Here is a 98,903-nt window from a genome sequence, read left to right as displayed (position 1 = left end):
GTGGTGCGCAGGGCTTCGCTGGACCCAGTCGTCTGCCCTGCAGCCGCCCCCTCCGTTCGCCCTGAGCTTGCCTGTCCTGAGCTTTGTCGAAGGGTCGAAGGGTTCGCGAAGGCTTCGACGAGCCTGTCCTGAGCTTGGTCGAAGGGCTCAGCCCGAACGGAGGGGGTGGGTTCGTTCGCCGCAGGCGCCGCCGCCTGCATGAACGCCAGCACATCACCCAGCGTGTTCAGCGCAGCCAGCTGCGAAGGCGCCACCTCCGGCAGCCCAGGCATGCGTTCGCGAAAGGCCGAGAGGATCTCCACGCGCTTAATCGAATCGATGCCCAGGCCAGCTTCCAACTCGAGCGACAGGTCCAGCATGTCGGTGGGGTAACCGGTTTTCTCGGAGACCACCGCCAGCAGGGCATCGCGCAGCTCTGGCGAGACGTCGGCGCGAACATTGGGCGGGGCTGGATCGGGTATGGCCACTTCAATGGCGGGCGGTACAGGCGTGCTCGACACAGCCGCCGCCACGGGCGCTGCAGCCTGCGCCGCCGGCGCCTCGTTCAGGTGATGCATCCACTGCTGGAACTCCAGTTCCGCAGCTGCTGGCGATGCAGCATTCGCCGCGCCAAGTGCCACTGCCGGAGGTTCGCTGGAAGCGCGTTGGGGGAGGGTTCCCGGTGGCGGCGGATAGGGGCGGCCGTAGTTGACGCCGAGGATCGGCACCGTCAAGGGCGGCTTCTTCCCGGCAGGTGCCGCTGGTTCGGCGTACTCGCGCCACAACTCGGCGGGCCGCATGGGCACGCCAGCCGCGGCAAGCTTGGCCAGGGCCTGGCAGAACATGAGGACCCCATCCACGCCCGCGCGGTCCAGGCTGATGGCCAGGTGCGGGCGGCCACTCAGGGTCTGCTCCACAAAGGACGAGAGCGCGCCGCGCGGCCCCACTTCCAGGAACACCCGCACGCCGGCGGCATACAGGTTGTCGATCTGCTCACTAAACCGCACCGGCGAGGCCAGTTGAGCGGCCAGCTGGCGCCGGATGGCCTCCGGCTCGGCCGGGTAAGGCTGCGCCGTGGTGTTGGCGTACACGGGCAAGCTCGGTTGCCGCACGTCCAGGCCCCCCAGGAAAGCTTGCAGGGGTTCAACGGCGGGGGCGACCAGCGGTGAATGGAACGCGGTGCTCACCGGCAAGCGGCGGAACTCCACCTGGCGCTCCGCCAGCCAGGTCTCCAGCCGCTCGATGCCTCTGAGGTCGCCCGAGAACACCAGCTGTGTGGGCGTGTTGCGGTTGGCGGCAACCACGCCGAATCCGCTGGCCTGGACCTGCTGTTCGAGCCCGGCGGGCCCGTTCATCACGGCGGTCATCGCGCCGGGCACGGTCGCGGCACCCGACATCAGCTCGCCACGGCGGCGCGCCACGCGCAACAGGTCGTCTGCGGAGAGACTGCCCGCCGCGGCCAGCGCGGTGAACTCCCCGAAGCTATGGCCGGCCACGGCCGACGGCTCGATGCCGACCTGCCGCAGCAGCGCCAACTGCGCCAGCTGCACAGCCCCGATGGCGGGCTGTGCCCACTGTGTCTCGGTCAGCAACCGTTCCTGTTGCGCGCGCTCCTCATCGCTGAACGAAGGAGGAGGGAAGACGACGCCGTGCAGGCCGTTCGGGCCCCAGCCCAATCCGGCGGCACGGTCCCAGACCTCGCGCGCGGCATCGAAGCTCATGGCGAGGTCGCGGCCCATCTCCAGGTACTGGCTGCCCTGCCCGGAGAACAGGAGGGCCACCTGTCCCAGGGATGCGCCCACGCCGTAATGCACCTGGCCCCCGGGCAGGGCGAATGGCTGCTCGGGCTGCCGCTCGATGCGGCCCAGCGCCTGCGTCATGGTGGTGGCGGCATCGTCGCACGAGACCACCAGGGCCAGGCGGTGCGAACCCTCGGACCAGGCCAGGAGTGACTGGTTGGCGGCGTGGGCAACGACCTCTGGCCGCAGGTCGAGCGCGCGGCACCGCTCGATCAGCTGGGCGGCCGATGAGGCGGACACCAGCAGCAGCTCGTGGCCCTGGGTGCGCAGGCGGGGGCGCCGGGGCGCCGGGCCGGTGTACTCCTCCAGCGCGGCGTGGTAGTTGGAGCCGCCGAAGCCGAAGGCGCTGACGGATGCCCGGCGCGGGTGTGATGAATCGCGAATCCACGGGCGAGCACGGGTGTTCAGGTAGAAGGGACTTGCTGGCAGGTTGAGCGCCGGGCTGGGCTGGTCGACCTTGATGGTGGGCGGCAAGACCTTGTGGTGCAGTGCCATCACCGCCTTGAACAACCCGGCGATGCCGGCCGCAGCCTTGGTGTGGCCGATCTGCGATTTCACCGAGCCCAGGGCGCACCAGCCCGTTCGTCCGGTTTCAGCTTCGCCAAACACCCGGGTCAGGCCCTGGAACTCCGCCAGGTCACCTGCGCGCGTGCCGGTGCCATGGGCCTCCACCATTTCAACGGTTTCGGGTCCGTAGCCCGCGACTGCATAGCTACGGCGCAGCGCCTTGGCCTGGCCTTCGGCCACCGGCGCGTAGATGCTCTTGGACTGTCCGTCCGAAGACGTGCCCAGGCCCCGTATCACGGCATAGATGCGATCGCCGTCGCGCTCGGCATCGCTCAGTCGCTTCAGCGCCAGCATGCCCAGCCCTTCACCCAGCATGGTGCCGTCCGCGGCCGCCGAGAACGGGCGGCAGTCACCCGTGGGCGATAAAGCCGGTGTCTTGCTGAAGCAGGCGTACATGAGCGGGTCGTTCAGCGCGTCCACCCCGCCGGTGATCACCAGGTCGCTGTGTCCGCTTTCGAGTTCGAGCAGGGCCAGGTGCAGGGCCGCGAGCGAGCTGGCGCAGGCTGCGTCGATCACGCAGTTGGTGCCGGCCAGGTCGAAGCGGTTGGCAATGCGGCCGGCGACCACGTTGCCCAGCATCCCGGGAAAGGAGTTCTCGTTCCAGGGAACGTACTGATTGGAGATGCGATCGCAAATGGCGGTGACCTGCGCGTCGTCGAATCCATGCTGTCGCAGCGCATGGGCCCAGACCGGGCGCTGCATGCGAGCGCTGAGTTCGGTGACCAGTTCGGTGGCCGAGGCGACGCCCAGGATCACGCTCATGCGGCTGCGATCCATCTTGGAGAACGAGGTGCCGGCGGCGTCGTGCAGCACCTGCTTGGCCACGAGCAGCGCCAGCAGTTGCGCCGTGTCGGTGGAAGGCAGGTTGGCCGGAGGAATGGCGAATTCCAGCGGGTTGAAGTCGCTGGCCTGCAGGAAGGCGCCGCGCTTGGCGTAGATCTTGTCGGGCGCGCTTGGATTGGGGTCGAAGTAGTCTTCGATCAGCCAGTGGGTGGGAGGCACGTCGGTGACGAGATCGCGCCCGGCCAGGATGTCGCGCCAGAAGCCGATCTTGTCGGCCGAGCCGGGAAACAGGGCGCCAAGTCCAACGACGGCCACAGGCGTTGCAAGGCGGGCCGGGCCCGCAGGAACTGCATGCATGGAAACCTCCAGAACGATTGAGCAGGTCACCGCATGGACAGCGTGCGGCGGAGAACGAAAAAACGAGTCGGGGAGATCAGTTCCCGGGCGGACCCGAGGAAGGGCAGGGGAGAGGGCAACGCGTGCGCGCTCGATGAAGGTAGATAGGCAGGAATTCCGTGGGCACGAAGCTCTTCTCCCGTGATTGGGTACTGCGGATCTCTCCCTGAGACCGGTGTGGCGTGCTCTGAAGGCCGCTCACAAGTTGCAGCTCATTCTGAACATAAAGAAAGCATTGAGCAAGCTTTCTAACTATTTTGTTGGCGTTGTCCTATTGACTCGCCGCCCGATGCTGGTTCCGTGTTCTCGGGTTGGGCTCTCTGGAGCCGACACTTGCATCACCCGCATCCAGCCTTGCCCGGCCGGTGCTGGTGTCGTGGGATTTCTCTGACGTGGTTGGATCCGCTAGAGGCGGTGGGGGCCGGCGGTTCTGTGATCAGCGTGCGTCGCCAGGCGTTGGTGGTGACGCCCTGGTATGCGGCGACCGTGAGTACGCGCCGGGGTGTGGCCTGCGTCGCAGCGCGCCTCGGGCTCCTTCACACCTGGCGCCTTGATCGAGATGGCGCAACTGGCGCACCGGCAGCATCAGGAGCTGCAATGGCAGTTGCGCCGTGCGGTGGAAGGGGCGCAGCCGGAGCAAGCCCTCGTGTGCCGGCTCCGGTTGGCGATGGCTAGTACAGGGGTCGCTGAACCTGATGGCTGAAGGGGCAGCCGGACTCATCTGGCAGTCGGCGAACACCAGGCAGGAGTTTGTCGACGACCAGAGTTAGGAAATTCATGGTGAAGTTGTCGGCGCTGCAGTAGGAGAAATAGCCGGCGCTGGATTTTGCAGCGGCCTGCATCTTCAGCACGACCATTCGTCCAGCATCTACTGCGCATGGCAGTACCCCGTTCAGGTCGGTTCTCTTGTTTGTGATCCTGATCGACTTCGAAGGGCCGAGCTTGTGTTGCGCGCAGAAGGCGGCGGGCGACCAATTTCCTGAAGCCAGCATCTGCCTGAATACGGGATTGTTCTGGTTTTTCTTGATGATGGTCAGCCCGTCCCAGATGTCTAGCGTTGCCGCGCTCTGAAGGTAAGCTTCGGCATTCATGTGCGTTGCCTCTTCGAGTAGCTTCTTTGCGGCTACCAGTTCTCTCTTCTTGGGAAACAGGATGCTCCTGATCTTCTGTTTGTCGACGGAGCGGATTGTCTCGACCGCCTTGATGTACTCCGGCGTGATCTCAATCCCTTTGACCCACTGGCCCAGAACAAGGGTGAGGAACTCGTTCTTGGCCTCGCGCTCCAGGAGCTTGTCCCCTTCCCCCCCCCCCCCCCCCCCCCGCGCAGATACCTCAAGAGAACAGAGTCGTCGATGCTTTCGATGGCGAGCCGCAGGGCGTCATCTGCCTGCTGGCGCTGCTGCTTCTGATGCGCGATGCGCCGTTCTGTAAGGGGGTGGGTGGTGTCGTCCTGGTAGGGATAGAACAGCAGTTGTCGGCCTCGACTGTCGTGATGTTCGAAAGCGAATGACATCAGGTAACGGACCCTGGAAGGCTTGAACCTGGTCTTGTGCTCGTTCGATAACCCAAACGACAGGTCTCCGGATCTGACTGCGGTGATGATGTCCTCCTCTTTCTCGAGGGCAATTGGGATGGCGGGCAGGAAGGCAGACAAATACTTCATGGGTAACGGCTCCTTTGATGAAGGTGACGGTTATTTTCTGGATGAGTTTCGGTGATTCGGCCATTGCAGTCAGGCGTATCGATGCTCATGGCGTTGTCCGCGAACAGGCTTCGGCGCCATGCTGAAGTGCCGCTCCACCAGACGCCAAGAGTACTCAAGCGTCATCGAATGTGAATTGCCGGCCAAGTACTCCCCCGTGTACCAGGTTCGGTTGCGGCCCTGCAATTGCTCGAACTGATCGTAAATGCCGGATGCGAGATCTTCAATTCCGAAATGCGAGTTGAACTGCGGCCAGAACACCTTGTCGATCCAGCGGATGTCGTGGGCGCCGAATACCTTGACCAGAAGGCGCTCAGACTCCTGGAGAGCGGCATCGATGCCGTCGAGGCGGTCATGGCCCACGATGCCGCAATACAGGCGCAGCGCGTCGGTGCCCGTGCCCTCGATCAATGCGTGGCAGTGGAAATCGCATAGGGCGTGCGGCGCGTCCGCACGCTCGGCCTGGTCCGTGAAGACGTAAACGCCCCGGGGTTCGGGAATGCCACGGGCCAGGAAGCACACGCGCCAAGTGGGTCTGTTGCGAACCCGCGCATACAGCGTCGTTTCTTCGACGTCGCAATCCATGGCAGCAGCCACCTTGCCGGGTGGGCACGCAATGATCAGGTGGTCGAATTCATAGTCTTGCCCGTTGCAGGTGATGTGGACGCCCTCGTCGCTGCGGCGGATGGCGGTGATCTCGGCCCGGGTCATCACGTTGAGGCGTCGTGCCAGGCGAGTGAGAACCTCCTGGTAGCCCTCGCGAACCGGCAACCACACGCCCATGGTGTAGCGCAGGGGCGGGTTCAGCGCGAACACAAAGCTCTTGAGTGATTGCACCAGGCTGCGCGGGTCGGCCGCGTCTTCGTGGATGCCACCATGGGAACTGATGGACGACAGGGCGCGCAGCAGTGGCCCGATCAACTTGAAGTCGCAGGCCTTCATCCACTCGGCTTCCGACATTCGCAGCAGTTCAGGAGAAAAGCCGTGCGCATGGCCTGGCCGTGCGAGTTTGCGAAAGCGCAGGATCCACGGGATCAGCCGCGCGAAGTCGCGCATCTGGGTGAGTTGCCGGCCCAGGGGTTGGCCGGTCAGCCGGTGGCGCAGGAAGTCGGCCGAGTACTCGCCCGTGTGCGTGTCCAGGAAGCGGAAGTGGCAGGGCGTGCCGGGCCGTATGCCTTCACCCAGGTCGCTGCCCAGATGCAGGTGCAGTTCCTTGATCAGCTTGAACAGCTTGCGCGAGCTGAAAGGCTGGCCGCTGCCCATGTCATAGGGAATACGGCGACCGTCGGGAGCGTCGTAGGTCCGGGTCAGCGCCATGCCGCCGACACGCGCCTGGCGCTCGAAGACAAGCACTTCGTGCCGGCCCGTGCGTCGCAGCGCTTCGGCGGCGTACAAGCCGGAAGGCCCGGCGCCGATCACCGCGACTCGGGTCATGGGCGCACCAGGGGCGCGCATCAGGAGGGGAACTTGGCCAAATCGCGTGTTGATCATCGGGTGCCGTCCTGTTGGTGGGGCCGGCGGAAACTCGCCTGCCACAGACGGCAATATACATACTTACTGATTGCTTGCAATTCTTTCGATGGACAGAGTGGGTCATTCGCGAGGAGGCGGAACCAGCGCGTAGAGGGCGGTTACTGAGCGGTCGAATGTCAGCTGCCCTTCAGGCTTTGATGCGAGGTGTTGCTGGCATTTCTTCGTGGCCCGAGTCCGGCGCCTGCGTATCCCGATCGTCCAACAGAGTTCACCCATGCAGAAAAACCAACCCGCGCCTTCACCACAGACTGCCGTCTGTCCCTTCGGTCGAACAACGAGCAAGGTCGACAAGCTCATCAAACGGTTGCAGGACTTCCTGGGCAGGACTTACCGGCCCGGCGATGCGCGACGTGCGGGTATGGCCACGACGCTGGGCCTGGCCAAAGGAAGGTTCACCGTCGACGAGAACGTGCCGGTTCACTTGCGTGCGGGCGTGTTCAGCCAAGGACACAGTTTTCCGTGCTGGGTGCGCTTTTCCACCTCGAGCGAGCGGATTCGTAGCGACAAGGAAAAGCAGGTCCGCGGCTTGGCGATCAAGCTGCTGGGTGTTTACGAAAGTTCGGGGGGGGGGGGGCGTCTCTCTGAAGACGAGCACTGCACACAGGATTTCACGTTTCTGTCCCAACCGTTCGTGCCACTCGGAACCCTGGATCGTTTCGCTGGTATTGCGCCGTTCTTTCTGAGGTTCAGCACATGGGGCGGTCTGCTGTGGCTGATGATGCATGGGCACTTCGACATCATCCGGAAGACCGCGGGCAACATCCACCATGACTCAAGCCCGCTGGACATTGCCTACTGGAGTTGCGTGCCTTACCAATGCGGTGAGCGCCACGTGGTCAAGTGCAAGCTGCAGCCGACCTCTGCGTTCCGCAGTCGTCTGCCTGCGAAGCTGACCGACGATTACCTCAAGGAGAACCTTGCGCGACACCTGGCCGAGCATCCCGCCAGCTTCGATGTGTTCGTGCAGTGCTATCGGAACGATGCAAGCACGCCCATCGAAGATGCAAGCGTCGAATGGCCCGAGGATGTGAGCCCCTTCGTCAAGGTGGCGACGCTGGAGCTGCCGGTCCAGTCCGTGAACGCGCCTTCACGGAAACAGCTGGCCGAGGTGATCGCCTTCTCTCCCGGCAACTCGCTGATGGCCCATCGCCCAGTGGGTGAACTCAATCTGGCGCGGGTGCAGATCTATCGCGAGTTGGCCCGCTACCGCCATGCCCGCAACGGGAAGGCGCGCGTGGAGCCGAGGGCCGAGGACTTCGACGCGGCCGAGTGAGCTCCAGCCGGGGACAGTCGTGGCCGGCGGAATACATCCATCGCCGCGCCATCCCATCCGGAACTACGAATAGGGCCGACGTTACCGGTGCAGTTTTACCGTGATGACGTGAGTACGCCCATTCACGACGCGAGTGTCGAATGGCGTGAGGAGGTGAGTCCCTTCATCAAGGTGGCGACTCTGGAGCTGCCAGTGCAGGCAGTCAACGCGCCATCGCGCAAAGATTTGGACGAGCGGATCGCCTTCTCCCCTGGCAACGCACTCATGGCCCACCGGCCGGTCGGCGACCTCAATCTGGCCCGCGTCCATCTTTATCGAGCGATGGCGCACGAACGTCGTGCGCTACACGGGTTAAAGCCCATCGAGCCGAGGGCCGAGGACTTCGACGCGGCCGACTAGCGGGGTGCGACTGCGGCTAGCTTTCCCGCCGCAGCGCCGGGAACAGGATCACGTCCCGAATACTCGGGCTGTCCGTCAGCAGCATCATCAGCCGGTCGATGCCGATGCCGCAGCCCCCGGCCGGCGGCATACCGTATTCCAGCGCTCGCACGAAGTCATGGTCGAAGAACATGGCCTCGTCGTCGCCTGCGCTCTTGGCATCCACCTGCGCAGTGAAGCGCGCGGCCTGGTCTTCCGCGTCGTTCAGCTCCGAGAAGCCATTTCCGAACTCCCGCCCGGTGATGTACAGCTCGAAACGCTCGGTGACCTCGGGCCGCTGGTCGTTGGCGCGGGCCAGGGGCGAGATCTCGGTGGGGTGCTCCATGATGAAGGTGGGCTGCCAGAGCTTTTCTTCCACCTTCTCCTCGAAGTACATCACCTGCAGGCTGGCCAGGGACCGAGTGGACAGGCGATGCTTCTCCTCGGACGAACCCAGCTTCTTCAGCTCGGCGATGAGCCACTCGCGGTCGTCCGCACGGGGGCCGGCTTCGGTGTGGCGGTCGATGGCTTCGCGGATGGTGAGGCGCTCGAAGGGCTTGGACAGGTCCACCGGCTTGCCGGCATAGACCAGCTCCATCGTGCCGGTGGCCTTGAGCGCGGCGTCGCGCACCAAAGCCTCGGTGAAGTCCATGAGGTCGCGGTAGTTCCAGTAGGCCGCGTAGAACTCCATCATGGTGAACTCGGGGTTATGGCGCACCGAGATGCCTTCGTTGCGGAAGTTGCGGTTGATCTCGAACACGCGCTCGAATCCACCCACCAGCAGCCGCTTCAGGTAAAGCTCGGGCGCGATGCGCAGGAACATCTCCTGGTCGAGTGCATTGTGGTGCGTGACGAAGGGCCGGGCGTTGGCGCCGCCGGGGATGGAGTGGAGCATGGGCGTCTCCACTTCCAGGAAGTTGTGCGCCACCATGAACTCGCGAATGCCGGTGATGGCCTTGCTGCGCGCGACGAAGCGCCTACGCGCCTCTTCGTCGGTCATGAGGTCCACGTAGCGCTGGCGGTACTTCACTTCCTGGTCGGCCACGCCGTGGAACTTGTCGGGCATGGGCCGCAGGCTCTTGGTGAGCAGGCGGATGCTGGTCGCCTGCACGGTGAGTTCGCCCGTCCTGGTCTTGAACAGGGTGCCCTCGCAGCCCACGATGTCGCCCAGGTCCCAGTGCTTGAAGGCGGCGTAGGTTTCTTCGCCCACGTTGTCGCGCGTGATGTAGACCTGCATGCGACCGGTGGCGTCCTGCAGGGTGGCGAAGCTGGCTTTGCCCATCACGCGCTTGAGCATCATGCGGCCGGCGATGCGCGCCGGCACACGTTCGCCTTCCAGCTCGTCGGCCTTCTTGTGTTCGTGCGACTCGAGCAGGGTGGCCGCGTGCACGCCGGGCTTGAAGTCGTTGGGGAAGGCGACCGGTCCCCCTTGCTGCTGCTGCTCACGCAAGGCCTTGAGCTTCTCGCGGCGCTCGGCGATCAGCTGGTTGTCGTCTTGGGCGGCGTGGGCAGGCTGGATGGCGGGGTCGGACATGGGGGTGCGGCGGTGAGTTGGTGGCCGGCGTGCGGCCAAACCGGCGATTTTAGGTTTTCACGGGCGGCGCCCCGAGCGCCGAGGTCCGTCCCCGAGGCTCGGGTTCATCCGCCCAAGGTCGACTTCAGGAACGGTGCCATCGATCCGGGCGTGGTTCTGGGTGAGAAACGCTTCACCGGCACGCCTTGCCGGTCGATCACGAACTTGGTGAAGTTCCACATGATCCGTCCGCCGACCAGCCGTCCGGCCCCCCATGCCCCGGGAAGGCGGGACTTGAGGTACCTGAACACGGGATGTGCGGCCGGTCCGTTGACGTCGCCCTTGGCCATTATCGGGAAGGTCACGCCATAGTTGACCGAGTAGAACTCGAGGATGTCGTGTGCATCGCCCGGTTCCTGCGCCATGAACTGGTTGCAAGGAAAGCCAAGGATGACCAGGCCCTGGTCGGCATGCCGCTCATGCAACTTCTGCAGGCCCGCGAACTGCGGCGTGAAGCCGCAGCGGCTGGCCGTGTTCACCACCAGGACCACCTTGCCTCGGTGCTGGCCGAAGCTGTGCGGCTTGCCTTCAATGTCGGTGGCGCAGAGGTCGTGGAACTGCACGGCCCGCGAGGTCAGCTGCAGATGCCCATGCGGGCGAGCACGTCGCCCACCAGCTCCAGGCGCAGCAGCGGGTTATCCAGCTCCATCAGGCGCTGCTTCAGCCCCGTGGGAACCGGCAGCACTTCGCACCAGCGGTTGGCGACCCAGCCGCAGTCGTCGAGCCGCCATTCGTCGGGTTCCAGGGGCTGCTGGCCTGGGCCTTGTGGCTTGTCGCGGACCGAGTCCAACACTTTCTGCAAGGCCTGGGCGATGGGTTCCAGATCGGGCGGGACCGCCACGTGCAGGTCGTCGGGCAGTCGCTCGACATCGGCCACCCAAAGGCCGTGCTTGAGCCGCTGGCTGGATGTGACACGGAAGCGCTGGGTGCCGCGCACGCGGACCATCATCAGGCCGGCCTGTGGTCGGGCGAGTTCTTCGATCTCGGCCAGGGTGCCGACGTGGGCCAGTGTCTCGGGCGGAGCGCCCGCCTGGCGCACCTCCTGGCCCTGGGTCAGCGCCACGATGCCGAAGGGCGCGCCGGCCTTGTGGCAGCGGGTGATCATGTCGAGGTAACGCACCTCGAACACCCGCAGCGGCAGGACCCCGCCCGGGAAGAGCACTGTTCCGAGCGGGAACAAGGGAAGCGACTGCAGGGTGAGGGCGGACGACACGGAAGCTCCAGAACGGCTCGCTATGATCCCACGACCTTTCCACGGCCGGGCCCATGCTCTACGAAATCTTCTCGCTGCTCCTGAACGTCGCGGCCACCCTGTTCGGCGGTGCGTGCCTGCTGCGGCTGTACATGCAGCACCAGCGGCTGTCCTTCGGCAATCCCATCGGGCGCTTCGTGTTCGCGCTCACCAATTGGCTCGTGCTGCCGCTGCGCCGGGTGCTGCCGGCCGTAGGCCGCTGGGACACGGCCAGTGCGGTGGCGGCGTACCTGATCGAGCTGCTGCAGGTGGTGCTGATATGGGCGGTGCTGGGCGCCGCCACGGCCAGCGCGGTGTTGCTGCCCCTGCTGGCCGTGTTCGGCCTGCTGCGGCTGGTGATCTCGTCCATGACCGTGCTGGTCATCGTGGGTGCGGTGCTGTCGTGGGTGCGGGCGGATTCGCCGATGGCCGATCTGGTGGAGCGCTTGTGCGCTCCCTTGCTGCGGCCGTTTCGCCGCGTGATCCCGCTGGTGGGCGGGATTGATTTGTCGCCGCTGGCTTTGCTGGTGCTGCTGCAGGTTGTGGGGATCGTGCTCAATGGGTTGCAGCACGCGGTTACCTGAGAACCTGTGTCGGGGGCCGCGTAGGGCATGAGGAAGACGCGGCGCCGCACCCACTCCGTTCTCCCAAAGCCTGCCTGTCCTGAGCTTGTCGAAGTGTCGAACGGCCCGTCGCGCGGTGCAGGCTTCGACAGGCTCCCAACAAACAGCCTTCGCTCGACACACCAACTCCGTTCGGGCTGAGCTCGTCGAAGCCCCGCCAACCCTTCGACAGGCTCAGGGCGAACGGATGGGTAGGCCCACTAACTGTTTGTCCCCTCAATGCCTTTCGTCGCCCTCGGCGGCGAATACAAGCTCAGCCCGAACGGGTGTGGTGATCGAGCGCGAACGGCTTCGACGGGCTCAGCCCGAACGGGGGGGGTCTGCTCACCAGGCTTCGACAGGCCTGTCCTGAGCTTTGTCGAAGGGCTCAGCCCGAACGGATTTTGCTGGCGCGTGTCCCGGCCGTCCCGGCGTCAGGCCACTGCGTCAGCCGGCTGGCGCTGCAACATGGCCAGCGCGCTGGCAATCGTCTTGCGAAGCTCGCGCCGGTCGCAGATGAAATCGATCGCACCCTTCTGCTGCAGGAATTCCGCGCGCTGGAAGCCCTCGGGCAGCGTGACCCGCACGGTGGATTCGATCACGCGCGGGCCGGCGAAGCCGATCAGGGCCTTGGGCTCGGCGATGACGATGTCGCCCATGAAGGCGAAGCCGGCGCTGACGCCGCCCATGGTGGGGTCGGTCAGCACGCTGATGTAAGGCAGGCCCTTTTGCGCCAGGCGGGTGAGGGCGGAATTGGTCTTGGCCATCTGCATCAGCGACAGCAGGCCCTCCTGCATGCGCGCACCACCGGTGGCGGTGAAGCAGACGAAGGGCACCTTCTGTTCGGCGGCGGTCTCGACGCCGCGCACGAAGCGCTCGCCCACCACGCTGCCCATGCTGCCGCCCATGAAGTCGAACTCGAAGGCCGCGACCACCAGGCTGATGCTGTGAACGGCGCCGCCCATGACCACCAGCGCATCGGTCTCGCCGGTGTTCTCCAGCGCCTCTTTCAAACGCTCGGGATAGCGGCGGCTGTCCTTGAACTTGAGGGCGTCGACCGGCAGCACTTCCTGGCCGATCTCATAGCGGCCTTCGGCATCGAGGAAGGCATCGAGCCGGGCGCGGGCGCCGATGCGGTGGTGGTGCGAGCAGGAGGGGCAGACGTTCTTGTTCTGCTCGAGATCGGTCTTGTACAGGACGGTCTCGCAGCTGGGACATTTGACCCACAGGCCTTCGGGCACGCTGCGGCGGTCGCTGCGCTCGGAAGGCTGGATCTTGGGCGGGAGGAGTTTTTCGAGCCAGGACATGCGGGCTTCCTTTCGGGGAGCGATTCTAGGAGTGGTCGAGCGCTTGCCGTATCTCGGCGATGAAGCGCGCCGCAGCCGGGCCGACCTGGTCGCGCGGCTGGCCGTCGATCAACTGGATCAGTTTGGTGCCGATCACCACCGCGTCGGCCACGCGGCCGACGGCGCGCGCGGTCTGCGCATCACGGATGCCGAAGCCTACGCCCACGGGGACGGACACCTGTGCCCGGATGCGCGGCAGCATCTGTTCCACCGCGTCGGTGTCGAGGTGGCCGGCACCGGTCACGCCCTTGAGCGACACGTAGTACACGTAGCCGCTGGCCACGCGTGCCACCTGGCGCATGCGCTCGTCGGTGCTGGTGGGGGCCAGCAGGAAGATCAGGTCGAGCCCGTGCTCGCGAAGCTGCGCGGCGAAGGCTTCGCACTCTTCGGGCGGGTAGTCGACGATCAGCAGGCCATCGACACCGGCTTCGGCGGCGTCGCGCGCAAACGAGCCAGGGCCGTGCCGCAGCTCGTAGCGTTCGACGGGGTTGGCATAGCCCATGAGGACCACGGGCGTGTCGGCGTTCTCGCGGCGGAAGTCGCGCACCATCTGCAGCACCTGGGCCAACCCGATGCCCAGGGCCAGCGCGCGCTCGCCGGCCTTCTGGATCACGGGGCCGTCGGCCATCGGGTCGGAGAAGGGCACACCCAGTTCGATGACATCGGCGCCGGCATCGCACATGGTTTGCATCAGCGAGGGCGTGACATCGGCATAGGGGAAGCCGGCGGTAACGTAGGGAATGAGGGCTTTGCGGCCCTGTTGCTTCAGGCGCTCGAAGGTGGGTTCGATGCGGCTCATGCCTTGAACTCCACGCGGGCTTCACCCTTGACGCTCTGTCCCTGGCAGCTGGGCCGGCAATAGAAGTCGGCGCCGCTCAAATCGGCCACGGTGCCGATGTCCTTGTCGCCGCGTCCGGAGAGGTTGACCAGGATGCTCTGGTCGGGTCGCATCGTGGGCGCAAGCTTCATGGCGTAGGCGAGGGCGTGGCTCGATTCGAGCGCGGGGATGATGCCCTCGTGGCGGCACAGGTAGTGGAAGGCATCCAGCGCCTCGCGGTCGGTGATGCCCACGTACTCGGCACGGCCGATGTCCTTGAGCCACGCATGCTCGGGGCCCACGCCGGGGTAGTCCAGGCCCGCGCTGATGCTGTGCGTCTCGGTGATCTGGCCGTCTTCGTCCTGCAGGATGTAGGTGCGGTTGCCGTGCAGCACGCCGGGGCTGCCGCGCTGCAACGAGGCCGAGTGCTTGCCGCTTTCCAGGCCCTCGCCGGCCGCCTCGACGCCGACCAGCCGGGTCTGCTCGAACGGGATGTAGGGATGGAAGATGCCCATGGCGTTGCTGCCGCCGCCCACGCAGGCCACCACCACGTCGGGCTGGCGGCCAAACATTTCAGGCATCTGCTCGATGCACTCGCGGCCGATCACGCTCTGGAAGTCGCGCACCATCATCGGGTAGGGGTGGGGGCCGGCCACGGTGCCGATGATGTAGAACGTGTTCTCCACGTTCGTCACCCAGTCGCGCATGGCCTCGTTCAGCGCGTCCTTCAGTGTGCGGCTGCCCAGTTCCACCGGCACCACCGTGGCGCCCAGCAGCTTCATGCGATAGACGTTGGGGCTCTGGCGCTTGACGTCCTCGGCGCCCATGTACACCACGCATTCCAGCCCATAGCGCGCACAGATGGTGGCCGTGGCCACGCCATGCTGGCCGGCGCCGGTCTCGGCGATCACGCGCGGCTTGCCCATGCGCTTGGCGAGCATGGCCTGGCCGATCACGTTGTTGATCTTGTGGGCGCCGGTGTGGTTGAGGTCTTCGCGCTTGAGGTAGATCTGCGCGCCGCCCATCTCGCGGCTCATGCGGCTCGCGTGGTAGATGGGAGAGGGACGGCCGACGAAGTGCTTGAGCTCGTACTCGAATTCGGCGAGGAACTCGGGGTCGTTCTGCCAGCGCGCGTAGGCGGCGCGCAGTTCGGCTATGGCGTGGGTCAGGGTCTCGCTGACGAAGCTGCCGCCGTAGATGCCGAAATGACCCGCGGCATCGGGTTGTTCATAGGAGGTGCTCATGACGGGTGGAACCCAGGTAGGCGTCGGCCGCGCGCACGGCGGCGACGAACTGCTCGATCTTGCCGGCGTCCTTGATGCCCTTGGAGGCCTCGACACCGGAGCTCACGTCAACGGCCAGCGTGCGACAACGCGGGCCCAGACGGGCGATGCCATCGCCCACGTTTGCAGGCGTCAACCCACCAGACAAGACGAGGTGAGCGCTGACGTTTATTGGAATGCGTGACCAATCGAATGCCTTGCCGGCACCGCCGTAGCCTTCGACATGCGCGTCGAGCAGCAGGGCCTGGGCGGCGGAGAAATCGGACGCGAATCTTAGCAAGTCGAACGATTGGGACGAATCCAGGGGGATGCGCGCGGCTCGCAGGAAGGGGCGTCCCGCGGCTGCGCGTGCGCACTCGTCGGGAGTCTCGTCGCCGTGGAATTGCAGCATCGCCGCCGGGATGAGGTCGCAGGCCGCACGAACCTCATCGGGCGACGCGTTGACGAACAGCAGCACCGGCGTGACGAAGGGCGGCAGTCGGCGCGCCAACTCGGCGGCCCGCGCCGCGCTCACATGGCGCGGGCTCTTCGCGTACAGCACCAGGCCGATGGCATCGGTACCGGCCTGCACGGCGGCATCGACGTCCTGCTCGCGGGTCAGGCCGCAGATCTTGATGCGCGTGCGCAAGCCGGGGGTGTGGGTCATGTGGGGAAAGTCCTCGCGCTCGAGGCTCGGCGGAATACCGGGCCGGGCCGGTCAGGGGAGCCAATGATAAGCAGCCGCCTGGCTCGGCAGGCCCCAGGCGGGGTCGTAGACCGGGCCGAGGAAGTACAGCCCGTCGGGCGAGAAGGTGGGCGCGGCCACGCGGCGGCTGCGTGCATCCCGCACCTGTGCCATCCACGCGGGCGGCTGCAGTCCCTGGCCGACGGCCAGCAGGCAACCCATGATGTTGCGGATCATGTGGTGCAGGAAGGCGTCGGCCTCGAACTCGAAGCGCCAGTAGGGGCCGCGGCGCGAGATGTCGATGCGGGCGAGCGTCTTGACGGGCGTGCGCGCCTGGCACTCGGCGGCGCGAAAGGAGCTGAAGTCGTGCTGGCCCAGCAGGTGCGTCGCGGCTTCGCGCATGGCGGCGGCGTCGAGCGGCCGGAACACCCACCCGACGCGCCCGGCCTCGACGCTGGGGCGCACCGGCGATTCGAGCAGCACGTAGGCATACCGACGGGCCACGGCGCTGGCGCGGGAGTGGAATGCGCGCGGCACCTCCTGCGCCCATTGCACGGCGATGTCCGGCGGCAGGAAGGTGTTGGTGCCCCGCACCCAGGAGAAGGACTCGCGGCGGAGCGGCGTGTCGAAGTGGACGACCTGCATCAGGCCATGGACGCCGGCATCGGTGCGCCCCGCACAGACGGTGGAGACCGGCTGCGCCGCGAACCGGGACAGCGCCTGCTCCAGCTTGTCCTGAATGGTCTGGCCGGACAGCTGGCTCTGCCACCCTGAGTAGCCGTGGCCGGCGTAGCTGATGCCCAGTGCGATGCGGGTGGACGGCAGGGGCGGCGCAGCCATCGCGGGCGGCGCCGGGTCTGGCGGCGCGGCGTTCAACCGATGTCGGCGATGAAGCGCTGCACCTTGGCCTTGAGTTCACCGGAAGCCTCGGCGAGCACTTCTTCGGCCAGGCTGCGCGCCCCGTCGGAATCCCCGATCGCCAGGAACTCCTCGGCCAGCGAGAACTTGGTGATCAGGGCGTCGGCATCGCCCTCGCTGGAACTTGCCAGCGACGGCAGGGGTTCCAGCGCCGCGAGCGAGTCATCGGGCTGGGCGGCCTGAACCACCGGCTCGATGGTTGGCGAGGCCGTGGGCAGCACACTGTCGAGGTCGAGCGACAGGTCACCGAAATCGAAGGTCAGCGGCTCGAGTCCGGCGCTGGGTGCTTCGGCGGCGGCGACCTCAGCGGGTGCCGGCTCGGCCACCGCAGCGGAGGCGACCGCCGGCTGCGCGTCGAGTTCGAGCGCCGAGAGCGGTTCCAGGTCGAGGCCGGGCAACTCGATGCCAGGCACCGACTCGGCGAGAGCGGGCAACACGGCGGGCTCTGCCACGGGGGGTACTTCTTCGAGCAGGGCTTGGGGCGTCTCCGGCGCCGGGCGCTCCAGCACGGCCGTCGCTTCCTGAGGCGCGTCGAGCGCCACGGGGCGAGGCGCGTCGAGCGCCACGGGGCGAGGCGCGGTGCCGGCAGAGGTCGTGGTGGGCTGCGACTCGAGGAAGTCGAGGTCGAGGTCGAGCCCGCTGGGTGGCCCGGAATCGAGTTCGACCGCCTCGTCGGCTTCGTCGGTGGTGACGTAGCGGGTGCCGAGCAGGCCAGCGGCGGTCCCGCCGCCTGCGATGGCGGCGGCGCCGGCGCCGCGGCCGTCGGCCGAGCGGTACAGCGGGTTGGCCGGGTCGAGCTCGCGGCCCATGGCGCTGATCTGTCGCCATTCGGTGCCGACGCCCTGCGTCAGGGCGTGGGCCTCGCGGGCAATGGCCTCGAACGGCTTGGCCTCACCGCGCTTGGCGTGGATCTCGAGCAGCTTGGCGTGGATGGCCACGCGCTGGGGATTGATGCGCAGGGCCTCCTTGAGGATTTCCTCGGCTTGCAGGTCCCGGCCGTAGGCGAGGTAGACATCCGCTTCGGCCACGGGGTCGACGTCACCAGCGGCGTCGAGCTGGCTGGGCGAATAGACCATCGACGACGCGCTGGTCTGATTGTTCTCGGCGGTGTCGATGCGCTGGCCGCCGCTGGCTCCGAAGAAAGAGTCGGGCTGCAGGCGGCTTTCGAGGAACGAGCTGTCGACGTGGCTGGCCTTCTGGCGGCGGCGTCGGGCGCGGTACAGGACGAGTCCGAGCAGCAAGGCGGCGGCGCCGCCGGCGGCGGCAGGCAACAGGGGGTTGTCGAACATCTCTTGGAGCCAATCCGCTTCGGCCGCTGCCGGCGGTTGAGGCGCTGGGGTGGGGGCGGAATCCGGTGTCGCCGTAGCGGCAGGCGCCGGAGCTGGTTGCGCGGACAGTGGCAGGCCGGTGGAGCCGCCATCGGGGGCGGCCCCTGCGGTGCCTGTCGTCGCCGATGCCGCGGCTGCGGCCGGGGCGGCAGGGGCTGCCGAGGACGACACCGGGCCGGTACGGGTGGGGGTGGCCTGGGCAGCCGTGGCCGTGAGGCGGTTCAGCTCGGCCAGGTTGCGGTTCAGCTCGGCCAGGCGCGCGGCGGCATCCTGCGCACTGCGCTCCTGAGCGATCTGCTCTTCGGCGCCACGCTGGCCCTGGACCGACCCCTTGGACAGCGTCAGCCGGTCAGGCCTGGGGGCGACCTGCGCCTTTTCCTGGACCTCGGCCTCGAGCCGGCCCGAGGCCGTGCGGCCGGCTGTGCCGACGGCCGGGGCGTTGGCCGTGGCCTGGGCCAACTGGCGACGGTATTCGTTGAAGTCGCGGCTTTGTGCGACCAGCGTCTGGCGAGCCTGCGCGGGCGTGATGCTGGCGGCCGCTGCGGCGCTGGGCAATTCGAGCACGGCGCCGGCCTTGAGCCGATTGACGTTGCCCTCGTCGAAGGCGGCCGGGTTCCCCTTGAGCAGGGCCACCAGCATCTGGTCGAGCGAGACCGTTTGCGGCCGGTAGCGCTCGGCGATGCGGCCGGCGGTCTCGCCGCGCTGGACTTCGACCCGGGGCGGGGCGCCAGCTTCGGGCGGCCGGAGGGCGCCGCCACCGGCGGGTGCGGATGTCGCGGCTCCGGCGGGCTCGGCGGACGCAGCCCTGGGAGCAGTGGTGGAGGGCGCAGGGACGGCCGTGGTCGTGCGCGGGGCCGCGGCGACCTGTGGCGCCATGGTGGGGGCCGCGCGCCGCACTTGCGGCGGATCGAGCAGCAAGGTGAAGTCACGCACGATGTGTCCAGAGGACCAGCGGGCATCGACCATCAACTCGACGTAGGGTTCGTTCACGGGGCGCTCGGTGGCCACCCGGATGAAGTGGCTGCCGTCGGGCCGGCGTTGCAGCGAGACGCGGGCACCGGCCAGGCTGGGGTGGTACTCGAGGCCGGCCGCGCGGAAGGCGTCGGGAGCGGCCATCTCGGTGCGCAGCGTCTCGCGCTCTTGCTCGGTGACCTGTGGCACGTCGATGTCGACGCGCAGGGGTTCGCCGAGCGCGGAGTGCACGACGACACGGCCAAGTGCGAGGGCCTGGGCCTCGCCGGCACAAACGCCCATCAGCAGGGCGGCGGCCAATCCCACGGCCGTACTGCGCCAGGTAGGCGCCGCCACCGGCGAAGGCACTCGGGAGGCGTGCGGCTGATTTCTCATGATGCGGACGTGGGCCTTGTGCGGTCTTTACTACAAAGAAGATAGCATCGATCTTCGCTGCCTCACAAGGCGATGCTGCTCGACGCGCGAGTGCTCACACGCAGGCAGTGCAAGCTCGGCAATCGATGTTGCCATACGGCAACGGCCTGAACTGATGAGGTTACAGGCCGTTTCACGGAACAAAACTTGGATGCAACCGCTGCTGCGCAGCGGTTGGGAGTCAGGACTCGAGCAGGATGCGCAGCATGCGGCGCAAGGGCTCGGCGGCGCCCCACAGCAACTGGTCGCCGATGGTGAAGGCGCCCAGGTATTCCGGCCCCATCGCCAACTTGCGCAGGCGGCCGACGGGAATGTCCAGCGTGCCGGTCACGGCCACCGGAGTCAGCCCGGCCATGGTGGCTTCGCGGGTGTTGGGAATCACCTTCGCCCAGGGGTTGTCGGCCGCGATCAGGGCTTCGATGTCGGCCAAAGGCACGTCCTTCTTGAGCTTGAAGGTCAGGGCCTGGCTGTGGCAACGCATGGCGCCGATGCGGACGCAGAAGCCGTCGACGGGCACGGCGGGGGTGCCAAAGCCGGCACCCTGGCCGAGGATCTTGTTGGTCTCGGCGCCCGCCTTCCACTCTTCGCGGCTGGTGCCCCAGCCGTCCTCGCCCGGCTGCTTGCCGGCCCCGAGATCCTTGTCGATCCACGGAATGAGCGAGCCGCCCAGCGGCACGCCGAAGTTCTGCGTTTCTTCAGCCGACAGGGCCTGCTGGCGAGCGAGCACCTTGCGGTCGATTTCGAGAATGGCCGACTTGGGATCGTCGAGCAGCGCGCGCACCTCGGCGTTGAGCGTGCCGAACTGGGTGAGCAATTCGCGCATGTGCTGGGCACCGCCACCGGACGCAGCCTGGTAGGTCATGCTGGTCATCCACTCGACCAGGCCGGCCTTGTACAGGGCGCCCACGCCCATGAGCATGCAGCTCACGGTGCAGTTGCCGCCGATCCAGTTGCGGCCGCCCTTGGACAAGGCGTTGCGAATCACCGGGGAGTTGACGGGGTCGAGGACGATGACCGCGTCGTCCTTCATGCGCAGCGTGGAAGCCGCGTCGATCCAGTGGCCGTTCCAGCCTGCCGCGCGCAGCTTGGGAAACACCTCGCTGGTGTAGTCACCGCCTTGCGCGGTGAGGATGACGTCGCATTGGGCGAGTTGGGCGATGTCGAAGGCGTCCTTCAGGGTGGTCTCGTTCTTCGCCTGGACCGGGGCCTTGCCACCGGCGTTCGAGGTCGAGAAGAACACCGGTTCGATCAGCGCGAAATCGCCTTCGGCCTGCATGCGGTCCATCAGGACCGAGCCGACCATGCCGCGCCAGCCGACCAGGCCGACCCGGGGTTGTTGTGCCTTGAGAGTCATCGTCATCGCCCTTTACGAAGTAATGCTTGGGTGTTTGTTCCCCGGCTCGTCGGAGCCGGAGAGGGCGCGACGAACCAGAAGCGGTCAGCTCTTGATGGTGGTCTTGGTAATCGCGGCCACGACGGCATCGCCCATGTCGCGCGTGCCGACCTGGGTGGTGCCTTCGGAATGGATGTCCGCCGTGCGCAACCCTTGTGCGAGCACTTGCCGGACGGCGGATTCGATCCGGTCGGCGGCTTCGGGCTGGTCGAGGGAGAAGCGGAGCATCATGGCGGCGGACAGAATTGTAGCCAATGGGTTGGCGACCCCTTGTCCCGCAATGTCGGGCGCGCTGCCATGGCTGGGCTCGTACAGGCCCTGGTTCTGCGCGTTGAGGCTGGCCGAGGGCAGCATGCCGATGGAGCCGGTGAGCATGGCCGCCTCGTCCGAGAGGATGTCACCGAACATGTTGCCGGTGACCACCACGTCGAAGCGCTTGGGCGCCTTGACCAGTTGCATGGCGGCGTTGTCCACGTACATGTGGTCGAGCTCGACGTCCGGGTACTCGCGGCCGACTTCGGTGACCACGTCTTTCCAGAACTGAAAGGTCTCCAGCACGTTGGCCTTGTCGACGCTGGTCACGCGCTTGCTGCGCTTGCGTGCGGCCTGGAAGGCCACGTGCGCGATCCGCTCGATCTCGGGGCGGCTGTAGCGCATGGTGTCGAAGGCTTCTTCGGCGCCGGGAAAGTGTCCGTCGGTGGCCGTGCGGCGGCCGCGCGGCTGTCCGAAATAGATGTCGCCGGTGAGCTCGCGGATGATGAGGATGTCCAGCCCGGCCACCAATTCGGGCTTGAGGCTGGATGCATGCGTGAGCTGCTCATAGCAGATGGCGGGGCGGAAGTTGGCGAACAGGCCCAGGTGTTTGCGCAAGCCGAGGATGGCTTGCTCCGGCCGCAGTGGCCGGTCGAGCTTGTCGTACTTCCAGTCGCCCACGGCGCCGAAGAGGATGGCGTCTGCCTGCTTGGCCAGGTTGAGCGTGGACTCGGGCAGGGGATGGCCGTGTGCCTCGTAGGCGGCGCCGCCGACGGGTGCGGTCTCCATCTCGAAGTCGAGGTCGAGCACGTTCAGGACCTTCACGGCCTCGGCCACGATCTCCGTGCCGATGCCGTCACCGGGAAGGACTGCGATCTTCATGTGGTTCCTTGTTCAGCGCGTCAGGGTGTGGGCCAGCCAGGGCTTGGCGGCAAGGCGGCGCGCCTCGTAATCCTGGATCTTGCTGGCGTGGCGCAGCGTCAGACCGATGTCGTCCAACCCGTTGAGCAGGCAGTACTTGCGGAACGGCTGAACGTCGAACGCAAGCTCCTCGCCCTGCGGCTTCACCACCACCTGGCGCTCGAGGTCCACGGTGAGTTCGTAGCCGGGGAAGGCGAGCACGTCGTCGAACAGGCGCGACACGGTGCTCTCGGGCAGCACGATCGGCAGCAGGCCGTTCTTGAAGCAGTTGTTGAAGAAGATGTCGGCGAAGCTGGGCGCGATCAGCGCGCGAAAGCCATACTGCTGGATGGCCCAGGGCGCGTGCTCGCGCGAGGAGCCGCAGCCGAAGTTGCGGCGTGCCAGCAGCACCGAGGCGCCCTGGTAACGCGGCTGGTTGAGGACGAAGTCGGGATTGGGCTTGCGGCTGGCCGGATCCTGGCCCGGTTCGCCGTGGTCCAGGTAGCGCCACTCGTCGAACAGGTTGGGTCCGAAGCCGGTCTTGCGGATCGACTTGAGGAACTGCTTGGGAATGATGGCGTCGGTGTCGACGTTCTCGCGGTCGATGGGGGCGACCAGGCCCTTGTGCACGGTGAACTTGTCCATGTGATCAATTCCTCTTGAGCGCGCCGTCGACCGCGCGGTCGATCTTGGCGCCGGTGTTGTCGATGACCTGCTTGGCGCGGCTGCGCTCCAGCGGCCCGCTGACCTTCTGGTCGACCTGTTCCACTTTCTGACCGAGCTGGTTGCCGGTGCGTGCCACGGCGTTGCGCGTGTTCTCCATCGCGGCGCAGCCGGGCAGCACGAGCACGGCAGCCGCAAGTACCAGGGCCACCGCGGAACCGGCTTTGCCGGGCCGCTGGTGGCGCCCCCTCGAGGGGGAGGCGGCGAAGCCGCTTCGGGGGTGGGCCCTCATAGTTGACGGATGTCGACAAAGTGCCCGTGCACCGCGGCGGCGGCGGCCATGGCCGGCGACACCAGGTGCGTGCGGCCGCCCGCGCCCTGGCGTCCCTCGAAGTTGCGGTTGCTGGTGGACGCGCAGCGCTCGCCCGGCTCCAGCCGGTCGGCGTTCATGGCCAGGCACATCGAGCAGCCCGGCTCACGCCACTCGAATCCCGCCGCCTTGAAGATCTCGTGCAGGCCTTCGCGCTCGGCCTGCTCCTTCACCGGTCCCGAGCCCGGCACCACCAGCGCCAGCTTGACGTTGGACGACACCTTCTGCCCCAGCCGCTTGACCACGGCCGCGGCCTCGCGGATGTCCTCGATGCGGCTGTTGGTGCACGAGCCGATGAACACCTTGTCGACATGCACGTCGGCCATGGGCTTTCCCGGCTCCAGGCCCATGTAGCTCAGCGCGCGCTCGATGGCCGAGCGCTTGCTGTCGTCCTTCTCCTTGTCGGGATCGGGCACGCGCCCGTCGATGCCCAGCACCATTTCGGGCGAGGTGCCCCAGGTGACCTGCGGCACGATGCGGGTGGCGTCGATCTCCACCACGGCGTCGAACTTGGCATCGGGGTCGGTGTGCAGGGTGCGCCAGTAGGCCACCGCCTGCCCCCATTCGGCACCCGTGGGCGCGAGGGGGCGGCCCTTGACGTAGTCGATGGTCTTGTCGTCCACCGCCACCAGGCCGGCGCGGGCGCCGGCCTCGATGGCCATGTTGCACACCGTCATGCGGCCTTCCATGCTCAACGAGCGGATGGCCGAGCCGGCGAATTCGATGGTGTAGCCGGTGCCGCCGGCGGTGCCGATGCGGCCGATGATGGCCAGCACCACGTCCTTGGCCGTGACGCCGCGCGCGAGCTGGCCTTCGACCTTGACCAGCATGTTCCTCGCCTTCTTGGCCAGCAGCGTCTGCGTGGCCAGCACGTGCTCGACCTCGCTGGTGCCGATGCCGTGGGCCAGTGCGCCGAAGGCGCCATGGGTGGAGGTGTGCGAGTCACCGCAGACCACCGTCATGCCGGGAAGCGTGGCGCCCTGCTCGGGCCCGATTACGTGGACGATGCCCTGGCGCTTGGACAGGTAGGGGAAGTAGGCCGCAGCGCCGAATTCGCCGATGTTCTTGTCCAGCGTGGTGATCTGCTCCTTGCTGATCGGATCGGTGATGCCGTCGTAGCCCAGCTCCCAGCCGGTGGTGGGCGTGTTGTGGTCGGCCGTGGCCACCACGCTGCTGATGCGCCAGACCTTGCGGCCGCCCTCGCGCAGTCCTTCGAAGGCCTGCGGGCTGGTGACCTCGTGCACCAGGTGCCGGTCGATGTAGAGGACGGCGGTGCCATCGTCCTCGGTATGGACGACGTGTTCGTCCCAGATCTTGTCGTAAAGGGTGCGTCCCATGGCTGTGGTCCTGTGAGGAGAAATGTCTATGAAGCGGCAGGTGGAGGGCTGCCCAGGTGCGTGGCCAGCAGGCGCGCGGTCACGGGCAGGGTGGCGAAGTCGCGGGCCACGAGTTGCAGCTCGCGGGTGGCCCAGTCGTCGGTGAGGGCGACCGCCTGCAGCCCGCCCATGCGGCGCAGCAGGCCGAAGGCCCGGTCGGGCACGAGCCCGAGTCCCAGGCCGCTCTGCACCATGCGGCACAGCGCGTCGAGCCCGGTCACCTGCATGCGCAGGCGCACGGTGCGTCCGGCCTGGTGCGCGGCGCGGCTCATGGCCAGGTAGATGGAGCTGTTGCTGTGAAGGCCCAGGTGGTCGTAGTCCAGCGTGTCGGTGAAGGCCACCGCCGGCAGTCGCGCGAGCGCATGGCCCTCGGGCACCACCAGCACCAGCCGGTCCTGCCGGTAGGGGCGCAGGGCGAGGTCGTCGGTGGCGGTGGGCGGGTGGCAGATGCCGAGATCGCAGTCGCCCTCCCGCACTGCCCGCACCACTTCGGCGCTGAGGTGCTCGGACAGGTCGATCTTCACTTCGGGATGGCACTGGGCAAACCCGGCCAGGTCCTCCGGCAGGAACTGCACGATGGCCGAGATGTTGGCGTGAACCCGCACGTGGCCGCGCACGCCCTGGGCGTACTCGTTCAGGTCGGCCTGCATGCGTTCGAGGTTGAACTGCACCGCCTTGGCGTGGTGCAGGAAGGTCTGCCCCGCGGGCGTGAGTTCGACGCCCCGAGCGCGTCGGTAGAAGAGGGGCGCGCCCACGGCGTCTTCGAGGTCGGCAATGCGCTTGCTGGCCGCCGAAGCCGCGATGTACTCGTGCTCGGCCGCACGGCCGATACTGCCCAGCTCGCTGGCCGCCATGAACAGCTGCAGCGAGGTGAGGTCGAGGCGACGGGCAAGGTTGCGGTCGGGGGTGGCCATGGAAAGATCGCGAAATGCGAAGCCAGGGCAGATTATCCGCGCCCGATCCCACTCAGGCATCGTGAATCGAGATGGGCCTGTGCGCAGTCCGGAAACAAAAAAGCCCGCCGGAAGCGGGCTTTCGCGGAGGTCGCCGAAGCGGCGATCAGCGCTGCGCGATCGGCCTGACGTCGCGCCGGGTGGAGCCGTCGTACAGCTGGCGCGGCCGGCCGATCTTGTACTCGGGGTCGCTGATCATCTCGTTGAGCTGGGCGATCCAGCCCACCGTGCGCGCCAGCGCGAAGATGGCGGTGAACAGGCTGACCGGAATGCCGATCGCGCGCTGCACGATGCCCGAGTAGAAGTCGACGTTCGGGTAGAGCTTGCGCGAGACGAAGTATTCGTCCTCGAGGGCGATCTTCTCCAGGGCCATGGCCAGCTTGAACAGCGGATCGTTCTCGAGGCCCAGTTCGGCCAGCACCTCGCGGCAGGTCTCCTGCATCAGCTTGGCGCGCGGGTCGTAGTTCTTGTAGACGCGATGGCCGAAGCCCATGAGCTTGGTGCCGGAGTTCTTGTCCTTCACCTGCTTGATGAACTCGCCGATCTTTTCCACGCCACCGTTGCGCTGGATGTCGTGCAGCATGTTCAGCGCCGCTTCGTTGGCACCGCCGTGCGCCGGGCCCCACAGGCAGGCCACGCCGGCCGCGATGGCCGCGAAGGGGTTGGTGCCCGAGCTGCCGCACAGGCGCACGGTGGAGGTGGAGGCGTTCTGCTCGTGGTCGGCGTGCAGGATGAAGATGCGGTCCATCGCGCGCACCAGCACGTCGTTGGGCTCGTACTCCTCGCAGGGCGTGGCGAACATCATGCGCATGAAGTTGCCGGTGTAGGACAGCGAGTTCTTGGGGTAGATGTACGGCTGGCCCATGGCGTACTTGTAGGCCATGGCCACCAGCGTGGGCATCTTGGCGATCAGGCGGATGGCCGAGATCTCGCGGTGTTCGGGGTTATTGATGTCGGTGCTGTCGTGATAGAAGGCCGACAGCGCGCCCACCAGCCCGGTCATCACGGCCATCGGGTGGGCGTCGCGGCGGAAGCCGCGCAGGAAGAACTGCATCTGCTCGTTGACCATGGTGTGCATGGTGACGCGGCGGGTGAATTCTTCCTTGCCCTTGGCGTCGGGCAGCTCGCCGTACAGCAGCAGGTGGCAGGTTTCCAAAAAGTCGCACTGCGTGGCCAGCTGCTCGATGGGATAGCCGCGATACAGCAGCTCGCCCTTGTCGCCATCGATGTAGGTGATGGTGGACTGGCAGGAGGCCGTGGACAGGAAGCCCGGGTCGTACGTGAACATGCCGGTCTGCGCGTACAGCTTGCGGATGTCGATGACATCAGGGCCGACGGAGCCCGAGTACACGGGCAGGTCGACGCTCGGGCCGCCGTTGGAGAACGACAGGGTGGCTTTGTTGTCGGCGAGTTTCATGGGTCTTCCTCTTAATCAGTTCCGCAGCAGGGCCAGCACTTCGCGCACGGGCGCGTCGTCGAGCCCGGCTTGCGGTTCGGTCCTGCGCAGCAGCAGGTCCAGCAGGTCGTTGTCCGGCAGGTCCATCAGGCGCGACAGCCCGTCGGCTTGTCGCTGGGTGAGGCTGGATTCGTGCCGCTGGAAAAAGCGCTCGATGAACAGGTCGTTCTCGAGCAGGCCCCGGCGGCAGCGCCACCGCAGCTTGCTCAGTTCTCGTTCACCCAGCAGCGCGTCGGCCATGGCTTCTAGACGGTGCGACGCACCATCAGTTCCTTGATCTTCCCGATGGCCATGGTCGGGTTCAGGCCCTTGGGACACACATCCACGCAGTTCATGATGGTGTGGCAGCGGAACAGGCGGTAGGGGTCTTCGAGGTTGTCGAGGCGCTCGCCGGTGGCCTGGTCGCGGCTGTCGGCGATGAAGCGGTAGGCCTGCAGCAGGCCGGCCGGGCCGACGAACTTGTCGGGGTTCCACCAGAAGCTCGGGCAGCTGGTGGAGCAGCTCGCGCACAGGATGCACTCGTACAGGCCGTCGAGCTCGTCGCGCTCTTCAGGCGACTGCAGGCGCTCGCGCTCGGGCGGAATGGTGTCGTTGATCAGGTAGGGCTTGATCGAGTGGTACTGCTGGAAGAACTGCGTCATGTCGACGATCAGGTCGCGCACGACGGGCAGCCCCGGCAGCGGCTTGAGCACGATCGTCCCCTTGAGCGACAGCATGTTGGTCAGGCAGGCCAGGCCGTTCTTGCCGTTGATGTTCATGGCGTCGGAGCCGCACACGCCCTCGCGGCAGGAGCGGCGGAACGACAGGGTGGGGTCCTGCGCCTTGAGCTTCATGAGCGCGTCCAGCAGCATGCGCTCATTGCCGTCGAGCTCGATCTCGACGGTCTGCATGTAGGGCTTGGCGTCCTTGTCCGGGTCGTACCGGTAGATCTGGAAAGTGCGTTTCTGCATGGCGGGTGTTCTTGCGAATCTAAGTGCGGACGGGGCCTGGCGGGCGGTGGTACGTACTAGAACGTACGGACCTTGGGCGGAACCGATTCCACCGAGAGCGGCTTGAGCTGCACCGGCTTGTAGGTCAGGTGGTTGCCCTGGCTGTGCCACAACGTGTGCTTCATCCAGTTGGCGTCGTCGCGGCCCAGCGGCGCCACCGGGTCATCGGCGGCGCGCTCGTAGTCGCTCACGGTGTGGGCGCCGCGGCACTCCTTGCGGGCCGCGGCCGACACCATGGTGGCCTGAGCGCATTCGATGAGGTTCTCGACTTCCAGGGCTTCGATGCGGGCGGTGTTGAACACGCGCGATTTGTCCTTCAGCGCGATGCCGCCCACGCGCTCGCGCACGGCGGCGATCTTGGCCACGCCTTCGTCCATGCCGGCCTGGGTGCGGAACACCCCGGCATGGCGCTGCATGGTGGCGCGGATGTCGTTGGCCACATCCTGCGCGTACTCGCCGCCGCTGGCCTGCTCCAGGCGGCTCAGGCGCTCGAGCGTGCGATCCGCGGCATCGCCGGGCAGCGGCTTGTGGTTCTTGTTGCGCGCGTTGAATTCGACGATGTGGTTGCCGGCGGCGCGGCCGAACACCAGCAGGTCCAGCAGCGAGTTGGTGCCCAGGCGGTTGGCACCGTGCACGCTCACGCAGGAGCACTCGCCGACGGCGTACAGGCCGTTGACCACCGCGTTGTGGTTGTCGCCGGTCTGCGTGACCACCTGGCCGTGGATGTTGGTGGGGATGCCGCCCATCTGGTAGTGGATCGTGGGCACCACCGGGATCGGCTCGCGCGTGATGTCGACGTTGGCGAAATTGACGCCGATCTCGTAGACCGAGGGCAGGCGCTTGTGGATGGTCTCGGCGCCCAGGTGGTCCAGCTTGAGCAGCACGTAGTCCTTGTTGGGGCCGCAGCCGCGGCCTTCCTTGATCTCCTGGTCCATCGAGCGGGACACGAAGTCGCGCGGGGCCAGGTCCTTCAGCGTGGGCGCATAGCGCTCCATGAAGCGTTCGCCGTTGCTATTGAGCAGGATGGCGCCCTCGCCGCGGCAGCCTTCGGTGAGCAGCACGCCGGCGCCGGCCACGCCGGTCGGGTGGAACTGCCAGAACTCCATGTCTTCCAGCGGAATGCCGGCGCGCGCCGCCATGCCCAGGCCATCGCCGGTGTTGATGAAGGCATTGGTCGAAGCCGCGAAGATGCGGCCCGCACCGCCCGTGGCCAGCAGCGTGGTCTTGGCTTCGAGGATGTGCAGGTCGCCGGTTTCCATCTCGAGCGCGGTGACGCCCAGCACGTCGCCGTCGGCGTCGCGGATCAGGTCCAGCGCCATCCACTCGACGAAGAAGCTGGTCTTGGCCTTGACGTTCTGCTGGTACAGCGTGTGCAGCATGGCGTGGCCGGTGCGGTCGGCCGCGGCGCAGGCGCGCTGCACCGGCTTCTCGCCGTAGTTGGCGGTGTGGCCGCCGAACGGCCGCTGGTAGATGGTGCCGTCGGGGTTGCGGTCGAAGGGCATGCCCATGTGCTCGAGGTCGTACACGACCTTGGGCGCTTCGCGGCACATGAACTCGATGGCGTCCTGGTCACCCAGCCAGTCGGAGCCCTTGACCGTGTCGTAGAAGTGGTAGTGCCAGTTGTCCTCGGACATGTTGCCCAGCGAGGCCCCGATGCCGCCCTGCGCCGCCACGGTGTGCGAGCGGGTCGGGAAGACCTTGGACAGAACGGCCACGTTCAGGCCGGCGCGCGCGAGTTGCAGCGAGGCGCGCATGCCGGAGCCGCCGGCGCCGACGATGACGACGTCGAACTTGCGCTTGGTGATGTTCTTGGAGGTGTACGACATGCTGATTTCAGTTGTTCGATGCGGCAAGGACCGCCACAAGGTCGCTCACGGATGGAGCTGGTTTCCAAGGGCAGCCGCCGCAGGCGCTGCCCGCTCCAGCGGCTGCCGCGGAACCGGCTTGGCCGGGCCGCTGGCTGCGCCCCCTGGGGGGAGGCGCCGAAGGCGCTTCGGGGGGGGCATCACACCCTCCAGAGGACCTGGATGGCCCAGCCGGCGCAACCCACCAGCCAGACGATGACGAAGACTTGAAGCAGCAGGCGGATGCCGACGGGCTTGACGTAATCCATCAGCACGTCGCGCATGCCCACCCACACGTGCCAGGCCAGGCCGAGGATCACCGAGAACGTCAGGACCTTCATCCACTGGCGGGCGAAGATGCCGGCCCACAGGTCGTAGCCGATGGGGCCGCTGGTGAAGATCAACTGCGCGAGCACGACGACGGTGAAAACCGCCATCAGGACCGCGGTGATGCGCTGGCTGAGCCAGTCGCGAAGGCCGTAGTGCGCGCCGACCACCGTGCGCTTGGAGCCGTAGTTCACGGACATGGGACTCGTTTCCTTCGAATGCTTAGTACAGGCCGAACAGCTTGGCGCCCAGGACCACCGTGAGCACCAGACTCAGCACCAGCACCACCTTGGCCGAACTGCCTCCGCGCTGCTTGGTGACGGCGGCGTGGCTCATGTCCATCCAGACGTGGCGCAGCCCCGCGAAGAAGTGATGCAGGTACGCCCAGATCAGGCCCAGCACGACCAGCTTCAGGAACCAGCCGGGCAAGAAGCCTACGCCGTTCTCGAAGGCCGAGCGCAGGCGCGCGAAAGAGAATTCGGATGTGATGGAGAGATCGAACAGCCAGATGATGAACGGCAGCAGCACGAACATCAGCACGCCGCTCACGCGATGCAGGATGGAGACCCAGCCCGGCGCCGGCAGGCGGTAAGTGGGGAGGTCCGTGAGCGCGTTGATGTTGCGGAATTCGCGCCGTCGCGTGCTGGCTAGTTCTGACATGGGGTGGTGGGGCTGGAGGCTGACAAACGCAAAATTCTATTTCAAGGCGACACGGGCTCGACCGTGGGTCGATGAGCGGCGTGTCTGGACATCAGGGTCATGGCGGTAGTGAGCCGTCGAAGCAGCGGTTCGATGGGCCGCCGGACAGAGGTGCATCGGGCCGCCGCGCAGCGGCAGGCCTGTCCTGTCGAAGGGCCGCTCCAGCGGCTACCGCGGAACCGGCTTCGCCGGGCCGCTGGTTGCGCCCCCTGGGGGGGCGGCCGCCAGGCCGCTTCGGGGGGGGGTCAACTCAACTCGTTGCGGTAGTGGTGCGTGTCGGTTCGGTAGAGGGCGCGCCGCAATTCCATGGGCGTGTCGTTGTAGGTATAGGCCAGCCGCTCCACCGAGAGCAGGGGGCTGGCGGCGGATACATCCAGGAGTTCCGCCTGTGCCGCATCGGCCGCCACGGCGCGGATCTTCTCCTCGGCCCGCACCATCCGCACGCCGTATTCCAGCTCGAACATCGCATAGGTGGGGCCGCGATAGTCCGCCAGCTGCTCGGCCGACAGCCCCTTGAACGCGGCGCCCGGCAACCAGAGGTCTTCGAGGATGGTGGGCGTGCCGTTGAAGGCGAGCACGCGGCGCACTTGCACCACTGCGTCGGTGGAGCGGATCGCCAGCAGGCGCGCGATGTCGGCCGGTGCGCGGGTGCGACGGCACTCCAGGATTCGCCGCTCGGCCGGTCCTTCGCTCGCCTGGTCGCCCGAGTCGGGCACCAGGCGCAGAAACCGGTACTGCACCTGGTGCTCGGCGTGCGTGGCCACGAAGGTGCCCTTGCCCTGGCGGCGCACCAGCAGGTTGCCGGCCGCCAGTTCATCGACGGCCTTGCGCACGGTGCCCTGGCTCACCCGGAACCGCGCGGCCAGCTCCATCTCGCTGGGGATGGCCTCGCCAGGTTTCCACTCGCCGGACTGCAGGCTCTGCAGGATCAGCCCCTTGATCTGCTGGTACAGCGGACTGAACGCCGGCGTGCCCGCCTCGAGGGGCGGGCTGCCGTTCGAGTCGGCCGGATGGGGGGTGGACGAGGGCATGGCGGGGCCTTTTTGAGGGGCGAATCATATCTTATATAAGACATAAGACAAGTTGACCCTGGCCGGATTTCGGCGCTACACTTGCCGGCTGCCGCGGGCGTGCCACGCGCCTGTCGCCACGTGTTGGCACTGGCCTGTTTTCACCACTTCATCCGGAGAACTTCCATGAGCAAGAAGCCCGTCCGCGTCGCCGTCACCGGCGCCGCTGGCCAGATCGGTTACGCCCTGCTGTTTCGCATCGCCTCGGGCGAAATGCTGGGCAAGGACCAGCCCGTCATCCTGCAGCTGCTCGAGATCCCCGACGAGAAGGCCCAGAAGGCGCTCAAGGGCGTGATGATGGAGCTTGAGGATTGCGCCTTCCCGCTGCTGGCCGGCATGGAAGCCCACGCCGACCCCATGACCGCCTTCAAGGACACCGATTACGCGCTGCTCGTGGGCGCCCGTCCCCGCGGCCCCGGCATGGAGCGCGCCGACCTGCTCGCCGCCAACGCCCAGATCTTCACCGCCCAGGGCAAGGCCCTGGACAAGGTGGCCTCGCGCAACGTCAAGGTGCTGGTCGTGGGCAACCCCGCCAACACCAATGCCTACATCGCGATGAAGAGCGCGCCCAGCCTGCCGCGCGAGAACTTCACCGCCATGCTGCGCCTGGACCACAACCGCGCCCTGTCGCAGGTCGCCGCCAAGACCGGCACCAAGGTCGGCGACATCGAGAAGCTCACCGTCTGGGGTAACCACTCGCCCACCATGTACGCCGACTACCGCTTCGCCACCGTGAATGGCAAGAGCGTCAAGGACATGATCAACGACCAGGTCTGGAACGCCGACGTGTTCCTGCCCACCGTGGGCAAGCGCGGCGCCGCCATCATCGAGGCGCGTGGCCTGTCCTCCGCTGCATCGGCGGCCAACGCCGCCATCGACCACATGCGCGACTGGGCCCTGGGCAGCAACGGCAAGTGGGTCACCATGGGCGTGCCCTCCAACGGCGAGTACGGCATTCCGAAGGACGTGATGTTCGGCTTTCCGGTCACCACCGAGAACGGTCGCTACAAGATCGTCGAAGGCCTGCCCATCGACGAATTCAGCCAGGACCGCATCAACAAGACCCTGAAGGAACTGCAGGAAGAGCAGGCAGGGGTGCAGCATCTGTTGTAACGCCCAGGGATCAGGGGCTGGGGCTAGGGGCTGGGGAGAGACACGCGCTCCGAGCCCCACCCCCGCCCTTGTCTTTTTCCTAGGCCCTAGCTCCTAGCCCCTCTCTCCAACATGCACCCTCGCGCCGTTCTCCTCGGACCCCAGGCCGGCACTGCATTCCTTCCCGTGTGCGACCACTACAGCGGTGTCGAGGCGCGGATGCGAAAGAGCCTGCAACTGCAGGCCGAGATGACGCAGGAGTTCGGCGCCTGCGTGTTCGACGTCACCCTCGATTGCGAAGACGGCGCACCGGTGGGCGGCGAGGCCGAGCACGCGGCGCTGGTGGCCGAACTGGCGCTCGGCAGCGCGCCCGATGCACGCGTGGCGGTGCGGGTGCATCCGGTGGACCACCCGGCCTTCGAGTCCGACATCGCCATCCTGGCCGGCCGCGCCGGTGGCCGGCTGGCCCATGTCATGGTGCCCAAGGCCGAGTCGCTGGACGACATCGAGCGTGCCGTTCGTGCGATCGACCAGGCCGGTGCGGCCGGCTTGCCGGTCCAGGCGCTGATCGAATCGCCTGCGGCGGTGCACCGGGCCTTCGAAATCGCCTCGCACCCGCGCCTGCAGTCGCTCAGTTTCGGCCTGATGGATTTCGTCTCGGCCCACGCAGGCGCCATCCCGGGCGACGCCATGGGCGTGGAGGGCCAGTTCCAGCACCCGCTGGTGGTGCGCGCCAAGCTCGAAATCTCGTCCGCCTGCCATGCCCACGGCAAGGTGCCCTCGCATGGCGTGGTCACCGAGTTCAAGAACAAGGATGCCCTCGCCGAGGCCGCGCGCAAGGCGGCGCGCGAGTTGGGCTACACGCGCATGTGGAGCATCCATCCGGACCAGATCCGCGTGCTGCTGGAGGCGTTTGCGCCACAGGAGCGTGAGATCGAAGCCGCCGCCGCCATTCTTCTGGCCGCCGCGTCGGCCGACTGGGCCCCGATCAGCCATGCTGGGAAGCTGGAAGACCGGGCCAGCTACCGCTACCACTGGCAAGTCCTGGAAAGGGCTCACCAGACCGGGCGCAGATTGCCCGTCGAGGCGCGGGGCTGGTTCCAGGCGCCAGCCGTTTAGGACCTGCTCGCCGTGGCAGGTCCCTCCCAAGCAGTTCAGGAGACACCCATGAAGATTCTGTTGGCCGCCCTCGTCGTGGCCGGCGCGCCGGCTCTGGCCATCGGCCAGTCCGATCCCGCATCCAAGCCCGCCAAACCCGCCGCCACCAAGGCGTCGGATCCCAAGCCGGCCGCCAAGCCGCGCCAGCCCCTGGCCCGCTCGGCGCAGAAAGCGGTGGAGGAAGCCACGCCGCTGGACGACGACTTCGATCCCAAGCTGTCCGACACGCTGCTCGAGGTGGCGCGCCAGGTCTACGTGGGCGTGATGAAGTGCGAGCTCGGCGCCAGCGTCACCGTGACGCCGATGAGGCGCCCGGGGATGTTCATGGTCGCCACCAACAAGGGCCAGCGCTTCCGCATGCACCCGGTGGAAAGCCGCACCGGCGCCATCCGCCTGGAGGACACGCGCCGTGGGGCCTTGTGGATCCAGCTGGGCAACAAGTCCATGCTCATGAGTCAGCGGCAGGGGCAGCGCCTGGCCGACGAGTGCCAGAGCCCGGAGCAGGTCACCACCGCCGAGTACCTCAAGCGCAACCCCATGCCCAGCCTGCTCGAGCCCATGCCGCACCGGCACGGCCATGGGCACGGACAGATGATGCACGGCGACCCGGCGGCCGCCCCGGCCGCGCCTGCCGATGCTCCCGCGCCTGCTCCGGCCGAAGCCACGCTCCCGGCGGCGCCCCCTGCTGCGGAGGCCCCGGCCGCCACGCCCCAGAACTGATTTCGCCTTCACCCCGTACGGAGAAAAAAACCAATGCTTCAAGCCTACCGTGACCATGTCGCCGAACGCGCCGCGCTCGGCATTCCGCCGCTGCCCCTTTCGGCCCATCAGACCGCCGCGCTGATCGAGCTGCTGAAAAGCCCGCCCGCCGGCGAGGAAGAATTCCTGCTGAACCTGATCACCCACCGGGTGCCGGCCGGCGTGGACGACGCGGCCAAGGTCAAGGCCAGCTATTTGGCGGCTGTCGCGCACGGCACCGAGCGTTGCCCGCTGATCAGCCGCGCCGGCGCCACGCAGCTGCTGGGCACCATGCTGGGCGGCTACAACATCAGCCCGCTGATCGACCTGCTGGAGGACGCCGAGGTGGGCCCCGTCGCCGCCGATGGCCTGAAGAAAACCCTGCTGATGTTCGACCAGTTCCACGACGTCAAGCAGAAGGCCGATGCCGGCAACGCCAACGCCCGTGCCGTGCTCCAGAGCTGGGCCGACGCCGAGTGGTTCACCAGCCGGCCCGAAGTGCCCCAGAGCCTGAAGGTCACCGTGTTCAAGGTGTCCGGCGAGACCAACACCGACGACCTCTCCCCGGCGCCCGACGCCTGGAGCCGACCCGACATCCCGCTGCACGCGCTGGCCATGCTCAAGAACGCGCGACCCGGCATCACGCCCGAGGAAGACGGCAAGCGCGGCCCGGTGAAGTTCCTGCGTGAGTTGGCCGCCGGCGGCATGGTGGCCTACGTCGGCGACGTGGTGGGCACCGGCTCCTCGCGCAAGTCGGCCACCAACAGCGTGCTGTGGTGGACCGGCGAAGACATTCCCTACGTGCCCAACAAGCGCTTCGGCGGCGTCTGCCTGGGCGGCAAGATCGCGCCGATCTTCTACAACACCATGGAAGACGCGGGCGCGCTGCCCATCGAGCTGGACGTGAGCAAGATGGACATGGGCGACCTCATCGAGCTGCGCCCGTACGAAGGCAAGGCGTTGAAGGGCGGCCAGGTCATCGCCGAGTTCCAGGTCAAGAGCGACGTGCTGTTCGACGAGGTGCGCGCCGGTGGACGCATCCCGCTGATCGTCGGCCGCGGCCTGACCGCCAAGGCGCGCGAGGCGCTGGGCTTGCCGCCGTCCACGCTGTTCCGCCTGCCGCAGGCGCCCAGCGACACGGGCAAGGGCTACACCCTGGCGCAGAAGATGGTCGGCCGTGCCTGCGGCATGCCCGAAGGCACGGGCATTCGCCCGGGTACCTACTGCGAACCGCGCATGACCTCGGTGGGTTCGCAGGACACCACCGGCCCCATGACCCGCGACGAGTTGAAGGACCTGGCCTGCCTGGGCTTCTCGGCCGACCTGGTGATGCAGTCCTTCTGCCACACCGCCGCCTATCCGAAGCCGGTGGACGTGAAGATGCACCACGAGCTGCCCGACTTCATGGCCAACCGCGGCGGCATCTCGCTGCGCCCCGGCGACGGCGTGATCCACAGCTGGCTCAACCGGTTCCTGCTGCCCGACACCGTGGGCACCGGCGGCGACTCGCACACCCGCTTCCCCATCGGCATCAGCTTCCCGGCCGGCTCCGGCCTGGTGGCGTTCGCGGCCGCCACCGGCGTCATGCCGCTGGACATGCCCGAGAGCGTGCTGGTGCGCTTCAAGGGCACCATGCAGCCGGGCGTCACCCTGCGTGACCTGGTCAACGCCATCCCGCTGTACGCCATCCGGCAGGGCCTGCTCACGGTGGAAAAGAAGGGCAAGAAGAACGTCTTCTCCGGCCGCATCCTGGAGATCGAGGGCCTGCCGGACCTGAAGGTCGAACAGGCGTTCGAGCTGTCCGACGCCTCGGCCGAGCGTTCCGCCGCCGGCTGCACCGTGCACCTGAACAAGGAGCCGGTCATCGAATACATCAACAGCAACATCACGCTGATGAAGTGGATGATCGCCAGCGGCTACCAGGATGCGCGCACCCTGCAGCGCCGCATCGCCGCGCAGGAGGCCTGGCTGAAGGATCCGCGGCTGCTCAAGGCCGACGCGGACGCCGAGTACGCCGCGGTCATCGAGATCGACCTGGCCGACATCCACGAGCCCATCGTGGCCTGCCCGAACGACCCAGACGACGTCAAGACGCTCTCCGACGTGGCCGGCGCCAAGATCGATGAGGTTTTCATCGGTTCGTGCATGACCAACATCGGCCACTTCCGCGCGGCGTCCAAGCTGCTCGAAGGCAAGCGCGACATCCCGGTCAAGCTGTGGGTCGCGCCGCCGACCAAGATGGACCAGAAGCAGCTGACCGAGGAAGGCCACTACGGCGTGCTCGGCACGGCCGGCGCCCGCATGGAAATGCCGGGCTGCTCGCTGTGCATGGGCAACCAGGCGCAGGTGAAGGAGGGCGCGACGGTGATGTCCACCAGCACCCGCAACTTCCCGAACCGCCTGGGCAAGAACAGCAACGTCTACCTGGGCAGCGCCGAGCTGGCCGCCATCTGCTCGCGCCTGGGCCGCATCCCCACGCGCGAGGAGTACATGGCCGACATGGGCGTGCTCAACGCCCACGGCGACAAGATCTACCAGTACATGAACTTCGACCAGATCGCGGACTTCCGCGACGTGGCGGATAAGGTCGCGGCCTGATCTCGTTCGGCGCAGCATGAAGAAAAGCGGCCCGCGGGCCGCTTTGTTCTTTCAGGGGGCGTTATGCAGCAGATGACCAAAAAGCCAACGCTAAAAACTCTTTAGTAGAGGGTTACGTCGGGAAGCTTGTCCCGTAAATCTCTCTGTACTTCTGCTTCGCCGACCAGTCGTAACCCGCCACTTGCGCGGCCGTTTGCGGCGAGAGACTAGATATCAGGCCCCGCACTGGCTTCAGGGCAGTGGGCGTCACGCCTCAAGTTTTTTGGTCATCCGCTTTCAGGCTTTCACCCAGTCCTTCACGTCTAAGCCAGTGACACGCTCGAACTCCCGGGCATTGTGGGTAACGAGCGTGGCACCTTCCGCCAGCGCGTGGCAGGCAATCCAAAGGTCGTTCGCCCCGATTGGCGTTCCGGCCTCCTTGAGTCGCCAGGATTGCTGCGCATAGTGACGGCAGATCTCCGGGCCTGACGGATAGATCACCGGCACTTGGCGGGTGAGACCATCGAGTTGCCGCAAGACCTCGGTCTTGCGGGTGCTGCGTTCCGCGCCCTTGAGCAGTTCGGCCCAGGTGACGAAGGACATGCATAGTTCATCGTCCTCGGCCAGGGCGTCCACATGATGGGCGACTTCGGGCGGCTGGTTCTTCAGCAGGTAGATGAGGATATTGGTGTCCAGGAGGTAGATCACAGAGAGTCGCGCTCCTGCACCGGCAGGGCCTGGTCGCGATCCTCTTCAAGGGCAGCGAGGAAGGCAGCGTCCGACGTGCCCAGATTGGCCAAAGCCTGTAGCAGGGCAGCGCCACGCGATGTGCTCAGCGGTTGCAGCACCAGGTCGCCCTGCTCGTTGCGAGAGATGCGCACGCGGTCCGTGTCCAGCCTGAACTCGGACGGGATGCGCACGGCTTGGCTGTTGCCGTTCATGAAGACGCGGGTTGTGATGGGGGCCACACTTCACTCCATGTGTGTACGGGTGGGTGTGTATTTTGACGGGCAGGGCTTCGCGATACAAGAGGCGACACCCGTCCGGCTGTGCTCGCTGGTGGGCCAACCGGCCTCAATCCGCCGTGATCTTCGCCGCCTTGATGATGTCGGCCCAGAACTCGGTCTCGCGCTTGACCTGCGCCTCCAGCGCCTGCGGCGGCAGGTAGCGCAGTTCGATGCCGGCGCCGGCCGCGCGGGTCTTGGCTTCGGGCTGGTCCAGCGCCTGGCGGATGCTGGCGCTGAGCTTGTTCACCACGTCGGCCGGGGTCGCCGCCGGCGCGAAGACGCCGACCCAGGCTTCCAGCTCGAACCCCTTGAGACCGGCCTCGGCGGTGGTGGGCACGTTGGGCAGGCTGGGGTGGCGGGTCTTGCCGGTCACGGCCAGGCCCTTGAGCTTGCCGCTCTGGATGTGACCCATCACCGACGGCGGCGTGGTGATGAAGACCTGCACCTGCCCCGACAACACGTCCTGGATGGCCGGGCCCGAGCCCTTGTACGGGATGTGGACCATCTGCGTGCCGGTCTGGCTCTTGAACATCTCGGTGCCGATGTGCGCCAGCGAGCCGTTGCCCTGCGACGCATAGCTCAGCTTGCCCGGGTTCTTCTTCATGTAGTCGATGAATTCCTGCAGCGTGTTCACCGGCACCGACGGATGCACCGCGATGACGTTGGTGCCCGCGGTCACCAGCGCCACCGGGGCCAGGTCCTTCTGAGCCCAGGGCAGCTTGGGCGAGAGCGAGGGGTTGCCCACGTGGTAGGCCGAGTACGACGCCAGCAGCGTGTAGCCGTCGGCCGGCGCCCGGGCTACGTGCGCATACGCCACGTTGCCGCTGCCGCCGGGGCGGTTGTCCACCACCACCGATTGGCCCACCACCTTGGCCAGCGAGTCCGACACCAGCCGCGCCGACGAGTCGACGATGCCGCCCGGCGGGTTGGGCACGATCATCGTGATGGGCTTGTTCGGGTAGGCCGCCTGCGCGGCGGCGACCGTGGCGAAGGTGGTGGCAGCGGCGGCGAGGAGCGCGCTGCGAAGGAACGGGCGTCGTTGCATGGTGCGATGTCTCCGGAGGAAAAACGAGGGGGTTCGATCAGGCGGAAGCCAGCAGCTCGGTCACGGCCGCCGGCACGGGATGCAGGTCACGGCTGCGGCCGGCCTTGGCCACCTGGCCAGGCACGTCGTGGCCGACGATGGAGGGCAGCTGGCGCGCGACCCGGAGCAGGCGCGGCAGGTCGATGCCGGTGTCGTAGCCCATCTCCTGCAGCATGTGGGCGGTGTCTTCGCTGCAGATGTTGCCGCTGGCACCGGGGGCGTAGGGACAGCCGCCCAGGCCGCCGAGCGATCCGTCGAAACGCTCGATGCCCGACTGCACGGCGGCCAGCACGTTGGCCAGGCCCATGCCGCGCGTGTTGTGGAAGTGCAGGGTCAGCTGCAGGTGGCCGAAGCGCTGCTGCAAGGCCTCGGCCATGCGGCTGACCTGGCCCGGGTGGGCCATGCCGGTGGTGTCGCAGATGGTCAGGCCCCGCACGCCCAGTTCGGCGTAGCGCTCGGCCCAGGCGATCACGTCCTGCTGTGCCACCTCGCCCGCCATCGGGCAGCCGAAGGCGGTGGACAACGACACGTTCACCGGCGTGTGCCCCTGCTGGGCGGTGCGGACCACCTCGCGCAGCGCGGCGAAGCTTTTGTCGCGCGTCATGCGCAGGTTGGCCAGGTTGTGGATCTCGGACACCGACATCACCAGGTTCAGCTCGTCGGCCTTCGATTCGAGCGCGCGCTCGGCCCCGCGGACGTTCGGCACCAGGACCGTGTATTCCACGCCGGGCACGCGCCGGATGCGGCCCATCACCTCCTCGGCGTCGCGCAGCATGGGAATGGCCTTGGGCGAGACGAAGGCCGTGACCTCGATCTTGGCGTAGCCGCATTCGCTGAGGGCATCCACCAGCGCCACCTTGGTGTCGGTCGGCACGAACTCGGGCTCGATCTGGAAGCCGTCGCGGGTGACGACTTCATTCAGGAAGATGCGCTTCATGCGGCCTCCGGGCGAATGATTCCGCGGCTGCGCAGGGCCTCGATCTGCGTGTCGTCCAGGCCGATCTCGCGCAGCACGGCCTCGGTGTCCTGGCCCAGTCGCGGCGCGTTGCGATGGTGGCCGCCCGGGGTGCGCGAGAGCTTGGGCACCACGCCGGGAATGGTCAGCAGGTCGCCGTCGTCCAGCTGGATCTCCTGCAGCATGCCGCGGGCGCGGTAGTGGGGATCGGCGGCGATGTCGGCCACGGTGTAGATCTTGCCCGAGGGGACCGCCGCGGCTTCCAGCGCCGCAAGCGCTTCGTCGACGCCGCGGCCTGCGGTCCAGGCGCCGATGGCGGCATCGAGTTCCTCGACCCGCGCGACGCGGCCGGCGTTGTTCGCCAGGCCGGGGTCCTGGCCGAGATCGTCACGCCCGATCACGGTCATCAGGCGCTTGAAGATGCTGTCGCCGTTGCCGGCGACCAGCACGTAGCCGCCATCGCCGCAGCGGTAGGCGTTGGTCGGCGCGATGCCGGGCAGGGCGCTGCCGGCCGGTCCGCGCACCGCGCCGAAGGCGCTGTACTCGGGCAGCAGGCTTTCCATGCAGTTGAACACCGCCTCGTAGAGCGCGATGTCCACCACCTGTCCGCGGCCGGAGCGGGTGCGCTCGTGCAGGGCCATCAGGATGCCGATGACGCCGTGCAGCGCGGCCAGGGTGTCGCCGATGCTCACGCCCACCCGCACCGGCACCCGGCCCGGCTCGGCCGTGAGGTGGCGCAGGCCGCCCATGGCCTCGCCGATGGCGCCAAAGCCCGGGCGGTCGCGGTAGGGGCCGGTCTGGCCGTAGCCGCTGACGCGCAGCACGATCAGGCGCGGGTTGATCTCCTGCAGCCGCTCCGGGCCCAGGCCCCAGCCTTCCAGCGCGCCGGGGCGGAAGTTCTCGATCAGCACGTCGGCCTCGGCCGCGAGCTTGCGCACCACCTCCTGGGCTTCAGGCTGCTTCAGGTCCAGCGTGACCGAGCGCTTGTTACGCGACTGGATCTGCCACCAGACCGAGGTGCCGTTCTTCAGCAGCCGCCAGCCGCGCAGCGGGTCGCCGGTGGCGGGCGGTTCGATCTTGATGACATCGGCGCCGAAATCGGCCAGGGTCTTGGCGGCGAACGGACCGGCGATGAGCTGGCCCATCTCGATCACGCGCAATCCGGCCAGCGGGCCCAGGGTGGTGGAGGCAGGTGATTCCATGGCGGAAGTTTGGTGGCGCGGCCCGGCCCGGTCCATTGCCAAGTTGTGAGCGGAGCCTTCGCACTTTGCGAAACGTGAGGAGGTGTGAATGAATCTGCTGCGCGCCACGATTCCTTCACACCTTTTTGGCGCGTGCTTCTGCGCCAGGGGAAGCCAGGAAGTCCACCAGCTCGCCGACGGCCGGCTCGACCGCGCCAGCGCGCGTGGCGACCAGCAGGTCGCGCGAGGCCCACTCGTCCGACAGCGGCCGAACCCGCAGCTTCATGGGCGCGAGCAAGGGGCGGACCGCGTTGCGCGGCAGCACGGCGATGCCCAGCCCCGAGCTCACCAGGTGACACACCGCGTCGAAGCTGCGCACCTGCATGCGGATGCGCAGCGGCCGCCCGGCGGCCAGCGCCGCCTGCTGCTGCCTCAGCACCACGGCGGCGCCGTCGCTGAGGGTGATCCAGTCTTCGTCCAGCGCGTCGGCGAAGGGCAGGGCGCCGCGACCGGCCAGGGAGTGGCCCTGCGGCAGCACCAGCACCAGCTGGTCGTGCCGGAACACGCGGCACTGCAGGCCCTCGGTGTCGGGGCCTTCGGCGAACACGCCGACATCGGCCCGGCCTTCGCGCAGCGCCATCACCACGCCGGTGGACAGCTGCTCCTCCAGTTCGATCCGCACCTGCCGGGCCTGGCGGGCGTAGCGGGCCAGCAGCGGTGGCAGGAACTCGTTGATCGCCGCGGAATTGGCGCTCAGGCGGATGCGCCGGGCGATGCCCTGGCGCAGGTCGGACAGCTCGCCCGCGAGTTGCTCCATGCCCTGCAGCAGGCCCAGCCCGTGGCGGGCGAACACCCGGCCGGCGGGCGTGGGCCGCAGGCCGCGCCCGTGCCGCTCGAACAGCGGCTCGCGCACGGCGTCTTCCAGGTCGCGGATGCGGCGGCTGGCGGCGGCGAGGGCCAGGTGCGATGCGCGCGCGGCGGCGCTGAGGCTGCCATGCTGCACGCAGTCGACCACCAGGCGGATGGAGACCAGGTCGAATCGGGCGAGGTTGAAAAGCGCACTCATGGGCGGCGCGTACGATACGCGCCCCATGCAACTCCAGGACCTGTTGTTTTCCCAGGGATTCGGCACCCGCCGCGTCTGCACCGGCCTCATCGAGCAGGGCCACGTGCTGCTCGAAGGCGTGCCCTGCACCGACCCGTGGGCCGATGTCGAGCCGCAGGGCCTGCACTTCAGCGTGCACGGCGCGCCCTGGATCTACCAGCGGCAGGCCTACGTGGTGCTGCACAAGCCGGCCGGCACCGAGTGCTCGCAAAAGCCCTCGGCCTGGCCCAGCGTGTACACGCTGCTGCCGGCGCCCTTGCGCCAGCGCCCCAACAAGGGCGCGGTGAACGGCGTGCAGGCCATCGGCCGCCTGGACCAGGACACCACCGGCCTCTTGCTGCTCACCGACGACGGCAGCTTCATCCATCGCATGAGTTCACCGCGCCACCACGTGCCCAAGGTCTACGAGGTCGGCACGCGCGATCCGGTAGAGGCGGCGCAGGTGCAGCGCCTGCTGGACGGCGTGCGCCTGGAGGACGAGCCGCGCCCGGTGCGCGCGGCGGCCTGCGAGCGCACGGGGGAGCGCTCGCTGCGCCTGACCCTCACCGAAGGCAAGCACCACCAGGTCAAGCGCATGGTCGCCTCGGCCGGCAACCGGGTCGAGACGCTGCATCGGTCGCGCATCGGCCGCTTCGCGCTGCCGGCCGACCTGCCGCCGGGGCAGTGGCGCTGGCTCACGCTGGAAGAGGTCGAGCTGGCGGGGCGCAAGGACTGAAGCCCCCGGGGGGCGAATCAGTCGATCGTCTGCAGGAAGTCCCTGATCGCGGCCGTCGCCCGATCCGGCTGGTCGCGGTGCGGCGAGTGCCCGCAATCCGGCAGCACCAGCTTCTGCAGCCGCCCGGCCGTGGGGGCGATCTCGTCGATCTGGCGCAGCGTGCCGTACGGGTCCTGTTCGCCCTGGATCGCCAGCACCGGCGCGGTGATGCGGCGGCACAGCGGGCGAATGTCGAAGTCGCGGAACTCGCGGCTGAGCCAGATGTCGTTCCATTGCCAGAAGGCGCCATCCACATCGCGGTGGAACCGCCCCAGCCGCTCGCGCAGGTCGCCGCCCAGAAAGGCGTCGCGGGCCTGCTCGATCGAGCGCACCGACACGTCTTCCACGATGACGTGGGGGGCCAGCGCGACGCAAGCGGCTACCGGGTGTTCGGCCGCGTGGATGAGGGCGATGCTGCCGCCGTCGGAGTGGCCCACCAGCACCGGGCTCTGCAGTCCCAGCCGCGCCAGCAGGGCCGGCAGCACCTCGAGCGCCTCCCGGTGCAGGTAGTCGGCCCCGAGCCGGCCTTTGCCACGCACGTCGGGCACGCCATCGGATGCGCCGTAGCCGCGGCGCGAATAGACGATGCCCTGGCGCCCCGACTCGTGGCACAGCCTGGCCGGCCAGTCGCGCCACATGGCCACCGAGCCCAGGCCTTCGTGCAAAAAGACGAGCGGCGCATGCGCCGGGGCACCGGAGCTTCCCACCCGCTGTACCTCGAGCGCCACGCCGTCGATCACCGTGTGTTCCATCGCGCGATGTTACGGAAACGCCGCTTCTGCCGGGCTACACTGGCGCACCCCCACGCACCGTCCCAGCCCCGTGCTTCAACTTCGCCAGTTCGCTGTCTTCGTGGGGCTAGCCGCCTCCTTGTTCGCCAGCGCCCAGACGCCACCCGCACCGGCCAGGCCGGCTGCGGCACCGGCACCGGCTGCCACCCCTGCGATCGCCGGCCTGTCCGCGCCCGTCTTCGTGCTCAACTCCCAGGACGCCGACGTCAGCGTGATCGACGCGTCGGGCGGGGACTGGAAAGTGGTGCGCCGCATCGCCAGCGGCAAGGAGCCCCACCACCTGTACATGACGCCCGATGAAAAGTCGGTCATCGTGGCCAACGCGCAATCGGACACGCTCACCTTCATCGACCCGCGGACGGCCGAGGTCCAGCGCACCGTCCGCGGCATCATCGATCCCTACCACCTGCGCTTCTCGCCCGACATGAAGTGGTTCGTGACGGCCGCCAACCGGCTCGATCATGTGGACCTCTACCGGTGGGACGGCAAGGACCTGCAGCTGGCCAGGCGCATCCCCACCGGCAAGACACCCAGCCACATCTGGATCGACAGCCGCAGCACCACGGCCTTCGTCACCATGCAGGACAGCGACGAACTCGTCGCCATCGACCTGGCCACGCAGGCGCTCAAGTGGCGGGCCAAGACCGGCCCCATGCCGGCCGACGTGTTCGGCACGGCCGACGACCGTTTCCTGCTGGTGGGCATGACCGGCGGCGACCATGTCGAGGTCTGGGACCTCACCGGGCCGCAGCCGCGCGTCACCCGGCGCATCAAGACCGGCGCCGGCGCCCACGCCTTCCGCTCGGCCGGCGACCGCCGCCACGTGTACGTGAGCAACCGGGTGGCCAACACCATCTCCAAGATCGACCTGCAGTCCCTCGAAGTGGTGGACACGCTGCCGGCACCCGGCGGGCCCGACTGCATGGAGCTGGTGGCGGGCGGCCGGCTGCTGCTGGTCACCTCGCGCTGGGCCCGGCGGCTCACCGTGATCGACACCCAGACCCGGCAGGTGGTCCGCCAGGTGGCGGTCGGAAAGTCTCCCCATGGCGTCTGGACGCTCGACCACGTCCGGCATTGACCGTCGGCTGCTGGTCGCGGCGCTGCTGGCGGCGTGGCCGGCGGCCTGGGCTGCCGAGGGCTCCTGCGCCAAGCCGGTCTACCTGACCTTCGACACCGGCCACATGGACGTCGCGCCGCTCATCGCGGACGTGCTGGCGCGGCACCAGGTCAAGGTCACTTTCTTTGCCGCCAACGAGCGCACCAAGACCGGCGACGGCAGCCTGGGCGAGCACTGGGCGCCCTGGTGGCGTGCCCGTGCCGCCGAGGGCCACGAGTTCGCTTCGCACACCTTCGACCATGTCTACTGGCGCGCGGACCTGCCCGGCGGAGGGTTTCGGGTGCAGGCCTCGGCCGGCCCCGATCAGGGCCGCCTGCAGGACTGGACCGCCGCACGCTACTGCGCCGAGATCGACAAGGCCGCACGCCGCCTGGAACAGGTGACCGGGCGCAAGCCCCTGCCGCTGTTCCGGGCCCCGGGGGGCAAGACCTCGCCGCGCTTCGTGCAGGCCATGCGCGACTGCGGCTACGGCCACGTGGGCTGGAGCCCGACGGGTTTCCTGGGCGACGAGCTGCCGAGCCAGTCGCACCCCAATGCGGCCCTGCTCGACCAGGCCTTGCGCGGCGTCCGCCCGGGAGACATCCTGGTCGCCCACCTCGGCATCTGGTCGCGCAGCGACCCCTGGGCGCCGGCCGTGCTGGAGCCCCTGGTGGTCGGCCTCAAGAGCCGGGGCTTTTGCTTTCGCACCCTGCGCGAACATCCGCAGTGGCGCGACTGGATCGCGCGAAAGAGTTGAACGATGAGCTGGATCGAGGACGTGTTCGGGACGGCGCAGCAGGCGCTCTTCGAAGCCGTGGTGCAGCCGCTGCTGTTCGCGTTCGGCATGGGCAACCTGCTCGAAGACGGCTTCGCCGCCACGGGCTGGCTGCTGGTCGGGCTGCTGCAGCTGGCGGTGATGCTCGTGGTCATCGCGCCGCTGCAGTGGTGGCGGCCGGTCGAACCGATGCTCGACCGGCGGGCGGTGCGCACCGACGTCGCCTACACGCTGCTGCATCGGCTGGGGCTGTTCCGGCTGGGCCTGTTCTTCACGGTCGATCCACTGTTCGATGCCCTCTTCGGTACCTTGGGCGCGGCCGGTGTGGGCACCTTCCACCTCGACCAGCTCTGGCCGGGAGTGACCGATGCGGCGTGGGCCAGCCTGCTGATCTACCTGGTGGTGTTCGACTTCGCCGACTACTGGATCCATCGCGGCCAGCACGGCTGGCGCTGGTGGTGGACGCTGCACGCGCTGCACCACTCGCAGCGCCAGATGACGATGTGGAGCGACAACCGCAACCACCTGCTCGACGACCTGGTCCGCGATGGCCTGCTGGTGCTGCTGGCGCAGGCCATCGGGGTGGCGCCCGGCCAGTTCGTGGCCGTGGTCGCCATCACGCAGCTGAGCGAGAGCCTCTCGCACGCCAACGTCCGCCTGTGGTTCGGCAGCCTGGGTGAACGACTCTGGGTCAGCCCGCGCTTCCATCGCCTGCACCATGCCGTGGGCCTGGGCCATGAGGCGCGCGGGCCGGGCAGCCTGGGCGGCTGCAACTACGCCGTGCTGCTGCCGGTGTGGGACCTGCTGTTCGGCACCGCCAACTTCGAGCGGCGCTGGGAGCCCACGGGTGTGCGCGACCAGATCGAGCAGGGGCGCGACTACGGGAGCGGCTTTGTGTCCCAGCAATGGCTGGGCATCAAACGCCTCCTGGGCAAGGCCTGACTCACAATCCGCCTCCATGACCGCCACTTCAGAATTCGGCCTGATCATCGTCGGCGACGAGATCCTTTCCGGTAAACGCGCCGACAAGCACATGCCCAAGCTGATCGAGCTGCTGGCCGCCCGCGGGCTGCAGCTGTCGTGGGCCGAGTACGTGGGCGATGCGCCCGATCGCATCACCGCCAGCCTGCGGCGAGCCTTCGAGGCGGGGCATCCGGTGTTCTCTTGCGGCGGCATCGGTGCCACGCCCGACGACCACACCCGCCAATGCGCCGCTCGTGCGCTGGCGGTCGAGCTGGAACTGCATCCGCAGGCCGCGGCCCTGATCCGAGAGCGCATGCAGGACACCGCGCGCGAGCAGGGTGTGCCCTACGACCCCGACCGTGCCGACAACGCGCACCGGCTCAACATGGGCGTGTTCCCCCAGGGCGCCCGGCTCATCCCCAACCCGTACAACAAGATCCCCGGCTTCAGCGTGGCGCACGTCCACTTCGTCCCGGGCTTTCCGGTGATGGCCTGGCCGATGATGGAATGGGTGCTGGACCAGCAATACCGCCACCTGTTCCGCCAGCAGCCGTATCTCGAGAAATCCGTCATCGTGCACGGCTCGATGGAGGCCACGCTCACGCCGTTGATGGAAGCCGTGGAGCGCGACCACCCGGCGATCAAGGTGTTCAGCCTGCCCAGCGTCGACCATCCCCAGTGGGGACGCCACATCGACCTGGGCGTCAAGGGTGAGCCGGCCGACGTCGAGCCCGCGTACCGGCAGCTGCTGAGCGGCCTGCAGGCCATGAAACTCGACCTCGGCCCCGAGTTGGTGCGAGAGATCGGCCTCTCCACCCCGAATTAACCCTTATCTGCTCCAATTCGGTGCGCTGGCACCAGATTGGAGCGACCAGCTCGACCGCATGCCAGGTCGCGTCATGCACCAGCAGGTGGCATGAAAACTGCATCCCCGCCCCCGTCATTGATCAACCAACCATCGACCAGGAGAAACTGATGGCAGCCAAGACCGTCGCCGACGTGATGAAGATGGTGAAGGAAAACGAAGTCAAGTTCGTCGACTTCCGCTTCACCGATACCCGCGGAAAGGAACAGCACGTGACCGTGCCCGTCTCGCACTTCGACGAGGACAAGTTCACCTCGGGCCACGCCTTCGACGGCTCGTCGATCGCCGGCTGGAAGGGCATCGAGGCGTCGGACATGCTGCTGATGCCCGATCCCGACACGGCCAACATCGATCCCTTCTTCGAAGAGACCACGCTACTGCTCTCTTGCGACGTGCTGGAACCCGGTGACGGCAAGGCCTACGACCGCGACCCGCGCTCCATTGCCAAGCGCGCCGAGGCCTACCTCAAGGCCTCCGGCCTGGGCGACACCGCTTTCTTCGGACCCGAGCCCGAGTTCTTCATCTTCGATGACGTGCGCTGGGGCGCCGACATGTCCGGCTCGTTCGTGCAGGTGGACGAATACGAAGCCTCCTGGAACACCGGCAAGAAGATCGAAGGCGGCAACAAGGGCCACCGCCCCACCGTCAAGGGCGGCTACTTCCCCGTGCCTCCCGTCGACAGCACGCAGGACATGCGCGCCGAGATGTCGCTGATCCTCGAAACGCTGGGCATCCCGGTCGAGGTGTTCCATCACGAGGTGGCCGGCGCCGGCCAGAACGAGATCGGCACCCGCTTCAACACCCTGGTGCGCCGGGCCGACTGGACCATGCTGCAGAAGTACGTGATCCACAACGTGGCCAACGCCTACGGAAAGACCGCCACCTTCATGCCCAAGCCCCTGGTGGGCGACAACGGCTCGGGCATGCACGTGCACCAGTCGGTCTGGAAGGACGGCAAGAACCTGTTCGCGGGCGACGGCTATGCCGGCCTGTCGGAGTTCGCGCTGTACTACATCGGCGGCATCATCAAGCACGCCCGCGCGCTCAATGCCATCACCAACCCCGGCACCAACAGCTACAAGCGCCTGGTCCCCGGCTTCGAAGCCCCGGTCAAGCTGGCCTACTCGGCCCGCAACCGCTCGGCCTCCATCCGCATTCCCTTCGTGGCGAACCCCAAGGGCCGCCGCATCGAGGCACGCTTCCCGGATCCGCTGATGAACCCGTACCTGGGTTTCGCCGCGCTGCTGATGGCGGGCCTGGACGGCGTCGAGAACAAGATCCACCCGGGCGAGGCCGCCACCAAGGACCTCTACCACCTGCCGCCGGAAGAAGACGCGCAGATCCCGACCGTCTGCCACAGCCTCGACCAGGCGCTGGAGTACCTGGACAAGGACCGCGCCTTCCTGACCAAGGGCGGTGTGTTCAGCGAGGCGATGATCGACGCCTACATCGAGCTCAAGATGACCGAGGTCACGCGCTTCCGCATGACCACGCACCCCATCGAGTTCGACATGTACTACAGCCTCTGAGGCCGATGCGCCGGCGCCTCGCGGCGCCCGGCCTGCGTGAAAAATGGGCGGTCCGGGCCGCCCGTTTTTCTTTCCGGCAGGGGCATTGCTTCGCTGCTGAAGAGTTCAGCCATACTTGCCCGCCATGAGCCCGAGCCGCCTGAGACCCCCGATGAACCACGCACTTGTCCTGTTCTCTCTGCTGGCTGCCGTGGCCACCGCCGCCCAGGCGCAGACCCGCGTCTATCGCTGCGGCAACACCTACACCAACGACGCCGCCGAGGCCCAGTCCAAAGGGTGCAAGCCCATCGAGGGCAACAACTTCACCGTGATCGAAGGCACCCGCGTGCAGACCCCGCCCACGCGCGTGGTGGCCCCGGCCAGCGCCGCGCAGCCGCAGCAGGCCGCGGGCAGCCCGGCGCCGAACCGGGTCGACAGCAGCGAGCAGCGCGCGCGCGACGCCGATGCCCGCCTGATCCTGGAGACCGAGCTGAAGAGGGCCGAGACACGCCAGGCCGAACTGCTCAAGGAATACAACAACGGCGAGCCCGAGAAGCTGGGCCCCGAGACGCGCAACCACCAGAAGTACCTGGACCGCGTGGCCGAGCTCAAGGCCGCCATCACCCGCAACGAAGCCGACATCGCCGGCATCCGGCGCGAACTCTCCCGGCTGACCGCTTCCCGCTAGACCTCCCTTGACCCCAGAGCCCACCGCCGATCCCCTCCCTTCCTTCCAGGCCTTCGACCAGTTGGCCACCCTGGTGGCGGTCGTGGGGACGGATGGCACGGTGCGCTTCGCCAACGCCGCACTCGAAGACGCGCTGGGCCTGTCGCGTCGCAGCATCGAAGGCTCGCTCCTGCCGCAGGTCTTCACCGACCCGCAGCCGCTGCACCGCGCCCTGGAGGGTGCCCGCAGCAACGATTTCGCCGTCCTGCGCTACGAAGCCGCCCTGGTGCGGCACAGCGGTGAGCCGTTGGCGGTGCATGTGGTGGTGGTGCCCACCGAGCGACTCGGCGAGGTGGTGGTCGAGATGCTGCCGCTGGAGCAGCACGCGCGCCAGGAGCGCGAGGAACGCCTGATCGGCCAGGCGGAGGCCAACAAGGAGTTGATCCGCAACCTCGCGCACGAGATCAAGAACCCCTTGGGCGGCATCCGCGGCGCGGCGCAATTGCTCGAGATGGAGATCGACTCGCGCGAGCTCAAGGAATACACGCAGGTCATCATCCACGAGGCCGACCGGCTGCAGACCCTGGTGGACCGGCTGCTGGCGCCGCACCGCAAGCCGCACGTGGTGGGCGACGTGAACATCCACGAGGTCTGCGAACGCGTGCGCTCGCTGATCCTGGCCGAGTTCCCGCGCGGGCTGAAAGTCGTGCGCGAGTACGACACCTCGCTGCCCGAATTCCGCGGCGACCGCGAGCAACTGATCCAGGCCGTGCTCAACGTGGCGCACAACGCCTGCCAGGCGCTGTCCGAGCGCATCGAAGCGGGCGATGCCGAGCTCGTGCTGCGCACGCGCGTCGCGCGCCAGGTCACCTTCGGCAAGCAGCGCTATCGTCTGGCACTGGAATTGCATGTCATCGACAACGGACCCGGCGTGCCTCCGGCCATCAAGGACCGCATCTTCTACCCGCTGGTGTCGGGCAGGGAAGGCGGCTCCGGCCTCGGGCTCACACTGGCTCAGACCTTCGTGCAGCAGCACCATGGCCTGATCGAGTGCGACAGCGTACCGGGCCGGACGGATTTCAAGATCCTGATTCCGTTGCCTTGAACCGCATGACCTGAGGGAAGAACACGCATGAAGCCGATCTGGATAGTTGACGATGACCAATCCATCCGCTTCGTGTTGGAAAAGGCCTTGATGCGGGAGGAGCTGCCCACGCGCAGCTTCACCAACCCGCGCGAGGTGCTGCAGGCCCTCGATTCCGACGACGACGGCGATGGCCCGCAGGTGCTGGTCAGCGACATCCGCATGCCGGGCGGCTCGGGCCTGGATCTCCTGGCCCAGGTCAAGCAGCGGCTGCCGGGCTTGCCGGTGATCGTGATGACCGCCTTCTCCGATCTCGACAGCGCCGTCTCCGCCTTCCAGGGCGGCGCGTTCGAGTACCTGCCCAAGCCCTTCGACTTGCCCAAGGCCATCGAGTTGATCCGCCGCGCGGTCGACGAGAGCCGGCGCGAGCAGGTGGCCGAGGAGCGCATGGTTGCCGCGCCCGAGATGCTGGGCCAGGCGCCCGCCATGCAGGACGTGTTCCGCGCCATCGGCCGGCTGTCGCAAAGCAACGTCACGGTGCTGATCACGGGCGAATCGGGTTCGGGCAAGGAACTCGTGGCCCGCGCACTGCACCGCCACTCGCCGCGCGCGAGCGGGCCCTTCATCGCGATCAACACCGCGGCCATTCCCAAGGACCTGCTCGAATCCGAACTCTTCGGCCATGAGCGCGGCGCCTTCACCGGGGCGCAGACCATGCGCCGCGGCCGCTTCGAGCAGGCCGAGGGCGGCACGCTGTTCCTGGACGAGATCGGCGACATGCCGTTCGACCTGCAGACGCGCCTGTTGCGGGTGCTCTCCGACGGCCACTTCTACCGGGTGGGCGGCCACAGCGCCGTCAAGGCCAACGTGCGCGTGATCGCGGCCACGCACCAGGACCTGGAGCAGCGGGTCAAGGACGGTGGCTTTCGCGAAGACCTGTTCCACCGACTGAATGTGATTCGCCTGCGGCTGCCGGCCTTGCGCGAGCGGCGCGAGGACGTGCCGATGCTGGCGCGCCACTTCCTGCAGCAATCGGCGCAGCAGCTCGGCGTCGAGCCCAAGCGCATCTCGGACGCCGCACTGGCCCGGCTGTCGGTCTTCGCCTTCCCGGGCAACGTGCGGCAGCTGGAGAACATCTGCCACTGGCTCACCGTGATGGCGCCGGCCCAGGTGATAGAGGCCAAGGACCTGCCGCCGGAGGTGTTGGCCGCCATCCCGGAGACCGGCTCCGCGCCCGAACCGGTGCCGCTGATCGAGGCGTTGGCGCCGCTGGCCGCAACGCCTCAGGCGCCCGCAGCGCCGGTGCTTGCGCTTGCGGCGCCAGCCGGCAGCGGCTGGGAAGCGGGCCTCGAGGTCGAGGCGCAGGCCCTGCTGGCCAGCGGCCGGCACGACGTCTGGGACACCCTCACGCGCCGGTTCGAGTCACGCCTGATCCTGACCGCGCTGCAGAGCACGCGTGGTCGTCGCATCGAGGCAGCCCAGAAGCTGGGCATCGGGCGCAACACGATCACGCGCAAGATCCAGGAGCTCGGGCTGGAGGATTGACCCCCCCGAAGCGGCCCGTTGGCCGAGCCCCCTGAATCCCCCCAGGGGGCGCAACCAGCGGCCCGGCGAAGCCGGTTCCGCGGTAAGCAAAGGCCCACCCCCGAAGCGGCTTGCGCCGCTTCCCCCTCAAGGGGGCGCAACCAGCGGCCCGGCGAAGCCGGTTCCGCGGTTGCCGCTGGAACGGCCCTTCGACAGGCTCAGGACAGGCCTGCCGCTGCGCGGCGGCCTCTGGGCGCCTCTCGGTCTGGCCCTGTCCTTTCAGCCCAGCTCGATCGTCACGGGGGCGTGGTCGCTGGGTTGCTTCCATTTGCGCGGGGCGCGGTCGATGTGGCAGGCGCGGACCTGGTCGCGCAGGGGCTGGCTCACCAGGATGTGGTCGATGCGCAGGCCGCGGTTCTTCTGGTAACCCAGCATTCGGTAGTCCCACCACGAATAGCTCTTCTCGGGCTGCTCGAACAGGCGGAAGCCGTCGACCAGGCCCAGATCGAGCAGCCGCTTGAAGTGGTCGCGCTCGGGCGTGCTGTGGTGGATGGTCTCGCGCAGGCCGTCGGGGTCGTAGGAGTCGCGGTCCTCCGGAGCGATGTTGAAGTCGCCCAGCAGCACGAGCCGGGGGTGCCGCTCCATCTCCATCTTCACGTGCTGCTGCAGGCCGTCCAGCCACGCCATCTTGTAGGCGAACTTGTCGGTGCCCGGCGCCTGCCCATTGACGAAGTAGCCGTTGACGAGGCGCAGTTCGCCCAGCGGACTGTCGACCGTGGCGGTGACCACGCGCGACGACTCGTCCTGGAATTGCGTCATGTTGCGCACGACATCGCGGACCGGTGTGCGGCTGAGGATGGCCACGCCGTTGTAGGTCTTCTGTCCGAAGACGGCGCAATGCTCGTAGCCGGCCTCGTGCAGGGCCAGCAGCGGGAACTTGTCTTCCGTGAGCTTGAGTTCCTGCAGGCACAGCACGTCCACGGGATTGCTGGCCAGCCAGTCCAGCACATGCTGCAGCCGTGCCGCGAGGGAGTTGATGTTCCAGGTGGTGATCTTCATGCCGGTGTCTTCGGGTGCCGGCGCAGTTTAGTGGCTCGTTCGCGCAGGCCCCGCGGCCCCTGGTGGCTCAGGTCTTCCGGAGTGGTCCCCCTCGGCGATGTGGGCTATATTTGTTCAGACCGGCAGCACCGCCGACACCTGGAGATACCGGCATGAAAGTCTGCGACATCCTGCGCGTGAAGGGCAACGTGCTCTATACGGTCAGCCCCGACGAACCGATGGAGCGCGCCATCGACATCATGTCGGACAAGGACATCGGCTCGCTGGTCGTGATGGAGCATGCGGACCTGGTGGGCATGCTCACCTTCCGCGAGGTGATCCAGTGCATGGTCAAGCACAAGTCCAACGTGGGCTCGGTGCTGGTGCGATCGGCCATGGACGACCACCCCCTCACCTGCACCAGCGAAACCGAGCTCGACGAGGTGCGCCGCATGATGCTGGACCGGCACGCGCGCTACATGCCGGTGATGGACCGACGCATGCTCATGGGCGTGATCAGCTTCTACGACGTGGCCAAGGCCGTGGTCGACAGCCAGAACTTCGAGAACCGGATGCTCAAGGCGTACATCCGCGACTGGCCCAGCAGCGAGGACGCCCAGCCTTCTGCCCAGCTTTGAGGCGGGATAATCGCCGCTCCTTGCCGCCCAAGATCTGGGGCGGCAACGGCCTGCAAACGGAACCGGAATGAGCGGCAACACCTTCGGCAATCTCTTCGCTGTCACCAATTTCGGTGAATCCCACGGCCCCGCCATCGGCTGCGTGATCGATGGCTGCCCACCTGGCATGGCCTTGGCCGCGACCGACATCCAGCCTGACCTCGACCGTCGCCGTCCCGGCACCAGCCGGCACGTGACCCAGCGGCAGGAAGCCGACCAGGTGGAAATCCTTTCCGGCGTGTACGAGGGCCGAACCACCGGCACCCCCATCTGTCTGTTGATCCGCAACACCGACCAGCGCAGCAAAGACTACAGCGAGATCGCCCAGACCTTCCGCCCCGGCCATGCGGACTACGCCTACCTGCAAAAGTACGGCCTGCGCGATCCACGCGGCGGCGGCCGATCGTCGGCCCGCATGACGGCGCCCATGGTGGCCGCCGGCGCCGTCGCCAAGAAGTGGCTGCGGCAGGCGCATGGCACCGAATTTCGCGGCTGCATGCAGCAACTGGGCGACATCCCGATTCCCTTCGAGGGCTGGGAGTACGTGCCCCGCAATCCCTTCTTCGCTCCGGTGGCCGACGTCTCGCACCTGGAGGCCTACATGGACGCCTTGCGCAAGAGCGGCGATTCCTGTGGCGCGCGCATCCGAGTCATGGCATCGGGCGTGCCCGCCGGTTTGGGTGAGCCGCTCTTCGACAAGCTCGATGCCGACATCGCCTTCGCCATGATGGGCATCAATGCGGTCAAGGGCGTGGAGATCGGCTCCGGCTTCGGCGTGGTCACCCAGCGCGGCAGCGTGCACGGCGATTCGCTCACGCCAGAGGGCTTTGCGACCAACCATGCGGGTGGCGTGCTGGGCGGCATCAGCACCGGCCAGGACCTGGAAGTCTCCATCGCCATCAAGCCCACCAGTTCCATCATCACCCCGCGCGACACCATCGACATCCAGGGGCAGCCCACCCAGGTGATCACCAAGGGGCGGCACGACCCCTGCGTGGGCATCCGCGCCGCCCCCATCGCCGAGGCCATGCTGGCGCTGGTCGTGATGGAGCATGCCCTGCGCCAGCGGGCGCAGAACGCGGACGTGCAGCCGCCGCTGGCGGCGATTCCGGGAGCACGGCCCTGAGCGCCGGCCTCACCCGTGAAGATCCTGCAGGTCCGGGTCAAGCCCAACGCCCGCGCCAGCCTGCTCACGCCGCCGAGTCGTGATGGTGAACCCTGGCTGGTCCAGGTGGCGGCGCCGCCGGTGGACGGCAAGGCCAATGACGAACTCGTGCGCCTGCTGGCCAGCCACTTCGGCTGCAACCGCTCGGCCGTGAAGGTCAAGACAGGGGCCGGGGCGCGGCTGAAGCTGGTTGAGATCGATGGGGACGGCTGAGGGTTTGTCCTCTGCGTGGGGCCGGAACCAGCTCTCTAGGTCGGGGACTACTTCGTGGCTTGTGCGAAGGAGTGTCCAGATGCAAGGTGGTTCCAAGGCGCATCGCCGTGCGATATCGAGTCAAACCGCGCCCGCGGCGAAGCCGCCGCCCAAGACATCAACAGCTTCGGCAGCCCAGTCGGCGCCGGCGCGCCCGGTGTCGCACGCCGGTGCGGCTGGTGCGTCGCTAAGGGATCGCGCGGTTTCGCTGCCGGCGTTGCCCAAGCTCCAGCCAACCCCGGTCGACGACGCGTGGGCGGCCGCCACCATCGCGCGCCTGGAGCAGCTTGCGCACCTGGGCGCCGAGTGGAGGATCGACCTGCTGGTGGAGATCGGAAAAGTCGAGGACCTTTCCTCGCTGTCGGACGATTGCCTGGACCGTCTGCATGCGGCGCTGGCGCAGTGTGGGGCCAGTGAGCGGGTCATCGCCGCAACCAACCTCGAGCGTGCGGGCCGCGCCATTCCGACCGAAGTCAGGCAGCTTCTGGGTGCCGCAGCATCCGGGTCCGGGCAGGCAGACCGCAAGTCGGGGGGGCAAGTCCAGGCCCCCGGACAGCGTGCCCGAGCCAGCAGCGCGGTCCTTCGCCACCTGGTCAAGCTGGACGAACTGTTCAGGACCGCCCGGACGCTGGACACGCGCGCCAATCTCCTGAAAGCCGCGGTCAAGAAGGCAGCGGGTGCATTCGAGTTCTCGTCGCTCCCGTGCCTGAAGCAGCTGCACGCGGCGCTGGACCAGGTCGCCAGAAAGGCGCCCGAATCGGACGCCGAAAGATCAAGCATCCTGTTCGCCGCGAAGCTCAGGAGCCACCTCGGGTTCCTGATCGATGCGCTAAGCGCTGGGCAGCCCGGCTCGGGCGGCGCCAAGCCCCCGAGCACGGCCGGCAGCCCGATGGATGTCATCGACGCCTGCTGGAGCTTGCGCGATCTGTTCGGCCACCTGGCCCCGGACGCTTGCGAGCTGAGCGCCCAAGCAACCGAGTTGATTCGAACCGGAGCGCAAGCGTCCGCCGGCACGGCCGAGCAGCTCGTGCAGCACGAAGGGTTCGAAGTGGCCTCGACCTTTGCGAAGGACTTGCCCCGGGCAACTTACGCTGTGCGCGGCGCCGCGGGCGAAGAGGTCGTTGCCATGAACAAGCGTTCCGAGGGTGCCGTACAGAAGATCTTTCAGGCATTGGGAGGAGACCGTGAGTTGCTCGAGGCGGTGACGCAGGTCGCACAGCAGGCATTTTTCATGGAGTCGGAAAAGGTGATGGACTCTGCGCGCACGACCCCGGTTCGCTATGACGGTAAGCGCGGTAAGTTGGTTTCTTCGGAGAGGCCGCACCCACACTTCGCCATCGAGTTGCGCAAGCCCGGTGTGGCTGCTGTCACGTTGTCGCAGACACCGACCGGCAGCTTGTTTTTTCCGTTCATGACGGGCCGTCTGCCTGACGGAAAGATCGTCGACGTGATGGGTGAGCCGATGGACGTGGATCCCGCCAGCTACTACCGGATCGAGTACACGCTCCTGGTGGACCGGAAGGGCATGCGCCAGCTGGACGGCGACGTGCGGTTCAGCTTTCGCATCATGCCGCCGGAGGTCTGAGCGAGCCGCTACGGCTGGCGCTCCACCGCCTCGCGCACGGCGCGCCCCAGCTCGATCACCGCCATCGCGTAGTAGCTCGAGTGGTTGTAGCGTGTGACGACGTAGAAGTTCTCCGTGCCGGCCACGTAGCTGCTGGGGCCGTCGCCGTTTTCCAGTTCCACCAGCGCCAGCGGCCCCGCATGTCCGGCGGCCGCGCCGTCGAGCAGCGCGCCCTTGGCCTGGAAGCTGGCGGCGCTGAAGGTGGGCAGGATGTCGGGCGCGAGCAGCGTGTCCATGTCCACCGTCTCGGCGTCGAACCGCACCGGGTAATGGGTGGGCATGCCGGTCTGCCAGCCATAGCCCTTGAGGTAGTTGGCCACCGAGCCGATGGCGTCGGCGGCGCTGTTGCGCAGGTCGATGCGGCCGTCGCCGTCGAAGTCCACCGCCCATTTGACCCAGCTGCTCGGCATGAACTGCGGCATGCCCGTGGCGCCGGCGAAACTGCCCAGCGGCTCCAGCGGATCGAGGCTGCGCCGGTGCTGGGTGGACAGGAACTGCTCCAGCTCGCCCCTGAAGTACGCGGCGCGCTCGGCGGCCCGGGGATGGTTCTCGGGGTGGTTGAAGGCGAGGGTGCTCAGGGCATCGATGACGCGGAAGTCCCCCATCTGCCGGCCATAGATGGTCTCCACGCCGATGATCCCGGCGATGATTTCCGCGGGCACCCCGTGCTCGCGCTCGGCCTTGGCCAGCCAGCTCTCGTTCTCCTGCCAGAAGCGCAGGCCGGCGTTGATGCGGAAGTTGTCGATGAAGCGGCTGCGATAGATCGCCCAGTTCTTGCGCGTGCCGGGCTGCGCCGGCTGCATCAGCCGCTGCACCAGTGGCAGTTGCTGCGCCTGCCCGATGGCGCGGCGGGTCCATGCCGGATCGAGCCCCCGGCGCTCGGCCACTTCGTCGGCAAAGCGCATGGCTTCAGGATGGTCGGCATAGGGCAGCCCCTGGCGCGAAGCCGGTGCGCTGCGGACCTTGCGCACCGACGTCTTCTTGATCGCCGACTTCTTCGCCTTCTGCGCGGCGGCAGGAGCGGCCTTCTTGCGGGTCTGGGAATGCGTGCCGGCGCTCGCATGGAGCGGCAGCGCCAGCGCGGCGGCCAGGAGCAGGCCGAAGACGACGGGGTACGACATGGGTGCCTTCAGGAGTGGCGTGGCTGGAGTTGGGCGGGCGGGTGCGAGGAAGGCCAGGGCAGGTGGTCGAATTGTCGCCGCAGCGTGGCCAAGGGCAGCTGCGGTGAACGCGCATAGCGCTGGGCCTCCAGGCGCAGCAGCCAGTCTGCCAAGGCCTGGGCGTCCGCACCGAAGTGCGCCAGGGCCGCCGTGGCGAGTTGCCGCGGTCCGTGGGTGGCGGGCAACGGCAGGCCGCTCTTTTCCAGGCGCTGGCGGGCACGCGCCAGCAATCGCAGCCACGGGTCTTGCCGGCGTCGCTCCCACAGGCTCCAGGCACCGCCTGCCGTTGCTGCCGCGGCGATGACCCAGGCGAGCAGGGCGGCCAAGTCCTTCCAGTCGGGTGATTCGAACCCGAGCTGGCGCAGCAGCGCAAGCTGGCGGCTCTGCGTGTAGTTCAGCACGCGCTGGTTCCAGGCGTTGTTCACCGCCTCCCACACCGAACGCAGGTGCGCGGCCAGCGTGGGGCTCACGGCCGCCATGGTGTTGGCCAGCACGCCGGGCGGCGGTTGCAGCCGCTGGAACGAGCCGATCCGGCCTGGTGCCACCGACGAGGTCGGGTCGATCCGCACCCAACCCTGGCCCTGCAGCCAGACCTCGGTCCAGGCGTGCGCGTCGGATTGGCGCACCACCCACCACCCGTCGATGGGGTTGCGCTCACCGCCCTGGTAGCCGGTCACGATGCGCGACGGAATGTCCATTGCCCGCATCAGCACCACGAAGGCGGACGCGATGTGCTCGCAAAAGCCTTCCTTGCGGTCGAACCAGAATTCGTCGGCGCTGTCCGTGCCGTAGAGGCCTGGCTCCAGCGTGTAGCGGTATCCGCCGGTGCGCAGGCGCTGCAGTGCGGCTTGCACGAGCGCCGCCTTGTCTTGCGGGGCGGCCTGCCGCATCAGTTCGGCGCCGAGTTCCAGCGTCCGGGGGTTGGACCCCGGCGGCAACTCCCGGTATTCCCAGGGCAGGGCGGCGGCGCTGGCCAGCGGGCCCTGTGTCCATTGCAGGTGGCTCTGCGCGTCGTAGCGCAGCAGGTCGGTGACGGGACGCGCCAGCAGCCACTGCAATTCGGGCGTGCCGATCGCCTCGGCATCGGCCACCTCGGGCGCCTGGCCCGCCACGTCCAGCGTCAGCAGCCAGGGGCGGTTGTGCGGCTCGAGCGTGACGCGGTAGCGCACCGGCTCACCCTGCAGCTGGAGCGGTGCACGCCGCTCCATCAGCTGCCGCGGCAGGATGGCCGGGCGCGGGTACAGCGGGCGCCAGCTGCGGCCGTCGAAGCGGCCCAGCACCGGCCCGCGGAAATACAGCTGCGAACGCGGCGGCACCTGGTCGTTTTCGAAGCGCACGCGCAGGGCGATGCTCTCGTCCAGCGCCAGCCGGGCGACGTTGCCCACCTCCATCTGGGCGCTCAGCCCGCTGCGGCCGGTCAGCGCGTCCGCGGGCAAGCCCCACAGCGGAGTCAGCCGCGGGAACAGCACGAAGAGCACGGCCATCACCGGCGCACCGAGCAGCACCATCCTCCCCGCCGTCGCGGCCGACTGGCGCAGGGGTGGGCGCCCGACCGGCAGATGGGCGTTGACCAGCGCCGTGAGGAGCGCCATCAGCCCGACCAGCATCGCGCCGGCGACGGCCAGCGACTGCGAATAGAAGAAGTAGGTGACCAGGGTGAAGAAGCCCAGGAAGAAGATCACGAAGGCATCGCGCCGGGCCCGCAGCTCCAGCGTCTTGAGTGCCAGCAGCACCACCACCAGCGTCACCCCGGCGTCGCGTCCGAGCAGCGTGCCGTGGCTGGCGAAGGTGCCCACGGCTCCGAGCGCGAGCAGGGCCAGCACCCAACGCGCGCGCGGCAGCGGCAGCCCGCGCCAGGCGAGCCGGCCGCGCCACGCCAGCACCGCGGCCACCAGCGCGCTGCACCACAGCGGCAGGTGCGGCGTCAATGGCAGCACGATCCAGGCGATCGCGATCAGCAGGAAGATGGCATCGCGGCCCTCGCGGGGCAGGGCGCCGATGCGGCTGCGAAGCGTGTTCACCCGCACAGCGCCAGCACCTCCAGGCAATGCCGCTTGTGGGCCTCGCCGTTGCCGGGCCGAACCTGCTGGCCCGGCACGCGCAGGCCGTACTCGGCCCCGAGGCGGTCGGCCTGCAGCACCCAGGCGGCCAGCCGCGACAGCCGCTGCTCCAGGTTGCCGGAACCTGCCAGCGCATGGTCCAGCCACAGCTCGGGTCGGCGCGCCTGCTCGTGGTCGCGGCTGACCAGCTCGGTGCTGCGCGCCGACTTCTTCCACACCACCTGCCGGAGCGCGTCGCCCCGGCGGTAGGCGCGCACGCCTTCGAATTCCCGGCCGGCGGCGGCGCGGGCGCTCCCGTGGCCCGCACGGGCCTGCGCGGGCGGCAGCGGCGGCGGCGCCAATTCAGGAGCCGGCCACACCAGCACCCGCGCGGCCGGTTGCCAAACCGTCCAGACCCGGAAGGTGCCCAGCGGGTAGCGGGTCTCCGCGGTCAGCGCAGGCACCCGGTGCAGCCCGCGCCGCGCCGGCTGGAAGGCGACGCAGACGGTGCTGCTGCCCTGTGCCGGAACGTCGCACCAGGCCCATTGCTGGCCGTCGGGCGCCTCGTGCACCGCCACGCCGATGCCGTGCCGGGCCGAGCGGCCATCGTTGGCGATCACCACCCGCAGCTCGGCGCTGGCACCGGCGAACTGCGCTTGCGGCGGCTCCAGGTTCAGGCGCAGGCCGCGCAGCGTGCCGTGGCTCAGGTGCATGCCCACCAGGGCGCTGCCGGCCAGCAGGAAGGTGAGCAGGTATCCGAGATTGAGCTGGTAGTTGATGGAGGCGATCAGCAACACCAGCAGCGTGCCCCCCAGCAACCAGCCGGCGCGGGTGGGCAGGATGTAGACCCGGCGCTGGGTCAGCGCCAGGGTGTCGGTCACCGGCAGGCGCGCAAGCCACCAGCTGCGCAGGCGCTGCCGCACGCGGGTCGGCGTCACGGCAGCGGCACGTCCTCCAGCATGGCGCGCACCTGTTCGACCGGACCCCGGCCGGCCGAGCCCACGGGCACCAGTCGATGGCCAACCGTCTGCGGCAGGATGGCCTGCACGTCGTCGGGCGATACGTAGTCGCGCCCGCCGAGCAGGGCCTGGGCCTTGGCGACCCGCACCACGGCGATCGCGGCGCGGGGCGAGAGCCCCTGCAGGAACCAGCGGCCCGATCGCGTGGCGGCCACCAGGTCCTGCACGTAATCGAGCAGCGGATCGGCGGCGTGCACCTGCTGCACCTGGCGCTGGAGGTCGTCCAGCGCCCCGGGGGTGAGCGCCGCGGACAGCTGCATGACCATCTCGCGACGGTCTTGCCCGCGCAGCAGCTCGCGCTCGGCGGCACGGTCGGGATAGCCCAGCGAGATGCGCATCAGGAAGCGGTCGAGTTGCGACTCGGGCAGGCCGAAGGTGCCGAGCTGGTCCAGCGGGTTCTGCGTGGCGATGACGAAGAAGGGCCGGGGCAGCGGACGGGTTTCGCCCTCGATGGTGACCTGGTGTTCCTCCATCGCTTCGAGCAGCGCGCTCTGGGTCTTGGGGCTGGCGCGATTGATCTCGTCGGCCAGCAGCACCTGCGCGAACACCGGTCCCGGGTGGAAGACGAAGTCTTCCTTGCCGCGGTCGTAGACCGAGACGCCCGACAGGTCGCTGGGCATGAGGTCGGCCGTGAACTGCACGCGCGAGAACTGCAGCCCGAAGGCGCGGGCCAGGGCATGCGCGAGGGTGGTCTTGCCGACGCCCGGCACGTCCTCGATCAGCAGGTGTCCGCCGGCCAGCAGGCAGGCCACGCAGTCGCGGACCTGGACCGATTTGCCCACGATCACCGTGTTAAGCTGATCGAGCAGAGTCGCCAGCTGTCGTTGTGCTTGCATGGAGCACGACGTTATCACCGAATCCCTACCGCCTCTCCCGAGCCGTTCGACCATGCCAGCCCACAGCACCGGGTTTTTCACGCATACCGACTGCCGCCGCCACGAAATGGGGCCCGGTCATCCCGAGTGCCCCGAACGCCTCGACGCCATCGAGGACCGCCTGCTGGCCTGCGGACTGGCCGACGTGCTGGAGCGGCGCGAGGCGCCGCTCGCCTCGCTGGCCGACATCGAACTCGCCCACGACCGCCTGCACGCCGCGGCCCTGCGCGGGCTGCAGGCCGAACTCGAGGAACAGTGCCAGGCCGGCGGACCGGCCTATGCGCACATCGATCCCGACACCGCGCTGAACGCGCACACCTGGACGGCGGCGCTGCGCGCGGCTGGGGCGGCGGTGGCCGCCACCGACGCGGTGATGGCAGGCGAGCTGGCCAATGCGTTCTGCGCCGTGCGACCGCCGGGCCACCACGCCTGCCGCGACCGGGCCATGGGTTTCTGCTTCTTCAACAACGTCGCCATCGCCGCGCGGCATGCGCTGGATCGGCACGGCCTGTCCCGCGTGGCCGTGGTCGATTTCGACGTGCACCACGGCAACGGCACCGAGGACATCCTGGCCGGCGACGAACGCGTGCTGATGGTGGGCATCTTCCAGCAGGGCCTGTATCCGTTCAGCGGCGATCCGCCGCGGGCCGGCAACATGCTCAACGTGCCGGTGCCCGCCTATACCCGTGGTCCGGCCGTGCGTGAACGGGTGGAGCGGCTGTGGCTGCCCCGGCTGGAGAGCTTCAGGCCCGAGATGGTGTTCATCAGCGCCGGTTTCGACGCGCACCGTGACGACGAGCTCGGGCAACTGGGGCTGGTCGAGGACGACTACCGCTGGATCACCGAGCGCGTGCGCGACGTGGCGCTGCGCCACGCCCGAGGCCGCATCGTCTCGTGCCTGGAAGGCGGCTACGACCTGCAGGCCCTGGGTACCAGCGTCGAGGCGCACCTGCGCGCCCTGGCCGACCTGTGAGGCCGGTGATCATCGAGAACCTGCTGCGGCAGGTGGGTCAGCCGGCCATGTTGTGGCAGGTGCTCGCGCTGCTGGCCAGCCTGGCGATCGCCGGCGGGGTGGCGTGGGCCGTCGGCCGCAGCCGGGGCGGCCAGTCCGTGTGGTTCGGCCGATTCATCGTCGATGGCCTGCTGTTCCCGTTGCTGGCACTCGCGCTGACCTACAGCTCCTTGCTGGCGCTCCAGCCTCACCAGGGCGTGGCGCTGCTGCGCATCGCGGTGCCGGTGCTGATGTCCCTGGCCGGCATCCGCTTCCTGGCGCGCGTGCTCACGCTGGTGTTCCCGGCTTCGCATTTCGCCCGTCTGGTCGAGCGACTGTTTTCCTGGGTGGCCTGGCTGGCGGCCGTGCTCTGGATCGCCGGGTTGCTCCCCACGGTGCTGGCCGAAATGGAGTCCATCCGTTTCGGCATCGGCCGCAGCCGCTTCACCCTGTTGGGCCTGCTGCAGGGGGTGTTGTCCGCGGGCGCGGTGCTGGTGGTGGCCTTGTGGGTCTCCGCCGCGCTGGAGCAGCGCGTGATGCAACGTGCCACGGGCGACCTGTCGCTGCGCCGGGTGGCGGCCAACGTGCTGCGATCGGGGCTGCTGGTCATCGGCCTGCTGGTGGCGCTGTCGATGCTCGGCGTCGACCTCACCGCGTTGTCGGTGCTTGGCGGCGCCATCGGCGTCGGCCTGGGCTTCGGCCTGCAGAAGCTCGCGTCCAATTACGTCAGCGGCTTCGTCATCCTGTTCGAGCGCAGCCTGCGCATCGGCGACATGGTGCGCGTGGACAACTTCGAGGGGCAGGTGATGGACATCAAGACCCGTTACACCCTCATCCGCGCACCCAACGGGCGCGAGTCGATCGTGCCCAACGAGAAGCTCATCACCGAGCGTATCGAGAACCTGTCGCTGGCCGACACGCTTATCCTGCTGAGCACCGACGTCACCGTGGCGTATGCGAGCGACCTCGACCAGGTGCAGCGCGTCCTGTGCGCGGCCGCCGCCGGCTGTTCCCGCATCCTCGCGGAGCCGGCCCCGGCCGCGCGGCTCTTGCGCTTCGGCCCCGACGGGCTCGAGTTCCAGCTCACATACTGGATCAACGATCCGGCCAACGGACAGGCCAACGTGCGATCCGACGTCAACCTCGCTGCGCTGCGCGGGCTGCGCGAAGCCGGCATCGAGATCCCGTACCCGCAGCGGGTGGTCCACATGGCGCAGGCGCCTGCAGCGCGCGGCTGAGCCGCGCTCGCTGCACCGCCGCATAGAATGGCCCAGGTTTCTTAAGCGGACTCTGAACGCGTGGCCGTGGGTCGCGGGCGGGTTCAGGGCTCTCGAGGTTTCATTCGACAGAGGAGCTCCCCAGCATGAAGGTCCTGGTACCGGTGAAGCGGGTGGTGGACTACAACGTCAAGGTCCGGGTCAAGTCGGACCAGACGGGTGTGGACATCGCCAACGTCAAGATGAGCATGAACCCCTTCGACGAAATCGCCGTCGAAGAGGCGGTGCGGCTCAAGGAAAAAGGCGCGGTCACCGAGGTGATCGCCGTCTCGTGCGGCGTCACCGCCTGCCAGGAGACGCTGCGCACCGCCATGGCCATCGGCGCCGACCGCGCCATCCTGGTGGAAACGTCCGAGGAGCTGCAGCCGCTGGCGGTGGCCAAGCTGCTCAAGGCGCTGGTCGACAAGGAGCAGCCGCAACTCGTGATCCTGGGCAAGCAGGCCATCGACGACGACTGCAACCAGACCGGCCAGATGCTGGCCGCGCTGTGCGACGTGCCGCAGGCCACCTTCGCCTCCAAGATCGAAGTGGCCGACGGCAAGGCCCGCGTCACGCGCGAGGTCGATGGTGGCCTGGAGACGCTCGAGGTCTCGCTGCCGGCGGTGGTCACCACCGACCTGCGCCTGAACGAGCCGCGCTACGTGACGCTGCCCAACATCATGAAGGCCAAGAAGAAGCAACTCGACGTGCTCAAGCCCGAGGACCTGGGCGTCGATGTGGCGCCGCGCCTGAAGACGCTCAAGGTCACCGAGCCGCCCAAGCGCGGCGCCGGTATCAAGGTCCCCGACGTGGCCACGCTGGTGGACAAGTTGAGGAACGAAGCGAAGGTGATTTGAGGAGCCGCAGGAACAACCATGACATCGCTCGTCATCGCAGAACACGACAACGCGTCCATCAAGGGCGCGACGCTGAACACCGTGACCGCTGCCGCCGCCTGCGGCGGTGAAGTCCATGTGCTGGTGGCTGGCCACAACGCCGGCGCCGCTGCCGAAGCCGCTGGCCGCATCGCCGGCGTGGCCAAGGTGATCCACGCCGACGCGGCCTATTTCGAGCACGGCTTGGCCGAGAACGTGGCGGCGCAGGTGCTGGCGCTTGCCGGCGACTACAGCCACATCCTGTTCCCGGCCACCGCCAGCGGCAAGAACATCGCCCCGCGCGTGGCGGCCAAGCTCGATGTGGCGCAGGTGTCCGACATCACCCGCGTCGACGGCCCCGACACCTTCGAGCGGCCCATCTACGCCGGCAACGCCATGGCCGTGGTGCAAAGCGGCGACTCGGTGAAGGTGATCACCGTGCGCACCACCGGCTTCGACGCCGCGGCCGCCAGCGGTGGCAGCGCCACGGTGCAGAAGGTCGATGCCGCGCCCGAGAATGGCAAGAGCCGCTTCGTTGGCCAGGAGATCGCCAAGAGCGACCGGCCCGAGCTCACGGCCGCCAAGGTCATCGTGTCGGGCGGCCGCGCGCTCGGCTCCTCCGAGAAGTTCAACGAGGTCATGACCCCGCTGGCCGACAAGCTCGGCGCCGCCCTGGGCGCCAGCCGGGCGGCGGTGGACGCTGGCTACGCGCCCAACGACTGGCAGGTCGGGCAGACCGGCAAGATCGTGGCGCCCCAGCTCTACGTGGCCTGCGGCATCTCGGGCGCCATCCAGCACCTGGCGGGCATGAAGGACTCCAAGGTCATCGTGGCCATCAACAAGGACCCCGAGGCACCCATCTTCAGCGTGGCCGACTATGGCCTCGAAGCGGATCTGTTCCAGGCGGTGCCGGAGTTGACGGCGAAGCTTTGAGAGCCAGGGTTTAGGTCTAGGGCCTGGGTTCCAGGGCTAGGGAAACAGCCGATGCGCCCGGCCGGCGTGCGCTTCAGTCTTGGAGCCACTCCGGTCCCTGATCCCTAACCCCAGCCCCCAACCCCTAGAACAATGCCCTACCACGCCCCTCTGAAGGACCTGCTGTTCGACATCCGGCACCTGGCCGGCATCGATGACATCGCCCGCATGCCGGGTCTGGAAGAAGCGGGCTTCGACACGGCCCGGGCGGTGCTGGAGGAATGTGCGCGGTTCAATGAAGAGGTGGTGGCGCCGCTCAACGTCAGCGGTGACCGCGAGCCTGCTCGCTGGGACCAGGGGCAGGTGCAGACCTCGCCCGGCTTCCGCGAAGCCTACCGTCAGTACACGCAGGGCGGCTGGCAGGGGCTGCAGCATCCCGCGGAACATGGCGGGCAGGGCCTGCCCAAGACCATTGGCGCCGCCTGCGCCGAGATGCTCAACTCGGCCAACCTGAGCTTCGCGCTCTGCCCGCTGCTGACCGACGGTGCGGTGGAGGCGCTGCTCACCGCGGGGTCGGACGAACTCCAGGCCACCTACCTGCCGCGCCTGGTGAGCGGTGAGTGGACCGGAACCATGAACCTGACCGAGCCGCAGGCCGGCAGCGACCTGGCCCTGGTGCGCACACGGGCCGAACCCCAGCCCGACGGCAGCTACCGCGTCTTCGGCACCAAGATCTTCATCACCTACGGCGAGCACGACCTGGCCGCCAACATCGTGCACCTGGTGCTGGCACGCGTCACCGGCGCACCCGAGGGCGTCAAGGGCATCAGCCTGTTCGTGGTGCCCAAGTTCCTGGTCAACCCCGACGGCACGCTGGGCGCACGCAACGACGTGCAGTGCGTGAGCATCGAGCACAAGCTGGGCATCAAGGCGTCGCCCACCGCGGTGCTGCAGTACGGCGAACAGGGCGGGGCGGTGGGCTACCTGGTGGGCGAGGAGAACCGCGGCCTGGAGTACATGTTCATCATGATGAACGCGGCGCGCTACGCGGTGGGCGTGCAGGGCATCGCGATCGCCGAGCGGGCCTACCAGCAGGCCGCGGCCTTCGCGCGCGAGCGGGTGCAGTCGCGGCCGGTGGACGGCAGCCTGCCCGCCAGCGCCCCCATCGTCCACCACCCCGACGTGCGGCGAATGCTCATGACCATGCGCGCTGTCACCGAAGGCTGCCGGGCACTGGCCGTGGTGGTGGCGGGCGCCTACGACCGGGCCCATCACCACCCCGACGAGCAGGTGCGGCGGCAGAACCAGGCGTTCCACGATTTCCTGGTGCCCATCGTCAAGGGCTACAGCACGGAGGCCGGCGTCGAGGTCGCTTCCTTGGGTGTGCAGGTGCACGGCGGCATGGGGTTCATCGAGGAAACCGGTGCGGCCCAGCATTACCGCGACGCCCGTATCCTGCCCATCTACGAAGGCACGACGGCCATCCAGGCCAACGACCTGGTGGGGCGCAAGACGGTGCGCGACGGCGGGCAGACGGCCCGGGCCATCGCGGCCCAGGTGGAGCGAACCGAAGGCGAACTGGCGCGGCTGGACCTGCCTGCGGCCCGCGCCATGCACATGCGCCTGGGCGCGGCCCGTCAGGCATTCCTCGAGGTGGTCGACTTCATGGTCGGCCGGGCCAAGGCCGAGCCCAACGCCGCCTATGCCGGCTCGGTGACCTACCTCATGCTCGCGGGGCAACTGCTGGTGGGCTGGCAGTTGGCGCGCTCGCTGCTGGTGGCGCAGGCGCTGCTGGCGCAGGGCGAGGCGGCCGACTTCATGAAGGCCAAGATCGGCACCGCGCACTTCTTTGCCGACCATGTGCTCTCGCGCGCACCCGGCCTCAGGGACAGCATCGTCGAGGGCGGCGACAGCGTGATGGCCCTGCCGCCCGAGGCGTTCTGAGCGCCATGCAGGGCGCCACCCGCATGCCCGAGGCGTTTCTCGGCCTGCGCCTGCCGGTGATCGCCGCACCCATGTTCATCATCAGCCACCCCGCGCTGGTGATCGAGCAGTGCAAGGCGGGCGTGATCGGCTCCATGCCGGCCCTCAACGCGCGACCGGCCTCGCAGCTCGACGAGTGGCTGCACGAGATCCGCGAAGCCCTGGCGGCGCACGACCGGGCGCACCCGGAGCGGCCCGCCGCCCCCTTTGCCGTCAACCAGATCGTGCACCGGAGCAACGACCGGCTCGAACAGGACATGCAGATGCTGGTCAAGCACCGGGTGCCGGTGGTCATCACCTCGCTGGGGGCGCGCACCGACGTCAACGAGGCGGTGCATGCGTATGGCGGCGTGGTGATGCACGACGTCATCGACAACGGCTTCGCCCGCAAGGCCGTCGAGAAAGGCGCCGATGGCTTGATCGCGGTGGCGGCCGGCGCCGGGGGCCACGCCGGCACGCGCAGCCCGTTCGCGCTGGTGCAGGAAATCCGCCGCTGGTTCGACGGCCCCATTGCGCTGTCGGGCGCCATTGCGCATGGCGGCGCCGTGCTGGCCGCGCAGGCCATGGGGGCCGACCTGGCCTATGTCGGGTCGGCCTTCATCGCCACCCACGAGGCGCGTGCGTCACAGGCCTACAAGCAGGCCGTGGTGGACGGCAGCAGCGACGACATCGTCAACTCCAGCCTCTTCACCGGTGTGGCCGGCAATTACCTGAAGCCTTCGATCCGCGCGGCCGGGCTCGACCCGGACCACCTGCCCGAGAGCGACCCGAGCCGCATGAACTTCGGCAACGCCGGCGCCCTCAAGGCCTGGAAGGACATCTGGGGCTGCGGCCAGGGCATCGGCGCGGTGGACCGGGTGCTCGGCGCCGCCGAACTCGTGGAGCGGCTGGCCCGCGAGTATCAGGAGGCCCGGGCCCGGCTCTGCGGCGGCTCGCCGGGTGGCGGGGCCAGGTAGCTCAGTTCGGTGGCACGGCCCCAGAACACCCGGTACAGGAAGACCGAGTACACGATGATCACCGGCAGCGTGATGGCCACGCCCACGAAGATGATCACCAGGCTCTCGTGCGCGCTGGCGGCCTGCCAGACCGTCATGCGGTCCAGCACGATGTAGGGATAGATGCTGTAGGCCAGGCCCAGGAAGGCCAGCACGAAGATCAGCACCGTGCTGGCGAAGACCACCCAGCCATAGCCCGCGGCCACGACGGCCGGGCGGCGCAGCACGTGCCATGCCGCCAGCAGCCCGAGCGCGCAGGCCACCGGGATGGGCAGCAGGGCGATGATGTCGGGCATGCTGAACCACTTGTCGAACACGGTCGGGCTCACCAGGGGCGTGGCCGCCGAGATCGCCAGCAGCGCGAGTGCCATGGGCCACAAGGCTCGACGGCCCCAGGCCATGGCCTTGTGCTGCAGCTCGTCCCAGGTCTTCATGATGAGCCAGCCGGCGCCGAGGACGACATAGGCGGTCGGCAGGGTCAGTGCGATCAGCGCCGAGAAGGCGAGCGACCAGCCGCTCGTGTCGAAGCCGGTGAGATAGCTGCCCAGCATCCAGCCCTGCGCCATGGCCGCGAGCAGCGAGCCGGCGGCGAAGAGGGCGTTCCACATGCCCTTGTAGGCCGCACGCCCCTTGATCCGGAAGTCGAAGGACACGCCGCGCAGGATCAAGGCCACGAGCATCACGGCCACCGGCAGGTACAGCGTGGAGAGCACCAGCCCGTGTGCCCGTGGGAAGGCGATCAGCAGCACCCCGATGCCCAGCACCAGCCAGGTCTCGTTGGCGTCCCAGAACGGGCCGATGCTGGACACCATGATGTCCTTCTCGGCATCGGTGGCCAGGGGCAGCAGGATGCCCACGCCGAGGTCGTAGCCGTCGAGCACGACATAGGCGAGCAGCGACAACCCCATCACGCCCATGAAGATCAGGGGCAGCAGTTCGGGCCAGGTGATGTCCATTTCGGTTCCTCTTCAGTTTCTCCAGGATGCAGCGCGACAGCGGGCCACTTCAGCGCGCCGCCGCGCAGCGGCAGGCCCGCCAGTACCACCGCGGAACCGGTTTCGCCGGGCCGCTGGTGGCGCCCCCCGGGGGCAGCAGGCGGCAAGCCGCTTCGGGGGGATCTCATGTCAGGTGGGACCGCCCAGCGGCACGGCGGCGCGGGCACCTTGCGGGGAGGCCGGGACCGGCATCGCCGGGTGCTTGGCCATGTACATCAGCACCAGCACATAGGCGACCAGCAGGAACAGGTACAGCGCCAGGTAGGCCACGAACGTGCTCAGCACCATGCCGGGTGCGTGCGGCGCCACCATGTCCGCCACCTTGTAGAGGCCGTACACCATGAATGGCTGGCGCCCGATCTCGGTCACGTACCAGCCGGCCAGCGTGGCCACCCAGCCGGAGAAGGTCATGCCGGCGAGCACGCGCAGCTGCCAGCGCGCCAGCGGCACCTGCTCCACGTGCGGTGAAGGCCGTCCCTCCGATGCCGGCTGCACTCGGCGCATCTTGCGGCCGTAGCGCCAGAGCGTCCAGGCCATCCACCACGACACCGCCAGCATCAGCAGGCCCACCCCGACCATGACCCGGAAACTCCAGAACACCGGGGCCACCGGCGGATGCTCGCCCTTGAACTCGCTCAGGCCCTTGAGCTCGGCATCGATGTCGTGCGCCAGGATCAGGCTGGCCAGGCCCGGCACGGTGATCGCGTAGTCGGTGCGGCCCTCGACCTCGTTGGGCAGGCCGAACAAGGTCAGCGGCGCACGTCGCTCGGTGTGCCAGATGCCTTCGATGGCGGCGATCTTGGCCGGCTGGTGCTCCAGTGTGTTCAGCCCGTGCAGGTCGCCCGCGACGATCTGCAGCGGAATGGCGATCGCCGCCGCCACGACGCCGGCAACCAGCGCCTTCTGCGTGCCGGCGTTCGTGGTGCGCCGCAGGATCTGGTAGGCCGACAGCCCCGCGATCAGGAAGCTGGCCGTGAGGGTGGACGCCAGCAGCATGTGCACCAGGCGGTACGGGAAGGACGGGTTGAAGACGATCTGAAACCAGCTCTCGGCATGGGCCACGCCGTCTTCGATGCGGAAGCCCGCGGGCGTCTGCATCCAGGAGTTCAGGCTCAGGATCCAGAAGGCCGAGAGCGTGGTGCCCAGGGCCACCATCAGCGTCGCGACCATGTGCACGCGGTCGGACACGCGGCCGCGTCCGAACAGCATGATCCCGAGGAAGCTCGCCTCCAGGAAGAACGCGGTCAGCACCTCATAACCCAGCAGGGGGCCTGCGATGTTGCCGACCTTTTCCATGTAGCCCGGCCAGTTGGTGCCGAATTGGAAGCTCATGACCACCCCGGACACCACGCCGAGCGCGAAGCTCAGGGCGAAGACCTTGGTCCAGAGGTAATAGGCCTCTTCCCACGCCTGGGCGGCGGGCGTGCCGCGCGCGGCCGAATAGCGCAGGCGGAAATACACCAGGAACCAGCACAGGGCGATGTTGATCGCCGGAAACAGGATGTGGAAGCTGATGTTCGCCGCGAACTGCATGCGAGACAGGAGCAGGGTGTCCATCGTTCAGTTCTCCTTGGAAGGCTTGCGGCCGGTCACCCGGTCCTTGAGTTCGAGCACCCGCGTCACGGTGCTGCCCATCCCCATGAGCTGCAGCGCGGTCTCGGGCGAGAGCTTCTGCACGTCATCGAGCCACCGCAGCAGGCGGTCGATCAGATCGTGCATCTGGCGCATGCGTTCCTGCGCGTGGCGGTCGGACTCGTTGGCGGGTTCCTCCATCAGCGCGCTGCGCAGCATCGACAGCGTGGGTTCGATCTCGCGGCGGCGACGCTCTTCGGCCAGCACCCGGAAGATCTCCCACACGTCCGCCGGTGCCTCGAAGTACTCGCGCCGGTCCCCGGGCTGGTGTTTCAGGCGCACCAGCCGCCATGACTGCAGCTCCTTCAGCCCCATGCTCACGTTGGAGCGCGAGAACTCCAGCGTTTCGGCGATCTCGTCGGCATTGAGCGCCCGCTCGGAAATGAAGATCAGCGCATAGATCTGGCCGACGGTGCGGTTGATGCCCCAGCGGCTGCCCATCTCGCCGAAGTGCGCGACGAACTCCCGGCTCAGGCGCGGAAGACGGTCTTGGAGTGACATGGGCAGCGATTATGGCCGTTCCTCATGAACTTTCAGGAAGTACTGAAATTTCGGAAATCCGTTAAGGGCATGTGTACTGGCGAAAGCCTTGTCGATACCGCACCGAATTGCCATACTGGATGCATGAACAGCTATTCGAGTGACCCTGTGCAAGTGGCCGTTCCGCTATCTGCGATCAAGGGTCGAGGCGCGGCCACCCGGCTGCCGCACCGCTTCCAGACCGAGGCCCGCGAGCTCTTCGACGACGGCTGGCCGGCCGACCCGGACGATCCGGAAGGGCTGCCGCCGCCGGCCACGCAGCTGAGCTGGGAGCAGCCGCGCAGCGTCATCAGCCACAACGATTCACCCGACATCTTCTTCGAGCAGTCGCTCAACCCCTACCGAGGTTGCGAGCACGGTTGCATCTATTGCTACGCCCGGCCGACCCACAGCTACCTGAACCTCTCGCCGGGGCTGGACTTCGAGACGCGCCTGATCGCCAAGCGCGGCGTCGCCGAGCAACTGCGCCGCGAGCTGGCCAATCCGCGCTACGTGGCACGCCCCCTGGCCCTCGGCACCGTCACCGATTGCTATCAACCGATCGAACGCGAGCTGCGGCTGACGCGTTCGGTGATCGAGGTGCTGTCGGCGTGCCGGCATCCGCTGACCCTGGTGACCAAGTCGAGCGGCGTGGAGCGCGACATCGACCTGCTGGCACCCATGGCGCGCCAGCGGCTGGCGGGCGTGTACATCACCGTCACCACGCTTGACGCCGAGCTCGCCCGCCGCCTCGAGCCCCGCGCCGCCGCGCCCCATCGCCGGCTGCGCACCATCCGCGCGCTGGCGCAGGCGGGCATTCCAGTGGGGGTGAGCCTGGCGCCGCAGATTCCCTTCCTCACCGAGGACATGGAGCAGGTGCTGCAGGCGGCTTGGGAGGCCGGGGCGCGCAGCGCCTTCTATCACGTGCTGAGGCTGCCCTGGGAAGTCGCGCCGCTGTTTCGCCAATGGCTGCAGCTGCACTACCCGCAGCGGGCGCAGCGGGTGATGGCGAGGGTCCAGGACATGCGTGGCGGCAAGGACTACGACGCCAACTTCGCCACCCGCATGAAGGGCAGCGGGCCGTGGGCGCAGCTGATCGGGCAGCGGTTCCGCAAGGCCTGCGAGCGCCTGGGCTTCAACCGGGAACGGCTGGCGCTGGACGTGTCGGCGTTCCGCCATCCTGCGCTGGACGGACAGCAGGGACTGTTTTGAAGGAGGTCAGCGGCGCATCCAGTGCAGCAGCACCGCACCGCCGATCACCAGCGTCGCCAGCACCAAGGCCTTGAGGTTGGCCCGCAGCTGGGCCGGGCCGGTCAGTCGGCGCAGCTGCGTGTTCCACAGCACCAGCATCGGCAGCAGGCCCAGCACCGCCAGCATCAGCGGCACCCGCCAGCCGATCAGGCTGGCCCACCCCGGAAAGACCCAGTAGGACTGAGCCAGCGACATCGGGTCCGCGGGGGTGCCGCCCTGCAACCAGGCGCCGGTGGTCACCGCCGCAGCCAGCATGAGCAGGCCGGAGGCCACGGGCTTGAAGGTCCGGCGCCAGCACAGGGCGCTCAGTGCCAGCGCCGTGACCGCACCGGTGACCACGGCGGTGGCTGCCGCGGCGGCCATGGCTGACGCCTGTGGATCGAGCAGGGCCCGCCACAGCGCCACGTTGCACGCAACTCCGATCCACAGGCTCACCGCGAAGACGGCCCAGCCCGGGTGCGGGGCGAGCCGGGCCTCGCCGGGCATGAGGATCGTGGAATAGCCGGTGGTGCGGAACAGCTTGAGCGTCATGAGCTCGCCATTCTTGGCCTCAGCCGTGGCGGCGGCAAGCCGCAGCAGGCATGGCGTTGCGTGCAGGGTTCACCTGGCATTCCATCCGCCCCGGCTCAGGCGCTGAAAAAGCCCTTCAGCTTGTCGGTCCAGCTGCCTTCACTGGGCGTGTGCTTGGCCCCGCCCTTGCGCAGCGACTCGTCCAGGTCCTTGAGCAGCTTGCGCTGGTGCTCGGACAACTTCACCGGCACCTCGACGCTGATGTGGCAGTACAGGTCGCCGGGGTAGCTGGAGCGCACGCCCTTGATGCCCTTGCCGCGCAGGCGGAACTGCTTGCCGTGCTGGGTGCCCTCGGGAATCTCGATCACGGCCTTGCCCGCCAGCGTGGGCACCTCGATCTCGCCGCCCAGCGACGCACGGGTGATGCTCACAGGCACCACGCAGTGAAGGTCGTCGCCGTCGCGCTCGAAGATCTCGTGTTTCTTCAGCCGGATCTCGATATACAGGTCGCCCGGCGGCCCGCCGTTCATCCCCGGCTCGCCGTTGCCGGCGCTGCGGATGCGCATGCCGTCGTCGATGCCGGCGGGGATCTTCACCTCCAGCGTCTTCTGCTTCTTCACCTTGCCCTGGCCATTGCAGTTGGGGCAGGGCTCGGGAATGATGCGGCCGGTGCCGCGGCACTGCGGGCAGGTCTGCTGCACGCTGAAGAAGCCCTGGCGCATCTGCACCACGCCCTGGCCGTGGCAGGACGAGCAGGTCTTGGCCTGCGTGCCGGGCCGTGCGCCATTGCCGTGGCAGACGTCGCACGATTCCCAGGTCGGAATGCGGATCTGCGCTTCCTTGCCGGCAGCCGCTTCCTCCAGTGTGACTTCCATCGCATAGGACAGGTCGCTGCCCCGGAACACCTGCCTGCCACCAGGGCGGCCACCGGCGCGGCCCTGGCCGAAGATGTCGCCGAAGATGTCCCCGAAGGCCTCGGCGAAGCCGCCATAGCCCTCCGCGCCCGGGCCGCCGCGCATGTTGGGATCCACCCCCGCATGACCGAACTGGTCATAGGCGGTGCGCTTTTCGGCATCGGAGAGCATCTCGTAGGCCTCCTTGGCCTCCTTGAACTTGCTCTCCGCTTCCTTGGCGGCATCACCCTGGTTGCGGTCAGGGTGGTACTTCATCGCCAGCTTGCGATAGGACTTCTTGATCTCGTCGTCCGAGGCGTTCTTGGGCACGCCCAGGACTTCGTAGTAATCGCGTTTGGTCGCCATGTTGTTTCGTCACCGATGCAGCAAAAAAGCCGCGTTGACCGGAAAGGCCAACGCGGCGAGCCGATGAGGCCTGGATGCCGCAATCAGCCCTTCTTGACTTCCTTCACTTCGGCGTCGACGACGTTCTCGTCGGCCGGGCGGGAGTTGCCAGCCTCGGCGCCGCCGCCCTGCGGGCCGCCGGCACCCGCGGCTTGCGCCGCCTGGGCCGCCTGCATGTCGGCGTACATCTTCTCGCCGAGCTTCTGGCTGGCCGCCATCAGGGCGTTGGTTTTCTCGTCGATCTGCGCCTTGTCCTCGGCGGCGAGCGCCTGCTCGACGTCCTTGAGGGCGGCCTCGATCTTTTCCTTCTCGCCGGCATCGAGCTTCTCGCCATGCTCGCCCAGGCTCTTGCGCACGCTGTGCATCAGCGCCTCGGCCTGGTTGCGGGCCTGCACGAGTTCGAGCTTGCGCTTGTCCTCGGCCGCGTTCAGCTCGGCGTCCTTCACCATCTTCTGGATCTCCTCCTCGTTGAGGCCGGAGTTCGCCTTGATGGTGATCTTGTTTTCCTTGCCGGTGCCCTTGTCCTTGGCGCTCACGTGCAGGATGCCGTTGGCGTCGATGTCGAAGGTCACCTCGATCTGCGGCATGCCGCGCTGCGCCGGCGGGATGCCTTCGAGGTTGAACTCGCCCAGCAGCTTGTTGCCGGCGGCCATCTCGCGTTCGCCCTGGAAGACCTTGATCGTCACCGCCGGCTGGTTGTCGTCGGCCGTCGAGAAGGTCTGCGCGAACTTGGTCGGGATGGTCGTGTTCTTGGTGATCATCTTGGTCATGACACCGCCCAGGGTCTCGATGCCCAGCGACAGCGGGGTCACGTCCAGCAGCAGCACGTCCTTGCGCTCGCCGCCCAGCACCTGGCCCTGGATGGCCGCGCCCACGGCGACGGCTTCATCGGGGTTGACGTCCTTGCGCGGCTCGCGGCCGAAGAACTCCTTGACCTTCTCCTGCACCTTGGGCATGCGGGTCATGCCGCCCACCAGGATCACGTCGTGGATGTCGGAGACCGACACGCCGGCGTCCTTGATGGCGGTGCGGCACGGCGCGATGGTGCGCTCGACCAGTTCGTCCACCAGGCTTTCCAGCTTGGCGCGGCTGAGCTTGATGTTCAGGTGCTTCGGGCCCGACGCATCGGCCGTGACGTAGGGCAGGTTGATGTCGGTCTGCGCGCCGTTGGACAGCTCGATCTTGGCCTTCTCGGCGGCTTCCTTCAGGCGCTGCAGCGCCAGCACGTCCTTGGACAGGTCGACGCCTTGCTCCTTTTTGAACTCGGAGATGATGTAGTCGATGATGCGCTGGTCGAAGTCCTCGCCGCCCAGGAAGGTGTCGCCGTTGGTCGACAGCACCTCGAACTGCTTCTCGCCGTCGACGTCGGCGATCTCGATGATGGAAATGTCGAAGGTGCCGCCGCCCAGGTCATAGACCGCGATCTTGCGGTCGCCCTTTTCCTGCTTGTCCAGGCCGAAGGCCAGGGCCGCCGCGGTGGGTTCGTTGATGATGCGCTTGACTTCCAGGCCGGCGATGCGGCCGGCGTCCTTGGTGGCCTGGCGCTGGGCGTCGTTGAAGTAGGCCGGCACCGTGATCACGGCCTCGGTGACGGGCTCGCCCAGGTAGTCCTCGGCGGTCTTCTTCATCTTGCGCAGCACCTCGGCCGACACCTGCGGAGGCGCGAGTTTCTTGCCGCGCACCTCGACCCAGGCATCGCCGTTGTCGGCCTTGACGATCTGGTAGGGCATGAGGTGGATGTCCTTCTGGACCTCCGGCTCGTCGAACTTGCGGCCGATCAGGCGCTTGACCGCGTACAAGGTGTTCTTGGCGTTGGTGACCGCCTGGCGCTTGGCCGAGGCGCCCACGAGGATGTCGCCGTCTTCCTGGTAGGCCACGATCGAGGGGGTCGTGCGGGCGCCCTCGCTGTTCTCGATGACTTTCGGCGTGTTGCCTTCCATGACCGCCACGCACGAATTGGTCGTGCCGAGGTCAATGCCGATGATTTTTCCCATGTGTCTTCTCCTGATGCTTGTGCGGTGTGGCCGCTGCGGCCGGTCGATTCAGTCTGCGGTGTAACTTGTGGCGGGGGGCGGTGGTTTCAAGCCGCGCGTCACTTGGACGCCGCCACGGTCACCAGCGCCGGGCGCAGCACGCGCTCGGCGATGAGGTAGCCCTTCTGGAGCACGCTGACGATGGTGTTGGGTTCCTGCCCGCCGTCCACCGGCACGGCGGAGATCGCCTGGTGCTGGTGCGGGTCGAACCGGGTGCCCACGGGCGGGCTGATCTCGATGACCTTGTTGCGTTCGAGCGCGCTCTTGAGCTGCCGCAGGGTGGCCTCGGCGCCTTCGCGGATCTGCTCGGGCGTGGCGTCCTTGATGGCCAGGCCCGCTTCCAGGCTGTCGGCGACGGGCAGCAGGCTCTCGGCAAAACCTTCGATGGCGAACTTGCGGGCCTTGGACATCTCCTCGTCGGCGCGGCGTCGCGTGTTCTGCACGTCGGCCTGCGCGCGCAGGAACTGCTCGGAAAGCTCGGCATTCCTGGCCTGCAGTTCCGCGAGCTGGCCCTGCAGTTCCTGCACTTCAGCGTTATCAGTGGCGCTGGGCGCCTCGGCGGGGGCGGCAGGCGGCGGCTCGGCCACGGCCGGGGTGGGGGCGGCGGCCTCGACCGGCCGGTTCTTCAACTCGGCCTGGACCCGCACGTGCTGGTGCGCCAACTCGACGTGGCGACGCTGCAATTCGTCGTACTTGGCCTGCAGCTCGGCCAGGCGGGCCTGCAACGCGGCCCGGTCGGCGGGGTCGGTGGCGGAGGCTTCGCGGGGATCCGCCCCCAGGTCGGCCGGAAGGGCGTCGGGATCGAAGGTCGGTTCAGTGCGGTTATCGGACATGGTTGTTGTGGATCTGCAGAAATTCAGGCACTGCAGGAGCGTGGGGGCAGGCCCTGCGATTTCAAGCGCCGGGCTGCGAAAGCTGGGTCGGCGCGGTGCCGGTTCAGCGCACGCCCAGCAGCTCGACGTCGAACTTCAGCGTGGCGTTGGGGGGGATCACGCCGCCAGCGCCGCGGGCGCCGTAGCCGAGTTCGGGGGGGATGATCAGCGTGCGCTGGCCGCCCACCTTCATGCCGGCGACGCCCTCGTCCCAGCCGCGGATCACCATGCCGGCGCCCAGCGAGAACTCGAAAGGATCGCCGCGGTCCCGGCTGGAATCGAACTTGGCGCCCTGCTGGCCGTCCTGGTAGAGCCAACCGGTGTAGTGCACCCGCACCTGCTGGCCGGCGCGGGCTTCGGCGCCCTGGCCCTCCTGCTGGTCTTCGTACTGCAGGCCGGAAGCGGTGGTCTTCATGAGGTGGTCTTTCTGTGCTCGAAAAAAGAGCCGGCCAGTGTAGCCCCCCTCTATTTGCGCCGGGCCTGTCCCACCGACCAGCGCAGGGCGAAGCCCTGCAGCTCAGCCATCCGCCGGACCAGCTCGGTGCCCAGTGCGGTGAGCTGGTAGCCCTCTCCGCCGTGGTCGAGCAGGCCCGCCTCGCGCAACTCCTTGATGCGGGTGTTCAGGGTGTTGGGCGTGATGCCGCCCACGCTGTCCTGCAGCAGCCGGAACGTCTGGGGATGGCCGTCGCGCAGGGCCCACAGGACACGCAGCGCATACCGGGCTTCGAGCAGGGCGAGCAACTGCGTGACGGCGGCGGTCTCTCTGGAACTCATGCGTATTCTTCTCCGGCCGGGGCTGTGCCCTGGGCGGAGTGTACGCGCGGGGTGCTACACAAACAATAGCGCCGCCGGGCCCTGCGGCCTTACTCGTAGACCTTCTTCAGCAGCCGGTTGAGCGTGCGCAGCTCGGTCGGGGTGAGGCGGCCGGCGGCCTGCGATTCCAGCTCGGTCGCGGTGCGTTCGGCGTCCTGGGCCAGTTTCTGGCCGGCGCCGGTGAGATGCAGCCCCATGGCCCGGCCATCCCGCGGATGGGGCTCCCGACGGATGAGTTCACGTTTTTCCAGCGCGTTGACCAGCCCCACCAGGTTGGGCGGCAGGATGCCCAGGCTGGCGCAAAGCTGCCGCGAGGTGATGCCGGGGTTGCGCCGGATCAGGGACAGCACGGAGAAATCCACCGGGCGCAGGCCGTACGGGGCCATGCGCTCGATGAAGATGTCGATCACCGCCAGCGCCGCGCGGCGTGCGTTGTAGCCCAGTAGCCCCTCGAGGTAGCTGGTGTCGACCTGTTCCACGCTGGGCAGTTCGGGACGTTCTGACATCGCTTCAGGAGGCGGTTTCGAGCATGCCCAGGCGCATGTCCAGCTCCGGCCGGATCCAGCGGCGGAAGGCCTCGGCCGGTCGCCGCCACCGCTCGTCGCCGGCAGCCGGCTGGCTGGCCAGCCGTGACCAGGCCCAGCCCATGAGGACCAGGGCCGTGGCGCGCAGGTAGTCGCCCGCGATCCAGTAAGGCACCTGGGGAGCGGCGGCCGCCGCCTGCGCCAGGCGGCCGGTGGCGGCCTGCAGCCGGTCGATGGCCGTGAGCAGCGGCGCGTGCGAGTCGCCTTCGAGGTCCCTCGCCAGGCGCAGCAGCACCGCGCCCAGCGCGGCCCCGCCGTCCGGCAGCACCTTGCGCAGCAGCAGATCGATGGCCTGGATCTCGTTGGTGCCCTCGTAAATCATGGCGATGCGGGAGTCGCGCACGATCTGCTCGATGCCCCATTCGCGCACGTAGCCGTGTCCGCCGAACACCTGCAGGCAATCGCTGGCGCCGTGGAAGCCCTGGTCGGTCCAGGCCGCCTTGAGCACGGGCGTGAGCAGGCTGCACCAGTGCTGCGCGGCTTCGCGCCGGGCGGCATCGGGATGCGACCGGGCCAGGTCCAGCTCGATGCCGGTCTGGTAGGCCAGCACCCGGCCCGCGTCGACCCAGGCCTGCTGGGTATCCAGGATGCGGCGAATGGCCGGATGGCCTTCGATGAAGTCGGCCGGCTGGCTGCCGTCGCGCGGACCGGGCACTCGCATCTGCCGGCGTTCGGCTGCGTAGCCGCGGGCCAGTTGCAGCGCGGCGTCGAGCAGGCCCACGCCCTGCAGGGCCACGTGCAGCCGCGCCGAATTCATCATCACGAACATCGCGGCCAGGCCCCGGCCCGGCCCGCCCACGATCCAGCCCAGCGCCTCGTCGAAGCGCATGACGCAGGTGGGGCTGCCGTGCAGGCCCATCTTTTCCTCGATGCGGTCGCAGTGGGCGCCGTTGCGGCGGCCGTCCGGCAGCAGCTTGGGCACCAGGAACAGCGACAGGCCCTTGGGGCCGGATGGCGCATCGGGCAGCCGCCCGAGCACCAGGTGGACGATGTTGTCGGTGAGGTCGTGCTCGCCGCCGGAGATGAAGATCTTGGTGCCGCTGACGCGGAACGAGCCATCGGCCTGTGGCACGGCACGGGTGCGTGCCAGGCCCAGGTCGCTGCCGGCGTGCGGCTCGGTCAGCGCCATGGTGGCCAGCCACTCGCCGCTCGCCAGCTGGGGCAGGTAGGCTGCCTTCAGCTCGGGGCTGCCGTGGTGGCGCAGGCATTCGTAGGCGCCGTGCAGCAGGGCCGGCGCCATGGTCCAGCCGTGGTTGGCGGCGTTCAGCCACTCGAACAGCACGCCTTCGAGCACCCAGGGCAGGCCCTGGCCACCGTCCTCGGGCGCGCAGGCCAGCGCCGGCCAGCCGGCTTCGCGAAAGGCCTGGTAGGCCTGCCTGAACCCGGGCGGCGTGGTGACGCGGCCGTCTTCGTAGCGGCAGCCGGGCTGGTCGCCCACCGCGCGCAGCGGCGCGACCACGCCGCCGACGAAGCGCGCCGCCTCTTCCAGCACCGGGTCCATCAGCTCGGGGTCCGCGGCTTCGGCGCCGAGCGCGGGGCGCAGTTGCGCCGGCGCGTCCAGCACGTCCAAGAGGATGTAGCGGTTGTCGGCCAGCGGCGGGACGTAGTTCATCGCGGCTTGAGCGTGAAGGGTTGCCGCTCGTCGTGGAAGGCCTCGACCAGCGCGTCGCGGTGCTTGAGCACGGCGCGCTGGTTGATGGAGCCCTTGTCGGTGACTTCGCCCAGGTCGATGGACGGCGGCTGGTCGAGCAGGTGCAGGCGGGCGACGCGGGTGGCACTGCCGGTGGCCGAGCGCGCCAGCTCGTCGAGCACCTGCTGGAAGTGGGCCTGCACCGGTGCGCTCTCGAGCACCTGGCGCAGCGGGGCGTCGGCGCCCAGGCCCGCCAGGCGCCGCACGTCGGCGGTGGGGAACACCAGGGCGCCGACCTCGTTGCGGTTCAGGCCCGTGATCACCACGTCCTGCACATAGGGGGCGCCGGCCGCGATGATGCGGGCGCGCAGCGGCCCCACGCTCACGAAGGTGCCGGTGGCGAGCTTGAAGTCCTCGGCGATGCGGCCGTCGAACTTCAGGCCCTTGTGGATGTCGTTCTCGTCGATCCACTGCACGGCATCGCCGGTGCAGAAGAAGCCTTCGTCGTCGAAGGAGTCGCGGGTGGCGGCTTCGTTGCGCCAGTAGCCCGGCGTGATGCTGGGGCCGCTGTAGCGCACCTCGGTCTTGCCGTCGACCGGCACCAGCTTCAGTTGCACGCCCGGCGTGGGCAGGCCCAGGTAGCCGGATTTCACCTCGGGGCTGGTGATGAAGATGGCGAAGGGCGAGGACTCGGTCATGCCCAGGCCGGTGCCCATGACGATGCGCTCGCCGATCTCGCGCTCCTGCACCTCGTGCAGCGCATCCCAGATCGGCTGCGCGAGCGAGGCGCCGGCGTAGAAGAACATGCGCACCCGCGACAGCAGCGTCTTGCGCAGCACGTCGTCCGTCTTCATGGCATTGGCGATGGCCTCGAACCCGGTGGGCACGTTGAAGTACACGGTGGGCGCGATCTCGCGCAGGTTGCGCAGGGTCTCGCCGATCAGGGCCGGGGTGGGCTTGCCGTCGTCGATGTAGAGCGTGCCGCCGTTGTACAGCGTGAGGCCGAAGTTGTGGTTGCCGCCAAAGGTGTGGTTCCAGGGCAGCCAGTCCACCAGCACCGGCGTTTCCTCGGCCAGCACGGGCATGCTCTGGCGCATCTGCTGCTGGTTGGCACACCACATGCGGTGGGTGTTGATCACGCCCTTGGGCGCCTTGGTCGAGCCCGAGGTGAACAGGAACTTGGCGATGGTGCCCGGTCCGGTGGACCGCATGGCAGCCTCGAGCGCCGGGGTGGGCGACGTTTCGAGCAACTCGGTGAACGGGGTGCTCGGGCGCTCCAGGCTGCCCGTGCCCAGCACCACCTCGACGTCACGGCCCAGCGTGGCGGCGATGGCCTTGCCGTAGCGCCTGGCATCCGCCGCGAACACCAGTCCCGGGGTCAGCAGCGACACGATGTGGCGCAGCTTGTCGTAGTCCTGGCTGACGGTGGAGTAGGCCGGCGACGCGGGGCAGAAGGGCACGCCGGCATAGATGCAGCCCAGGCTGAGCAGGGCGTGCTCGAGGTCGTTCTCGCTCAGGATCAGCACCGGCCGCTCGGCCGACAGGTTGCGCTCCAGCAGGGCCTGGCCGATGCGGCGGGCGCTGTCCAGCGCCTCGCGATAGCTGATGTGGCGCCAGTCGCCGGTGGTGCCGTCGGGGTTGCGCACGCGGCGTGCGATGAAGGTGCGCTCGGGCGCGACCTCGGCCCAGTGCACCAGGCGATCGGTCATGCGGTGGGCGTAGGGCTGCAGTTCCTGGTCGGCCTGCAGGTAGCGCACGCCATCGGCGCCGTCGCGCAGCAGGCCGCGGGTGACGCCGAACTTCAGGGGACGGTAACGGGGGCTGGCGCTCATCTCGGTGCTCGGTCGTTCAATCGGCTCGCTGGACTTTGTCGGCGCGCTTTTCCAGGAAGGCGCGCACCCGCTCCTTGGCCTCGGGCGCGCTCTGGGCGATGGCGGCCATCAGGGCTTCGGTGAAGAAGCCCTGGTCGGCGGGCTGCTCGGCGATGCGGGGCAGGGCATGCATCAGCGCGTAGTTGGTCAGCGGCGCGTTCTGGGCAATGCGCTCGGCCAGTGCCAGGGCTTTGTCCAGCGCGGTGCCGGTGGGCACCAGGTACTGCGCGAAGCCGGCGCGTTCCCCGTCGGCCGCGTTGTAGACGCGGCCGGTGAGCATCATGTCCAGCATGCGCGCCGTGCCGATCAGGCGCGGGATGCGCACCGAGCCGCCGCCGCCCACGAAGATGCCGCGCGAGCCTTCTGGCAAGGCGTAGAAGGTGGTGTCGTCGGCCACCCGGACGTGGCAGGCCGACGCCAGCTCGAGGCCGCCGCCGACCACCGCGCCGTGCAACGCGGCGATGACCGGCACCGGGCCTTGCTGGACGAAGTCGAGCGCCTTGTGCCACATGCGCGAATGGTGAAGGCCCTGGCCGGCGTCCCGCTCCTGCAGCTCGGACAGATCGAGCCCGGCGCAGAAGTGATCGCCGTTGCCGACGATCACGGCGGCGCGCACATCGGAGGTCAGGTGCTCGAAGGTGTCGCGGATCGCGAGCACGAGCCCGTCGTTGATGGCGTTGCGCTTGGCCGCGCGGTTGAGTCGGATCACGGCGACAGCGCCGCGCAGCTCGAGTTGGATGTCGGGGGAGGTCATATCAGGGTTTTGCCGTTAGCCGGTATTATTGTTATGCACAATAACGAAAAGCAAGCCCTGCCGCCGCTCGGTAGTAACCCTAGGAGCTCCCTGATGGACCATCAGAACCTGATCGCGATCGACATCCACACGCACGCCGAAGTGAGTTGCTGGAATCCCTTCGACAACTATGGCGAGGAGTACGACCGCGCCGCCGACAAGTACTTCAAGAACGCCCGCCGCCCGACGATTGCCGAGACCGTCGCCTACTACCGCGAACGCAAGCTGGGGCTGGTGATGTTCACCGTCGACAGCGAAGCCAAGCTGGGGCGCCGCCGCATTCCGAACGAGGAAATCGCGCAGGCGGCGCGCGAGAACGCGGACATGATGATCTGCTTCGCCAGCATCGATCCGCACAAGGGCAGGATGGGTGCGCGCGAGGCCGAGCGGCTGATCGCCGAGCACGGCGTGCGCGGCTTCAAGTTCCACCCGACGGTGCAGGGCTACCACCCCTACGACCGCATGGCCTGGCCGATCTACGAGGTGATCAACGCGCACAAGCTGCCGGCCATCTTCCATACCGGCCACAGCGGCATCGGCTCGGGCATGCGATGCGGCGGCGGCCTGCGGCTGGAGTACAGCAACCCCATCCACCTCGATGACGTCGCCATCGACTTCCCCGACATGCAGATCGTGATGGCGCATCCCAGCTGGCCCTGGCAGGACGAGGCGCTCTCGGTGGCCACGCACAAGCCCAACGTCTGGATCGACCTCTCCGGCTGGAGCCCCAAGTACTTTCCCAAGCAACTGGTGCAGTACGCCAACACCCTGCTCAAGGACCGGGTGCTGTTCGGCAGCGACTATCCGCTCATCACCCCGGAGCGCTGGATGAAAGACTTCGAGGAAGCCGGCTTCAAGCCCGAGGTCATGCCCGGCATTTTGAAGGGCAATGCGGTGCGTCTGCTCGGGCTGGAATAGGTGCTTGCGAGGGGTGCCGTTGCTTGCGCGCGGCACCTCGGTGGAAACACGAATCGGGGAACTTGCCGGCCTTCTCTTTTGTCTGTCGTTCACCTACATTGATGACAGGTGCCGACTGACAGAGGAGTAGCGCGGCTGAATTCGCTGCTGCGCTAAAGTGGGACGCACCAGTGATCACAACAGTCCGTGTGATCACCGTGTAGCTGAAGGAGGTTCCATGGACGTGATCCGCAACTTCCTGGCGCGTTATGAGCAGACGCGCGAGGAAGAGATGTCCCTCGAGGAATACCTGGATCTGTGCAAGCGCGATCCACTCGCCTACGCGACGGCCGCCGAGCGCATGCTCGCCGCCATCGGCGAGCCCGAGGTCATCGACACCCGGCATGATCCACGCCTGTCGCGCATCTTCGGCAACAAGATGGTGCGCATCTATCCGGCGTTCAAGGATTTCTACGGTCTCGAAGAGCCCATCGAACAGGTGGTCTCGCACTTCCGCCACGCCGCTCAGGGCCTGGAGGAAAAGAAGCAGATCCTGTATCTGCTCGGGCCTGTGGGCGGCGGCAAGTCTTCGATTGCCGAGCGCCTCAAGCAGCTGATGGAGCAGGTGCCGTTCTACGCGATCAAGGGATCGCCGGTGAACGAGTCGCCCCTGGGCCTTTTCAGCAACGACGAGGATGGCCCGGTGCTCGAGCAGCAGTTCGGCATTCCGCGGCGCTACACCCAGCGCGTGATGTCGCCGTGGGCCGTCAAGCGGCTCGGTGAGTTCGGTGGCGACATCCGCAAGTTCCGGGTCGTCAAGCGCCACCCGTCCATCCTCAAGCAGGTCGCCATCGCCAAGACCGAGCCGGGTGACGAGAACAACCAGGACATCTCCTCGCTGGTGGGCAAGATCGACATCCGCAAGCTCGAGACCTTCGCGCAGGACGATCCGGACGCCTACAGCTACTCCGGTGGCCTGTGCCTGGCCAACCAGGGCCTGCTCGAGTTCGTCGAGATGTTCAAGGCGCCCATCAAGGTGCTGCACCCGCTGCTGACCGCCACCCAGGAAGCCAACTTCAAGGGCACCGAGGGTTTCGGCGCGATCCCGTTCGACGGCATCGTGATGGCGCACTCCAACGAAAGCGAGTGGAAGGCGTTCAAGAACAACAAGAACAACGAGGCCTTCCTCGACCGGATCTACATCGTCAAGGTGCCGTACTGCCTGCGCGTCACCGAGGAAGTGAAGATCTACGAGAAGCTGATTCGCAACTCGTCGCTGAAGGAAGCGGTCTGCGCCCCCGGCACGCTGAAGATGATGGCGCAGTTCGCGGTGCTCACGCGGCTGAAGGAGCCCGAGAACTCCAGCATCTTCTCGAAGATGCAGATCTACGACGGCGAGAACCTCAAGGACACCGATCCCAAGGCCAAGAGCTTCCAGGAATACCGCGACTACGCCGGCGTCGATGAAGGCATGACGGGCATCTCCACCCGCTTCGCCTTCAAGATCCTGTCCAAGGTCTTCAACTTCGACTCCAACGAGATCGCGGCCAACCCGGTGCACCTGATGTACGTGCTCGAGCAGCAGATCGAGCGCGAGCAGTTTCCGGCCGAGACCGAGCAGAAGTACCTGGCGTTCATCAAGGAACACCTGTCGGCGCGATACGCCGAATTCATCGGCAAGGAGATCCAGACGGCCTACCTGGAGTCTTACTCCGAGTACGGCCAGAACATCTTCGACCGCTACGTCACCTATGCCGACTTCTGGATCCAGGACCAGGAGTACCGCGACACCGACACCGGCGAGATCTTCGACCGCGCGGCGCTGAACGCCGAACTCGAGAAGATCGAGAAGCCGGCGGGCATCTCCAACCCCAAGGACTTCCGCAACGAGATCGTCAACTTCGTGCTCCGCGCGCGTGCCAACAACGCCGGCAAGAACCCGGTGTGGACCAGCTACGAAAAGCTGCGCACGGTGATCGAGAAGAAGATGTTCTCCAACACCGAGGACCTGCTGCCGGTGATCAGCTTCAACGCCAAGGCCAGCGCCGACGAGCAGAAGAAGCACGAGGACTTTGTCAACCGCATGGTTGAAAAAGGCTACACGCACCGGCAGGTGCGGCTGTTGTGCGAGTGGTACCTCCGGGTGCGCAAGAGCTCCTGACCCCAGGGGGCTAGAGAGGGGCCAGTGTCCGGGCCGAACAACAAACCAGGTGAGCGCAACGCGCTCCACCAAGTCATCGATCGCCGGTTGTCGGGCAAGAACAAGTCCATCGGCAACCGGGAGCGGTTCCTGCGCCGCTACCGTGAGCAGATCCGCGAGGCGGTGCGCAAGGCGGTGGGTGATCGCAGCATCCACAACATCGAGGAAGGCGCCGACATCAGCCTGCCCAAGCGCGATGTCTCCGAGCCCGAGTTCCGGCACGCGCCGGGTGGCAACCGGGAAATGGTCCACCCGGGCAATCAGGAGTACGTGCGCGGCGACCGCATCCCCCGCCCACGTGGTGGCGGCGGCGGCAGCGGCAGCGGCGAGGCCTCGCCCGACGGCAGCGGCGAAGACGACTTCACCTTCCGCATCACGCGGGAGGAGTTCATGAATTACTTCTTCGACGACCTGGCGCTGCCCCGGCTCATACGCACGCAGCTGCTGGCCGACGCGCCCGAGTGGAAATCCCGGCGCGCCGGATTCGTCTCGGAGGGCAACCCCACCAGCCTGCACGTGGTACGGTCCATGCGCGTGGCCCTGGGCCGGCGCATCGCCATGGGTGGCGACGCGCGGCGCGAGCTGCGACGTGCCGAGGAACACATGGGCCTGCTGCTCGAGCGGCCCGACACGCCCCCGGCCGAGATCGATCGCCTGCGCGCCGAGATCGAGGAATTGCGCAAGCGCCTGGGCCGCGTGCCCTTCCTCGACCCCTTCGACCTGCGCTTCCGCCATCGCGTGCGCGAGCCCCTGCCCACCAGCAAGGCCGTGATGTTCTGCCTGATGGACGTGTCCGGCTCGATGGACGAATCGCGCAAGGACCTGGCCAAGCGATTTTTCATCCTGCTGTATCTGTTCCTGTCACGGCATTACAAGCAGACCGACGTGGTCTTCATCCGCCACCACACGCAGGCGGCCGAGGTCCAGGAAGACGAGTTCTTCCATGCGACCGAAAGCGGCGGCACGGTGGTCTCGAGCGCGCTGACGCTCATGCATCAGATCATTCGCGACCGCTACATGGGCAGCGAGTGGAACATCTACGGGGCGCAGGCCTCCGACGGCGACAACTGGCAGCAGGACTCGTCCAAGTGCCGCGACCTGCTCGAGAACAAGCTGCTGCCGCTGGTGCGTTACTTCGCCTACGTGCAGGTGGCCGACGAGGACCAGAACCTGTGGGAGGAGTACACGCGCGTGCGTGACACCCACCCGCACTTCGCCATGCAGAAGATCGTGACGCCCTCGCAAATCTTTCCGGTCTTCCGCGACCTGTTCAAGAAGCACGCCACCGGAGCCACCGCATGAACGCCGTCCTGCAGCCGGGAAAGCGCCTGCCCGCGGCGTCCGACTGGAACTTCGAGCTGATCGAAACGTACTTCGACGCGATCCGCCGCACGGCCGAGCGCTACAAGCTCGACACCTACCCGGTGCAGCTCGAAGTGATCTCGGCCGAGCAGATGCTGGACGCCTATGCCTCGGTGGGCATGCCGGTCAACTACCGCCACTGGTCATTCGGCAAGCAGTTCATCGCCAGCGAGAAGAACTATCGCCGCGGCCACATGGGGCTGGCCTACGAGATCGTGATCAATTCGGATCCGTGCATCGCCTACCTCATGGAGGAGAACACCATGCCGATGCAGGCGCTGGTGATGGCGCACGCCTGCTTCGGCCACAACTCCTTCTTCAAGGGCAACTACCTGTTTCGCATGTGGACGGACGCCTCGTCCATCATCGATTACCTGGTCTATGCCAAGGACTACATCGCCGATTGCGAGGAGCGGCACGGGGTGGACGCGGTCGAAGAGGTGCTCGACGCCTGCCATGCGCTCATGAACTACGGCGTGGACCGCTACCGCCGGCCGCAGAAGATCTCGATGGTCGAAGAGGAGCAGCGCCGCAAGGAGCGCGAGGCCTACCTGCAGCAACAGGTCAACGACCTCTGGCGCACGCTGCCGCGCACGCCCGGCAAGCAGGAACGCAAGGAGCGCAAGCGCTACCCGGAAGAGCCGCAGGAGAACCTGCTGTATTTCATCGAGAAGAACGCGCCGCTGCTGGAGCCCTGGCAGCGCGAGGTGGTGCGCATCGTGCGCAAGGTCGCGCAGTACTTCTATCCGCAGCGGCAGACGCAGGTGATGAACGAGGGCTGGGCCACCTTCTGGCACTACACCCTGCTCAACACCCTCTACGACGAAGGGCGCCTGTCGGACGGCTTCATGATCGAGTGCCTGGCCTCGCACACCAACGTGGTGTTCCAGCCGCCGGTCACCGATCCGCGCTATAGCGGCATCAACCCCTATGCGCTGGGCTTCGCGATGTTCACCGATTTGCGGCGCATCTGCGAGAGGCCCACTGCCGAGGACCGCGAGTGGTTCCCGGACATCGCGGGCAGCGACTGGGTCAAGACGCTGGACCACGCCATGCGGCACTTCAAGGACGAGAGCTTCGTCGGCCAGTTCCTCTCACCCAATCTCATGCGCGAGTTCCGCCTGTTCTCGATCATGGACGACGCCTCGCGCAAGGAACTGGAGGTCTCGGCCATCCACGACGACTCGGGCTATCGGCACGTGCGCGAGTCCTTGTCACGCCAGTACGACCTCAACTTCCGCGAGCCCAGCATCCAGGTCTGGAACGTCAACCTGCGCGGTGACCGCTCGCTCACGCTGCGCCATGTGCGGCAGAACGACAGGCCGTTGGACAACGGGGCCGAGGAAGTGGTCAAGCACGTGGCCCGGCTCTGGGGCTTCCGGGTGCGGCTGGAGAGCGTGGACAGCCATGAGCGGGTGCTGCAGCACTGGGAAGTCACGCCGGTGGCTTCGCATCTTTGACGGTGGCTTTGCCGCCTCAGAGGAACCAGCCGGCGAGCCGCATCTGGGCTGCGGTTGTACTCGTGAATGCCGCCACCAACTTGGAGAGGTCCACGTCAACCTCATCGCCAATTCCGTGCGGACGGAAAACGTTCCAATAGGCGCCTTCAGCGAGATTGCCGCACTCGACGGTCATGCGCCACGGCGCCGCACCAGTTTGCGTGACGATCACTTCCATTCGGACTGTGACGGCGCCGTTGTGCTGCAAGACCGTGATGCTGAGTGGTTTGAGCTCAACGACTGTCTGAAAACCCACGGGGATATCCCTGGCAAGCAATGCGGCTTCCATCATCGGCACGGCGTCCTTGCGAAAGGCATCCAGTACGGCTTTACCGCGGGAGCGCGTCTGTCTCGCGTCCCGATCGCTGATGGTGGGCACAGTGGACTGCGACACGGGGCCGCGCACAGCCACACTCGTGTAAACAGGTAGGTCGAATGCAGTGGAATCATTCCAGACCACTTTGGCCGAAGTCATCCTGATGCCGGTCATTTCCGGCGCCGGCCGCAGCAGATACGCGCCCGAGCAGCCAGACAACAGAAGCGCGCCAACGAGCCCGGCAACTTGGCCGAGCAGCTTTCGACGGGACATGAGTTCCTCCTTTTATCGACCGGCGGCATTCTCCCGGTCACCCGAACCCCGTCCGGCCCTATGACTGACGATACGCTGACTGTTCTAGAGGTCCGGATCTCGGTGGCAGGTGGATCGTCAAGACAAGGGTCTCCTCGACCGGATAAGAAACGCCGGTATTCCCGCCCAGTACATCGACAGCAGGGAGCTCGGAGGCCGGCGGTGCCGCTGCGATCAAGCGCCTCTGCTCCAGGGCCAGCTGGCCGCGGGTAACCAGCGGCGCCCGAAGCTCGCCCAGCGCCTTCAGTTCCGAACGCAGTACCTTGAAGATCATTCGGCTCAGGGCTTGCTCCCGGTGGCCCACCACCACGGCCAACGTGTCGCCCAGGATGCCGATGGACTGCCGCATCGCCGTCGCGTCAGCAGCTTGCAGCAAGGTCTTGCGCGACGCCAGGTTCGCCCGCAGCTTGGTCCAGCCGCCAGCCGCCTTGGGTTGCAGTCGGCGGCCCCGGTCGTGCGACACGGCGGCGGTGAGCAGCGTGCCGGTGATCGATCGGCCGACCTCCACGAACGCAGTGGCAGCGACATAGGGCAGGGCGGCCACGACGCCGGCGGCGGCCTCCGGTGCCGGAGCGAAGACGTCCTGCAACACGAAAAACACGGTGCTGGGTGCCAGGTTGCCGATGCTGCGTCCCCAGTCCTCCAGGGCGAGTTCGGACTTGCCGACAAGCGCGCCTTGCGCGTCGATGATTTCGCTGGAAGGCACCAGGTCGGCCGCCGCCGTGCTCAGGAAATCGCGCACGCAGCGCTGCACCAGCTTGCCAGTGAGGTACGCGCCCGCCGTCAGCAGGGCGCCGGTGCCGGCCGCGCAGCTGACGCCGGCGACCGCCGCCAGCACCGGTGCCGCGATCAGGGCTGCGCGCAGCGGCATCGGCGCCTCGCGATGGGGGTAGGCACAAGCAGCGATCAAGGTCGCGGCGCGATAGGCCGCCACGCCGAGCGCCGCCGCGGCGAGCGTCCCGGTCGCTGCGGCGGCCACGGGCCCCGCGCCCGCAATGCCCGATCGCACCGCCACACCGACCAGGGCGCCGGCACCCTGGGCGCCGAGTTCGCGCACGGCGGCCCATGTCCCCGCGGACAGCGCCGCATACCACGAGGCCGCTCGGCTCGGCAACGGTGCCGCTCCGGGCCGGGCAACTCCGGACTCCGGATCGGCGGCTTCCAGCGGCCATTCGCCGGGCGCCCAGCCATCCCGGAGATCGGGCGACAGTCCCGCGTTGACCGGCTGCGCATCCTCCACCGGGGTGCTCTCGGTCGAGGAGACCGGCTGGACGGCGTGAGCCTGCTCGGGCGGCCGCATCAGCGGCACCACCCGATAGTGAACAGCCTGGTGTGCCATGCGATGTCCCTCAGGCAAAAACCGTCGGCATAGCCGGCAGGGGCAGGCCATCGCGCGCCAGCGCAAGCCAGTCGGCCGCCAACACGGTGGCGCGCATGCAGCTTGCATGCAGGCTGGCGGGCGTGGCGGTGGATACGGCAACGGCCCACTGCAGCAGCACCTTTTGGCTGCCGGGGTGCCGCGCGAAACTGGGGGCATCGCGGCCCAGTAGCGCAAAGTTGGCTTCCATCAACTGCCGCAAGGCGGTCAATTCGAGCTCCGGCGGCAAGGTTCCGAGTTCCACCACCACAAAGGCGGTTTCCGGGTCGCGGCTCTCGTGCTGCAGCACTGTCACGGGGGTTCCGTGCAGCGACAGGGTGAAAGCGGTGAGCCCGCGGTCATCGGGCCCCAGCACCGGCGGCGCGGTCGCGAGCAGGGCACAGAGGCCGTCGCACAAATGCTGGAGTCGTGGGGCAGGCATGAAATGGCGGCGTTGGTAGGAGGAGCTCGCCGCATTCTGAAAACCAAATACTTCATCCATGTGACAGCGTGAACACCTGGGCTGTCATGCACCTCCGGTGTGATCCGCCTCCGGACTGGCAACTCTGTCAGTCATGTACACATAAAAGCTTAGTGTATTGATTCACAGTACGGCCTTCGTGGCAGCAGCCGTTCAGGGGGTAGGCCGTGACCGGCCAGTACATCGAATCCAAACAATGGCTCTGGGCCCTAGGCTCGTGCTGCGCGCTCACCAACAAGCCCTTCAGTGGCAGCCTGCTGCTGGACCAGCACCCGCCGCCTTGCACGCCGGCCACCCTGGTCGCTGCGGCGCGGTCGCTGGGTTTCCAGGCCACCGTCACTCAAACTGCGGCGAACCGGCTCGAGCGGGGCCACTCGCGGGACTTGCTCGTGATGCGGGCGGGCGAGCATCTGGAACTGGGCTTTCTGGTCGACGCCGGCCCGCAGGGCATCACCTGGGTGCCGGCCTGCTCCACTGCGCCCGTGTTGGAGCCGCTGGCTTCCTTCGCGCAGCGCTTTACCGGCCAGGTGGTCTGCATCCGCCCTCAGGTCGAAGCGCCTGCCGATCCCGACCGGGCGTCCGCCGCCGGGCGCTTCGGCTTCCGATGGTTCGTGCCCGAACTGCTCAAGCACCGGTCGGTCTGGCGCGACGTGCTGCTGGCCAGCTTGCTGCTGCAACTGCTGGCGCTCGGCCTCCCGCTGTTCACCCAGGCCATCATCGACAAGGTAGTGGTCCATCAAACCGAGAGCACGCTGATCGCCATCGCGATCGGCATGGCCATCTTCGTTGCCGCCTCGGCCGTCCTCACCTGGGTCCGGCAGTACCTGGTGCTGCACACCGGGAACCGGGTCGACGCGGTGCTGGGGGCGACTGTCTTCAGGCACCTGTTCCAGTTGCCCCTGCGCTACTTCCAGCACCGCCCCACCGGCGTTGTCGCCGCTCGGCTGCACGGGGTGGAAACCATTCGGGAATTCGTCAGTTCGGCGGCCGTGAGCCTGGTGCTGGACATCCCCTTCCTGCTCATCGCCGTCGCCGTGATGTTCCATTACTCGGTGCCGCTCACCTGCATCGCGCTGGCGGTGCTGGCGGTCATCGCTGCCATCTCCGCCCTGCTGGCGCCGGTGTTCCAGGCGCGTCTGAACGATCAGTTCTTGCTCGGCGCGCGCAACCAGGCCTTTCTCACCGAGTACATCGCGGGCTTCGAAACGGTGAAAAGCCTGCAGTTCGAGCCGCAGCTCAACGCGCGCTACGGCGGCTATCTGGCGGGCTACCTGCAGTCGGCCTTTCGTACCCGCCAGATCGGCAACACCTACCAGGTGGTGACCACCACCCTGGAACAGGTCATGACCCTGCTCATCCTGCTAGGAGGCGCCTGGATCGTGATGCACCCGGTGCCCGGGGGTGACGTATTCACCATCGGCATGCTGGTGGCCTTCCAGATGTTCGCGGCCAAGCTGTCGCAGCCGGTCATGCGCATCGTCGGCCTGTGGCAGCAGTTTCAGCAGGCCCGCCTGGCCGTCGAGCGCCTGGGCGACCTCATGAACGCACCGGCCGAGCCCTACAGCCTGGTGCCGAGCCGACAGGGCAGTGGCGAAGGTTGCATCGACATCCGGGGCCTGGCCTTCCGCTATGGAGATGACCGGCCTTTCCTCTACGAGCACTTCGACCTGCGCATCGAGCCCGGACAGGTGGTCGCCATCACCGGCCCCAGCGGCTGCGGCAAGAGCACGCTGGCCAAGCTGCTGCAGGGCTTCTACTGGCCATCGGCCGGCCAGATCAAGGTCGACGGCATCGACATCCGGCACCTCGGCGCCAACGAGCTGCGCGCCCATTTCGGCGTCGTGCCGCAGGAAACCGTGCTGTTCTCAGGAACGGTTTACGAGAACCTGGTCATGGCCAATGCCCGAGCCAGTTTCGATCAGGTGACGCAGGCTTGCCGCATGGCCGAAATCCACTCGGCCATCGAGGAGTTGCCGCAGGGCTACCAGACCCCGATCGGCGAACGGGGTGCCGGTCTTTCCGGCGGGCAGAAGCAGCGCCTGGCCATCGCCCGTGCGCTGCTCAAGCGCCCCCGCATCCTCATCTTCGACGAGGCCACCAGTGCCCTGGATGGCCAGACGGCGGAGCAGTTCGCCCGCACCATCAACGCGCTGCGGGGCAAGGTGACGATGTTGTTCATCACGCATGCCTTGCCTCGCACCTTGCAGGTTGACGCGGTGGTGCGGATCGGGTCCGCGATTGCGCAGCGGCCCGCACGAGGCAGGCAAGAAGCCGCCGCGACGGAAGCAGGGGAGGCCTGACGTGGGCATCCGCTTCGCAACCCTTCGGGACGTGCCCGAACTCGCCGCCAAGGGCCGGCGCATGCACGCCCTTACTCGCTTCCGCGCCTTCGACTACGACGAGGCGCGCGTCGTCCGCTCACTGCAGGCCGCGCTGCAGCGGCCCGACCGCTATGTCTGCCTCGTGGCCGAGGCCGCCGACGGGCAACTGGCGGGTTGGCTGCTGGCGGTGCTCGAACGGCATGTGTTCAGCGACCAACTGGTCGCCAGCGTCATGCACTACGGCGTACCGCCCGAGCGCCGCATGGGTGGGTGGGGGGTGCGGCTGATGAAGGCATTCGAACTGTGGGCCGCCAGCCGCCAGGTCGAAGAGATCGCCTTCAGCGTCAACAGCGGCCATGACACGGAGCGCATTGGCGCCTTTGCCCGCCGCCTCGGGTATGGCGCGGTGGGGGAGAACTTCGTGAAGCGGGTGGGCTGAATGCAGGCCACTCGCTGTGCCTGCCGGCCTTTGCCGCAGCTGCTTCCGTCATCCGGGGGCGGTCGTTGCCCCGTATCTCGTCTCAATTCAACCAAGAGGAAACATGAAACGTCGCGTTCTATTGGCCTGCGTGATCGCAAGCGCCTTGCTGGCTCAAGGCTGCGCCGCCACAGGGCCCGTCTTTGCTTCCCTGCAGCCCTCGGCTGCCGAGAAGGGCCAGGTGTACCTGTACCGCCAGTCGGCCTTGTACGCGGTGGGCTCGCGCTACAAGGTCCGCTCCGAGGACGGAAGCGTGGCCGAGGAACTGCCTAACGCTTCGTACCTGCTTCTGCCCCTGTCACCCGGCCCGCACCGGTTGAGCGTCGAAGAAGCGTCTGTTTATCAGCCGAAGACCTTCGACATCACGATCGAGGCCGGTCGCAATTACTTCGTGGAGTACGACTCGTCCAGAGGACTGCTGGTGGGCTGGGGGCTGCTGTCCCGAATGGAGCAGCGTTCGGAGGCGGAAGCACTTGCGCATCTGCAGGGGCTGAGGCGTGCGAACTGACGGCAGTGCGGTTTGCGCGTGCGCTGACCGGCCGACCCCGCTTTCTTCTTAAGGACCACCACATGAACAGACAAGGTTTTCGGATCGCCGCCCTGCTGGCGTGCTTCGTCACCTGGAATTGCCAGGCGCAACCCGCATCGTCAGCCGAGCCCAAGTGCCCGGATGGGCGCTATGTGGGGGCGCCTGCGAAGGAGGGGGCGACTTATGTGAAGGACCACTACACCTGGGCGGTGACGGCCGAGTTTGCGCGGCGGTTTTGTATGCCCCAGGAGTTTGTGGTGAATGACTTGGTGGGGGCGGAGGCGATTGCGTATTGGCATAAGAAGCCGACGGGCAAGGAGTTCTGCGAGCGGGTCAATGGAGAGGAGAAATGCAGTCCGGGGAGTTTTGGGCATTGGATCGAAATCTATGTGAAGAGTGGACTCATTCCCAAGTACGACCCGGACGTTAAGTATTTCGTCGAGCACTTCCCTAGTAGTTCCGACGCGATAGGGCAGGGGTCTAGCGAGGTCTTCCTGGAGCGCCAAAGGGTAAAGACTGAAGCACGCGGTCGCGGCGAGGTTCTTGAGCCGCCGGGCTTTAGGCGCCCGTATTTTGGAATCGGCCGGCAGGCAGAAGGGGTTCGAGTCGTATTCAGCTACCTGGCTCGCGAGTCCGAGCACGTGGTCAAAGTGCGTGCGGCAGCATTGGCCGAGCATTACTTTTTCGAGAACTGGAAGCCGGGCATTGACCAAATTGCACTTGAGGGATGGTCTAACGGCTCAATAGCGGGTGCGCGGCACACCCCCCCTTCGCTGGGGTATTCGCTTGGAATCAAGCGGGAGAGAGAGCGGGGTGCACTTGAGTACCCCTCCGGATACTTGCACGTCATTCAGTTGCCGGCGCAGGTGACGACCATCATCGATCAAAACGATCGGGCGGGGGGGCTGGCCTTTGATCGTCTTGTGAATAGATTCGTTGAGGAATACACGCGGGGGCGGGTACGCTCGCAACGGCCTGCGAACAATTGAAATCGGCATCTGAAAATAAATGACAAACCTACACACAGACGCCCTCCTGTCGTTGGCGGCATACGAAAGCAACAACCGTAGTGACACGTCCGTCGTCTCCGGATGGCGCGCAGTGCATGTTTCTGACGAACACACTGAAGGTGCCGTGTTCGACCCGAATTTCGCAGCGCAACTCTACGAGAGAAATGGTAAATACACTCTTGCCTTTCGAGGCACGACAGGCAATCGCGAAGACTGGAAAAACAATCTGAGCATTGGCGGCTTTTGGCAGCAGGAAATGTCCGATGCCATTCGGTTCGCTGGGGCGGCGATCAAGTACATCATGCGAACGGAAGGGCTTTCGCTTGACGAAGCCCGCGATGCCCTCCGCACCACCGGCCACTCCCAAGGTGGCTTCCAAAGCGAACTCGCCGCAGCCTTCTTCGGTCTGCAGGGGTCCAATTTGGATGGTCCAGGAGCTGCGCAGTTTCTGGATCACCCCAGCTTCAGCACCCAGCTACGCGACGACTTGCGAGGCCAAGGTCTCGCTGAACTGCGCGACAGCTACGCCCTGTCCGACTTCGACGTGCGCATCTACACCGCCGTTGGCCGTCTGATGGCGCATGGTCCGGGCACGAACGTCTCCTACGCGCTGAGCGCCAAGCTGGTCATCGGTGCCGCAGTCTTCGGCACGCCCGCCGGTGGCTTGGCTGCTGCTGCTGTCGGCATGTCGGCGCACTTGCTGGACCACATCATCGCCATCGAGAAGCTGCGCACCGAAAGCGGCTTCTGGCGCCTGATCGGTGCCAACGACGCGATCGATCCTTCCAGCACGCCGGCCGGGCTGGCGACCCTGCTCGCCAGTGACCTCGGCGCCACCGACGTCGCCGGGCCGGGCCTGCCCGACTTGGTCGTGAGCGAGTGGGCGCGGGGGCAGATCGAAGCCTTCCTCGATCGGTACGTCGACCAGCAAGTGTTTATCCATCACGACGGTCGTGCCGCGCTGTTGGAGGCGCCCGATGGATCCAGCCTGCTGGTCCGCGGCGACGGGGCTGCGCTGGAGGTCGATGCCCGGGAACCGGGCACCGTCCGGACGACCACCTTGCAGGACGGGCGCGCGACGTCCTTGACCGTGGCGCACGAGCAGGTCCTCCCGGACGGCTCGCGCACGCTCGACTTCAGCACCTCCCAGTTCGACTCGGCCACGGGACTACAGACCCAACGCACGGCGGCGCAGCAGCTGCTGGCGGCTGACGGCAGCGTAGTGGCCAGCGGATTGGCGCGGTTCGACGCATCCGACAGGTTGCTGGCCAGCACCCACACCACCCGTGCACCCGACGGCAGCTTCGTCACGGCGCAACGCGACGCGGCTGGCCAGTTGACATCGACCGAGCGCCTGCGCATCTACGACGACGGCAGCCGCCAGGTGCAGCTTGACCACGTCGGTGGCCGTCGCCAGGAACTCAGCTTCGACGCGACGGGAGCCCTGGCTGCTCGCGTGGACATTCGCCCCGGCGAGCGCGACGATGAAATCGTCGAGCGGTACCGTGGCTCCGGGCAGCTCGACTCCACGACGCACGTCCAGTACTTCCGTGACGAGAACGGCGTCAGCCGGGTGGAGACCGTCACCACGGTGTCCGGCACCAGGCGCAACACCTATGACGCCGACGGCAACCTGTACCGCTCCGACCCGGTTCCGGGCGTCAGT

At 67.6% G+C, this 98,903-nt stretch carries 89 protein-coding genes; 36 read left to right on the top strand and 53 right to left on the bottom strand.

What is annotated here, in order from left to right; all coding sequences use genetic code 11:
• The 3 genes from JI739_RS23030 to JI739_RS23020 form a co-directional block, all read right to left on the bottom strand.
• Positions 1-3,485: type I polyketide synthase (locus JI739_RS23030; protein WP_201686369.1), on the bottom strand; the 3,485-nt coding region annotated here is incomplete at its 3' end.
• A gap of 710 nt (positions 3,486-4,195) precedes the next feature.
• Entirely contained in the window at positions 4,196-4,615 is a 420-nt protein-coding gene (locus tag JI739_RS23025; RefSeq protein WP_201686368.1) for a hypothetical protein, read from the bottom strand.
• A 641-nt stretch (positions 4,616-5,256) separates the two neighbouring features.
• Positions 5,257-6,660, bottom strand: coding sequence for an FAD-dependent oxidoreductase (locus JI739_RS23020; protein WP_236589996.1), 1,404 nt, complete (start codon positions 6,658-6,660; stop codon positions 5,257-5,259).
• Positions 6,661-6,973: 313 nt separating this feature from the next.
• Here JI739_RS23020 and JI739_RS23015 point away from each other — a divergent pair, with 313 nt between their 5' ends.
• Both JI739_RS23015 and JI739_RS23010 read left to right on the top strand, forming a co-directional pair.
• Positions 6,974-8,032, top strand: coding sequence for a catalase family protein (locus JI739_RS23015; protein WP_201686366.1), 1,059 nt, complete (start codon positions 6,974-6,976; stop codon positions 8,030-8,032).
• A gap of 108 nt (positions 8,033-8,140) precedes the next feature.
• Positions 8,141-8,431, top strand: a complete 291-nt coding sequence (locus JI739_RS23010) for a catalase family protein (RefSeq protein ID WP_201686365.1) — start codon at positions 8,141-8,143, stop codon at positions 8,429-8,431.
• Positions 8,432-8,447: 16 nt separating this feature from the next.
• On the opposite strand, the gene lysS is transcribed toward JI739_RS23010, so the two are convergent.
• The 3 genes from lysS to JI739_RS22995 form a co-directional block, all read right to left on the bottom strand.
• Positions 8,448-9,983, bottom strand: a complete 1,536-nt coding sequence (gene lysS, locus JI739_RS23005; RefSeq protein WP_201686364.1) for a lysine--tRNA ligase — start codon at positions 9,981-9,983, stop codon at positions 8,448-8,450.
• Positions 9,984-10,087: 104 nt separating this feature from the next.
• Complete coding sequence (locus tag JI739_RS23000; RefSeq protein ID WP_201686363.1) at positions 10,088-10,585, bottom strand: glutathione peroxidase; 498 nt, start codon at positions 10,583-10,585, stop codon at positions 10,088-10,090.
• A gap of 11 nt (positions 10,586-10,596) precedes the next feature.
• Positions 10,597-11,235, bottom strand: coding sequence for an LON peptidase substrate-binding domain-containing protein (locus tag JI739_RS22995; RefSeq protein ID WP_201686362.1), 639 nt, complete (start codon positions 11,233-11,235; stop codon positions 10,597-10,599).
• Positions 11,236-11,288: 53 nt separating this feature from the next.
• Between JI739_RS22995 and JI739_RS22990 the strand changes: the two genes are divergently transcribed.
• Positions 11,289-11,837 (top strand): YggT family protein, encoded by a 549-nt coding sequence (locus tag JI739_RS22990; RefSeq protein WP_201686361.1) that lies wholly within the window; start codon positions 11,289-11,291, stop codon positions 11,835-11,837.
• 452 nt (positions 11,838-12,289) lie between these two features.
• Here JI739_RS22990 and accD read toward each other — a convergent pair whose 3' ends face one another.
• From accD to JI739_RS22895, 19 genes are all read right to left on the bottom strand, one after another.
• Positions 12,290-13,162, bottom strand: coding sequence for an acetyl-CoA carboxylase, carboxyltransferase subunit beta (accD, locus tag JI739_RS22985; RefSeq protein ID WP_201686360.1), 873 nt, complete (start codon positions 13,160-13,162; stop codon positions 12,290-12,292).
• 25 nt (positions 13,163-13,187) lie between these two features.
• Positions 13,188-14,000, bottom strand: a complete 813-nt coding sequence (trpA, locus tag JI739_RS22980; protein WP_201686359.1) for a tryptophan synthase subunit alpha — start codon at positions 13,998-14,000, stop codon at positions 13,188-13,190.
• Positions 13,997-15,262: a tryptophan synthase subunit beta gene (trpB, locus tag JI739_RS22975; protein ID WP_201686358.1), complete on the bottom strand. Its 1,266-nt coding sequence runs from the start codon at positions 15,260-15,262 to the stop codon at positions 13,997-13,999. The genes trpA and trpB overlap by 4 nt, the downstream gene beginning before the upstream one ends.
• Complete coding sequence (locus JI739_RS22970; RefSeq protein WP_201686357.1) at positions 15,246-15,947, bottom strand: phosphoribosylanthranilate isomerase; 702 nt, start codon at positions 15,945-15,947, stop codon at positions 15,246-15,248. The genes trpB and JI739_RS22970 overlap by 17 nt, the downstream gene beginning before the upstream one ends.
• Positions 15,948-15,998: 51 nt before the next feature.
• Complete coding sequence (gene truA / locus JI739_RS22965) at positions 15,999-16,805, bottom strand: tRNA pseudouridine(38-40) synthase TruA (RefSeq protein WP_201686356.1); 807 nt, start codon at positions 16,803-16,805, stop codon at positions 15,999-16,001.
• A 32-nt stretch (positions 16,806-16,837) separates the two neighbouring features.
• Complete coding sequence (locus tag JI739_RS22960) at positions 16,838-19,489, bottom strand: FimV/HubP family polar landmark protein (RefSeq protein WP_354003788.1); 2,652 nt, start codon at positions 19,487-19,489, stop codon at positions 16,838-16,840.
• 289 nt (positions 19,490-19,778) lie between these two features.
• Positions 19,779-20,951, bottom strand: coding sequence for an aspartate-semialdehyde dehydrogenase (gene asd / locus JI739_RS22955; protein WP_201686354.1), 1,173 nt, complete (start codon positions 20,949-20,951; stop codon positions 19,779-19,781).
• An 84-nt stretch (positions 20,952-21,035) separates the two neighbouring features.
• Entirely contained in the window at positions 21,036-22,124 is a 1,089-nt protein-coding gene (gene leuB, locus JI739_RS22950; RefSeq protein ID WP_201686353.1) for a 3-isopropylmalate dehydrogenase, read from the bottom strand.
• Positions 22,125-22,136: 12 nt separating this feature from the next.
• Positions 22,137-22,787: a 3-isopropylmalate dehydratase small subunit gene (leuD, locus tag JI739_RS22945; RefSeq protein WP_201686352.1), complete on the bottom strand. Its 651-nt coding sequence runs from the start codon at positions 22,785-22,787 to the stop codon at positions 22,137-22,139.
• Positions 22,788-22,791: 4 nt separating this feature from the next.
• Positions 22,792-23,016 carry a hypothetical protein gene (locus tag JI739_RS22940; RefSeq protein WP_201686351.1) on the bottom strand — a complete coding sequence of 75 codons (225 nt, stop codon included), beginning with the start codon at positions 23,014-23,016 and terminating at the stop codon, positions 22,792-22,794.
• Between the two features lie 77 nt (positions 23,017-23,093).
• Positions 23,094-24,512: a 3-isopropylmalate dehydratase large subunit gene (gene leuC / locus JI739_RS22935; protein ID WP_201686350.1), complete on the bottom strand. Its 1,419-nt coding sequence runs from the start codon at positions 24,510-24,512 to the stop codon at positions 23,094-23,096.
• Between the two features lie 26 nt (positions 24,513-24,538).
• Positions 24,539-25,465: a LysR family transcriptional regulator gene (locus tag JI739_RS22930; RefSeq protein ID WP_201686349.1), complete on the bottom strand. Its 927-nt coding sequence runs from the start codon at positions 25,463-25,465 to the stop codon at positions 24,539-24,541.
• A 145-nt stretch (positions 25,466-25,610) separates the two neighbouring features.
• Positions 25,611-26,921: a citrate synthase gene (gltA, locus tag JI739_RS22925; protein ID WP_201686348.1), complete on the bottom strand. Its 1,311-nt coding sequence runs from the start codon at positions 26,919-26,921 to the stop codon at positions 25,611-25,613.
• A gap of 15 nt (positions 26,922-26,936) precedes the next feature.
• Complete coding sequence (locus JI739_RS22920) at positions 26,937-27,200, bottom strand: FAD assembly factor SdhE (RefSeq protein ID WP_201686347.1); 264 nt, start codon at positions 27,198-27,200, stop codon at positions 26,937-26,939.
• Between the two features lie 5 nt (positions 27,201-27,205).
• Positions 27,206-27,910: a succinate dehydrogenase iron-sulfur subunit gene (locus JI739_RS22915; protein WP_201686346.1), complete on the bottom strand. Its 705-nt coding sequence runs from the start codon at positions 27,908-27,910 to the stop codon at positions 27,206-27,208.
• A gap of 56 nt (positions 27,911-27,966) precedes the next feature.
• Positions 27,967-29,775, bottom strand: coding sequence for a succinate dehydrogenase flavoprotein subunit (gene sdhA, locus JI739_RS22910; RefSeq protein WP_201686345.1), 1,809 nt, complete (start codon positions 29,773-29,775; stop codon positions 27,967-27,969).
• Between the two features lie 179 nt (positions 29,776-29,954).
• The gene (sdhD, locus tag JI739_RS22905; protein ID WP_201686344.1) at positions 29,955-30,320 is read right to left on the bottom strand and encodes a succinate dehydrogenase, hydrophobic membrane anchor protein; all 366 of its coding nucleotides are present in this window, start codon (positions 30,318-30,320) and stop codon (positions 29,955-29,957) included.
• A 22-nt stretch (positions 30,321-30,342) separates the two neighbouring features.
• The gene (gene sdhC, locus JI739_RS22900) at positions 30,343-30,780 is read right to left on the bottom strand and encodes a succinate dehydrogenase, cytochrome b556 subunit (protein ID WP_201686343.1); all 438 of its coding nucleotides are present in this window, start codon (positions 30,778-30,780) and stop codon (positions 30,343-30,345) included.
• A 284-nt stretch (positions 30,781-31,064) separates the two neighbouring features.
• Entirely contained in the window at positions 31,065-31,850 is a 786-nt protein-coding gene (locus tag JI739_RS22895) for a GntR family transcriptional regulator (protein WP_201686342.1), read from the bottom strand.
• 165 nt (positions 31,851-32,015) lie between these two features.
• Between JI739_RS22895 and JI739_RS22890 the strand changes: the two genes are divergently transcribed.
• From JI739_RS22890 to acnB, 4 genes are all read left to right on the top strand, one after another.
• On the top strand, positions 32,016-33,002 hold the full coding sequence (locus JI739_RS22890) for a malate dehydrogenase (RefSeq protein WP_201686341.1): 987 nt from the start codon (positions 32,016-32,018) through the stop codon (positions 33,000-33,002).
• A gap of 111 nt (positions 33,003-33,113) precedes the next feature.
• Complete coding sequence (locus tag JI739_RS22885) at positions 33,114-34,100, top strand: HpcH/HpaI aldolase/citrate lyase family protein (RefSeq protein WP_201686340.1); 987 nt, start codon at positions 33,114-33,116, stop codon at positions 34,098-34,100.
• Between the two features lie 48 nt (positions 34,101-34,148).
• A complete protein-coding gene (locus tag JI739_RS22880; RefSeq protein ID WP_201686339.1) occupies positions 34,149-34,859 on the top strand; it encodes a hypothetical protein in 711 nt (236 codons plus the stop codon).
• Positions 34,860-34,892: 33 nt separating this feature from the next.
• Positions 34,893-37,475: a bifunctional aconitate hydratase 2/2-methylisocitrate dehydratase gene (gene acnB / locus JI739_RS22875; RefSeq protein ID WP_201686338.1), complete on the top strand. Its 2,583-nt coding sequence runs from the start codon at positions 34,893-34,895 to the stop codon at positions 37,473-37,475.
• Between the two features lie 276 nt (positions 37,476-37,751).
• Here acnB and JI739_RS22870 read toward each other — a convergent pair whose 3' ends face one another.
• The 6 genes from JI739_RS22870 to JI739_RS22845 form a co-directional block, all read right to left on the bottom strand.
• On the bottom strand, positions 37,752-38,162 hold the full coding sequence (locus tag JI739_RS22870; RefSeq protein ID WP_201686337.1) for a type II toxin-antitoxin system VapC family toxin: 411 nt from the start codon (positions 38,160-38,162) through the stop codon (positions 37,752-37,754).
• Entirely contained in the window at positions 38,159-38,395 is a 237-nt protein-coding gene (locus JI739_RS22865; RefSeq protein ID WP_201686378.1) for an antitoxin, read from the bottom strand. The genes JI739_RS22870 and JI739_RS22865 overlap by 4 nt, the downstream gene beginning before the upstream one ends.
• Before the next feature lie 133 nt (positions 38,396-38,528).
• Positions 38,529-39,506: a Bug family tripartite tricarboxylate transporter substrate binding protein gene (locus JI739_RS22860; protein ID WP_201686336.1), complete on the bottom strand. Its 978-nt coding sequence runs from the start codon at positions 39,504-39,506 to the stop codon at positions 38,529-38,531.
• A 37-nt stretch (positions 39,507-39,543) separates the two neighbouring features.
• Positions 39,544-40,482 carry a hydroxymethylglutaryl-CoA lyase gene (locus tag JI739_RS22855; protein WP_201686335.1) on the bottom strand — a complete coding sequence of 313 codons (939 nt, stop codon included), beginning with the start codon at positions 40,480-40,482 and terminating at the stop codon, positions 39,544-39,546.
• On the bottom strand, positions 40,479-41,702 hold the full coding sequence (locus JI739_RS22850) for a CaiB/BaiF CoA transferase family protein (protein ID WP_201686334.1): 1,224 nt from the start codon (positions 41,700-41,702) through the stop codon (positions 40,479-40,481). The genes JI739_RS22855 and JI739_RS22850 overlap by 4 nt, the downstream gene beginning before the upstream one ends.
• Before the next feature lie 115 nt (positions 41,703-41,817).
• Positions 41,818-42,747 carry a LysR substrate-binding domain-containing protein gene (locus JI739_RS22845; protein WP_201686333.1) on the bottom strand — a complete coding sequence of 310 codons (930 nt, stop codon included), beginning with the start codon at positions 42,745-42,747 and terminating at the stop codon, positions 41,818-41,820.
• 25 nt (positions 42,748-42,772) lie between these two features.
• Between JI739_RS22845 and JI739_RS22840 the strand changes: the two genes are divergently transcribed.
• The gene (locus tag JI739_RS22840; RefSeq protein WP_201686332.1) at positions 42,773-43,501 is read left to right on the top strand and encodes a pseudouridine synthase; all 729 of its coding nucleotides are present in this window, start codon (positions 42,773-42,775) and stop codon (positions 43,499-43,501) included.
• 17 nt (positions 43,502-43,518) lie between these two features.
• Here the strand turns inward: JI739_RS22840 and JI739_RS22835 are convergent, their stop codons facing one another.
• Positions 43,519-44,292, bottom strand: coding sequence for an alpha/beta fold hydrolase (locus tag JI739_RS22835; protein WP_201686331.1), 774 nt, complete (start codon positions 44,290-44,292; stop codon positions 43,519-43,521).
• 100 nt (positions 44,293-44,392) lie between these two features.
• On the opposite strand from JI739_RS22835, the gene JI739_RS22830 reads away from it, so the two are divergent.
• The 8 genes from JI739_RS22830 to ntrC all read left to right on the top strand — a co-directional run bounded on the left by JI739_RS22830 (position 44,393) and on the right by ntrC (position 52,834).
• Positions 44,393-45,409: a YncE family protein gene (locus JI739_RS22830; protein WP_435531637.1), complete on the top strand. Its 1,017-nt coding sequence runs from the start codon at positions 44,393-44,395 to the stop codon at positions 45,407-45,409.
• Entirely contained in the window at positions 45,375-46,184 is an 810-nt protein-coding gene (locus JI739_RS22825) for a polysaccharide deacetylase family protein (protein WP_201686329.1), read from the top strand. Before JI739_RS22830 ends, JI739_RS22825 begins: the two co-directional genes overlap by 35 nt.
• Before the next feature lie 3 nt (positions 46,185-46,187).
• Complete coding sequence (locus JI739_RS22820) at positions 46,188-47,144, top strand: sterol desaturase family protein (RefSeq protein WP_201686328.1); 957 nt, start codon at positions 46,188-46,190, stop codon at positions 47,142-47,144.
• A 16-nt stretch (positions 47,145-47,160) separates the two neighbouring features.
• Positions 47,161-47,991 carry a competence/damage-inducible protein A gene (locus tag JI739_RS22815; RefSeq protein ID WP_201686327.1) on the top strand — a complete coding sequence of 277 codons (831 nt, stop codon included), beginning with the start codon at positions 47,161-47,163 and terminating at the stop codon, positions 47,989-47,991.
• A 149-nt stretch (positions 47,992-48,140) separates the two neighbouring features.
• Positions 48,141-49,559, top strand: a complete 1,419-nt coding sequence (gene glnA / locus JI739_RS22810) for a type I glutamate--ammonia ligase (protein WP_201686326.1) — start codon at positions 48,141-48,143, stop codon at positions 49,557-49,559.
• 151 nt (positions 49,560-49,710) lie between these two features.
• Entirely contained in the window at positions 49,711-50,226 is a 516-nt protein-coding gene (locus tag JI739_RS22805; protein WP_201686325.1) for a hypothetical protein, read from the top strand.
• 7 nt (positions 50,227-50,233) lie between these two features.
• Positions 50,234-51,310 carry a nitrogen regulation protein NR(II) gene (gene glnL, locus JI739_RS22800; RefSeq protein ID WP_201686324.1) on the top strand — a complete coding sequence of 359 codons (1,077 nt, stop codon included), beginning with the start codon at positions 50,234-50,236 and terminating at the stop codon, positions 51,308-51,310.
• A 27-nt stretch (positions 51,311-51,337) separates the two neighbouring features.
• On the top strand, positions 51,338-52,834 hold the full coding sequence (gene ntrC / locus JI739_RS22795) for a nitrogen regulation protein NR(I) (protein WP_201686323.1): 1,497 nt from the start codon (positions 51,338-51,340) through the stop codon (positions 52,832-52,834).
• A 258-nt stretch (positions 52,835-53,092) separates the two neighbouring features.
• Here the strand turns inward: ntrC and xth are convergent, their stop codons facing one another.
• Complete coding sequence (gene xth / locus JI739_RS22790) at positions 53,093-53,872, bottom strand: exodeoxyribonuclease III (RefSeq protein ID WP_201686322.1); 780 nt, start codon at positions 53,870-53,872, stop codon at positions 53,093-53,095.
• A gap of 152 nt (positions 53,873-54,024) precedes the next feature.
• On the opposite strand from xth, the gene JI739_RS22785 reads away from it, so the two are divergent.
• The 4 genes from JI739_RS22785 to JI739_RS22770 all read left to right on the top strand — a co-directional run bounded on the left by JI739_RS22785 (position 54,025) and on the right by JI739_RS22770 (position 57,530).
• Positions 54,025-54,489 (top strand): CBS domain-containing protein, encoded by a 465-nt coding sequence (locus JI739_RS22785; RefSeq protein ID WP_201686321.1) that lies wholly within the window; start codon positions 54,025-54,027, stop codon positions 54,487-54,489.
• 67 nt (positions 54,490-54,556) lie between these two features.
• Complete coding sequence (aroC, locus tag JI739_RS22780) at positions 54,557-55,654, top strand: chorismate synthase (protein WP_201686320.1); 1,098 nt, start codon at positions 54,557-54,559, stop codon at positions 55,652-55,654.
• 15 nt (positions 55,655-55,669) lie between these two features.
• Positions 55,670-55,906, top strand: coding sequence for a DUF167 domain-containing protein (locus tag JI739_RS22775; RefSeq protein WP_201686319.1), 237 nt, complete (start codon positions 55,670-55,672; stop codon positions 55,904-55,906).
• A 79-nt stretch (positions 55,907-55,985) separates the two neighbouring features.
• The gene (locus JI739_RS22770) at positions 55,986-57,530 is read left to right on the top strand and encodes a hypothetical protein (RefSeq protein WP_201686318.1); all 1,545 of its coding nucleotides are present in this window, start codon (positions 55,986-55,988) and stop codon (positions 57,528-57,530) included.
• A gap of 8 nt (positions 57,531-57,538) precedes the next feature.
• On the opposite strand, the gene mltB is transcribed toward JI739_RS22770, so the two are convergent.
• From mltB to JI739_RS22750, 4 genes are read right to left on the bottom strand one after another with little or no spacing between them, the layout of a single operon-like run.
• Entirely contained in the window at positions 57,539-58,690 is a 1,152-nt protein-coding gene (gene mltB / locus JI739_RS22765; protein ID WP_201686317.1) for a lytic murein transglycosylase B, read from the bottom strand.
• A gap of 8 nt (positions 58,691-58,698) precedes the next feature.
• Positions 58,699-60,750, bottom strand: a complete 2,052-nt coding sequence (locus tag JI739_RS22760; RefSeq protein ID WP_201686316.1) for a transglutaminase TgpA family protein — start codon at positions 60,748-60,750, stop codon at positions 58,699-58,701.
• On the bottom strand, positions 60,747-61,706 hold the full coding sequence (locus JI739_RS22755) for a DUF58 domain-containing protein (protein WP_201686315.1): 960 nt from the start codon (positions 61,704-61,706) through the stop codon (positions 60,747-60,749). Before JI739_RS22755 ends, JI739_RS22760 begins: the two co-directional genes overlap by 4 nt.
• Entirely contained in the window at positions 61,703-62,623 is a 921-nt protein-coding gene (locus JI739_RS22750; RefSeq protein ID WP_201686314.1) for an AAA family ATPase, read from the bottom strand. Before JI739_RS22750 ends, JI739_RS22755 begins: the two co-directional genes overlap by 4 nt.
• Before the next feature lie 52 nt (positions 62,624-62,675).
• Here JI739_RS22750 and JI739_RS22745 point away from each other — a divergent pair, with 52 nt between their 5' ends.
• The 6 genes from JI739_RS22745 (at position 62,676) to JI739_RS22720 (ending at position 69,635) form a co-directional block, all read left to right on the top strand.
• The gene (locus JI739_RS22745) at positions 62,676-63,635 is read left to right on the top strand and encodes a histone deacetylase family protein (RefSeq protein WP_201686313.1); all 960 of its coding nucleotides are present in this window, start codon (positions 62,676-62,678) and stop codon (positions 63,633-63,635) included.
• A gap of 47 nt (positions 63,636-63,682) precedes the next feature.
• Positions 63,683-64,891 carry a mechanosensitive ion channel family protein gene (locus JI739_RS22740; protein ID WP_201686377.1) on the top strand — a complete coding sequence of 403 codons (1,209 nt, stop codon included), beginning with the start codon at positions 63,683-63,685 and terminating at the stop codon, positions 64,889-64,891.
• Positions 64,892-65,016: 125 nt separating this feature from the next.
• Complete coding sequence (locus JI739_RS22735; RefSeq protein ID WP_201686312.1) at positions 65,017-65,766, top strand: electron transfer flavoprotein subunit beta/FixA family protein; 750 nt, start codon at positions 65,017-65,019, stop codon at positions 65,764-65,766.
• Positions 65,767-65,784: 18 nt separating this feature from the next.
• A complete protein-coding gene (locus JI739_RS22730) occupies positions 65,785-66,717 on the top strand; it encodes an electron transfer flavoprotein subunit alpha/FixB family protein (RefSeq protein WP_201686311.1) in 933 nt (310 codons plus the stop codon).
• 132 nt (positions 66,718-66,849) lie between these two features.
• Positions 66,850-68,640: an acyl-CoA dehydrogenase family protein gene (locus JI739_RS22725; RefSeq protein ID WP_201686310.1), complete on the top strand. Its 1,791-nt coding sequence runs from the start codon at positions 66,850-66,852 to the stop codon at positions 68,638-68,640.
• A gap of 5 nt (positions 68,641-68,645) precedes the next feature.
• Positions 68,646-69,635: an NAD(P)H-dependent flavin oxidoreductase gene (locus tag JI739_RS22720; protein ID WP_201686309.1), complete on the top strand. Its 990-nt coding sequence runs from the start codon at positions 68,646-68,648 to the stop codon at positions 69,633-69,635.
• Here the strand turns inward: JI739_RS22720 and JI739_RS22715 are convergent.
• From JI739_RS22715 to JI739_RS22705, 3 genes are all read right to left on the bottom strand, one after another.
• Complete coding sequence (locus tag JI739_RS22715) at positions 69,581-70,630, bottom strand: cytochrome d ubiquinol oxidase subunit II (protein ID WP_201686308.1); 1,050 nt, start codon at positions 70,628-70,630, stop codon at positions 69,581-69,583. The genes JI739_RS22720 and JI739_RS22715 overlap by 55 nt on opposite strands.
• A gap of 168 nt (positions 70,631-70,798) precedes the next feature.
• Positions 70,799-72,226 carry a cytochrome ubiquinol oxidase subunit I gene (locus tag JI739_RS22710; protein ID WP_201686307.1) on the bottom strand — a complete coding sequence of 476 codons (1,428 nt, stop codon included), beginning with the start codon at positions 72,224-72,226 and terminating at the stop codon, positions 70,799-70,801.
• 3 nt (positions 72,227-72,229) lie between these two features.
• Complete coding sequence (locus JI739_RS22705; RefSeq protein WP_201686306.1) at positions 72,230-72,802, bottom strand: GbsR/MarR family transcriptional regulator; 573 nt, start codon at positions 72,800-72,802, stop codon at positions 72,230-72,232.
• A gap of 123 nt (positions 72,803-72,925) precedes the next feature.
• Between JI739_RS22705 and JI739_RS22700 the strand changes: the two genes are divergently transcribed.
• Entirely contained in the window at positions 72,926-74,032 is a 1,107-nt protein-coding gene (locus JI739_RS22700) for a PA0069 family radical SAM protein (protein ID WP_201686305.1), read from the top strand.
• A 6-nt stretch (positions 74,033-74,038) separates the two neighbouring features.
• Here JI739_RS22700 and JI739_RS22695 read toward each other — a convergent pair whose 3' ends face one another.
• The 10 genes from JI739_RS22695 to JI739_RS22650 form a co-directional block, all read right to left on the bottom strand.
• On the bottom strand, positions 74,039-74,602 hold the full coding sequence (locus tag JI739_RS22695; protein ID WP_201686304.1) for a hypothetical protein: 564 nt from the start codon (positions 74,600-74,602) through the stop codon (positions 74,039-74,041).
• A gap of 95 nt (positions 74,603-74,697) precedes the next feature.
• A complete protein-coding gene (gene dnaJ / locus JI739_RS22690) occupies positions 74,698-75,840 on the bottom strand; it encodes a molecular chaperone DnaJ (protein ID WP_201686303.1) in 1,143 nt (380 codons plus the stop codon).
• 83 nt (positions 75,841-75,923) lie between these two features.
• On the bottom strand, positions 75,924-77,873 hold the full coding sequence (dnaK, locus tag JI739_RS22685; protein ID WP_201686302.1) for a molecular chaperone DnaK: 1,950 nt from the start codon (positions 77,871-77,873) through the stop codon (positions 75,924-75,926).
• A 98-nt stretch (positions 77,874-77,971) separates the two neighbouring features.
• Entirely contained in the window at positions 77,972-78,541 is a 570-nt protein-coding gene (gene grpE / locus JI739_RS22680; protein ID WP_236590000.1) for a nucleotide exchange factor GrpE, read from the bottom strand.
• A gap of 307 nt (positions 78,542-78,848) precedes the next feature.
• Positions 78,849-79,199 carry an FKBP-type peptidyl-prolyl cis-trans isomerase gene (locus JI739_RS22675; RefSeq protein WP_201686301.1) on the bottom strand — a complete coding sequence of 117 codons (351 nt, stop codon included), beginning with the start codon at positions 79,197-79,199 and terminating at the stop codon, positions 78,849-78,851.
• A 50-nt stretch (positions 79,200-79,249) separates the two neighbouring features.
• Positions 79,250-79,558, bottom strand: a complete 309-nt coding sequence (locus JI739_RS22670) for a winged helix-turn-helix transcriptional regulator (RefSeq protein WP_201686300.1) — start codon at positions 79,556-79,558, stop codon at positions 79,250-79,252.
• A gap of 89 nt (positions 79,559-79,647) precedes the next feature.
• Positions 79,648-80,103 carry a MarR family winged helix-turn-helix transcriptional regulator gene (locus JI739_RS22665; RefSeq protein ID WP_201686299.1) on the bottom strand — a complete coding sequence of 152 codons (456 nt, stop codon included), beginning with the start codon at positions 80,101-80,103 and terminating at the stop codon, positions 79,648-79,650.
• Between the two features lie 4 nt (positions 80,104-80,107).
• Positions 80,108-81,793, bottom strand: a complete 1,686-nt coding sequence (locus JI739_RS22660; protein ID WP_201686298.1) for an acyl-CoA dehydrogenase family protein — start codon at positions 81,791-81,793, stop codon at positions 80,108-80,110.
• On the bottom strand, positions 81,790-83,643 hold the full coding sequence (locus tag JI739_RS22655) for a feruloyl-CoA synthase (protein ID WP_201686297.1): 1,854 nt from the start codon (positions 83,641-83,643) through the stop codon (positions 81,790-81,792). The genes JI739_RS22660 and JI739_RS22655 overlap by 4 nt, the downstream gene beginning before the upstream one ends.
• 16 nt (positions 83,644-83,659) lie before the next feature.
• Complete coding sequence (locus JI739_RS22650) at positions 83,660-84,436, bottom strand: crotonase/enoyl-CoA hydratase family protein (protein ID WP_201686296.1); 777 nt, start codon at positions 84,434-84,436, stop codon at positions 83,660-83,662.
• 93 nt (positions 84,437-84,529) lie between these two features.
• On the opposite strand from JI739_RS22650, the gene JI739_RS22645 reads away from it, so the two are divergent.
• From JI739_RS22645 to JI739_RS22630, 4 genes are all read left to right on the top strand, one after another.
• Positions 84,530-85,393 carry an amidohydrolase family protein gene (locus JI739_RS22645; RefSeq protein ID WP_201686295.1) on the top strand — a complete coding sequence of 288 codons (864 nt, stop codon included), beginning with the start codon at positions 84,530-84,532 and terminating at the stop codon, positions 85,391-85,393.
• 217 nt (positions 85,394-85,610) lie between these two features.
• Entirely contained in the window at positions 85,611-87,533 is a 1,923-nt protein-coding gene (locus tag JI739_RS22640; RefSeq protein ID WP_201686294.1) for a PrkA family serine protein kinase, read from the top strand.
• A gap of 24 nt (positions 87,534-87,557) precedes the next feature.
• Positions 87,558-88,874 (top strand): YeaH/YhbH family protein, encoded by a 1,317-nt coding sequence (locus JI739_RS22635; protein WP_201686293.1) that lies wholly within the window; start codon positions 87,558-87,560, stop codon positions 88,872-88,874.
• Positions 88,871-90,394, top strand: coding sequence for a SpoVR family protein (locus JI739_RS22630; protein WP_201686292.1), 1,524 nt, complete (start codon positions 88,871-88,873; stop codon positions 90,392-90,394). Before JI739_RS22635 ends, JI739_RS22630 begins: the two co-directional genes overlap by 4 nt.
• 16 nt (positions 90,395-90,410) lie before the next feature.
• Here the strand turns inward: JI739_RS22630 and JI739_RS22625 are convergent, their stop codons facing one another.
• The 3 genes from JI739_RS22625 to JI739_RS22615 are packed head-to-tail and all read right to left on the bottom strand — an operon-like array spanning position 90,411 to position 92,920.
• Positions 90,411-91,022, bottom strand: a complete 612-nt coding sequence (locus tag JI739_RS22625) for a hypothetical protein (protein ID WP_201686291.1) — start codon at positions 91,020-91,022, stop codon at positions 90,411-90,413.
• Positions 91,023-91,080: 58 nt separating this feature from the next.
• The gene (locus JI739_RS22620) at positions 91,081-92,361 is read right to left on the bottom strand and encodes a hypothetical protein (RefSeq protein WP_201686290.1); all 1,281 of its coding nucleotides are present in this window, start codon (positions 92,359-92,361) and stop codon (positions 91,081-91,083) included.
• Positions 92,362-92,410: 49 nt separating this feature from the next.
• Positions 92,411-92,920, bottom strand: a complete 510-nt coding sequence (locus tag JI739_RS22615) for a type III secretion system chaperone family protein (RefSeq protein WP_201686289.1) — start codon at positions 92,918-92,920, stop codon at positions 92,411-92,413.
• Between the two features lie 146 nt (positions 92,921-93,066).
• Between JI739_RS22615 and JI739_RS22610 the strand changes: the two genes are divergently transcribed.
• From JI739_RS22610 to JI739_RS22590, 5 genes are all read left to right on the top strand, one after another.
• A complete protein-coding gene (locus JI739_RS22610) occupies positions 93,067-95,199 on the top strand; it encodes a peptidase domain-containing ABC transporter (RefSeq protein WP_201686288.1) in 2,133 nt (710 codons plus the stop codon).
• 1 nt (position 95,200) lies between these two features.
• The gene (locus tag JI739_RS22605) at positions 95,201-95,659 is read left to right on the top strand and encodes a GNAT family N-acetyltransferase (RefSeq protein ID WP_201686287.1); all 459 of its coding nucleotides are present in this window, start codon (positions 95,201-95,203) and stop codon (positions 95,657-95,659) included.
• Positions 95,660-95,762: 103 nt separating this feature from the next.
• Positions 95,763-96,206, top strand: a complete 444-nt coding sequence (locus JI739_RS22600) for a DUF2846 domain-containing protein (protein ID WP_201686286.1) — start codon at positions 95,763-95,765, stop codon at positions 96,204-96,206.
• A 62-nt stretch (positions 96,207-96,268) separates the two neighbouring features.
• The gene (locus JI739_RS22595; RefSeq protein ID WP_201686285.1) at positions 96,269-97,216 is read left to right on the top strand and encodes a hypothetical protein; all 948 of its coding nucleotides are present in this window, start codon (positions 96,269-96,271) and stop codon (positions 97,214-97,216) included.
• A 19-nt stretch (positions 97,217-97,235) separates the two neighbouring features.
• Positions 97,236-98,903, top strand: a 1,668-nt coding sequence (locus JI739_RS22590) for a Tle-like phospholipase domain-containing protein (protein ID WP_494338071.1), incomplete at its 3' end; no start/stop codon positions are given.

It is taken from the genome of Ramlibacter aurantiacus, assembly GCF_016722895.1.
GTDB classification, from domain to species: Bacteria; Pseudomonadota; Gammaproteobacteria; order Burkholderiales; family Burkholderiaceae_C; genus Ramlibacter; species Ramlibacter aurantiacus.
The sequence above is the reverse complement of the archived record's forward strand: the minus strand, read 5'-3'. Positions and strand labels throughout refer to the sequence as shown.

Excerpts from the sequence above, each read along its gene's own strand:
- JI739_RS23025 (WP_201686368.1), bottom strand. The coding sequence starts at position 4,615 with ATGAATGCCGAAGCTTACCTTCAGAGCGCGGCAACGCTAGACATCTGG.
- JI739_RS23020 (WP_236589996.1), bottom strand. The coding sequence starts at position 6,660 with ATGACCCGAGTCGCGGTGATCGGCGCCGGGCCTTCCGGCTTGTACGCC.
- JI739_RS23015 (WP_201686366.1), top strand. The coding sequence starts at position 6,974 with ATGCAGAAAAACCAACCCGCGCCTTCACCACAGACTGCCGTCTGTCCC.
- lysS (WP_201686364.1), bottom strand. The coding sequence starts at position 9,983 with ATGTCCGACCCCGCCATCCAGCCTGCCCACGCCGCCCAAGACGACAAC.
- JI739_RS22990 (WP_201686361.1), top strand. The coding sequence starts at position 11,289 with ATGCTCTACGAAATCTTCTCGCTGCTCCTGAACGTCGCGGCCACCCTG.
- accD (WP_201686360.1), bottom strand. The coding sequence starts at position 13,162 with ATGTCCTGGCTCGAAAAACTCCTCCCGCCCAAGATCCAGCCTTCCGAG.
- trpA (WP_201686359.1), bottom strand. The coding sequence starts at position 14,000 with ATGAGCCGCATCGAACCCACCTTCGAGCGCCTGAAGCAACAGGGCCGC.
- trpB (WP_201686358.1), bottom strand. The coding sequence starts at position 15,262 with ATGAGCACCTCCTATGAACAACCCGATGCCGCGGGTCATTTCGGCATC.
- JI739_RS22970 (WP_201686357.1), bottom strand. The coding sequence starts at position 15,947 with ATGACCCACACCCCCGGCTTGCGCACGCGCATCAAGATCTGCGGCCTG.
- truA (WP_201686356.1), bottom strand. The coding sequence starts at position 16,805 with ATGGCTGCGCCGCCCCTGCCGTCCACCCGCATCGCACTGGGCATCAGC.
- asd (WP_201686354.1), bottom strand. The coding sequence starts at position 20,951 with ATGACTCTCAAGGCACAACAACCCCGGGTCGGCCTGGTCGGCTGGCGC.
- leuB (WP_201686353.1), bottom strand. The coding sequence starts at position 22,124 with ATGAAGATCGCAGTCCTTCCCGGTGACGGCATCGGCACGGAGATCGTG.
- leuD (WP_201686352.1), bottom strand. The coding sequence starts at position 22,787 with ATGGACAAGTTCACCGTGCACAAGGGCCTGGTCGCCCCCATCGACCGC.
- leuC (WP_201686350.1), bottom strand. The coding sequence starts at position 24,512 with ATGGGACGCACCCTTTACGACAAGATCTGGGACGAACACGTCGTCCAT.
- JI739_RS22930 (WP_201686349.1), bottom strand. The coding sequence starts at position 25,465 with ATGGCCACCCCCGACCGCAACCTTGCCCGTCGCCTCGACCTCACCTCG.
- gltA (WP_201686348.1), bottom strand. The coding sequence starts at position 26,921 with ATGAAACTCGCCGACAACAAAGCCACCCTGTCGTTCTCCAACGGCGGC.
- JI739_RS22920 (WP_201686347.1), bottom strand. The coding sequence starts at position 27,200 with ATGGCCGACGCGCTGCTGGGTGAACGAGAACTGAGCAAGCTGCGGTGG.
- JI739_RS22915 (WP_201686346.1), bottom strand. The coding sequence starts at position 27,910 with ATGCAGAAACGCACTTTCCAGATCTACCGGTACGACCCGGACAAGGAC.
- sdhA (WP_201686345.1), bottom strand. The coding sequence starts at position 29,775 with ATGTCGTACACCTCCAAGAACATCACCAAGCGCAAGTTCGACGTCGTC.
- sdhD (WP_201686344.1), bottom strand. The coding sequence starts at position 30,320 with ATGTCCGTGAACTACGGCTCCAAGCGCACGGTGGTCGGCGCGCACTAC.
- sdhC (WP_201686343.1), bottom strand. The coding sequence starts at position 30,780 with ATGTCAGAACTAGCCAGCACGCGACGGCGCGAATTCCGCAACATCAAC.
- JI739_RS22895 (WP_201686342.1), bottom strand. The coding sequence starts at position 31,850 with ATGCCCTCGTCCACCCCCCATCCGGCCGACTCGAACGGCAGCCCGCCC.
- JI739_RS22890 (WP_201686341.1), top strand. The coding sequence starts at position 32,016 with ATGAGCAAGAAGCCCGTCCGCGTCGCCGTCACCGGCGCCGCTGGCCAG.
- JI739_RS22885 (WP_201686340.1), top strand. The coding sequence starts at position 33,114 with ATGCACCCTCGCGCCGTTCTCCTCGGACCCCAGGCCGGCACTGCATTC.
- JI739_RS22880 (WP_201686339.1), top strand. The coding sequence starts at position 34,149 with ATGAAGATTCTGTTGGCCGCCCTCGTCGTGGCCGGCGCGCCGGCTCTG.
- acnB (WP_201686338.1), top strand. The coding sequence starts at position 34,893 with ATGCTTCAAGCCTACCGTGACCATGTCGCCGAACGCGCCGCGCTCGGC.
- JI739_RS22865 (WP_201686378.1), bottom strand. The coding sequence starts at position 38,395 with ATGAACGGCAACAGCCAAGCCGTGCGCATCCCGTCCGAGTTCAGGCTG.
- JI739_RS22860 (WP_201686336.1), bottom strand. The coding sequence starts at position 39,506 with ATGCAACGACGCCCGTTCCTTCGCAGCGCGCTCCTCGCCGCCGCTGCC.
- JI739_RS22855 (WP_201686335.1), bottom strand. The coding sequence starts at position 40,482 with ATGAAGCGCATCTTCCTGAATGAAGTCGTCACCCGCGACGGCTTCCAG.
- JI739_RS22850 (WP_201686334.1), bottom strand. The coding sequence starts at position 41,702 with ATGGAATCACCTGCCTCCACCACCCTGGGCCCGCTGGCCGGATTGCGC.
- JI739_RS22845 (WP_201686333.1), bottom strand. The coding sequence starts at position 42,747 with ATGAGTGCGCTTTTCAACCTCGCCCGATTCGACCTGGTCTCCATCCGC.
- JI739_RS22840 (WP_201686332.1), top strand. The coding sequence starts at position 42,773 with ATGCAACTCCAGGACCTGTTGTTTTCCCAGGGATTCGGCACCCGCCGC.
- JI739_RS22835 (WP_201686331.1), bottom strand. The coding sequence starts at position 44,292 with ATGGAACACACGGTGATCGACGGCGTGGCGCTCGAGGTACAGCGGGTG.
- JI739_RS22825 (WP_201686329.1), top strand. The coding sequence starts at position 45,375 with ATGGCGTCTGGACGCTCGACCACGTCCGGCATTGACCGTCGGCTGCTG.
- JI739_RS22820 (WP_201686328.1), top strand. The coding sequence starts at position 46,188 with ATGAGCTGGATCGAGGACGTGTTCGGGACGGCGCAGCAGGCGCTCTTC.
- JI739_RS22815 (WP_201686327.1), top strand. The coding sequence starts at position 47,161 with ATGACCGCCACTTCAGAATTCGGCCTGATCATCGTCGGCGACGAGATC.
- glnA (WP_201686326.1), top strand. The coding sequence starts at position 48,141 with ATGGCAGCCAAGACCGTCGCCGACGTGATGAAGATGGTGAAGGAAAAC.
- JI739_RS22805 (WP_201686325.1), top strand. The coding sequence starts at position 49,711 with ATGAACCACGCACTTGTCCTGTTCTCTCTGCTGGCTGCCGTGGCCACC.
- ntrC (WP_201686323.1), top strand. The coding sequence starts at position 51,338 with ATGAAGCCGATCTGGATAGTTGACGATGACCAATCCATCCGCTTCGTG.
- xth (WP_201686322.1), bottom strand. The coding sequence starts at position 53,872 with ATGAAGATCACCACCTGGAACATCAACTCCCTCGCGGCACGGCTGCAG.
- JI739_RS22785 (WP_201686321.1), top strand. The coding sequence starts at position 54,025 with ATGAAAGTCTGCGACATCCTGCGCGTGAAGGGCAACGTGCTCTATACG.
- aroC (WP_201686320.1), top strand. The coding sequence starts at position 54,557 with ATGAGCGGCAACACCTTCGGCAATCTCTTCGCTGTCACCAATTTCGGT.
- JI739_RS22770 (WP_201686318.1), top strand. The coding sequence starts at position 55,986 with ATGCAAGGTGGTTCCAAGGCGCATCGCCGTGCGATATCGAGTCAAACC.
- mltB (WP_201686317.1), bottom strand. The coding sequence starts at position 58,690 with ATGTCGTACCCCGTCGTCTTCGGCCTGCTCCTGGCCGCCGCGCTGGCG.
- JI739_RS22750 (WP_201686314.1), bottom strand. The coding sequence starts at position 62,623 with ATGCAAGCACAACGACAGCTGGCGACTCTGCTCGATCAGCTTAACACG.
- JI739_RS22745 (WP_201686313.1), top strand. The coding sequence starts at position 62,676 with ATGCCAGCCCACAGCACCGGGTTTTTCACGCATACCGACTGCCGCCGC.
- JI739_RS22740 (WP_201686377.1), top strand. The coding sequence starts at position 63,683 with ATGTTGTGGCAGGTGCTCGCGCTGCTGGCCAGCCTGGCGATCGCCGGC.
- JI739_RS22735 (WP_201686312.1), top strand. The coding sequence starts at position 65,017 with ATGAAGGTCCTGGTACCGGTGAAGCGGGTGGTGGACTACAACGTCAAG.
- JI739_RS22730 (WP_201686311.1), top strand. The coding sequence starts at position 65,785 with ATGACATCGCTCGTCATCGCAGAACACGACAACGCGTCCATCAAGGGC.
- JI739_RS22725 (WP_201686310.1), top strand. The coding sequence starts at position 66,850 with ATGCCCTACCACGCCCCTCTGAAGGACCTGCTGTTCGACATCCGGCAC.
- JI739_RS22720 (WP_201686309.1), top strand. The coding sequence starts at position 68,646 with ATGCAGGGCGCCACCCGCATGCCCGAGGCGTTTCTCGGCCTGCGCCTG.
- JI739_RS22715 (WP_201686308.1), bottom strand. The coding sequence starts at position 70,630 with ATGGACATCACCTGGCCCGAACTGCTGCCCCTGATCTTCATGGGCGTG.
- JI739_RS22710 (WP_201686307.1), bottom strand. The coding sequence starts at position 72,226 with ATGGACACCCTGCTCCTGTCTCGCATGCAGTTCGCGGCGAACATCAGC.
- JI739_RS22705 (WP_201686306.1), bottom strand. The coding sequence starts at position 72,802 with ATGTCACTCCAAGACCGTCTTCCGCGCCTGAGCCGGGAGTTCGTCGCG.
- JI739_RS22700 (WP_201686305.1), top strand. The coding sequence starts at position 72,926 with ATGAACAGCTATTCGAGTGACCCTGTGCAAGTGGCCGTTCCGCTATCT.
- JI739_RS22695 (WP_201686304.1), bottom strand. The coding sequence starts at position 74,602 with ATGACGCTCAAGCTGTTCCGCACCACCGGCTATTCCACGATCCTCATG.
- dnaJ (WP_201686303.1), bottom strand. The coding sequence starts at position 75,840 with ATGGCGACCAAACGCGATTACTACGAAGTCCTGGGCGTGCCCAAGAAC.
- dnaK (WP_201686302.1), bottom strand. The coding sequence starts at position 77,873 with ATGGGAAAAATCATCGGCATTGACCTCGGCACGACCAATTCGTGCGTG.
- JI739_RS22675 (WP_201686301.1), bottom strand. The coding sequence starts at position 79,199 with ATGAAGACCACCGCTTCCGGCCTGCAGTACGAAGACCAGCAGGAGGGC.
- JI739_RS22670 (WP_201686300.1), bottom strand. The coding sequence starts at position 79,558 with ATGAGTTCCAGAGAGACCGCCGCCGTCACGCAGTTGCTCGCCCTGCTC.
- JI739_RS22665 (WP_201686299.1), bottom strand. The coding sequence starts at position 80,103 with ATGTCAGAACGTCCCGAACTGCCCAGCGTGGAACAGGTCGACACCAGC.
- JI739_RS22660 (WP_201686298.1), bottom strand. The coding sequence starts at position 81,793 with ATGAACTACGTCCCGCCGCTGGCCGACAACCGCTACATCCTCTTGGAC.
- JI739_RS22655 (WP_201686297.1), bottom strand. The coding sequence starts at position 83,643 with ATGAGCGCCAGCCCCCGTTACCGTCCCCTGAAGTTCGGCGTCACCCGC.
- JI739_RS22650 (WP_201686296.1), bottom strand. The coding sequence starts at position 84,436 with ATGACCTCCCCCGACATCCAACTCGAGCTGCGCGGCGCTGTCGCCGTG.
- JI739_RS22645 (WP_201686295.1), top strand. The coding sequence starts at position 84,530 with ATGGACCATCAGAACCTGATCGCGATCGACATCCACACGCACGCCGAA.
- JI739_RS22640 (WP_201686294.1), top strand. The coding sequence starts at position 85,611 with ATGGACGTGATCCGCAACTTCCTGGCGCGTTATGAGCAGACGCGCGAG.
- JI739_RS22630 (WP_201686292.1), top strand. The coding sequence starts at position 88,871 with ATGAACGCCGTCCTGCAGCCGGGAAAGCGCCTGCCCGCGGCGTCCGAC.
- JI739_RS22625 (WP_201686291.1), bottom strand. The coding sequence starts at position 91,022 with ATGTCCCGTCGAAAGCTGCTCGGCCAAGTTGCCGGGCTCGTTGGCGCG.
- JI739_RS22620 (WP_201686290.1), bottom strand. The coding sequence starts at position 92,361 with ATGCGGCCGCCCGAGCAGGCTCACGCCGTCCAGCCGGTCTCCTCGACC.
- JI739_RS22615 (WP_201686289.1), bottom strand. The coding sequence starts at position 92,920 with ATGGATGAAGTATTTGGTTTTCAGAATGCGGCGAGCTCCTCCTACCAA.
- JI739_RS22600 (WP_201686286.1), top strand. The coding sequence starts at position 95,763 with ATGAAACGTCGCGTTCTATTGGCCTGCGTGATCGCAAGCGCCTTGCTG.
- JI739_RS22595 (WP_201686285.1), top strand. The coding sequence starts at position 96,269 with ATGAACAGACAAGGTTTTCGGATCGCCGCCCTGCTGGCGTGCTTCGTC.